Below are 113,862 nucleotides of genomic sequence, written 5' to 3' on the forward strand. Positions count from 1 at the left end.
CTCGAGGTGGCGCAGCACCTGGGCGAGGGCGTCGTGCGCACCATCGCCCTGGAGCCCAACGACGGCCTGGTCCGCCAGGCCCCGGTGACGGACACGGGCTCGGGCATCACGGTGCCGGTCGGCGACGTGACCAAGGGCCGGGTGTTCAACACCCTGGGCCGCATCCTGAACGAGCCCGAGGCCGAGTCGGAGATCGGCGAGCGGTGGGAGATCCACCGCCAGGCCCCGGCGTTCGACCAGCTCGAGTCGAAGACCGAGATGTTCGAGACCGGTCTGAAGGTCATCGACCTGCTGACCCCGTACGTCAAGGGCGGCAAGATCGGCCTGTTCGGCGGCGCGGGCGTGGGCAAGACCGTGCTCATCCAGGAAATGATCATGCGTGTGGCGAAGCTGCACGAGGGCGTCTCCGTGTTCGCCGGCGTCGGCGAGCGCACCCGTGAGGGCAACGACCTGATCGTGGAGATGGACGAGTCGGGCGTGCTCCCGCAGACCGCGCTGGTCTTCGGGCAGATGGACGAGCCCCCCGGCACCCGGCTGCGCGTCGCGCTCGCGGGCCTGACCATGGCGGAGTACTTCCGCGATGTGCAGAAGCAGGATGTGCTGTTCTTCATCGACAACATCTTCCGCTTCACGCAGGCCGGTTCCGAGGTCTCCACGCTGCTCGGCCGCATGCCGTCCGCGGTGGGCTACCAGCCGAACCTCGCGGACGAGATGGGCGTGCTCCAGGAGCGCATCACCTCGACCCGTGGCCACTCGATCACCTCGATGCAGGCGATCTACGTGCCCGCGGACGACCTGACCGACCCGGCGCCCGCCACCACGTTCGCCCACCTGGACGCCACCACGGTGCTCTCCCGGCCCATCTCGGAGAAGGGCATCTACCCGGCGGTCGACCCGCTGGACTCGACGTCCCGCATCCTGGACCCGCGGTATGTCTCGCAGGACCACTACGAGTGCGCCTCGCGGGTCAAGGGGATCCTCCAGAAGTACAAGGACCTCCAGGACATCATCGCGATCCTCGGCATGGACGAGCTGAGCGAGGAGGACAAGCTCACGGTCAGCCGGGCCCGCAGGATCGAGCGCTTCCTGTCGCAGAACACCCACGCGGCGAAGCAGTTCACCGGCCTTGACGGCTCGGACGTGCCGCTCGACGAGTCGATCTCCGCGTTCAACGCGATCGCCGACGGCGAGTACGACCACTTCCCCGAGCAGGCGTTCTTCATGTGCGGTGGCCTGGACGACCTCAAGGCCAAGGCCAAGAAGCTGGGCGTTTCCTGACGCCACGAGCGCGGTACCCGGCGGGGCGGGGTCAGGTGACCCCGCCCCCCGGGTGCGTGTGCGGGCCAACTATCCTTCGATCAGACAGGGACCACTCCCAGGAATGAGGAGCCATCGTGGCTGAGCTGCACGTCGAGCTGGTCGCCGCCGACCGTCAGGTGTGGTCGGGAGAGGCCAGCCTGGTCGTCGCGCGCACCACCTCGGGCGACATCGGCATCATGCCGGGGCACCAGCCGTTGCTCGCCGTTCTCCGCCCCGGCGCGGTGACGATCCGCACCGCGGGCGCGACCGGCGAGGGCACCGTGGTGGCCGCGGTGCATGGCGGTTTCCTTTCATACACGGACGGTAAGCTGTCGCTGCTCGCGGAGATCGCCGAGCTGGCGGAGGAGATCGACGTGGAGCGCGCCGAGCGTGCGCGTGAGCAGGCACGGACGGAGCAGGACGAGGCGGCCGAGGGGCGCGCCGACGTCCGGCTCGCGGCCGTGTCGGCGGGGCACTGACACGCACGGAGACGTGGAGAGGGTCGCGGCACCGGGCACACAGGGACACCACAGGCGAGGAGGTCGGTCGAGATGGTCCTCGCGCTGTTCGTGGTGATCGGCTCGGTGCTGTTCGCCCTGGTCGCCGGTCTGTTCGCCTTCGGCGCCAGGCGGCGGCTGATCCAGCGCCCCGGTGGCACGTTCGATTGCAGCGCGCGGTTCGCGCCGCCGCGCTCGGGACAGTCGCCTGGGAAGGGCTGGCTCTACGGAGTGGCCCGCTACAACGGCGATCATGTGGAGTGGTTCCGCGTCTTCTCGTACGCGCCACGTCCACGCTGTTCGCTCCAGCGCGACCGCATCCAGGTGCGGGACCGCCGTCACCCGCTGGGTGAGGAGGAGCTGGCGCTGCTGCCAGGGGCCGTCGTGCTGAGTTGTCGGCACGACGGCCGCGACGTTGAGTTGGCCATGAGCGAGGACGCGTTGACCGGCTTCCTCGCCTGGCTCGAGGCCGCGCCTCCGGGGCAGCGGGTCAACGTCGCCTGAGGGCCTGGCCCTCGCGGCCCGTGCCTCCGCGGCTTGGACGCCCCCGGGGAACGCCGAGGGCCGGACAGGCGGGGGCGGTCCGCCTGTCCGGCCCGTTCGTGGGCGTGGGTGACGAGGGAGGTCAGCCCAGCCCGGTCTCGATGGCGTTCACCAGCTGGCCGTCCGCGGTGTCGCCGGAGAGCTCCCAGAAGAACGCCCCGCCGAGGTCGCGGTCGTTGGCCCAGGCCATCTTGTCGACGATGGTCTCGGGGGTGTCGTAGCTCCACCACTCGTTGCCGCAGTGGGCGTAGGCCGTGCCGGCGACGGTGCCGGTGGGCGGGCACTCGTCGATGAGCACCTTGTAGTCGTCGATGCCCGCCTCGTAGGTGCCTGGCGCGGCCCCTGTGGCGGTGCCGCCTGGCGCGCTCTGGGTGACGCCCGTCCAGCCGCGGCCGTAGAAGCCGATGCCGAGCAGCAGCTTCTCGGCGGGAACGCCCTGGGCGATCAGCTTGTCGATGGCGGCCTCGCTGTTGAAGCCCTCGGCGGGGATGCCGTCGTAGGACGTCAGCGGCGAGTGCGGGGCGGTGGGCCCTGCCGGGGTGAAGCCGCCGAAGAAGTCATAGGTCATCACCGCGATGTGGTCGGCGTGTTGGGCTCCTCCGGCGTAGTCGGCGGCGTCGATCTTGCCGCCGTCGGAGGCGTCCGCGGTGATCGCGGCGGTGACCAGCTGGTCGCCGAAGACGCTGCGGAAGGTGCTCATCATCTCCTCGAAGACCTCGGGCCCGCTGGTGTCACACGTGAGGCCGCACGCGTTGGGGTACTCCCAGTCGAGGTCGATGCCGTCGAACAGGCCCTCCCAGCGCGGGTCGTTGACGAGGTCGTAGCAGGACTGGGCGAACCGCTGCGGGTCCTGCATGGCCTGGCCGAAGCCGCCTGACCATGACCAGCCGCCGAAGGACCAGACCACCTTGATGTCGGGGTAGGCCTCCTTGAGCTGGAGCAGCTGGTTGAAGTTGCCGCGCAGGGGCTGGTCCCACGTGTCGGCCTGGCCGCTGACGGACTCGGCGGCGGTGTAGGCGCGTTCGTAGGCGGCGTAGGAGTCGCCGAGGGTGCACTCGCCGCCTGTGACGTTGCCGAACGCGTAGTTGATGTGCGTGATGTCCTCGGCGGTACCCGAGTCGACGATGTTCTTGACGTGGTAGCCGCGGTCGTACACGCCCCACTCGGCGAAGTAGCCGAGGTTGACGCGCTCACCTGGCTGCTGGGCCGCGGCCTGGGCCGAGCCGCTCTGGGCCGCCATGGTGAGGGGAAGGGCGATCACGGCCAGCAGTGCGGCGACTTTTCGGAAGAGGCCGCCGAGGCGTGGGGGGGTCGCGGGGCTCGACAAGGAAGCTCCTGAGGTCGGTCGGACAGATCGGGGGGAAGAATCTGCGCCGCCCGCGAGCACGCTGTGTTTGTCATGTCGTGCTCACTTGCAGATGCGGTGAGCGTAGAGTGGTCTGGACCACAGGTCAATAGGTCTGTACCAAAGGATGATTGGCGGAACGCGCCCCGCCGCCCGTCAGGAGTCCAGCGGGAGGAGCGACCCCAACGGGCCCAGATCGAGGTTCAGATCCTCGGGGCGCAGCCCGAAGTGCTCGCGCAGCTGGCCCATCCGGTCGTCGAGGAGCATCAGCGTGGTGCCGACGCGCTCGACCTGCTCCTCGGTCAGCTCACCCGCGTCGACGCGGCGCAGCGCCTGCCGCTCGGTGAGCTGGCGCAGCAATTCGACCACGGTGAGCACCAGCGCGGCCAGGTCCCTGCCGACGCTGTCCGCGTCGAGGTTCAGGCGCGCGGTCACAGCGGGCCCCCGTCGGCCCACGGGGCGGGAACGCGGTCGCTGACGGACGCGAGCAGCGCGCGCAGCGACAGCCGGACCAGGGGGACTTCGGCGATGGCGATCACGACGTCGCCGTTGATCACCACGCCGGCGGCGAGCACGCGGTCGAGCAGGTCGACCAGGGGGACGCCGAGGGGGAGGCTCGGGCCCTCGGGGTCCTGCCAGGGGACCAGCTCATCCCGCGCCATCGGGGGCCTCCGTGTGCGTCTCGTCGGCCGCGTCGGTTCCGTCCGCGAACGAGTACGGCGCCCATGGGCCCGTGACCTCGATCCGCACCTGGTCGCCGGTGTCGGGGGCGTCGTTCAGCGCGCGCAGTGCGGTGGCGAGGGCGGCGGCGCCGTCGCGGCGGACGAGGTAGGCGGCGTTGAGCAGCTGGTTTCCCGAGCCGCCCTGGGCGGGGTCCTGGCCCTGGGCGCGCAGGCGGCGGGAGGCGACGGCGAGCGGGCGGAGCGCCGCGTCGACGCGCTCGGCGGCCGTCCAGGCGGCGTGCTGCCTGGCCTCGCGGGCCCGCTGCCTGCCGCGCAGCCGCTCGAGATAGGCGCGGCCCGAACTCCCCGCCGGGCTCTCGTCGTCGCCCCCGGTGGCGGGCTCCGGCCCGCCGGGCGCCGAAGGGCGGGCCAGCGCCCACACCTTGACGCCCCACTCGGCGCAGCCCTCCACCCGGTCGAGGATCCGGTGGAAGCGCGCCTCGCGCTCGGCCAGCGCGCGCCGGGCGCGTTCCTCGCCGCGGTAGAGGGTGGCGAGCGGCAGGGGCACCGCGGTGACGGCCTCGCACACCGCGGCGACGACCTCGTGGTGGGCGCGGGCGTAACGTTCCAGCTCGGTGCGTTCGGACAGGCGCCGGCGCAGCGCCTCCTCGTCGTGCGCCGCGGTGGGGACCTCCTGGACCACGGCGGCGAGCGTGCCCGCGGGCAGCGCCCTGACCTCGCCGCCGTCGCCGTGGCCGCGCGCCGTGGCGAGGGCGGGCGCGTCGGTGGCGCGGCAGACGGCGAACACATAGGTGGCGGTGGAGGGTTCGGCCGAGGTGGCGGGCTCGGTCAGCTCGGTCATGGGGTGGGGCGCTCCTTCCGCCGCTTGGCCCTCGGGGTGTCGCCCGCGAGGCACTCCCGCGAGGTCTCCAGGCTGTCGAGGCGTTCGCGCAGGCGGCGGTTCTCGTCGGCCAGCGCGTCCTGGTTGGCGCGGGTGGAGAGGGCGGGCTCGGTCTCCCACCAGTTGACGCCCGCCTTGCGCGCGGTGTCGACGGAGGAGATGAAGAGCCGCAGCCGGATGGTCAGCAGCTCGATGTCGAGCAGGTCGATCTTGATGTCGCCCGCGATGACGATGCCCTTGTCGAGGATGCGCTCCAGGATGTCGGCGAGGTTGGCGGTCCTCGGCGGATACGGCTCGAGGGGCTCGTAGGCCTCAAGCGTCCTGCGGGTCTGCGTCACCGCTGCTCCTCGTCGTCATCCTCGTCGTCCCCTTCGTTGTCCTCGCCATCGTCATCGTCGTTGTCCTCGCTCTCGTTCTCGTCCTCGTCGTTCTCGTCGTCGTCCTCGTCTCCGCCCTGGTCGCGGGGCTCGGACTCGCCGTGGTCGCGGACGACTTCGCCGTCGCGGATCTCGCCGCGCCAGCCCTCGGGCACCTCGTCGGCGGCCAGGGTCACCTGGCGCTGGAAGTGCTTGAGGTCGAGGCGCGTGCGGCGGCCCTGGGCGCGCCAGAGGTTGGCGGTCTTCTCGAAGAAGCCCTCCGGGTAGTACTCGAGGACCAGCACGATCCGGGTCAGCTTGGGCGCCAGCTCGTGGAACGTGACCACGCCGCGCGTGCTGCCCTTGGAGCCCTCCGACGTCCACTCGATGCGCTCGTCGGGGATCTGGGTCCTTACGGTGGCCTTCCAGTCGCGGTTCGACGGGCCGATCTTGAGCTTCCAGCTGGACTCGGCGGGGTTCTCGTCGTCGCGCTCGACGCTCTGGACGCCCTTCATGAAGTCGCCGAAGCCCTCGAACGTGGTCCAGTGGTTGTACGCCTCGGTCAGCGGCACGCCCACGTCGATGGTCTCGATGACGCTGGTCACCTTGGTGTCGCCCGACTTGCCGCCCCCGCCGTCGCCTTCGTCCCCGCCGCCACCACCGCCTCCGCCCATGGCGCCCTTGACCTTGTCGACGGTCTTGCCCTTGACGTCCTTGGCGCCCTCGGCGGTCATGGCCTTGGCCGGGGACTCCCCGCCCATGAGGCGCTTGCCGACCTGGGGCAACGGGCCCTTCTCCGCCTCGCCCAGACGTTCCGTCAGCCCCGTGATCCGCTCGCCCGCCTTGTCGGCGAGCTGCTTGACCTGGGCCCCGAGGAAGCCGGTCAGCTCGTGGCGCAGCCGTTCCAGGCTCTGCCCGATGCCGTCCTGGGCCTTGGCCTGGCCGTTCGAGCCGCCCTTTCCGGTCTTCTCCTGGGTCTCCTCGCTCATGGCCGCTCACCTCCCGCCCATGATCCGGTCGGCCTTGCCGCGCGCCGCCTTCTTGCCGGTGCGGCTGCCGTGGCCGCGGCTCTTGGGCCGCTTGGGCTCGGCGGTCTCCTCCTCGGCCTCGTCCGCCAGCTCTGACGCGGAGGCGGGCGGGCAACTCCCGTCGCGCGCCCGGGAGTCGCCTTCGCGCTCCGGCGCGTCGCCGTCGTGCGCGCCCGGCGTGTGGGCGGCCAGGGCCTCGGTGCGGCTGCGCAGCGTCTCGGCGAGCCCGGTGAGGTGGTGGTTCGCCGCGGTGGTGGCCGCGGACCTGCCCGCGTGCAGCAGCTCGCCGCGGATCTGCCCGGTCAGCTGGGCGACGTGCTCGTTGTCCTTCAGGCGCCGCACGCCCTCGCCCGCGAGGTCCCGCGGGCGCAGGCGGAACCGCCGCCCGACCACATAGGTGGCCACGGCGAAGGCGAGCTTGGCCTTGCGGCGGCGGCCGAGCAGGTAGCCGCTCGCGATCCCGGCGGCGAGGGCCGCCTTGGTGTGCTGTTCCATTCAGTGGCCTCGCTGTTCTCCCTGGTCTCCGGCGCGGAGCCGTTCAAGGCGGGTGAGCACGATCTCCTCCTGGCGTTCGAACTCCTCCTGGTCGATGGCGCCGCACTCCAGGTCGCGGTGGAGCGCCGCGAGCCGCGCCATCAGCGGGCCGGGTGAGCGGTACTCGCGGTCGGCGGCGTCGGCGACGCGGTTCGCCACCCAGCCCACGCCGCGCGCGGGCGCGAGCGGCAACAGGAGCAGCCCGGAGATCAGCCCCATGTCAGTGCCCCGCGGCCGCGGGCGCGCCGTCGTGGGTGGCGGCGGGGACGAAGCTGAAGCACGGCAGCGGGCCGCTGACCCGCACCTCCGCGTGCGACACCAGGCGGGTGGCGCAGCGCGTGGCCTCGGAGCGGAACGCGTCGACGGCGTGCCGCGGCACCAGGAAGGAGATGTTCCGCACGCACCCGGGCACGTCGGGCCCTGGCGCGGTGGCCTCGGAGAGCGGGGTCAGCAGGCGCAACGCCTCGGCCGCGGCGGCCGCCGCCCTGCGCTGGAGCCCCGCGGCCACGGCCTCGCCGAGCCTGACGCTGGCCTCGTACCCGGGGCGCCGCTGCGCGGCCTCGCGCAGCCGCCGCACGGTGGCGTCCTCCCGCACCAGGTCGGCGAGGCCGTCCTCGACCGAGAACACCTTGAGGTTCATCTCGAGCCGCCCGGCGAGGCGTTCGAGCGTGTCCAGGTGCTCCTGCTCGCCCTCGGCCAGCCGCTTGGCGACCGCGGACTCGTCGGGGGAGACCACGCCGAAGCGCATGGGCAGCACCGGGCCCTCGTCGGCGAGGGCCAGCAGCGTCTCCTGGTGGGCCAGCAGGTCGCGGCGGCGGGCCAGCAGGCTGTCGGGCGCCTCGCTGACCACCGCGGCGAGCGACCGCTCGCACAGCTTGCGCAGCCGGGCCGGGGGCGAGCCGACGCCCTGCCGCCCGGGTGGCAGCTCGTGCCCCGCGCGGATGATGCCGTAGACGTACACGTGCGCTCCTGCCACGTTCAGTCCTCCTCGTCCTTGCGGCGGGACTTCCGCCTTGAGCCGCCGTTGCCCCCGTTGCCGCCGTTGTCCCCCTTGCCCGTGACGGCCTCCTTGACCTTCGAGCCCGCGCCGCGCACGGCCTTCCGCTCCGCCCTGTGCTTCACGCCGCCCCTGCTCATGCCCTCGATGAAGTCGGGGAGCGTGCGGCTGTGGGCGTCGGTCTCCAGGTCGATGCGGTTGCACACCTCGGCGAAGCGGAGATACGTGTCGACGCTGGCGATGACGATCCTTATGTCGACCTTCACGATCTCGATGCCCACGAGCGAGACGCGCAGGAAGACATCGATGACCATGCCGCGGTCGAGGATGATGTCGATGACGTCGTACAGGGTGCCGGTGCGCGGCTGGAGGCACGCGTCGTCGCGGTAGACGGTGGGAACGGTCATGGCGCTGCTCCTCAGCAGTAGTCGTCGGTCGCGCAGCGCCGGTAGCGGCGCACGCGGCGGTACTGGCGGAGCCGCCCGTCCTCGTCCAGCTCGACCTCGTAGGTGGCCATCAGACTGGTGGTGTCGGGGATGCGGGGCACTTCGAGTACGTCGACGCACACGCGCCAGCCGTCCTCCTCGCGGTGCACGGCCGAGACGCCGTCCACCGAGTGGCCCGTCAGCTTCTCCAGGCGTCGGCACGCACGCCGTGCCGCGCCCGAGGGGCCGCGCACGGGCGGAGGGCCCGAGGAGCCGCGGCCGCCACGTCGTTGCTGCTGGTCTGCCATGGCCTCAGTCTGTGGTGACGTCGGCGCGTGCCGCCCCCGGTGATGGGCCGAGTGGGGGCGGGGCGTTGCTCATCCGGGGGCGCTCATCCGGGGGCGCCCACCCGGAACGCCCATCCGGTGCCGCTCACTCCGGGGTCGTGCCCGACTCCTGGGCCAGGATGGCCGCCTGGACGCGGCTGCGCAGGCCGAGCTTGTTCAGGATGCGGCTGACATGGGTCTTCACGGTGGCCTCGGCCATCCGCAGCCGGTCGGCGATCTCGGCGTTGGACAGGCCCGCGCCGACCTGGGCGAGCACCTCGCGCTCGCGCGGGGTCAGGGCGGCGAGGCGGCCGGTGCCGGGGGCGGGGGGCGCGGGCGCGGGGGAGGAGCGGGCGAACTCGGCGATGAGCCTGCGGGTGACCGCGGGCGCGATCAGCCCCTCGCCCGCGGCGACCGTGCGGACCGCGGTGAGCAGGGTGGGCGCGTCGCTGTCCTTGAGCAGGAAGCCGCCGGCGCCCGCGCGCAGGGCGCCGAAGACGTACTCGTCGAAGTCGAACGTCGTCAGCACGAGCACCTCGGCGAGACCCTCGCCCGTGACGCGCGCGGTCGCCGAGACGCCGTCGAGCCGCGGCATCTGAACGTCCATCAGCACGAGGTCGGGGCGCAGCGCGCGGGCGAGGCGGACCGCCTCCTCGCCGTCGGCGGCCTCGCCCACCACCTCGATGTCGGAGGCGCTGCGCAGGATCAGCACCAGTCCGTGGCGCACGGCGGCCTGGTCCTCGGCGACCAGCACCCTGATCGGGGTCATGCGGGGGACTTCCCTTCACCCAGGGGGAGTTCGGCGTGGACGCGCCAGCGGTGCGCGCCGGTGGGCCCCGCGGCGAACGCGCCGTCGAGCAGGTCGACGCGCTCGCGCATCCCGATGAGCCCGGCGCCCGCGCCGGGCGCGCGAGACGGCGTGCGCTCGTGGAACGGGCTGGTGACGGTGACCGTGAGCGCCCCCGCGTCCTGCCGCAGCACCACGGTGACCTCGCCGGGGGCGGCGTGCTTGACCGCGTTGGCCAGCGCCTCCTGCACGATGCGGTACGCGGCCAGCTCGACCGGCGTGGACAACCGGGCGGCGCGCGGCGGGCGTTCGTCCAGGCCCTTGAACGTCAGGCCGCCCGCCGCGCCCGCCCGCTCCGCGTGGCCGAGCAGCGCGTCGAGGGCGTCGAGGCTGGGCGACGCCTCGACGGCGTGCCCGCCGCCCGCCTCGCGCAGCAGGCCGATCAGGCGGCGCATCTCGGTCAGGCCCTGGGTGCTGTTCTCCCTGATCACCCCGAGGGCGTCGCGCGCGGCGTCGCGCTCGTCCAGGGTCAGTGCCGCGGTGGCGTGGATGGCGATCGCGGAGAGGTGGTTGGCGACGCGGTCGTGCAGCTCGCGCGCCATCCGGGAGCGCTCGGCCGCGACCGCCTGCGCGCGGTCCATCTCGGCGAGCAGCGCGGTCTGTTCGGCGCGCAGCCGCTCGGCCGCCGCGGCCTCGCGGTGCTGCCTGAGCATGAGCCCGGTCCACACCGGGGTGGCGGTGACCCCGGCGGCGAGCACGCCGAGCAGCAGCGCCTCGGGCGCGCGCAGCCACGCGAGGGTGCCGACCGTCGCGGCCACGGAGAAGACGACGCTGCCGGGCGCCAGGGCCCTGGCCACCCTGGCGGGGCCGTAGAGCGTCGTGGCGTACAGCACGTCGGTGAACATCACCAGGACGGCGAGCAGGCCGCCCGTCGCGATGTCGACGACCAGCGCGACCACGGCGATGCCCAGCGCCCACCCGGGCGCGGTGCGGCGCAGCAGCTCGGCGCCGCACATCAGCAGCAGGCCGACGAGCACGGCGGGGCCGTGGTCGCGCTCGGGGTTCACGGTGTAGAGGCCGAAGGCGATCCCGAGCAGTCCGCCCGCCAGGCCCGCCAGCGCGATCCACACGTCGTGGCGGTGCGGCGGCGCGGGACGGGACATGGCTCCATCACAGCACGTCGTGACCCGGAGCGGCACCGTCGGACGGTGTAGTCCGAACGGTGCAGCCGCGCGCCCCCGAATCGTCGCGCGGGCCGACGTGGCGGGGGCGGGGAAGCGGCCAGGGTGGTGGGGAGCGAGGGAGGACGCGCCATGATCGTGGGACTGATCGCCGCCGCCGAGGTCGGCTTCTGGGCGGTGCTCGCCGCGGGGCTCGGGGCCCGTTACGGCCTGCGGAAGCCGCGGCTCGGGGCCGCTCTGCTGGTGTGTGTGCCGCTGATCGACGTGCTGCTGCTGACGGCCACCTCGGTGGACCTGGCGCGTGGCGCCGAGCCGACGGCGGCGCACGGCCTGGCCGCGCTGTACCTGGGGTTCACCGTGGCGTACGGGCACTACACGATCCGCTGGGCCGACGGGCACGCCGCGCACCGCTTCGCGGGCGCCCCGAAGCCGCCCAAGCCGCCGCGCCATGGCGCGGCCAGGGCGGCGCACGAGTGGCGGATCTGGTCGATGACGCTGATCGCCGTGGTCATCGCGCTCGCGGCGCTCCAGACCATGATCTGGGCCATCGCCGACGCCGACCGCACCGAGGCGCTGCGCGCGTGGCAGTGGACGGGCCTGCGCGTCCTCGGCATCCACGCGCTGATCGCCCTGACCTACACGGTGTGGCCCAAGAAGGCCCCCGAGGGCGCGGAGGGCGCGGAGGGCTCCGCGGGCGCGGCGGCCGAACGGGAGTCGCGGGCCTGAGTGTTCAGCGGTTCTCGCCGGGGACCCACAGGACGTCGCCCGTCTCCTTGTTGGCCGTGCGGGCGAGGATGAAAAGCAGGTCGGAGAGGCGGTTGAGATAGGTCGCGGTGAGGGCGTTCATCGTCGGGCCATGGGTCTCCAACGCGGCCCACGTGGAGCGTTCGGCCCTGCGGACGACGGTGCACGCCTGGTGGAGCAGGGCCGCGCCCGGGGTGCCGCCGGGCAGGATGAAGCTGCGGAGCTTGTCGAGCCCGGCGAGGAACGCGTCGCAGTCCGCCTCGAGCCGGTCGACATAGCTCTGCTCGACGCGCAGCGCCGGGTGTTCGGGGTCGGGGACGACGGGGGTGCTCAGGTCGGCGCCGACGTCGAAGAGGTCGTTCTGCACGCGGACCAGGACGGCGCGCACGTCGTCGGGGAGCCCGCCGAGGGCCAGCGCGGTGCCGATCGCGGCGTTGGCCTCGTTGGCGTCGGCGTACGCGGCGATCCGCGGGTCGGTCTTGGCGGTGCGGCTCATGTCGCCGAGCGCCGTGGTGCCGGTGTCTCCGGTGCGGGTGTAGATCCGGGTGAGGTTGACCATGGTCCGAGCGTAGGGCCCGGGCGCGGTGCGTGGCGCCCCCGCGGTCCCCGGGTTCCCTCGGACCGGTGGGGACGGCCCCGAGGTGCGACATCGGCACGTTCTGAGCTGATCAGGAATCGCTACGATGAGGTCATGGCCGGGCTCAGGGAACGCAAGAAGCGTCAGACCAGGCAACAGATTTCGGATGTGGCCACCGGTCTGTTCCGGGAGCGGGGCTTCGACGCGGTCACGGTCGCCGAGGTCGCGGAGGCGGCCAACGTCTCGGTGAACACCGTGTACAACTACTTCCCGACCAAGGAGGAGCTGTTCTTCGACCACGAGGCCGCGCTCGTCGAACGCCCGTCGGCCTGGGTCAGGCAGCGGGCGCCCGGGGAGTCGGCCGTCGAGGCCGTGCTGCGCGGCCTGCGGCGCGACATCGTCGACCGCAGGCCCTGGGTGGGCCTGTACGAGGGGCACCACGACGTCATGCGGGTCGCCATGGGGTCCGTGACGCTGATGACCCGCTTCATGCGCATGACGCAGGCGACGGGGGAGCGGCTCAGGGAGACGCTGGCCGAGGAGACGGGGGCGGCGCCGGGCGACCATGTCGCCGAGGTGATCGCGGGTCAGCTGATGGCGTTGCAGTCCGACCTCTACCGCACCGCGGGCGAGTGCGCGCTCGAGCGGCGCTCGCCCGACGCGACGGCCGCGCTGATGCTGGAGAAGCTCGCGGTGGCCGAGCAGCTGATGAGCCCTCGCGTCCTTGACCACGCCCGCCGCCCCGCCGCTGACTGACCCGTGTGTCCCCACGTGTCCCCGCGTGTCGGTGGCGTGACGCGCATCTCTTCCCCGCCCAAGGGCCCCTCCGGATCGATACGCTTCGGGGTCCGGGTCGCCGCGCATCGAAGGAGATCACACGTGGCCAGGAAGCTCGCCGTCATCGGTGCAGGACTCATGGGCTCCGGCATCGCCCAGGTCGCCGCGCAGGCCGGGTGGGAGGTGACCCTGCGGGACCTCACGGACGACGCGCTGACCCGGGCGCGCTCCGGCATCGAGTCATCGCTCGGCAGGTTCGTGGCCAAGGGCAGGCTGACGGCGGAGCTCGCGGAGGAGACGCTGGGCCGCGTGGCCACGACCACCGACCTCGACGCCGCCGCCGAGGCCGACATCGTGGTCGAGGCCGTCTTCGAGCGCTTCGACATCAAGGCGGAGCTGCTGCGCACCCTCGACGGGCTGGTCAAGGACACCGCCGTGCTGGCCTCCAACACCTCGGCCATCCCCATCACCAAGCTCGCCGCCGCCACCGCGCACCCCGAGCGCGTCGTGGGCACCCACTTCTTCTCGCCGGTCCCCGTGATGGCCCTGTGCGAGCTGGTCCGCGGCCACCGCACCAGCGACGAAACGCTTGCCGCCGCACGGGAGTTCGCCGAGTCGACGGGCAAGACCTGCATCGTGGTCGAGCGCGACGTGGCCGGGTTCGTCACCACCCGCCTCATCTCGGCGCTCGTCGTCGAGGCCGTCAAGCTCTACGAGTCGGGCGTGGCCACGGCCGAGGACATCGACACCGCGTGCCGCCTCGGCTTCGGCCACGCGATGGGCCCGCTCGCCACCGCCGACCTCACCGGGGTCGACATCCTCATGCACGCCACCGAGAACATCCACACCGAGTCCGCCGACGGCAAGTTCGCGCCGCCCGAGATCATGCGCCGCATGGTCGACGCCGGGGATCTCGGCCGCAAGAGCGGCAAGGGCTTCTTCGCCTACTGAACGCCCCACGCGCCGCGCCCACCGATCTCCCCTGATCACCTCCACGGGTGATTTCGGTATCGGTTTGAACACAGCCAGCAACTCAAGACCCAGAGAACTGTCACTTTTAACGGTGGGACACAGTCGTCAACAGTCGCCTCATGGGCAGCGGGGAGCGTTTATGCACATCAAGGGCGACCACGCGGAGCTGGTCGTCGGCGGGCGACTGGACGTGCGCAGTGCCGCGGACGCCAGACTCGCCCTGCACCACGCCGTCGATTCCGGCAACGGGGACCTCGTGCTCGACCTCAAGGACCTGGACTCGTGGGATGCCACGGGACTCGGCGTGATCATGGGCACGCACCGCAGGGCGGGCCGCTGCGGCCGCCGCCTGGTGCTACGGGACGTGCCGCCCCGGATGCAGCGCGTGTTGGTGGCCACCCGCCTGCACCGCATTCTCACCATCGCCTCATAATCCTCCGAAGACAAGGGCGGGTTGGACGGCTCCGGCCATCACGTGCGGGACACGCGGCGGTAGCGTGGGCACCACCGGCCGCCCGGCCGCACCGCTTCCGAGAGACGCTGACCATGGACCTCAACTCCCCCGCCGGGACCGCGGACGACGGCCCCGCGCGCGTTGTCGAGCTGGTCGCGGGCGACTTCCTGCTCACCGTCAACCCGGTGGACGGCAGCGAGATCGAGTCCTGCCCGCCCGGCCGCCGCCCCCTCACCCCGCGTCGCGCGCCCGCGGGCCCGGCCGACGACGAGCCTCCCGCGGCGCCCCTGCTCGAGCGTGACGAGGAGCGCGCCAGGCTCTACCGCCTGCTGGCGCGCGGCCGTTCCGTCCGCGTCACAGGGCCTTCGGGCGTGGGCCGCAGCGCCCTGCTCGCCGCCGTCGCGCGCGACTGCGCGGACCTGGCGCCCGACGGCGTGATACGGCTCAACGGCCATCGCCGCACGCCTCATGACCTGTCGCACGAGCTGTACTCCGCCGTGCACCACACCCCCGCCCACCGCCCCGGAGGGCCCGAGCTGGCCGCCGCGCTGCGGCAGATCGGCGCCGTCGTCGTCCTGGACGACCTCGAGTTCGGCGGCGCGGCCCTCGACGAGCTGCTCGACGCCACCCCGGAGTGCGCGTTCCTCATCGCGGCCGAGCCGACCGTTCCCCCGCCGGTCTCCGAGTCCCGCGTCGACGAGGTCTTCCTCGGCGGCATCAGCCGTACCGCCGCCCTCGAGCTCCTCGAGCTCGCCATCGAGCGCCCGCTTGACGAGGCCGAGACCGACTGGGCCGCCGACCTGTGGTTCGAGACCGAGGGACTGCCGCTCCGCTTCGTCCAGGCCGCCGCCGTGCTGCGCGCCAGGGGCGAGGGCGCGCGAACGCCGCTGCCCGACGCCGCCACCCTGACCGCGACCCTCGTCAAGGCGTTGCCCGAGGGTGCCCGCGTGATCCTGCGGCACGCCGTCGCGCTCGACGGCGCGTGCCCCGACCCCGCGCGCCTACCCGGCCTCACCGGCCACCCCGTCACCGCGGCCGACCACGGCCTGCTGCGGGACTCCGGGCTGCTCACGGCCTCGGGCCCCGGCGACCGGGTGCCCGCCGCCCTCCTCGGCGAGCTGCTCGCCGAGGGCATGGGCGAGGGCTCGGCCGACCGCGCCTTGGCCGCCGCCCGCCACTCCACGTGGTGGTTCGCGGGGCCCGAGGCCACCGAGGCCGAGGTCGCCGCCGAGGCCGACGTCCTGCTCGCCACCGTCAGGTCGGCGCAGCGCGCGGGCCACACCGCCGCCGTCGCGGCGCTCGCCCGCGTCGCGGCCCCGCCGCTTGCCGCGTCGCTGCGCTGGGGCGCCTGGGAACGCGTGCTGCGCAGCGGACAGGAGTCCGCGCGGGCCGCGGGCGACGTGGCCCACCAGGCGTACTTCCACCACGAGTTGGGCGTCCTCGCCATCGTCCAGGGACAACTCGACCGCGCCCGCGTGGAGTTGGAGGCGTCGATCGCGCTGCGCAGCGTGCTCTCCGACGCGGGCGGCGCGGTGACGGGCCGCCGGGCCCTCGCGCTGGTCGACGACCTGTCGTCGCCCCGCGCCCAGACCCCGCCCGAGGGCATACCCCCCGTGTCCGAGGCCTTCGCGCGGCCGTTCGGCCCAGATGACACCCCCACGCAGCTGCTCCACCGCGCGGACGCCGAGGAGCCCGCGACCCCCGCGGGCCCGCGGCGCAACGCGGTCGCCGCCGCGGCGGGCGCGCTCCTGCTCGCCGTGCTCGGCACCGTCGTGGCCCTCGGCGTCAGCGGGGGCGACTCCGACGACGCCGAGCCCGACGACAGCCGCCGCACCACCCCGTCCCGGCTCGACGACACCCCCACCGATGACGACACCGCCCCCGCCGAGTCGCCGAGCGACTCGCCCGAGGAGAGCGAGAGCGAGAGCCCGAGCCCCTCCGACTCGGCCGAGGAGTCCGAGAGCCCCGAACCCCCCGGCACCCCCGAAGAGAACACCCCGCCCGACCCGACCACGGGGGGAACGGGCGGCTCAGGCGGTGGCACCACCACCGGTGGCTCGACCGGTGGCTCCGACGACCCGCCCGACGACCCGCCGACGAGCGGCACGTCGGGCGGCGGCGCCAACGGCGACCCGGGCGGCGACGGCGGCGGCGAGGAAGGCGGCGCCGAGGAGGGCGGCGCGGAACAGGGCGGCGGCGAGGAAGGCGGCGCGGAGGAAGGCGGCGCCGAGCAGGGCGGCGCGGAGGAGGGCGGCGCGGAACAGGGCGGCGGCGAGGAGGGTGGCGGCGAAGAGGGCGCCGTCACCGGCGAGATCGACGGCACGGCGAGCGCCAGTCCCTCCGCGGGCGCCAGCACGGGCACCAGCACCGGCACGACGTCCTGGGAGCCGTTCGCGTAGAACGACGGCTCCAGGGAGGCGCGTCAGAAGAGCCGCAGCTTGTCGTCCTCCACGCCGCGCAGCGCGTCGTAGTCGAGCGTGACGCAGCGGATGCCGCGGTCCGTGGCCAGCGTCCTGGCCTGCGGCTTGATCTCCTGCGCCGCGAACACCCCGGACACGGGCGCGAGCAGCGAGTCCCGGTTCAGCAGCTCCAGATAACGCGTCAACTGCTCGACCCCGTCGATCTCCCCGCGCCGCTTGATCTCCACGGCGACCGTGGCCCCCTCGGCGTCCCGGCCCAGGATGTCGACGGGCCCGATCGCCGTGGGGTACTCGCGGCGGATCAGCGACCAGCCCTCGCCGAGGGTCTCCATGCGGTCGGCGAGCAGCTCCTGGAGGTGCGCCTCCACGCCGTCCTTGATCAGCCCGGGGTCCACGCCCAGCTCGTGCGACGAGTCGTGCAGGATCTCCGCCATCGTGATGATCAGCTTCTCGCCCGCCTTGTTCTGCACGGTCCACACCGCGCCCTCGCCCCCTTCGGGCGCGCTCTCCTTGAGCGTGCACGGGGGCGACATCCAGTTCAGTGGCTTGTAGGCCCGGTCGTCGGCGTGGATCGAGACGGACTGGTCGGCCTTGACGAGGATCAGCCGCGGAGCCAGGGGCAGATGAGCGGTGAGCCGACCGGCGTAGTCGACCGAGCAGCGGGCGATGACGAGACGCATGGGATCAGCCTAGAGGCTGACACCGACAGCTCCGACCGGCCGAAAGCGAGGCCCCCGCCGCGTGACACGGGAGGCGTTCGGCGCGCCTGAAACGTGCGGGGCGTGAGGGATCCGCATCTGGCCGGATATGCGCCCGTTCCCCTGACATGTACTGGCTCGGCAGCCTAACGTGGGATGGGGGGCGTCGCCGGCGTTCAACCAACTGGACCGAATGCGCGGTGACTTGGCCGTGGCGATGCTCTCGGGCCCGTCAGCGAGACCTCCTAGCCCGGGGTCGCGAGAGGAGAAACCATGTCGCTCGACGTCTCACCGGCACTGTTGGAACAGGCCGAGCGAGGCGAGGTCGACGAAGCCGAGTTCGTCGACTGCGTTCGAACATCGCTGCCGTTCGCCTGGGACATGATCAGCACCCTGGTCGCCAGGCTCACGGTCGACGGTGGCGACTTCGCCGACAACACCACGCCACCGCCCGACGAGCACGCGCGCGGCCAGTTGCTGCGTGCCCTGGCGAGCGACGCGATCAGGGGCGCCCTGGAGCGTCACTTCGGGGTCAAGCTGGCGTTCCAGAACTGCCACCGGGTGGCGGTCTTCCCGCCGGACGCCACGTCCGGCGCACCGCACACCCGGTTCACCTCGGTCCGTAGCCAGATCCTCAACCAGTCGCCGGAGCTGCGGGACTGCTGATCGCGGTCCCTGGTGCTGCCGCTCGCGCCGCCGCTCCGGGGCGGTGCGGCAGGAGCGGCAGCACCTCGTCCGCGAGGCGCCGGACGTTCAGCTCGGTGAGCGCGATGTCCCCCGACCCCTCGGCCAGCAGCGCGAAACGGGTGATCCCCGTGCGCTCGCTGGTGGCCGCGAGCCGGTCCGCGCACAGCTGCGCGTCGCCGACGGGGTGCAGCTCGCACAGCAGCTCCGTGTAGGTCAGCGGGTCGCGCATCCGGCGCGGCCTGCCGTCCAGCGTCTGGTGCGCCCCGAGCCCCCGCCGCAGCCAGCCGGGGAGCGCGCGCCGCAGCGTCTCGACGGCCTCGCTGTGGCTGTCGGCGACCTGCACCACGCCCGCCGACACATGGTCGCCGTCGGGGGAGTGGCCCGCCGCCGCGGCGGCCGAGCGCCACAGGCCGACCATCTCCGCCTTCTCCTCGTCGCCGACGTGCATCCCGAGCAGCATCGGCAGCCCGCGCTCCGCCGCCAGCCTGACCGTCTGCGGCGACGTGCACGCCACCACCATGGGCGGCTGCGACTCCGGGCGCGGCACCACGTTCACCTCGCGGAAGCTGTACCGCGGCCCGTCGGCGCCCACGCGCGGCTCGTTCAGCCAGCGCAGCAGCAGGTCGAGCGACTCGGGGAAGCCGTTCGCCAACTCCTCGACGTCCGACTCGAACACCTCGAGGTCGACCCATGGACCGCCCCTGCCGACGCCCAGCGTGAACCGGCCCTCGGACGCCAGGTGCAGCAGCGCGGCCTGCTCGCCGAGCGCGACCGGGTGCGCCGTGGTCAGGATGCTGATCGCCGTGCCCACGCCGATCTGCCGTGTGCGGCCCAGCAGATGGGCCGCGAGCGTCACGGCCGACGGGCACACCCCGTACGGCACGAAGTGGTGCTCGGCCACCCACACCCCGTCAAGCCCCACCTCGTCGGCCACCTCGGCGCACCGGATCGCCCGCCGCAGCGACTCGGTGTCGCTCTGCCCGGGATACTGACCGGCCAGCACAAATGTGCCCATCCGCATCGGTCGCACTGCTTGTCGCCCCTCTCACCGTGGTCTCTGGGGGACCGGATCTGCCCCGTTCACCCATTGGCATTAACGCGGGACACGTGCCAGGGGCACGGTCGCGCGATGAGTTTTCCGATGATCGACGCATGACCCCCGCATGACCGACGCATGGCGACGCTTGGCGACGTATGACGGCGCATGACCGACGGACGATCGGCGCCGGGGCGCGCGACGCCGCTGCGTACACTCGACGGCGGGGTCCGCGGCGCCCGTAGGGCCCCGACCTCCCCCGACGGCCCTCTCCCGACCCCGAGGTGTGCTCGTGTCCCCCCGCCGCAACCGCCCCCGCGCCGCCGCGAAGCCGCAGGACCGCCGAGGCGGCGAGTACGGCCTCGAGGACACGGAGTCGTGGCGTGGCGAGGAGTGGGTGGTGCGCCGCGTCACCGGGGGCGCCGCGGCCAAGCACTACCGCTGCCCCGGCTGCGACCAGGAGATCCCGCCCGGCGTCCCGCACGTCGTCTCCTGGCCGAGGGAGGGCGCGGTGGACGACCGCCGCCACTGGCACGGCGCCTGCTGGAACGCCCGCGACCGCAGGGGAGCCCGCCCCCCGCGGTCGCGGAACGCACCTCGTTACTGAGCGCCCCGTCGCCGAGCCACGTCAGCGCGTCGCCGGGGCCCCGCGCGTCAGGCGTCGCCCGCGTTGAGCCGGGCGAACGCGGCGGCCAACGTGCCTCCCGTGACCAGCGCGAGCAGGCCGAGCAGCGGCCAGCCGCTGTCCAGCTCGTCGCCCATCATGGGGATGCCGTACAGCGAGGCGAGGCCGTTGAGCGGGGAGTACTCGATGAGCGCGTCCCGCAGGTCCGCGACGCTCTCCCCGAAGAGGAACAGCGCGGTCAGCAGCGGCAGCAGCACGACGCCGAGCATGACCGTGATCGCGCCCGCCGAGTGCCGGAGCAGCGCGCCCACCGCGAGCGCGAGCAGGCCGAGCAGCGCGACGTACAGCGCGGCCCCGAGGGTCGCGCCGAGCACCTGGTCGGTGCTCGCGACGACCTCGCCGTCCACGATCGAGTCCTCCATCACCGCGTCGTCCACCGCGTAGCTCGGGACCTCCTGGTCGGAGAGGACAGCCAGCTGCACCAGGGCCGTCGGCACGGCGGCGGCCAGCGTCATCAGGAAGGCCAGCAGGAAGAACACGATCGCCTTGGCCGTCAGCACCCGGCCGCGCCGCGGGCACGCGGTGAGCGTCGTGCGCATCATGCCGGTGCCGTACTCGGACGAGATGACCAGCACGCCCAGCGTGATGATGCCGAGCTGGCCGAGCATCAGGCCGAAGAAGCCACCGGCGAGCAGCGGCATCCCGACGTAGTCCTCGCCGCTGAGCGACAGCGCGTACAGCGTGCCGATGCCGAGGGTGACCACGAACATGCTGAGCAGCGTCCACACCGTCGAGCGCACCGTGCGGATCTTGGTCCACTCGGAGGCGATGGCGTGCCCGATGTGGGTGCGCACCACGGGGATCGGCGAGGCGTAGCCGGGCGCGGGGTGGGCGGGGGCGGCCTGCTGCGCGGGCAGCGGGGTCGGGGCGGTCATCGGGCGTCCTCGGGGCGGGAAGGGGCGGGCTGCTCTGGGATGTCGGCGGGGGCGGCGACGGGGGGCGGCGAGGCGGGCGGCGTGGGCGGCAGGGCGGGAACGCCGAGCGCCATCGTCGCCCCGGCGGCCCGCTGCGCGGGAACGGGCGCCTGCGGCTGAACGGGCGGCTGTGCCTGAACGGGCGGCTGCGGCGGCACATACGGCTGCTGCGGCGGCGCGTACCCGGGCGCGTACCCCGGCGTGTGGCCCGGCGCGTACCCCGGCGCGGGCGCCTGCTGGACGAGGCCGGCGCGCTGGTCCGCCGTCGAGCGGAAGTCCACCGCGCCCTGCGTCATCCGCATGTACGCCTCCTCGAGCGACGCCTGGTGCGGCGAGAGCTCCCACAGCCGGGTGTCCGCCTCGTGCGCCAGGTCGCTGATGCGCGGCAGCGGAAGGCCGACCACCTTGAGCGCGCCGTCCGCCTCGGGATGCACCTGCCCGCCCGCGTCGCCCAACGCCTTGACCAGCGCCTCGCGGGCCGCCTCGTCGCCGTCCGGGGTGCGGACGCGGGCGAAGTCCGTGGAGTTGGCGGCGATGAAGTCCCGCACCGGCAGGTCGGCCATCAGCTGGCCGCGGCCGATGACGATGAGGTGGTCGGCCGTCTGGGCCATCTCGCTCATCAGGTGGCTGGAGACGAACACCGTCCGCCCCTCGGCCGCCAGCCGCCGCATCAGGTTGCGGACCCAGAGGATGCCCTCGGGGTCGAGGCCGTTCACCGGCTCGTCGAACAGCAGCACCTGCGGGTCGCCGAGCAGCGCCGCCGCGATGCCGAGGCGCTGGCCCATGCCCAGCGAGAACGCCTTGCTCCGCCGCCGCGCCACCTCCGAAAGGCCCACCACGCCGAGCACCTCGTCCACGCGCCGGGCCGGGATGCCGGACAGCTGCGCCAGGCACAGCAGGTGCGCCCGCGCGCTGCGGCCCCCGTGCTTGGCGTTGGCGTCGAGCAACGCCCCCACCTGGCGTGGGGCGTTGGGCAGCTGACGGTACGGATACCCGCCGATCGTCACGCTGCCGCCCGTCGGGTGGTCGAGCCCGAGGATCATCCGCATGGTGGTCGACTTGCCCGCGCCGTTCGGGCCGAGGAAGCCGGTGACCTTGCCCGGCTGGACCCTGAAGGTCAGGTTGTACACGGCCGTCCTGGCGCCATAGCTCTTGGTCAGGCCGACTGCCTCGATCATGTTGTCACCCGTCGTCCCCGTCATGGCCGAAAACTCATCCCCGATTGGCCCATGACCCTATCGGCTCATGAAGGGCCTGGTGTCACGCGTCCCGCTTCCGCAGGACGGCATAGCCCGCGAGCAGCGCGCCCACCACCCAGATCGTCATGATCAGCAGCCCGGCCCAGGGCCCGTAGGGCTGCTCGCCGTCGTCCATGACCCGCATGACCCGCGAGCCCGCCTGGTCGGGGAGGTAGTGGCCGACCTTCTCGGTGGCCGGGACGTTGGCCAGGATCCCGGAGATCAGGAAGAAGAAGGGGATGAGGATCCCGAACGACAGCATCGGGCTGCGCAGCGTCCACGCCGCCCCCATCGCGAAAAGCGCGATCAGCCCCATGTAGAGGCCCCCGCCGAACACCGCGCGCAGCACGCCTGGCTGGCCGATGTCGGTGCTGTGCTCGCCGAGGACCGACTGGCCGAGGAAGAACGCCAGGAAGCTGGTGACCATCCCCACCACCAGGGCGAGCGCGGCGGCGACCGCCAGCTTGGCCGCCATCAGCACCCCGCGCACCGGCACCGCGGTGAGCGAGGCGCGGATCATGCCGGTGCTGTACTCGTTGGACACCACCAGGATGCCGAACGCGATGAGCGCGAGCTGGCCGAGCGACGTGCCCGCGAAGCTGATGAACGTCGGGTCGAACGTCATGCGCTCATGGGGGGAAAGATCGTCGAAGTTGTGCCCGATGAGCCCGCTGATCAGCATCCCGAGCGCCACCGTGACGACGATCGCGGTCACCAGCGTCCACAGCGTCGAACGCACCGACCTGATCTTGGTCCACTCCGAGAGCAGCACGCGGCGGGCGTTCTCCGCGCTCATCGCCCGGCCCTCGCGTGGTACTCGACGGACTCGTGCGTCAGCCGCATGAACGCCTCCTCGAGCGACGCCTGCTGATGGCTCAGCTCGTGCAGCACCACGTCGTTCTCCGCCGCGAGCTCGCCGACCCTGGCCGCGGGCAGGTCCTCGATCTCCAGGCTGCCGTCGGGGCACTGCCGCGGCCGCCCGCCCGCCCGTTCGAGCGCCGCGCGCAGCCGCTCGTGGTCGGGGGAGCGGACCCGGACGAACGTCCGCGCGTTCTCCTCGATGAACCGCGCCATCGACGTGTCGGCCAGCAGCCTGCCCTGGCCGATGACGATGAGGTGGTCGGCCGTCAGCGCCATCTCGCTCATCAGGTGGCTGGAGACGAACACCGTCCGCCCTTCGGCGGCCAGTCGCTTCATCAGGTTGCGGATCCACTGGATGCCCTCGGGGTCGAGCCCGTTCACCGGCTCGTCGAACATCAGGATCCGCGGGTCGCCGAGCAGCGCGCTCGCGATGCCGAGGCGCTGGCCCATGCCGAGCGAGAAGCCCTTGGGCCGCTTCTTGGCCACCCCCGCGAGGCCCACCAGGTCGAGCACGTCGTCGATGCGGCGCAGCGGGATGTCGTTGCTCTGCGCCAGGCACAGCAGGTGGTGGTACGCGGTGCGCCCCGGGTGCACGGCCTTCGCCTCGAGCAGCGCCCCGATGTGGGTGAGCGGATCGGCCAGCTGGTGGTACCGCCGCCCGTCGATGCGGACCTGACCCGCGCTCGGGTGGTCGAGCCCGAGGATCATGCGCATCGTGGTGGACTTGCCCGAGCCGTTGGGCCCGAGGAAGCCGGTGACCACGCCGGGGCGCACGGAGAACGTCAGATCCTGCACGGCGGTCGTGCGTCCGTACCGCTTCGTCAGGCCAGCCAGCTCGATCATGGCCCGACGCTAAAACGGCGCGGGGGCCGCCGCCCGGTGAAGGCGGCGACCCCTGCGCCGGTGGAGTGAGCCGAGGGGCTCGGCGGCTCAGCGGGACTGCTGGGCCGGAACACCCTTGGCCAGGCCCTCGTCGGCGTCGTCGTCGCCCAGGGTGGCGGCGGCGACCTGAGCGCCGGTCAGGGTGGCCAGCATCTCGCGGACGTTGGTCAGCTGGGCGTTGATGCTGTCGCGGCGGTTGGTGAGCGCCGCCAGCTCGCGCTCGGACTCGCTGCGGATCCGGTCGGCCTTGGCGTTGGCGTCGGCCACGATGTCCTCGGCCTGCCGCTGCGCGGTCTCCACCGTCTGGCGGGCCCTGCGCTCGGCGTCCGTGCGCAGCTTCTCGGCCTCGAGGCGCAGCTGCTCGGCGCGGTGCTCGATCTCGGCGAGGCGCTTCTCGGCCTTGGCCTGACGGGAGGCCAGGTCGCGCTCGGACTGCTCGCGGCGCTTGGCGAGGTTCGTCTCGAAGTCGGCCGCGGCCTGGGCCGCCTTGGCGCGGGTGTCCTCGAAGAGGGCGTCCGCCTCCTCGCGCTTGTTCTGCGCGTCCTTCTCGGCCTCGGCCCGCGTGGCGGCCGCCTCGCCCTGGGCCTTCTCGACGATGCGAGAGCCGTCTTCCTCGGCCTTGGCCTTGCGCTCCGCCGCGTACGACTCCGCGTCGTTCCGCACCTGCTGAGCCGCCCCCTCGGCCAGCTCGCGGTGCTGCTCGGCGGCCCTGCGGGCCTCCTCGCGCAGGTCCTTCGCCTCTTCCTCGGCGAGGCGCAGGATCTTCTCGACCCGGGCGCCGAGGCCGGCGTAGGACGGCTCGGAGTCGGAGATGGCGGCCTGGGCGTTCTGCGTCTCGAGGTGGAGCTCCTCGATCCGCTTCTCCAGGGAGGTGATACGAGCAAGTGCGCTGTCGCGGTCGGCAACGAGCTTCGAGATGCGGTCGTCCACCTGACCGCGGTCGTAGCCGCGCCGCACGAGCTCGAAGCCGAAGGGGGAGGATGTGTCGCTCATGGGGTTCCTGTCGAAATCAGACGGGTGAGTGAGTTGAAGTGATGGGCCTGGGCGTTCAGCGCTACGAGGTCGAGCTCCTCAGTCTTTCCGGAGACGGGTCCATGCCCTCGGGGGCATCATCCTAGGGGGCGAACCGGCGTGTCTTCGAGCGGATCCGGCTTCTCCGTGGAGAATGTTCGCCTCTTCCGCTCATTACCCTCAAGCCGGTGTTCAGGCGAATGGCCCAGTCGCCTTACCGCCTCAGCCGCCCGAACGTTTCCCGCCCGGCCTGCTCGCCCCGGCACCCGCCGCGACGGTGCCGTTGGCGCCGCCCTTGGCACCCGCGCCCTTGCCGGGCTTGGGCGCCTCGAACGACTCGAGGGCCTCCAACACGTCCTGCACCCGGGAGATCTCGGCGTTGATGTCCGCGCGCCTGCGGGCCAGCTTCTCCAGCTCACGCCTGCCCTCCTCCACCGTGCGCCTGGCCTCCCGCTCGGCGTCGGCACGCGTCTGCTGGATCTCGCGCAGCACCACTGAACGCTGCTGCTCGGCGTCCTTGAGCAGCGCCTCCGCCTTCTTCACCGCGGCGATACGTACCTTACTCGCCTCGGAGTTGGCCTCGGAGAGCAGCTTGTCGGCCGCGGCGTTCGCCTCGGCGCGCTGCTCCTCCGCGGCCTTCATCAGCTTGTCGACGCGCTCGCCCGCGGTCCGCGCCTGCTCGGCCGACTCGCGCCGCGCCCTGTCGTGCAGCTCCTCGATCTCCGCCTCGACCCTGGTGCGTTGCTCCTCGGTGCGCTCGCGGATCGCCGACGCGTCCCGACGGGCCTCCTCGAGAAGCTGGTTGGCGTCCACGCGGGCCGTCTCGACCAGCTCGCTGCCCGCGTCCTGGGCGTCGCCGATGAGGCGGTTGGACTCCTTGCGGGCGGCCGCGACCATCGTGTCCGACTGCTCCTCGGCGGCCGACGCCATGCGCAGCGCCTCCTCCTGAGCCTTCGCCAGCAGCTCGTCGGCCTGCGCCGCGGCGTCGCTGCGCTTGCGGGCGGCCTCCCGGCGCGCCCGGTCCTGGATGCCGTCCGCCTCCGCGCGCGTCCGCTCCGCCGCCTCCTCGGCGGCGGCCCGCACCCGATCGGCCTCGGCGATGGCCTCCTTGACGGTCCGTTCGGCGAGCGCGGCCGCGGCCTCCTTCTCCTCGGCCGACTCCCGCAGCACGCGGGCCGCCTCGCGCTCCGCCTCCGCGCGGTGCGTGGCGATCTCCGCCTCGGCCTCGTCGCGCAGCCCGCTGACGGAGTCCCGCACCTGCTGCGCCTTGTGCTCGGCCGCGGCCACCAGCGTCTCGGCCCTGCGCTCGGCGTCGTCGATCCTGGCGCGCGCCGCGGCGAGCAGCTCGTCGCTCTTCTCCCGCGCCTGCGCCCGCTCCCGGTGCGCGGCGTCGCGCGCGTCCGCCAGGAACGCGTCCGCCTCCGCCCGCAGCCGCGCCGCCTCCTCGCGCGCCGCGGCCAGCGTGCCCGCCGCCTCGGCCGCGGTGCGCTCGGCCGCCGCGCCCGCGTCCGCCCGCACCCGGTCGGCCGCCGACGCGGCCTCCTCGCGCAGCCGGTCCGCCTCGGCCAGCGCCTCGCCGCGCAGCCGGACCGCGAGCTCCTCGCCCTCGACCCTGAACCTGGCCGCGTCCGACGCGGCCTCCTCCCTGACCTCCTGCGCGGACCGCTCGGCCTGCTCGGTGAGCGCCCTGATCCGCTCGGCCGCCTCGGCCCGCAGCCGCTCGACCTCCGCGTTGGCGTCCGAACGCAGCCGCTCCGCCTCGGCCCGCGCCGCCGCCAGGGCCTCCTCGGCCGCCGCGACCCGGCCCTCGGCCTCCGCGCGCAGCCGCTCCAGCTCGGCCGTCGCCGCCTCGCGGTCCGCCTTCGCCGCCTCGCGCGCCTCCGCGCGCATCCGGCGTGCGGTCTCCTCGGCCTCCTGCGTGGTCCGCTCGGCGTGCTGCCCGGCCTCCGCGCGCTGCTGCTCGGCCTCGACCCTGGCCTTCTTGAGCGCCTGCTCGGCCTGGTTCCGCAGGGTGGTGGCGCGTTCGATGGCCTCGGTGCGCACGCGTTCGCTCTCGGTCGACGCGGAGGAACGCAGCTCCTCGGCGTCCGCCTTCGCCTGCGTCAGCAGCTCCTCGGCGCTCGCCGCGGCCTGCTCGATCTGCGCGACCGCCTCACGGCGCGCGTCCGCCCTGACGCGCTCGCCCTCCTCGGTGGCGTCCGCGCGCAGCTGCTCGGCCTCGCTGCGCAGCCGCCGCGCCTCCTCCTGGAGCTGGACCGTCTTGGCGCGGTACTCCTTCGTGTCGTCGTGCGCGGCGCCCTTGAGCTGCTCGGCGACGTCGTGCGCCTCGGCGCGCAGCCGGTCCGCCTCCGCCTCGGCCTCGGCGCGCAGCCGCTCGGCCTCCTCGGTGGCCGCCCTGGTGGTGGCCTTGGCCTCCTCGGCGGCCCTGGTCAGCACGTCCTCCGCGGTGCGGGCCGCCTCGGCGAGCTGCGCGGCGTACTCCTCGGCCGACTTGGACCTGGCCTCCTCCGCCGCCTCGGACGCGATGCGCTCGGCCCGCGCCCGCGCCTCGTCGAGCACGTGCTGGGCCTCGGTCCTGCGGCCCTCGGCGTCCCGCGTGGCCTCCGAGACCATGCGCGCGACCTCGGCCTTGGCGGTGGCGGTGCGCTGCTCGTACTCCGTCTCGGCGCTGCCCCTGCGCTTGTCCGCCGCCGCGGTGGCCTCGGCGAGCAGCCGCTCGGCCTCCTCGCGCGCGGTGCGCAGCGCGGTCGTCGCCTCCTGGGCCCGCTCCTCGGCCTTGCGGACCAGCGCCGCGGCCTCGCGGCGCCCGCTGTCCGTCTCCTGCGCGGTGGTGCTGCGCAGCCGCTCGGCGTGCTGGGTCGCCTCCTGGGCCTGCGCGGACGCCGCCGTCAGCAGCCGCTCGGCGTCCGACCGCGCCCGGCGCACCAGCTCGTCGGCCTCGGCCCGCGCGGCCTCCGCCTCGGCCGCCATCCGCTGGCGCGCCTCGTCGGTCAGCCGCAGCGCCTCGGTCCTGGCCTGGGCGACGGTCCGCTCGGCCTCCGCGCGGGTCTCCTCGATCAGCCGCCTGGCCTGGGACTCGCTCCTGGCCCGCAGCTGCTCGGCCCAGGCGACGTTCTCGTTGACGTGGGACTCGACGGTGGCGCGCCGCTCGGCCAGCTCCTCGTCGAGGCGCTGCCGCCGCCCCACGGCCTCGGCGTGCAGCTCGGACTCCAGCCTGGCGCGGTGCTCGGCCTGCTCCTGGAGGACCCGCTGGGAGCGCGCCCTGGCGTCGCGCAGCTCGCGCTCGGCCTCCACCCGCATCTGGTCGGCCTGGTGCTGTGCGGTGCGCAGGACCTGCTCGGCGTGGCCCGCGACGTCGCCGTAGACCGGGCGCAGGGCAAGGGCCCTGCGCACCTCGTGCAGCTTGGCACGCAGCACCTCGACCTGGTAGCCGAGGTCGTCGGCGTGGTCGACCGCCTTGTCCCGCTCCTTCTTCAGCCGCTCCATCTCGGCTTCGAACTGCGAGAGGTGGTCCTCAGCCTGATAGGCGTCGTAGCCCGGCACCGCGCGGTCCCATCCGTCCCCTGGTCGTGATAAAGCAGATCCGGTGATCGGCCGAACACGGGACGCGGAAAAAGCCCGCAGCCCCGGCTCGGCCACTCTACCGGCCGGGGCAGCTCGCGTCAGTGGGCCTCGGGATCACCGGATGGTTCCGGTGTGGCCGCGGTGACGAGCTCGGTGAGGACGCCGTGGCAGTCCTTCGGGTGCAGGAACGTGATCCGCGAGTCCATCGAGCCGCGCCTCGGCTTCTCGTAGAGGACGCGTACGCCCTTGTCCCTGATCGCCTCGGAGTCGCCGTCCACGTCGGCGGTGCCGAAGGCGATGTGGTGGACGCCCTCGCCGTTCTTGGCCATCCACTTGGCCACCGGCGAGTCCTCGCGGATCGGCTCGATGAGCTGGAGGTAGGAGGCCCCGCCGTCGTCGGTGCCGTTGATCCGCAGCATGGCCTCGCGGACGCCCTGCTCCTCGTTGACCTCGGAGTGGAACACCTCGAAACCATAGGTGGCGCGGTAGAACTCGACGGTGGCGTCGAGATCGAAGCAGGCGATCCCGATGTGATCGATGCGCGTCAACATCCCCCTAGTGCAGCGTCATTGAGGGGGCGCGCGCAACGTGCGTACAGTCACAAGAACGCGCCGGTGACCGGCGGCGTCACGCTCTGTATCGTGAAGTGGGAAGAGGGAGCACCATGGCAGCGACCGACAGTAATGCCTCCGTGATCGTGGCCGGGGCCAGGACGCCGATGGGCCGACTGCTCGGCGCGCTGAAGCCGTTCTCCGGCGCGGAGCTGGGCGGCTTCGCCATCAGGGCGGCGCTCGAGCGGGCCGGGATCACGGGCGAGCAGGTGCAGTACGTGATCATGGGCCAGGTGCTCCAGGCGGGCGCGGGCCAGATCCCGGCGCGCCAGGCCGCGGTGAAGGCGGGCATCCCGATGACCGTCCCCGCCCTCACGGTGAACAAGGTGTGCCTCTCGGGCCTCGACGCCATCGCCCTGGCCGACCAGCTCATCCGCGCGGGCGAGTTCGACGTGGTCGTCGCGGGCGGCCAGGAGTCCATGACGAACGCCCCGCACCTGCTCCCGAGGTCCCGCGAGGGCACGAAGTACGGCGCGATCGAGGTGCTCGACTCGATGGCCCACGACGGGCTGACCGACTCGTTCGACGGCATCGCCATGGGCGAGTCCACCGAGCGGCACAACACCCGGCTCGGCATCACCCGCGAGGAGCAGGACGCGGTCGCCGCCCTCTCGCACCAGCGGGCCGCCGCCGCGCGGAAGAACGGCGTGTTCGACGCCGAGATCGCCCCGGTCACCATCCCGCAGCGCAAGGGCGATCCCCTGGTGGTCTCGGCGGACGAGGGCATCCGCCCCGACACCACCGAGGAGACGCTGGCGCGGCTGCGCCCCGCGTTCCCCGTGGACGGCGCGGGCACCATCACCGCGGGCTCGTCGTCGCCGATCTCGGACGGCGCGGCGGCCGTGGTCGTGATGTCGAGGGCGAAGGCCGAGGAGCTCGGCCTGACGTGGATCGCCGAGATCGGCGCGCACGGGAACGTCGCGGGACCCGACTCCTCCCTCCACTCCCAGCCCTCGCGCGCCATCGAGAAGGCCCTGGCCCGCGAGGGCCTCGGCGTGGCCGACCTCGACCTGATCGAGATCAACGAGGCGTTCGCCGCCGTTGTCGTCCAGTCCGCCAAGGATCTGGGCGTGGACCTCGAAAAGGTGAATGTGAACGGCGGGGCCATCGCGCTCGGTCACCCGATCGGCATGTCGGGGGCCAGGCTCGCGCTGCACCTGGCGCTCGAGCTCGGGCGGCGCGGCGGCGGCACCGGAGCGGCGGCGTTGTGCGGGGGCGGCGGCCAGGGCGACGCCCTGATCCTGCGCGTGCCGCGGAGGTGACGCGCACGTGAGCCGGTGGCGCACGGCCGGGGTGCCTGAGCTGGTGGCGGGCGCGAGGGAGGGGCGGCCCCGGGCGGTGGCCCGGCTGATCTCCCTGGTCGAGGGGGCGTCGCCGCGGCTGCGCGAGGTGATGGCCGCGCTGGCGCCCCACACGGGGCACGCCTATGTCGTGGGCCTGACGGGCCCCCCTGGCGTGGGCAAGTCCACCTCGACATCGGCCCTGGTGAGCGCCTATCGGCGGGCGGGGAAACGGGTCGGGGTGCTCGCGGTCGACCCGTCGTCGCCGTTCTCGGGCGGCGCGTTGCTCGGCGACCGGATCCGGATGGGCGAGCACGCGTCCGACCCCGGCGTCCACATTCGCTCGATGGCGACCCGGGGGCACCTGGGCGGCCTGGCCTGGGCGGCTCCCCAGGCCGTGCGGGTGCTCGACGCCGCGGGCTTCGACGTGGTGCTCGTGGAGACGGTCGGCGTCGGCCAGTCGGAGGTCGAGATCGCGGCCCAGGCGGACACGTCGGTCGTGCTGCTCGCGCCCGGGATGGGCGACGGGATCCAGGCGGCGAAGGCGGGGATCCTGGAGATCGGCGACGTCTTCGTGGTGAACAAGGCGGACCGCGACGGCGCCGACGCCACGGTCCGCGAGCTGCACCACATGCTGGGGCTCGGCGAGGCCCGCGCGCCGGGGGACTGGCGCCCTTCGGTGGTCAAGACGGTCGCCGCGCGCGGCGATGGCGTGGACGAGGTCGTCGAGGCGCTGGAGAAGCACCGGGCGTGGATGGAGGAGCGCGGCGTGCTGGCCGAGCGGCGGGCGCGGCGGGCGGCGTGGGAGATCGAGACGATCGCGGTGACGGCGCTGCGCGAACGGATCGGCGACATCCGAGGCGACCTGCGCCTGACGGCACTGGCGGAACGGGTGACGACGGGCGCGACGGACCCGTACGCGGCGGCGGACGAGCTGGTGCGGGCACTGGCGCGGTAGCCTCCGGCGGTTTCGCACGTTGTGGTGCGGGTTTGTCTGCGACGGCTGGCGCGTTGTGGTGCGGGTTTGCCTGCGGCGGCTGGCGCGTTGTGGTGCGGGTTTGCCTGCGGCGGCTGGCGCGTTGTGGTGCCGGTTTGCCTGCGGCGGCGGGCGCGGCGCTTCGCGCGCGGTTTGCCTGCGGCGCTTCGCGTGGGCGCGCGCGTTGGCTGCGGCGCTTGGTGCGTTGGGGTGTGGGCTGTTGGCCGAGGCGCTTCGCGCGCGACGTGCCTGCGGCGCTTGGTGCGCCGTGGTGTGGGTTTGTCTGTGGCGGCTGGTGCGTTGTGGTGTGGGTTTGTCTGTGGCGGCGGGCGCGGCGCTTCGCGCGCGGTTTGGCTGCGGCGCTTCGCGTGGGCGCGCGCGTTGTCTGCGGCGGCGGGTGCGTTGGGGGGTGGGCTGGTGTTCGTGGTGCTTTGGGTGCGGGGAGGTCACTGTGTGTCAGTGGTGGGGGTCACTCTCCGTAGGCTTGTTTTTCGCTTGTCGTCCTGCGGTCGTGTCGAACGCCCCCGCACGCCGGGAGCCCGTCCCTTCGCGGAGGTGAAGGGACGGGCCGTTCTCAGGTGGCGGGGGCGGCGTCAGTCGTCGTCCCGGTCATCGTCGTCGTCATCGTCGTCACCGCGGTCGTCGTCGTCCCAGTCGTCATCGTCGTCATCGTCGTCGTCACGCTCCAGGTCCGTGATCTCGCCCGAGGCCAGGCTGATGCGGATCTCGTGCTCCACGCCGTCGTCCGTGCGCAGCTCCAGCTTCCAGTGCCCGTTCTCCACGTCCGCCTCGCGCAGGGTGCCCGAGGTGTGCTCCTCCGCCAGGCGGATCGCCTCGGCCGCGTCGATCCGCGAGCCGTCGGCGAGCAGGCTGTTGGCCGCCGTGCGGTCGTCGTCGTCATCGTCCCAGTCGTCGTCATCGTCATCGTCGGCCCGGGCGTTCACGACCTCGGTGCCGTCCTCGCTGACGCGGAGCTTGTACCACTGCTCGTCGTCGCCGAAGACGTCGATCTCCCAGCTGCGCCTGCCGTCGTCGTTGTCGCGCTCGATCTCCGTGACCACCCCGGGGACCTCGGCGACCGCCGTGGCCACCGCCTGCTCGGCGACCGAGCCCGAGCCCCCGCCGTTCCCGCTCCCGCCGTCGTCGCCCGTGGTGTCGTCGCCCGTGGTGTCGTCAGCGCCGTCGTCCCCGCTCGGCGCGTCGGCGACGTTCAGGTCGTCCAGCGCGGCGGACGCGGGCTCCTGGTCGTCCGAGCTCATCGCGGCGCCCGCAAGCGTTCCGCCGCCGATCACGGCGCCTGCCGCGACGATCGCGATGATGAGGTTGCGCGTCATGATGGGGTTCCTCCCGTGTTGTCGTGCTCTGTGCTGTCCGACGGGAACAACCATCTCTGACCGTTGCTGAAGCGGAGCTGAAGGTCCCTGAAGTCTTCTTCAGGAAGGATTTGCCAAGCTTGCTCCATGCGCGTGCTGATTGTTGAGGACGAGAAGCGTCTCGCCAGGTCGCTGGCCCAGGGCCTGACCGCCGAGGGCTTCGCCGTCGATGTCGTGCACACCGGCACCGACGGCCTGCACCGGGCCACCGAGGGGGCGTACGACCTGATCGTGCTCGACATCATGCTGCCGGGGATGAACGGCTACCGCGTGTGCGCCGCCCTGCGCGCCGCGGGCGACGAGACGCCCATCCTCATGCTCACCGCCAAGGACGGGGAGTACGACGAGGCCGAGGGGCTCGACACGGGCGCCGACGACTACCTGACCAAGCCGTTCTCCTATGTGGTGCTCGTGGCGCGTGTGCGGGCCCTGTTGCGGCGGCGCGGCGGCAGGGGCGCCTCGCCCGAGCTGCGCGTGGGCGACCTGACGGTCGACCGCGCGACCCGCAGGGTGCGCAGGGGCGGAACGGAAGTGGGGCTCACGGCCAAGGAGTTCACGGTGCTCGAATATCTGGCGACGCGCGCGGGCGAGGTGGTCTCCAAGGCGGAGATACTCGAACACGGCTGGGACTTCGCCTATGACGGCGACCCCAACATCGTCGAGGTCTATGTCAGCGCGCTGCGCAGGAAGCTGGGCCCCGGGCTCATCGCCACCGTGCGCGGCGCCGGATACCGGATGGTGACGTCCCATGGCTAGCGTGCGGGCGCGGGCCGCGTTCGGCGCCACCCTGGTGGTGGCCGTCGCGCTGGTCACCGCGGGGATCCTGATGGTGGCGCTGCTCGAACGCGAGATGGGCCACCGCGTCGACCTCCAGGCCGAGGCGGACGGCCGCGATGTCGCGGGGCAGCTGGGGACCGGCGTCGCCCCCGAGGAGCTGCGCCTCGAGGGGCTGCGCGGCCCGGTGCAGGTCATCGACCGCTCGGACGACACCGCCCTCGCGGTCACCGAGGGGCTCGAGGAGATCTGGGGCACGGAGAGCTCCGACGTCGTCGTCGAGGAGGAGCCGCCGCCCGTCACCACCGCGGCGGTCAGGACCGATGACGACGATGACGACGACGATGATGACGACGACGAGGACGAGAGCGACAACGGCGAGGACGCGGACAACGGCGAGGACGGCCTGCCGCCCGGCGAGATGGACGAGGAGATCGGGCTCATCAACGGCGCCGCGACCGTCAGGGGCGAGCGCGAGGAGTACCGCTTCGCCACGGTCGAGGTGACCATGCCGAGCGGCACGGAGGCCATCGTCTTCGCGGGCGCCCCGCTCAGCGTCGAGCAGGCGGCCGTGGACAGCGTGCGCACCTCGATGTTCGCCGGGGTGCCCGCGCTGGTCGCGGTCGTCGGCGGCGTGACCTGGCTGACGACCCGCCGCGCGTTCCGCCCGGTCGAGGGAATCCGCCGCGAGATGGCGGCCATCACCCACTCCGAGGACCTCTCCCGCCGCGTTCCCGAGCCGGAGGCCAGGGACGAGATCGGGCGCCTCGCCGTCACCACCAACGAGACGCTCGCCGCCCTCGAGGCGTCCGTCGAGCGCCAGCGGCGCTTCGTCGCCGACGCCTCGCACGAGCTGCGCAGCCCGATCGCCTCGCTCCGTACCCAGCTCGAGGTCGGCGAGGCCCACCCCGAGCTGCTCGACCTGCCGGGCGCGGTCAAGGACACCGTGCGCCTCCAGGCGCTGGCCGCCGACCTGCTGCTGCTCGCCAGGCTCGACGCGGGCGAGCGCCCGCTCGCCGGAACGGTCGGCCTCGCCGAGCTGGTCGCCGAGGAGCTCGACCAACGCGTCGGCGACCGGCACCCCGTCCGCCTGGCCGAGCTGGGCGAGGTCACCGTCTCGGGCTCGGCGGGCCAGCTCGCGCGGGTGCTGGGGAACCTGGTCGACAACGCCCAGCGGCACGCCGCGTCGGCGGTGCGGGTCTCGCTGCGCGCTGAGGGCGCCGACGCCGTCCTCGAGGTCGCCGACGACGGGCCTGGGGTGCCGGAGGCCGACCGGGAGCGGATCTTCCAGCGCTTCGTGCGCCTCGACGACGCCCGCGGCAGGGACGAGGGCGGCGCGGGTCTCGGCCTGGCCATCGCCCGCGACGTGGCGGCGCGGCACGGCGGAACGCTCACGGCCGGGGCGGCACCCGAGGGCGGCGCGCTGTTCGCGCTGCGCCTGCCCCTCGGCACGGCGGCCCCACGCCCGGAAGGCGGCCCTGACGACGTGGGCGAGGCGGCCTAGGCCGGAACGTTCACAGTCGGCCGCGCTCGCGGTGCAGGTGCTCGGCCACCGGGGCCAGGGAGCGCCGCAGCGTCTGGAGGTCGTCCGGCGCGAGCAGGTCCACGAAGTGGCGGCGGACGGACGCCACATGGTGCGGGGCGACCTCGCGCATCGTCTCCCAGCCGCGCTCGGTCAGGACGGCGAAGAGGCCGCGCTTGTCGGAGTCGCAGTCCTCGCGGCGGACCAGGCCCGCGCGCTCCATGCGCGTGATCTGGTGGGACAGCCTGCTCTTGGACTGGAGCGTCCCGGCGGCCAGGTCGCTCATGCGCATGCGGCGCTCGTCCGACTCGGAGAGGATCACCAGGATCTCGTAGTCGTTCATGGTCAGGCCGAACGGCTGGAGGTCGCGCTCGAGGCGGTGCGTGAGCAGCTTGCTGACCTCCAGATGGGTGCGCCAGGCGCGCTGCTCCGACTCGCTGAGCCAGCGGGTGCCGCTTTCCGTGTCCATAGCGGGCACTCTAGCCAACGCCGGGGACCCGCCCCGATTGATCCGATTCGGGGCTGCGACAATCGGGACCCATGGACCTCAAGACCGCCTCCGCCCTGCGCAGGCTCCGGCTGGTGTCCGCCCCCGAGGCGGTTTCCTTCCTGGTGCTCCTGGTCTGCTCCGTCCTCAGGCGGACGACCGACTTCGACGCCGTCCCGGTGATGGGCGCCATCCATGGCCTCCTCTTCATCGTCTACGTGCTGTTCTGGGCCGACGCCTGGAACCGCGCCAGGTGGCCGCTGCCCACCGCGGCCTGGTACTTCCTGATGTCCGTCGTGCCCGTCGGCGGCTTCTTCGCCGAGCGGCGGCTGCGGAAGGCCCAGGAGGACGCGGTCATCGCGGCGCGCGCCCGCCGCGAGGGCGTCGTCAACGCCTGACCCCGCCCGTCACCGACCCGGAAGGCTGACGCGGTCGCCGCCCCAGGCGGTGGACGCCTTCCCCCTCTCGGCCCCCTCCCGTTCGACAAGGCCACGGCCCTGACGTGTCGTTGATACGTCACTTCCGTGGCCTCTGTCGTTTCTGCACCCGTCCGAGGAGGGCACCGTGCGGCGTCCGGCCCACGACTACGAGAGCTTCAGCCGCCTCGCCGGCCCCCTCACCGAGCCGGGCCCCGGCTACCGGGTCGGATACCGGACCCTCATCTCGCGCGAGCCGCACCGAATACGAGCCGCCCTCCTGATGACGCTCGCGCCGCTGCTCTCCGCGGTGCTGCTCATCTGGCTGATCCACCCCGGCCACTGGACCGACAGGCAAGGGGCGCCCGGGTGGCTGCTGGCCGCCGACGCCGTGATGCTGGTGAGCGTCGGTCTGGTCGAGCTGTTCAGGCTCGTCAACGTCGTCTCCGTCGCGCACGCCACGCTGGTCGCCCGCGACCCGGTGCCCGTCGTGCCGGAGACCGGCACGCGGGTGGCGTTCCTGACGACGTTCGTGCCCGGCAAGGAGGCGCTCTCCCTGGTGCGCGCCACCCTTCAGGCCGCGGTCCTGCTGCGGCACCCCGGGCCGCTCGACGTCTGGCTGCTCGACGAGGGCGACGACCCCGCCGCCCGCGCGCTGTGCGCCGAGTTCGGCGTGCGCCACTTCAGCCGCAGGGGCGTCGCCCGCTGGAACCTGCCGGCGGGGCCGCACCGCGCCCGCACCAAGCACGGCAACTACAACGCCTGGCTCGACGCCCACGGCGACGACTACGACTTCTTCGCCTCCGTCGACACCGACCACGCCCCGCTCCCCGACTACCTGGAGCGGATGCTGGGCTACTTCCGGGACCCCGACGTGGCATTTGTCGTGGGACCCCAGGTCTACGGCAACTACACCGCCCCGGTCACCAAGGCCGCGGAGAGCCAGCAGTTCCTCTTCCACGCCCTCGTCCAGCGGGCCGGGAACCGCTACGGCTCCCCGATGCTCGTCGGCACCAACAACGCCGTCCGCGTGTGCGCGCTCAAGGACATCGGCGGCCTCGTCGACTCCGTCACCGAGGACATGGCCACCGGCTTCGAGCTGCACCGCACCGCCAACCCCGCGACCGGCGAGCGCTGGCGCTCCGTCTACACCCCGGACGTGCTCGCGGTCGGCGAAGGCCCGTCCTCGTGGACCGACTTCTTCTCCCAGCAGCACCGCTGGTCACGCGGCACCTACGAGACGATCCTGCGGCAGTGCGCCCGCGGGGCGCGGCGCCACCGCGCGGGGTCGGCGTTCCACTACTTCCTCATGCTCGCCTTCTACCCGATGGCCGCCCTCACCTGGACGCTCGGCGCCCTCGGCTGCACGCTCTACCTCCTGCTCGGCGCCTCGGGCACCCAGGTCGCCTCGTCGGTGTGGATGATGCTCTACAGCGACGTGGCCGCCCTCCAGATCGGCCTCTACGTCTGGAACCGCCGCCACAACATCTCCCCGCACGAGCCCGCCGGGTCGTCGGGGGCCGCGGGCATGCTCATGTCCGCGCTCTCCGCGCCCGTCTACGCCCGCTCGCTGTTCGACGCCGTGCTGCGCCGCCGCGGCGGATTCGTGGTCACCCCCAAGGGCGGCGCCGTGAGCCCCGACGGGCCCGCGACGTTCCGCCTTCACCTCTTCTGGGCGGGGCTGCTCGCCGGCGCGCTGATCGCGTCGTTCGTCCTGGGCCACACCCACGCCGCCATGCGCACGTGGGCGCTGATCGCCCTCGCGGTCGCCGTCGCGCCCGCGGCGCTGTGGTGGTTCGGCCGGTCCAGGACCCCCGACGCCCCCGCCCCGACCCCCGCACCGCCTTCCGCCCCGCCCTCCGCACCGGAAACGCCGCGCCGACCCGTGGGAGCTGACGCATGAGGTACCGCCCCAGCAGCCGCACCAGGAAGACCGCCGTGGGCACCGGCATCGCGCTGCTGCTCGCCGCGCTCAACGCCCCCGCCGCGCTGAGCTTCGCGCAGGACCGGATCCACGAGTACCGGATCTCGCGCCCCGGCTACCAGGCCGAGTACGGCGCGTGGGACGTCGTGGACGTGCCCGAGGAGTTCCGCGCGAACGCCATCCACGCCGCCCTGCTGCGCACCGGGAAGGTGCTGCTCATCGCGGGCTCGGGCAACAAGGAGGACGAGTTCGACGCGGGCTCCTTCCGCTCCGTCCTGTGGGACCCCGAGGAGAACACGTTCAGCGAGGTTCCCACGCCCGATGACCTCTTCTGCGCCGGGCACGCCGCGCTGCCCGACGGCCGGCTGCTGGTCGCCGGGGGCACGGCCCGTTACGAGGTGCTCGGCGACGCCGTCACCCACGCGGGCGGGGCGATGCTGCTGAAGAACGAGGACCCCGACCGCGGGCACGACCTCCCGAAGGGCACCCGGCTGCGCTCGCCATCGGGCCGGGAGTACGTGACCGAGGCGGCCGTCACCGTGCCGCCCGCCGCCAAGCGCGCCGTCGGCGGCGGGGCGGAGATCACCGCGGCCGAGGCCAGGGTCTTCGTGGTGGCCGTGGACGAGGGCGAGAAGGGCGTCACTGAGGACCCGGCGCAGTACGGCGTCGTCGGCCTCACCGGCGAGGACGCCGACAACCTCTACGGACTCGCCGGTCCCCTCACCCTGGACGACCAGGACTTCCAGGGCATCGACGCCGCCTACGAGTTCGACCCCGAGGCCGAGCGGTACGTCCCGGTCGACCCGATGGCCGAGGCCCGCTGGTACCCGACACTGACGACGCTGCCCGACGGCCGGGTGCTGACCGTCTCGGGCCTCGACGAGATCGGCGAGGTCGTCCCCGGCGTCAACGAGATCTACGACCCCGCCACCAAGACCTGGTCGCCGGGGCCCGAGCGCTACTTCCCCACCTACCCCGCGCTCTTCCTCACCCGCGGCGGCGAGCTCTTCTACACCGGCTCCAACGCGGGCTACGGGCCCGCGGACCAGGGCCGCGCTCCTGGCCTGTGGGACCTGGAGACCAACACGTTCACCGAGGTCGGCGGCCTCACCGACCCCGACCAGCTGGAGACGTCGGCCTCGCTCCTGCTGCCCCCGGCCCAGGACCAGCGCTTCATGGTGCTGGGCGGCGGCGGGGTCGGCGAGTCCGAGAAGTCCACCGAGCGCACCGCGCTCATCGACCTCGACGAGGAGAGCCCCGCCTACCGCGACGGACCCCCGCTGCCCCAGGGCACCCGCTACCTCAGCAGCGTGATCCTGCCCGATGACACCGTCTTCACCTCGGGCGGCTCCGAGGGCTACCGGGGCCGCGGCGAGAGCGACATCCTCATGGCGCAGTTCTATGACCCCGAGGCCAACGCGTTCCGCCCCGCCGCCGCCCCCACCGTCGGCCGCAACTACCACTCCGAGGCGCTGCTGCTGCCCGACGGGCGGGTCGCGACGTTCGGCTCCGACCCGCTGTTCGGCGACAGGAAGGGCACGCGCACGGGCGAGTTCGAGAAGCGCGTCGAGGTCTACACCCCGCCCTATCTCAAGGGCGGCCGCGAGGAGACCAGGCCCACGCTGGGCGCGGGGCCCGAGCGCGCCGCGCTCGGCGCCACCGCGACCTTCGCCACCGACCACGCGGAGCGGATCGCCGGGGCCCGGCTGATGCGGCCGAGCGCCGTCACCCACACCACCGACGTCGAGCAGCGCTCGATCCGGCTCGATGTCGCGCTCGACGTCGAACGCGGCGCGGGCGAGGCCACGTTCACCCTCCCCGATGACCCCTCCCTGGCGCCGCCCGGCTGGTACATGCTCTTCGCGACCGACGAGGAGGGCACGCCGTCCGAGGCGAAGTGGATCCGGATCGGCGGCGCGTGAGGCTCAGCCGGAGTCGCGCGCCAGGCCCAGCGCGTACGCGGGCCACCAGCGCCCCGCGGGCGGGCCGCCGCGGCACTCGCCGTCGGACTCCCCCGGCCGCTTGACCCACAGGAACGCGTCCACCAGCGGGTCCCCCGTGTCGGTGGTCGGCGGGGTGCCGAGGGCGCGGCCCGGCGGGTTGCACCAGGGCTCGGCGTCGCCTTCGAAGGGGCCGTTGCCGTTGCGGCTGGTGTCGACGACGAAGTGCGCGCCGCCGAGCAGCCCCGAGAGATCGCGGCCATAGGCGGTGCTGGCGTCGAGCGTCTCGAAGTTGGCCACGTTCAGCGCGAAGCCGTCCGCGCGCGCCACCCCCGCGCGCCCCAACGCCTCCGCGAGCCGGTCGGGGTCGGTGATCCAGCCGGGGTTCCCCGCGTCCAGGTAGACCCGGGTGCGTGGCCCGGCCTTGAGGGCGTCCACCGCGGCGGCGAGCAGCTGGAAGCGCTCGTCCACATACCGCGGATCCGTGCAGCCGTCGGCCGTGTGCGGCACCGCGTCGGGCTCGAGCACCACGACCGCCTCGGCGTCCCCGATCGCCCCGGCGAACGACCCGATCCACCGCTCGTACGCCGCCCCGTCCGCCGCGCCGCCCCGCGAGTACCGGCCGCAGTCGCGGTGCGGGATGTTGTACGCCACCAGCACGGCCGTCCTGCCCGCGTCGGTGGCCGCGTCCACGACCGCCCGCACCCGGGGTGCCGGGTCCTCGTCGCCCGGCGGCCACGTCGCCAGCGGCTGCTCGGCGATGCGGCGCACGAGCGCGGCGTCATCGGCGCGCCCCTCGTCCTCCCACTCCCGCACCTGCCGGGCCGCCGGGCTCTCGGGGTCCACCCAGAACGTCCCCGACTCCTCGCCCGCCGCGCCGCTGGCCTCCCCGCCCTGGCCACGCGGTGACCCCTCGCCCCCTGAGGAACAGCCGAGGGCCAGGACGCCGAGCAGGGCGACGGACAGGGAGCCGAGCCGCGTGACACGGCGGAGGGGGCCGTACATGGCGTCATCGTGTCATGACGGTCCGTGGCCGAAGGTCAGCGGCGCCACGGCCGGTATGACTAAGCCGGTAGGGTCACCGACGTGTCCAAGCCGCTCAGTCTGCCCTTCGATCCGATCGCCCGCGCCGACGACCTGTGGGAACGGCGCTGGGGTTCTGTGCCGTCCATGGCCGCGATCACCTCGATCATGCGGGCCCACCAGATCCTGCTCGCCGAGGTCGACGCGGTGGTCAAGCCGTACGGGCTCACGTTCGCCCGGTACGAGGCGCTGGTCCTGCTGACCTTCAGCAGGGCGGGTGAGCTGCCCATGTCCAAGATCGGCGAGCGGCTCATGGTCCACCCCACGTCCGTCACCAACACCGTCGACCGCCTGGTGCGTTCGGGCCTGGTCACCAAGCGCCCCAACCCCAACGACGGCCGCGGCACGCTCGCCTCCATCACCGAGGAGGGGCGGCGGGTGTGCGAGGCGGCGACCCGTGACCTGATGGCGATGGACTTCGGCCTCGGCGCCTACGACTCCGACGAGTGCCGGGAGATCTTCGCGCTGCTGCGGCCGCTGCGCGTGGCGGCCAGGGACTTCGAGGGCGCGCCCGCGAGCGCGGGGGCCGGGGAGGATCGCCCCGATTGACCCGATAGGCTCACCCGCATGAAACGGAGTGTGCTCACGCGGTACCGCGTCATGGCCTATGTCACCGCGGTGATGCTGCTGGTCCTGTGCACCTGCATGGTCTTCAAGTACGGCTTCGACCGGGGTGAGGACCTCACCCTCATGGTCTCCCAGGTGCACGGCCTGCTGTTCATGGTCTACCTGGTGTTCGCGTTCGACCTCGGGCACAAGGCCCGGTGGCCGTTCGGGAAGCTGCTCTGGGTGCTGCTCTCCGGGACGATCCCGTTCGCGGCGTTCGTCGTCGAGCGGCGGATCAGGGCCGAGGTCGCGCCGCTCATCGACGCCGACGACCAGCCCGCCCAGCCGGTCAACGCGTAGCCGAGGCGCCCCCCGGGTGCCGCCCCCGGTTCTTCCGGGGGTCTTCGGCTCGACTCTTACTAGGACGTCCAAGTAAATTGGCCGCATGGACGCACACGACATCGCGGCGGGCCGCCGTCGCTGGCAGGCCCGCTTTGACGCGGCCCGCACCCGGGACGCCGACTTCACCACGCTCTCAGGCGACCCCGTGGAGCCCGTGTACGGACCGCGCCCCACCGACCGGTACGAGGGCTTCGAGCGCATCGGCTGGCCGGGGGAGTTCCCGTTCACCCGCGGCCTCTACCCCACCGGGTACCGCGGCAGGACGTGGACGATCCGCCAGTTCGCCGGCTTCGGGAACGCCGAGCAGACCAACGAGCGGTACCGCATGATCCTCGCCGCGGGTGGCGGCGGGCTCTCCGTGGCGTTCGACATGCCGACCCTGATGGGCCGCGACTCCGACGACCCGCGCTCGCTCGGCGAGGTGGGCCACTGCGGGGTGGCCATCGACTCGGCCGCCGACATGGACGTCCTCTTCCGCGGCATCCCGCTGGGCGAGGTCACCACGTCGATGACGATCAGCGGCCCCGCCGTTCCCCTCTTCTGCATGTACCTCGTCGCCGCCGAGCGGCAGGGCGTGGACGTCGCCACGCTCGACGGCACGCTCCAGACCGACATCTTCAAGGAGTACATCGCGCAGAAGGAGTGGCTGTTCGCGCCCGAGCCCCATCTGCGGCTGATCGGCGACCTGATGGAGTTCTGCGCGGAGCGCGTCCCCGCGTACAAGCCGCTCTCGGTCTCCGGGTACCACATCAGGGAGGCCGGGTCCACGGCCGCGCAGGAGCTGGCCTACACGCTGGCCGACGGCTTCGGCTATGTGGAGCTCGGGCTCAGCAGGGGCCTCGACGTCAACCGTTTCGCGCCCGGCCTCTCCTTCTTCTTCGACGCGCACCTCGACTTCTTCGAGGAGATCGCCAAGTTCCGCGCGGCGCGCCGGATCTGGGCCCGCTGGATGCGCGACGTCTACGGCGCGACGTCGGAGCGGGCGCAGTGGCTGCGCTTCCACACCCAGACCGCGGGCGTCTCGCTGACCGCGCAGCAGCCGTACAACAACGTCGTGCGCACCGCCGTCGAGGCGCTGTCCGCCGTCCTGGGCGGCACCAACTCCCTGCACACCAACGCCCTGGACGAGACCCTGGCCCTGCCGAGCGAGCGCGCCGCCGAGATCGCGCTGCGCACGCAGCAGGTGCTGATGGAGGAGACCGGCGTCACCAACGTCGCCGACCCGCTGGGCGGCTCGTGGTACGTCGAGCAGCTGACCGACCGGATCGAGGCGGACGCCGAGAAGATCTTCGCCGAGATCGCCGAGCGCGGCAGGCGCGCCGTCCCCGACGGGCACTTCCCGGTGGGGCCGATCACCTCGGGGCTGCTCAGCGGCATCGAGGACGGCTGGTTCACCGGGCGGATCGCGGAGTCCGCGTTCCGCTACCAACAGGCCCTCGAGAAGGGGGACAAGCGCGTCGTCGGCGTCAACGCCCACACCGGGTCCGTCACCGAGGACCTGGAGATCCTCCGCGTCAGCCACGAGGTGGAGCGCGAGCAGGTGCGCGCCTTGGCCGACCGGCGCGCCGGGCGCGACGAGGCCGCGGTGCGCGCCGGTCTCGACGGGCTGCTCGGCGCGGCACGTTCGGGCGCGAACATGATCGAGCCCATGCTCACCGCCGTCCGCGCCGAGGCGACGCTCGGCGAGATCTGCGGCGTCCTGCGCGACGAGTGGGGCACCTGGACCGAGCCGGCGGGCTTCTAGTGCGGGCATCGGTGCGGGCTCGGGCCGGGGGCCGTACCCGAACGGCTCGCGGAGGAGGGAGACTGGTGCCATGCAGCCACGCAATGTGTCCATGAGCGGAGCCGTTGACCTCTCCGCGGTGAAGGCGGCCGCAGAGGCCAAGCAGAAGGCGGAGCAGGCCCGCGCTCAGCGGGCGGCGGCCCAGTCCGACGGCGGGCAGCAGGCGGCCCAGGTGTCGCTGGTGATCGACGTCGACGAGGCGGGCTTCGAGCGCGACGTGATCCAGCGGAGCGCGGAGGTGCCGGTCGTCATCGACTTCTGGGCGGACTGGTGTCAGCCCTGCAAGCAGCTGAGCCCGATCCTCGAGCGGCTGGCCGCCGAGTACGGCGGGCGGTTCGTGCTCGCCAAGATCGACGTCGACGCGAACCAGATGCTCTTCCAGCAGTTCGGCGTGCAGGGCATCCCCGCGGTCTTCGCGGTGATCGCCGGGCAGGCGCTGCCCCTCTTCCAGGGCGCCGCGCCCGAGCCCCAGGTGCGCCAGGTGCTCGACCAGCTGATCGCCGCGGCCGAGCAGCGCTTCGGCATCGTCGGCGCCCCGGTCGACCCCGACCAGGCGCAGGCCGTGGCCGAGGCGCAGCAGGCCGTGCCCGCCGTTCCCGACAACCCCGCGCTCGCCGCCGCCCACGCCGCGCTCGACTCGGGCGACCTCGGCGGCGCGATCACCGCCTACGAGAACGTCCTGTCGGACGAGCCCGCGAACGAGGAGGCCAAGCTCGGCCTCGCCCAGGCGCAGCTGCTGAGCCGGGTGCGGGACGTGGACGCGGAGCGGGTGCGCAAGGACGCCGCCGAGCGCCCCGACGACATCGCCGCCCAACTGGCCGTCGCCGACCTGGACCTGCTCGGCGGCCATGTCGAGGACGCGTTCGGCAGGCTGGTCGGCGCGGTGCAGCGCTCGGTGGGCGATGACCGCGACACCGCGCGGGTGCGGCTCCTCGAGCTGTTCGAGGTCGTGGGCGCGGAGGACCCCAGGGTGGTCGCCGCGCGCGGCGCCCTGGCCCGTGTGCTCTTCTGAGCCGACTGTCCCTCATCAACAGTACGGCGGCCACGCTTTACCAAAACTTGGTAAACGTGGCCGCCATCACATTGCGTGATGTCCGCCGGACGTTTCCCCGGGATTACGTCCGATTGGTTCTCCCGTGGGTCTTTCGCGGCCGTGCACCCCGCGTGGGGGATGGGGGGCGTTCTCCACCGGATGACCACACCGCTATTACCGGCAAGTAACGAACCCCTTGTGTGAATCCGTGAGATGCACCACGATCGGCCAAGCCGATGGAGCCACGCCTCGGCCTCGGATCAGGGGGGTTCCCGTCAGCCGGCGGGACCTGGTCCCCGCGAGCCGCGCTACCCCCACGGCGGCCAGTGGCTGTCTCCGGGGTGCAGTCCGGCGGCAACGCGCTTCTCCTCTCCTGACGCAGGACGCCTGCTGACCACAGATCGGCCCGCCGTACGGAGATGTTCGTCCGAGAAGGAGGAAAGTCATGGAGTCACAGGCTCGCGGCGGCACCAGATGGCGGCGTTTCGGGCTGGTCATGGTGCCGAGCGTGGCCGCGACAGCTGTCATCGGCGTCGCGCTCTCCCAGGGCGCGCTCGCCGCTTCGTTCGCGGTGTCGGGTCAGGAATTCAAGGTCAGCGCCGATCAGTTGGTCGGCGAGGGGTTCGTCCAGTACGGCACGGTCGTCCGGCCGGCCGGGGGCGAGCCTCGGGCCGTCGCGGTGTCGGCGTTCGACAGCGCCGACATCACCGACCTCTGCCAGTCGGTGGTGATCCCGGGGATTCCCTTCCTCGGCGAGGTCACCGTCAGGATCCGCGCCGGGACCGACCCGGGCAATCCGGTGGAGGCCGAGAACCTGTTCATCGACCTCGAACAGCTCAACGCCGACGCCGAGTTCACCAACATCGACATCGGTGTGAGCGTCGACGAGACCACCAAGGGGCCGACCCCGTCGGGCGAGACCGTGCCCGGTTCGTTCGCGCAGCAGGCCGACCGTGCGGTGCTCACGGGTATCCAGCAGACCGCTTGGGCCACTTCGGCCGGGACGTTCAAGCTCAGCGATCTCAGCCTGAGCCTGCACAGAGGCGAGAACGAATGCTTCTGACGGCGTAGTCGTCGCCTGGGGCGGAGCCGGAGTGCCGTCTTCGCCCCGGGGGGCCGAACGCCGCGCGGGGCGCGCGGCCGGCCGCCGTATCGTGCATCCCGCTACTGAACCGTGCCACCAGGGGAGTACGTGCTGTGAGCACCAACACCGAGGGACTGTCCATCGTTTCGATCCTCGCCCGGGTCCGTGTCGGCTTCCGGCACTTCCGGTGGGGTCGGCCGTTCTGGGCGGGTCTCTTCACCATGATCGCCGGGCTGCCCATCGGCTACTTCCCTTACCGCTATGTCACCTTCGGCGATCTGACGATCCGTATGGCCACCACGGCGGGCGCCGGGTCCCTGGTCATCGGCGTCCTGCTGGTCGTGCTCGGGCTGACCATGTGGTTCCAGCCGCACGTCCGAATATTCGCGGGCGTCGCGGCGATCCTGCTGGCCCTGGTCTCCCTGATCGTGTCCAACTTCGGTGGTTTCGTGGTGGGTTACCTGTTCGGTCTGGTCGGCGGCGGCATGAGCGTGGCGTGGATGCCGGGGGACAGGGCCGCGGCCACGTCGGCCGAGGCGGCCGAGGCGCCAGGCGCGCCGGCGAAGCCGGTCCGCTCCGAGGCGAGAGAGACGCCGCCGGGAACGGGCAGCGTGCTGGCGGGCTTCGAAGCGACCGCACCCGAGGGCGCGAGGGAAGTGGGGAAGGGGATGCGACGTGCCGAGTGACGACATAGCGCAGGTGGCCACCTCGGAGGAGGGGCCCCGGCACGGCTCCGCGCGTAGATCGCTGCTGCGGCGGCTCCACATGCCCGTCGGCAAGGCGATAGCCCTGGCGGCGATGCCGTCGGCCGCGCTCATGGGCATGGGCTTCACCTCGCCCCTGGCGAAGGCGGACCCGCAGCCGGAGAACCCCTTCCGCGGCGACTCGTGCGTCGAACTCCCCGACGCCGAGCTCGAGGAGGAGCCGGAGGAGACGCCCGAGGAAGCACCGGAGGAGACCCCCGAGGAGGCGCCGGAGGCACCCGAAGAGGAGCCCGCGCCGGACGAGGGCTCCTCATCCCCCGACGAGGAGTCAGAGGCCGCCCACGAGGCGCAGGAGCCCACGGGGGACGCGCCCGAGGGCGAACCGGCCACCCCGCGCCAGGAGTCCGCCGAGCCCGAGGAGGGCCGCCCCGAGGACGAGCCCGAGGCGGAGCCCGGCGCCGCGGAGGACGAGCCGGACCCGCGCGACCCGTTGGGCCTGGGCGACGGCCTGATCGAGGGGCTCGGTGACGGCCTCGGCGACGGTCTCGGGGACGGGCTCGGCGACATCGGCGAGGGACTCGAGGACATCTTCAACCCCGGCCGCCCCGACGAGGACGAAGGGGACGACGAGGGCGCGGGGGACGAAGAGGAGAGCGGCGGGGGCGGGGCCGACGGCGGTGGCGCGGGGCCGGAGGAGCCGGACGGGCCGGAGACGCCCGAGGCCCCCGAGCCGCCCGCCGAGCGGGAGGAGCTGGCCGAGGAGTCACCCGAGCCCGAGCCGGAGGCCAGGCCCGAGGCCGAGGAGAGCGCCGACCCGTTCGCGCCCGACGAGAACGGCCTGGTGCCGTTCCCCTGCCCGGTGCGGGAGCCGGCCGACGGCGTCGACGAGGTGCCGCCGCTGCCGCTGCCCGACTCCCCGTGGTTCCTCGAGGCGACGCTGCTCGACCTGAGCGGCCTCGACTACCACGGCGTCGTCAACATCCCCACGGCCAACGGCACGGTGAAGCAGGCGCTCAAGTTCACCGCCGACATGGTGGACATCGGCGATCTGCACCAGATCGTGGACGGCACGAGCGGCGTCCGCCACCATGTGGCCACCGACCCCGGGTCCGTCTCGACCTTCCGCGACGGCACCGTGACGATGTACACCGAGCGCCTCGAGGGCAAGCTGTTCGGGGTCATCCCGATCGTCTTCTCGCCCGAGTCCCCGCCGCCCCTCGACCTGCCCGAGGTGTTCTTCACTGACGTGTCCGTCGTCCAGGCGGGTCAGTTCGGCGGGACCCTGACCATGCAGGGCATGCACCTGTACACGACGAACGACGGGCCGACCGTTCCCTGATCATCCCCCCGGGATCCCCCCGGTCGGCCCGCGGCGGGGCGCCGGTCACACGCCCCGGTGGCCGCCGATGTGGTGTACGCGCACCATGTTGGTGGTGCCGGGGACGCCGGGGGGCGACCCGGCGGTGATGATCATGGTGTCGCCGGGGGAGAAGCGGTTGAGCTTGGACAGCTCGGCGTCGCACAGCTCGACCATCTCGTCCGTGTGGTTCACGTGCGGCACCACGAACGTCTCCACGCCCCAGCTCAGCGTCAGTTGGTTCCGCGTGGCGGGCTCCGACGTGAACGCCAGGATCGGCTGCACCGCCCGGTAGCGGGACAGGCGGCGGGCGGTGTCGCCCGACTTGGTGAACGCCACGAGCGCCTTGCCGTCGAGGAAGTCCGCCATCTCGGCCGCCGCCCTGGCCACCGAACCCCCCTGGGTGCGCGGCTTCTTGCCGGGGACGAGCGGCTGGAGGCCACGGGAGAGCAGCTCCGTCTCGGCGGCCACGACGATCTTCGACATCGTCTTGACCGTCTCGATCGGATAGCGCCCGACCGACGACTCGGCCGAGAGCATCACCGCGTCCGCGCCGTCCAGGATCGCGTTGGCCACGTCGGACGCCTCGGCGCGCGTGGGACGGGAGTTGGTGATCATCGACTCCATCATCTGGGTCGCCACGATCACCGGCTTGGCGTTCCTGCGGCACAGCTCGATCAGCCGCTTCTGCACCATCGGGACCTTCTCCAGCGGGTACTCCACCGCCAGGTCGCCGCGCGCCACCATCACGCCGTCGAAGGCCATGACGACCTCCGTCATGTTCTCCACGGCCTGCGGCTTCTCGACCTTGGCGATCACCGGCACCCTGCGGCCCACCCGGTCCATCACGCGGTGCACGTCGCGCACGTCGTCGGCGTTCCGCACGAACGAGAGCGCCACCATGTCGGCGCCGAGGCGCAGCGCGAACTCCAGGTCGTCGACGTCCTTCTCGGACAGCGCGGGGACGTTCACGGCGACGCCGGGGAGGTTGATCCCCTTGTGGTCGGAGACCACGCCGCCCTCGACCACGATGGTGCGCACCCGGGGCCCGTCCACCTCGATCACCTGGAGCGCGACGTTCCCGTCGTTGATCAGGATCGTCTCACCCTTGGCGACGTCACCCGGCAGGCCCTTGTAGGTGGTGCCGCAGATCGAGCGGTCGCCCTCGACGTCCTCGGTGGTGATCGTGAACTCGTCGCCGCGCTTGAGCTCGACCGGCCCGTCGGCGAACGTCTCCAGGCGGATCTTGGGCCCCTGGAGGTCGGCCAGCACGCCCACCGCGCGCCCGGTGTCCTCGGTCGCCTTCCGCAGGCGGTGATACCGCTCCGCGTGCTCCTCGTGCGACCCGTGGCTGAAGTTGAAGCGGGCCACGTTCATGCCGGCGTCGATCATGGCCTTCAGCTGCTCGAAGGAATCGACGGCGGGGCCCAGGGTGCAGACGATCTTGGAACGGCGCATGGTGGCGGATCCTATCGATTTGTTCCGTGGCTGAATTTTCAACGGGATCAGGCTATCCGAGCGTCAGGAGCCGACCAGCGCGAACGTCTGGGTGGCGATCTCGAGCTCCTCGTCGGTCGGCACCACGGCGACCGCGACCCGAGCGTACTCCGGCGAGATGAGCCGCGGGCCCCGCGTTCGCGCGCTGTTCAGCCCCTCGTCGATCGCGAGCCCCAGGGAGCCCAGGCCCGCCACAGCCGCGGCGCGCACGGGGGCGGCGTTCTCCCCGACGCCCGCCGTGAACACCAGCGCGTCCACCCGGCCGAGCACCGCGTAGTAGGCGCCGATGTACCGGCGCAGCCGGTGGATGTAGACGTCGAACGCCAGCCGCGCCCGCTCGTCGCCCGCGTCCCGGCGCGCCAGGATCTCCCGCATGTCGTTGTCGCCGCACAGACCGGCGAGGCCCGAGCGCTGGTTGAGCAGCCGGTCGATGTCGTCGAGCGCCATCCCGCCGTTGCGCGCCAGGTGGAAGACCACGGCCGGGTCGACGTCCCCCGAGCGGGTGCCCATCACCAGGCCCTCGAGGGGCGTCATGCCCATCGACGTGTCCACGCACCGCCCGCCCGCGACCGCGGCGGCCGAGGCGCCGTTGCCCAGGTGCAGCACGATGACGTTGACCTCGTCGGGCGCCCGCCCCAGCAGCGCGGCCGTGCGCCGCGACACATACGCGTGCGACGTGCCGTGGAAGCCGTAACGCCGCACCCGGTGCGCGTCCGCCGTCGCGACGTCGATGGCGTAACGCGCCGCGTGCTCCGGCAGCGTCGTGTGGAACGCCGTATCGAACACCGCCACCTGCGGCAGCCGGGGGTTGAGCGCCCTGGCCGTGCGGATGCCCTCCAGGTTGGCGGGGTTGTGCAGCGGCGCGAGCGGCGACAGGCGCTCGATCGCGGCGAGCACCGAGTCGTCCACGACCGTCGGCTCGCTGAACCGCCGCCCGCCGTGCACCACGCGGTGGCCCACCGCGAGCAGCTCGGGGGAGTCGAGGCCGAGCCCGTCTGCCGCCAGCTCGTCGGCCGCCGCCTCGAGCGCCTCGGCGTGGTCGGCCACCGGGCGCTCCCGCTCGCGCGGCTCGCCATCGGCGGGGGTGTGGACGTGCCGGGCCGAGCGCTCGCCGATCCGCTCGACCAGGCCCGTGGCGAGCCGGGAGCGGTCGGCCATGTCGAGCAGCTGGTACTTCACCGACGACGAGCCCGAGTTGAGTACGAGCACCCGGCTCGGCCCGTCCGTTCGCGCCGCGCTCACGCCCGGTCCTCCTGTCGCTGGGCCTGCACGGCGGTGATCGCCACCGTGTTGACGATGTCCTGCACCAGCGCGCCGCGCGACAGGTCGTTGACCGGCTTGCGCAACCCCTGGAGCACCGGGCCGACCGCCACCGCGCCCGCGGAGCGCTGGACGGCCTTGTAGGTGTTGTTGCCGGTGTTGAGATTGGGGAACACCAGGATCGTGGCCCGGCCCGCCACGTCGGAGTCCGGCAGCTTGGTCGCCGCCACCGAGGGCTCGACCGCCGCGTCGTACTGGATCGGCCCCTCCACCCTCAGGTCGGGCCGCAGCCGCCGCACCAGCTCGGTCGCCTCCCGCACCTTGTCCACGTCCGGGCCCGTGCCCGAGGTGCCCGTGGAGTAGGAGAGCAGCGCGATCCTCGGGTCCACGCCGAAGTGCGCCGCGGTGGCGGCCGACTGGATCGCGATGTCCGCGAGCTGCGCCGCGTCCGGGTCGGGGTTGACCGCGCAGTCGCCGTAGACCAGCACCTGGTCGGCCAGGCACATGAAGAACACCGACGAGACGATCGACGCCCCCGGGCTCGTCTTGATCACCTCGAACGCCGGGCGGATCGTCGCCGCCGTCGAGTGCGCGGCGCCCGACACCATCCCGTCGGCCAGGCCCTCGCGCACCATGAGCGTTCCGAAGTACGACACGTCGGCCACCACGTCGTGCGCCAGCTCGTGGCTCACGCCCCGGTGCGCGCGCAGCCGCGCGTACACCTCGGCGAAGCGCTCCCGCAGCGGCGACGTCACGGGGTCCACCACGCGCAGCGCGCCGCCGTCGTCGAACGCCGGGAGATCCAGGCCGAGTTCGGCCGCGCGGCGCCGCACGGTGGTCTCGTCGCCCAGGAGCGTCAGGTCGCACACGTTGCGCCGCAGCAGCACCTCGGCGGCGCGCAGCACCCGCTCCTCGGTGCCCTCGGGCAGCACCACATGGCGCCGGTCGGCGCGGGCGCGCTCGATCAGCTGGTGTTCGAACATCATCGGCGTGACCCGGTCCCCGCGCACCAGCGAGACCCGCTCGGTGAGCGCGGCGGTGTCCACGTGCGACTCGAAGAGGCCGAGCGCGATCTCCGCCTTGCGCGGCGTCGCGGCCGTCAGCTTCCCCTCGATCCCCGAGAGCTCGGTCGCCGTGCGGAACGAGCCGCCCGCCGCCGAGAGCACCGGAGTGCCGGGGGCCAGCCTGGCGGCGAGCGCCATCGTCTCCTCGCCCGGCCGCTCGCCCAGCGTCAGCAGGACCCCGGCGATCGGCGGGGCGCCCGCGGAGTGCGCCGCGAGCGCGCCCACCACCAGGTCGGCCCGGTCGCCCGGCGTGATCACCAGACAGCCCTCGGTGAGCGCCGTCAGGAACGTCGGCAGCATCGCCCCGCCGAACACGAAGTCGCGTATGTCCCTGCCGAGGCCCGTCGCGTCGCCGAGCAGCACCTCGGCGCCCAGCGCCGACACCACCTGCGCCACGGTCGGCGCGGACAGCGCGGGCTCCTCGGGCAGCACCCAGACCGGCACCGGCAGGTGGCCGCGCAGCGCCTCGACCGCGCCGGGCGCCTCGGCGGCGGAGACCCGGTTGGCGACCATGGCGATCACCTCGCAGCCGAGGGAGGCGAACGCGTGGTGGGCGTTGCGCACCTCGGCGACCACCGAGTCGCCGTCCTGGCCCGTCCCCGCGACCACGGGCAGCACGGCGGCGCCGAACTCGTTCGCCAGCCTGGCGTTGAGCGTCAGCTCCGCGGGCAGCTGCGTGTCCGCGTAGTCGGTGCCGAGCACGAGCACCACCTCGTACGCCGCCGCGACCTCGTGGAAACGGTCCACCAGCCGGGTGATCAACTCGTCCATCCCCCTGGCGGCCTGGAGCTCGGCCGCCTCGGCGTATCCGAGCCCCCGTGCGCCCTCGGGGGACTGGCCGAGCCGGTAGCGCCCCCGCAGCAGCTCGAACACGGGGTCGGGCCCTTCGTGGGCCAGCGGCCTGAACACCCCCACCCGGTCCACCTGCCGCGTCAGCAGCTCCATCAGCCCCAGCTCGACGACCTGTCTGCCGTCACCCCGGCCGATGCCGGACACATACACGCTGCGCGTCACAGTCCCGTCCCGTCCCCGTCGTCCCGGCGCAAGCTTGTCGTGGGCCCGCGCGGGCACGATCCGTTCCACATCCCTCCCACCGACGGTACCCACGGTGGGGGGCGCGGCGCGCGTCGGGTTCGCGAGCGCCGTTAGAGCGCGCCGCCTGGGCGTGGAAGAATTCCTAGGGCCCCGAGCGAGCACCGACGAGTGAGCAGGAGATCAGCAGCCATGCGCATCGGAGTCCTCACCGCGGGCGGTGACTGCCCCGGACTCAACGCAGTGATCCGCTCCGTCGTACACCGTGCCGTGGTCGATCGCGGCGACAGCGTCATCGGCTTCGAGGACGGCTTCAAGGGCCTGCTCGAAGGGCGGTACCGCGAGCTCGACATCAACGAGGTCAGCGGCATCCTGGCCCGCGGCGGCACCATCCTCGGCTCGAGCCGCCTCGAGCGGTCGCGGCTGCGCGAGGCGTGCGACAACGCCGAGGCGTTCCGCCACAAGCTGAGCCTGGACGCGCTGATCCCGATCGGCGGCGAGGGCACGCTGACCGCGGCCCGGATGCTGTCGGACGCGGGCATCCCCGTCGTGGGCGTGCCGAAGACGATCGACAACGACATCTCGGCCACCGACCGCACCTTCGGCTTCGACACGGCGGTCGGCGTGGCGACGGAGGCGATCGACCGCCTCAAGACGACCGCGGAGTCGCACCAGCGGGTCATGGTCGTGGAGGTCATGGGCCGCCACGCGGGCTGGATCGCCCTCGAGGCGGGCATGGCGGGCGGCGCGCACGGCATCTGCATCCCCGAGCGGCCGTTCCAGCTGGACGACCTGTGCAAGATGGTCGAGGAGCGCTTCGCGCGCGGCAAGAAGTTCGCGGTCATCTGCGTCGCGGAGGGCGCCCGCCCTGCCGAGGGCTCCATGCCGTACGAGCGCGGCGAGATCGACCCCTACGGCCACGAGCGCTTCGCGGGCATCGGGCAGCGGCTGGCGACCGAGCTGGAGAACCGCCTGGGCAAGGAGGCCCGCGCGATGATCCTCGGCCACATCCAGCGCGGCGGCACCCCCACGGCGTACGACCGCGTCCTGGCCACCCGCTTCGGCTGGCACGCGGTGGAGGCCGCGCACAACGGCGACTTCGGCATGATGACGGCGCTGCGCGGCACGGAGATCGTGATGACGCCGCTGGCGACGGCGACGATGGAGCTGAAGCGGGTGCCGCAGAACAGGATGGACGAGACGGAAGCGGTCTTCTGACGCCGGGCGTCACGCGGTCTCGCAGTAGCCGGGTGGCTGGTTCGCCATGAGCGCGTCCATGAGCGGCCCGATCGCTGTGGCGAGTGCGTCGCGCTGATCGTCGCCCTCGTCGGCCCGGTGAAGCGCTGCCGGGGGATGAGGGCTCTCGCGGTGAGAAGGGACCCGATGCTCGCCGAGCCGTCCCCCTCCTCGGACGCCGGGGCGGGTGCCGTTGTCGCGGGGGCGGCCCCGACAAGCGTGCCGTGACGCTATTCTGACTCCGCGTCACATCGGAGCCCAGGGGCGGGGGACAGCGTGAACGACGAGGCGGATCTGGCGGTAAGCGCCGAGGGGTTGGACCCGGTGGAGTCGGCGGCGCGGGGGCTCTACGACCGGCTCCCCGCCGACGGCCTGGCGGCGGAGTCCGAGGGGTACGCGGCGGGGCAGTCGTTACGCGGCGTGGACCTGGCCAGCGGCGCGGCGATCGTCCGGCTCACCGAGCGGTGGCGGACCCAGGTCCTCCACCTGCGAAGCGACTGCGGCCGCATCGCGGGCCATCTGTCCGAAACGGTCACGGCGCACGCCGAGTTGGAGTCCCGCACCGGCGACGACGTCCGCCGCGCGACGACGGCGGGCCTGGAGAACGTCGCGCCCAACCGCGCCATCCTCGCCCTCGGCGGCATCGCGCCCGAGGACGGTGACGCCTGATGGACTGGCTGCCCGACCCCGGCGACTACTTCGGCTTCGGGCGTTCCCCCGCGGAGCCCACGTTCGCCGGGCTCACCGAGCTGAACCTCGACGTGCTCGGCGCGCTGGTCGAGCGGTGGGACGCGGTCAGGGCGGACATGGCGGAGATGTCCGTGACCGCCGAGCACGACATGGTGGGCGGGGCCGCCCACGCGGGCTGGCGCGGCGAGAACGCCACGGTGACCCGGGACTTCCTCGGGGTGACGGCCGACAGGTTCCGCTTCGCCCACGAGCGGGCGCACACCGTGCACGGCCTCCTCCAGACGTTGCACGACGACCTGGCCGGGGTGCGGCGCGAGCTGCTCCAGCTCAAGGCCACGGCCCTCGAACGCGGCGTGTACGTCGACCAGGAGGGCGCGGTCCACCCGGCCGAGCACCCGGAGATGACCCTGGAGAGCGTCAGGCTGCGGGAGTTCCTGCCACAGGAGCCGTTCGCGGAGGAGCTGCCCCCCGGCACCTACGAGGCGATGGTGGCGACCGACGAGGACGTCCGCCGCATCGTGGACCGCGCCACCGAGGCGGACCGGCTGGCCGCCCGCGCGCTGGAGCGGATGGCGGACGAGGACGCGGGCGAGCAGTTCGCCCGCAGCCCCTACCCCGGCGCGGAGGCCGCCCACGCCGCGCTGATCAGGGAGGACGCGACGGCGTTCGTGGAGCTCGCGCGCGACGACGAGCTGTCGGCGACGGACCTGCACCGCATGGACCGTTACCTCGAGGACCACGCGGACGACCCGCGGTTCGCGGCGTTCGTCGTGGACGAGATCGGCATGGCCGAGTACCTGCTGCTCGCCGACCGGACGGACCGCGCGGCGACGGAGCTCAACAGCGCGGGCCCCCTGGCCAACGACCTGCGCGCGGGCCTCGGCACGGCTTTGTCCACGTCCCTGCGCGTCCCCGGCGACATGTCGACCGCTCCTCCCGGCTCCCCGGCGTACGCGCAGTGGCTCCAGACGGGCGAGGGCAGGGACTACACCAGGCGCTACGAGGCGTTCGTCGACGCGGGCGGCAGCCGCCTCCAGGGCGACACATGGCTCGCGGCCGACGACCGGCGCATCGGCTTCGACGTGGCGCTCGACCTGCTGGAGGCGTCGGACGTCCCGGTGGACGACCAGTTCTTCTTCGACGCCACGAGGGACCTGATCGCGCTGGAGCGCGAGGACCCCGACATCTGGTCCCACGATCGCTTCCCGGCCCGACCTGGCGACGAGGGCTACCCGATGGTGGACCCGTGGGACCCGCAGAACGACGTGGTGGACCGCATGCTCGGCATGGGCGCCCACAGCAACCCCGACGCGGTGACGGCCTTCTTCGACCCGGAGGGCCCTGGCGCGGACCACCTGGAGTACTTCCTGGGGGACGAGAACGGCGCGGGCCGCCGCCTCGACAGCGGCGACGGCCTGCGCGACATCATCTCCGTCCCCTCCCCCGGCCCCGGCCTGGCAGCGGCCCTCGAGGCGGCGGCCACGGGCCTCTCCCCCGGCGGCGCACCCCTTCCGGGAGAGACGCATCAGCACTCCGAGGCGACCGTGCGGGTGGCCGAGGAGATCTGGAACAACCTGTCGAGGGACTACCAAGGGGCGAGCGAGCTTTCGGAGAACGATCCCGCGCGGATCGCCGAAGGGCAGGTACTCGAATCCCTGCGCCCGGCGCTCGGGAACATCGCGGCGGACTACATCGCCGATGTCCAGTACGCGCTCACCACGCAGGAGATCGAGCCACGCCCCGAGCCGCACGCCGACCTTGACTCCGAGAACATGGCGCTGATGCTCCACGCGCTGGGGCAGGAGCCTGACGCCTATGCGGCCATCACCGCCGCCAACGAGGCGTACACCTACGTCACGATCGACGCATCCCTCAACGGCGGATCGGCGGACGAGGAAGCGCGGCAGGGCCAGCTCACCGCCGCGATGACGGGCAGCGGGCAGGTGGCGGGCCTCATGACCGACGCGCATGCCAGGGCCATGTACGAGGGCCACATCGCGGCGGACGAGGCGCACAACGCCACGGTCGACCAGGTCCAGACATGGACCGAGCGGACCCTCGCGGCCACGGTGGACGTCGGTCTCGAGGGGATCCGGGGCGCGGGTCCCGCGGCGGTGCAGATGCGCGAGGCCATCACCGAGGCCGTTTTCGGCACGTTCACACAGGACAACCAGGCAACGGCCGAGGAGCAGGCGCAGCGGACCTATGCGAACTCCCAGCAGTACTTCCGGGAGGAAGTCGTCCTCGCGGCGGTCGAATCGGCCCTTGAGCGAGGGGATCACGACGTGAGCTCCGAGGAGGCCTCGGGCTATCGGAGCACCGCGACACGAGAGGCCGACACCGGCTTCTCCGTCGGTTCAACCAAGTCTCTCCACCTATGAACGAGGTGCACCCTTGAGGCGTATTCCGGCCGCCTTCCTCCTCACCACGATCCTGGCGTGCTCCGCGTGCACCTCCGGCTCCGACGAACCGGATGAGGAGGCGAGGGAGTTCGTCATCCCGGAAGACCTCTGCAACCTCACCGTGGACCCGGATCTGGTGAGTCCTCTGCTCCCGCCCGGGGAGGAGTTGCGTGCCGATCCCGAGCTGATCGAATATCCCGACGGTTCGCTGGGCACCACGGCCCGGTGCGTCGTGCATGTGGACGACTCCCCGGCCCTCACCCTGGACGCCATCCCGTCCTGGCCCTCGGGGGTCGCCGCCGGGGTGGGGCCCTACCTCGACCACAGGAGGGTCGGCCATTCCGTCGCGGAAGGGGAAGTGCTCTCCGAGAGTCCCCGGGAAGTCGTCGTCTGGGACGACTACGCCGCCATCCACGTCACCTGCGCCGCGTCGCCCGCCCTCGACAACACCGGGATGAACCTCGCCATCACCCTCGACTGGGCCGAAGGCGAGGATCACCGTGACGCGTTGGCCGAGGCCATCGGGCCGCTCATGGATGAGTTCCTCGCCCGGCAGGCTCCAGGGACGTGCGAGACGGCGTGACGCCCGGCGTCGGAACACCGCTTCCGTCTCGTCCATCCTGTTCCGCGGCACCCGCCCCGGCGTCATCGTCGCCCTGGCCGTGCGACTCCGCCGTCGTCTCGAGACGGTCGATCGAACGGGCCGCCGCGCGCGAGCCGTTGGCGGTGGGGGAGCGCCGGGCGGCAGCCCCGTGCTCAACGCGCCAGGTCGGACGGGTCCGTGTTGGCGCCGCACAGCACGACGCAGACCTCCTCGTCGGGCGCGGGGGCGTACGCGCCCGACGTCAGTGCCGCCTGCGCCGCCGCCGCGCCCACCTCGACGGCGATCCGGTGGTCCTGCCACAGCTCGCGCCTGGCCGCGGTGATCGCCTTGTCGGGGACCAGCACCGACCGTGTGTGGGGGCGCGCCGCCCAGGCGACCGCGTCGGCCGAGGCGCGGCGGGCGCCGAGGGAGTCGGCGGCGACCGAGTCGACGGGGACGTCCACGGGGCCGCCCGCCGCGAGGCCCGCGTTGAGGGCGCGGCAGTGCTCGGGCTCCACCGCGACCACCCGCACCCCGCGTTCCTCCGCCGCCGCGGCCACCCCCGCGAACAGGCCGCCGCCGCCCGCCGCCACCACCACCGTGGTGATCGAGGGCCGCGCCGCGACGATCTCGTCGAGCAGCGTGCCCGCGCCCGCCGCGATCAGCGGGTGGTCGTAGGCGTGCGAGGCCAGCGCCCCGCTCCCGGCGACGAACGCCGCGCACGCCTCGGCCGCCTCCGCGTACTCCCGGCCCACCTGCCTGACCTCCGCGCCCAGCGCCCGCAGCCGCGCGACCTTGACCCGTGGCGCGGTCTCCGGCACGAACACCGTCGCGGGGATCCCCCGCTCGCCCGCCGCCCACGCGCAGGCGAGCCCCGCGTTCCCGCCCGAGGCGATCGCGATCCCGGCCCGCGGCATCGCCCCCGACTCGGCCGCCGCCGTCGTGAAGTTGAGCGCGCCCCGCGCCTTGAACGACCCGGTGTGCTGGAGGAACTCGAGCGCGAACCAGACCCGTTCACCCGCGGGCGCCAGGGCGACCGTACGCACCCGGTCACCGACCCGTTCAACGGCCTTGCGCACATCGCCACTACCGATCATTTCCGCAGCGTACGCCGGTCACAGGTGGACCTCGTGTGAGATAGGTTCATCGTCCATGAACATTGCGATCAGATCCGGTCATGTCGTTCCCATGCACGGCGAGCCCATCGACAACGGCACCGTGCTCGTTCTCGACGGCAAGGTGGCCGCCGTCGGCCCCGACGCCGAGGTGGCCGTGCCTGACGGGGTCAGGGTCGTGGACGCGGCGGGCGGCTGGGTGCTGCCCGGGTTCGTCGAGGCCCATGGGCACATCGGGGTCCACGAGGAGGCCGAGGGCTGGGCCGGTCAGGACACCAACGAGATGACCGACCCCAACGGCGCCAGGATGCGGGCCCTCGACGCGATCAACCCCGCCGACACCGGCTTCGCCGACGCGCTCGCGGGCGGCGTCACCAGCGCCGTCATCAAGCCGGGCTCAGGGAACCCCGTCGGCGGCCAGACCGTCGCGATCAAGTGCTGGGGCCGCACGGTCGACGACATGCTGATCCGCGAGCCCGTGAGCGTCAAGAGCGCCCTGGGCGAGAACCCCAAGCGCGTCTACGGCGAGAAGAAGCAGCTGCCCTCCACCCGGCAGGGCGTGGCCGCCGTGATCCGCGACCTGTTCACCAAGGCCCAGGACTACGTGGCCAAGCGGGCGCACGCCGCCGCCGATGACAAGCCGTTCGACCGCGATCCCAGCCTCGAGGTGATCGCCAAGGTCCTGGACGGCGAGCTGCCCTGGTGCCAGCACACCCACCGCGCCGACGACATCGCCACCGCGCTGCGGCTTGCCGACGAGTTCGGCTACCGCGTCGTCATCAACCACGGCACCGAGGCGCACCTGCTGGCCGACGAGATCGCCCGCCGCGGGGTGCCGGTCATCAGCGGCCCGCTGTTCACCACCCGCAGCAAGGTCGAGCTGCGCCACCGGACCCTCGCCAACCCCGGCATCCTCACGCGCGCGGGCGTCAAGGTCGCCATCACCACCGACCACCCCGTCATCCCCATCAACTTCCTGGTCCACCAGGTCACCCTGTGCGTCAAGGAGGGCCTCGACCGGGCGGAGGCGCTGCGCACCATCACCGCCAACCCCGCCGAGATCCTGGGCCTCGACGACCGCGTCGGCTCGCTGCGCCCCGGCCTCGACGGCGACGTGGTCATCTGGTCGGGTGACCCGCTCGACGTCATGAGCCGCGCGCTGCGCGTCTTCGTCGAGGGCCGCGAGGTCTACGCGTACGACACGGAGCGCGGCGTGGGCGAGGTCGTGGACGCCTGGTACCGCGAGCCCGTGGCCTGACGGGCGGGCACGGCGGGCCGCCGTCCCCGCGGCGGCGGCCTCCGGCCCCGCGTCAGGCGGGGCGCAGCCAGATCGTCGCGAGCGGCGGCAGCGTGGGGCAGATGCTCATGTCCCGCCCGTGGCTCGGTGTCGGATCGGACTTGAGCGGCTCGCGGTTGACCACCCCGCTGCCGCCGTAGACCGACGCGTCGGTGTTGAGGACCTCGACCCAGTCGGGGGAGTCGCCCGGCACGCCGAGGCGGTAGTCGTGCCGCACCACGGGCGAGAAGTTGGAGACGGCGAGCAGCGGGGCGCCCTTCGCCGAGAACCGCAGGAACGCCAGCACGTTGTCCGCCGCCGCGTCCGCGTCCACCCAGGCGAAGCCCGAGGGGTCGGTGTCGCGCTCCCACAGCGCCGGGGTGGCGCGGTAGCGCGCGTTGAGGTCGCGCACCAGGTCGCGCACGCCCCGGTGGTCCCCGGCCGCCGGGTACTCGGGGTCGAGCACCCACCACTGCGGCCCCGTCTCCTCCGACCACTCGGCGCCCTGGGCGAACTCCTGCCCCATGAACAGCAGTTGCTTGCCGGGATGGGACCACATCCAGCCGAGGTAGGCGCGGTGGTTGGCCCGCTGCTGCCACCAGTCGCCCGGCATCTTGGACACCAGCGCCCGCTTGCCGTGCACGACCTCGTCGTGCGAGATGGGCAGCACATAGTTCTCCGAGTAGGCGTACACCATGGAGAACGTCATCTCGCCGTGGTGCCACGCCCGGTGGACCGGGTCCTTGGCCGCGTAGTCGAGGGTGTCGTGCATCCAGCCCATGTTCCACTTGAAGCCGAAGCCCAGGCCCCCGTGGTCCGTGGCGCGCGTGACGCCGTCCCACGCCGTCGACTCCTCGGCGATGGTCACCGCGCCGGGGCAGCGCCGGTAGACCGTGGCGTTCATCTCCTGGAGGAACGCGACCGCGTCCCAGTTCTCGCGGCCGCCGTCCGCGTTGGGCGTCCACTGCCCCTCGGGCCGCGAGTAGTCCAGGTAGAGCATCGACGCGACGGCGTCCACCCTGATCCCGTCGACGTGGTACTCCTCGCACCAGAACACCGCGTTGGCCACCAGGAAGTTGCGCACCTCGCGGCGCCCGTAGTCGAACTCCAGCGTTCCCCAGTCGGGGTGCTCGGCCCGCCGTGGGTCGGGGTGCTCGTAGCACGCGGTCCCGTCGAACTTCGCCAGCGCCCACTCGTCCTTGGGGAAGTGCGCGGGCACCCAGTCCATCAGCACGCCGATGCCCGCCCGGTGCAGCGCGTCCACCAGGTGCTTGAAGTCGTCGGGCGTGCCGAGGCGCGCGGTCGGCGCGTAGTACCCGGTGACCTGGTACCCCCACGAGCCGCCGTAGGGGTGCTCGGCCGGGGGCATCATCTCGACGTGGGTGAAGCCCAGTTCCCTCACATACGCGGGCAGCTGCTCGGCGAGGCCCCGGTAGTCGAGGCCGGGGCGCCAGGACGGCAGGTGGACCTCGTAGACCGACATGGGTGCCTCGTGCGCGGGCCGTTCGGCGCGGGCCGCCATCCACGCCTGGTCGCCCCACGTGTACGCGCCGCGGTGGACGATCGAGGCCGTCGCGGGCGGGCACTCCGTCTGCCGCGCCATCGGGTCGGCCCGCAGCGTGTGGCCGCCGTCGGGGCGGCAGATGTCGAACTTGTAGCGCTCGCCGGGCCCCACCCCCGGCACGAACAGCTCCCACACCCCGCACGAGCCCAGCGAGCGCATCGGGTGCGCGGTGCCGTCCCAGTGGTTGAAGTCCCCGGCCACGCGCACCCCGCGCGCGCCCGGCGCCCACACGGTGAAACGCGTCCCCGGCACCCCGTCGTGCACCAGCGGCCACGCGCCGAGCACCTCCCACAGCCGCTCGTGGCGCCCCTCGCCCAGCAGATGGGCGTCCAGCTCGCCCAGCGCGGGCAGGAAGCGGTAGGGGTCGTGCGTCTCCAGGACGCTCCCGTCCTGGTAACTCACGGTCAGCCGCCGGTCGGCGACCTCGGCGAAGGGCAGCACGGCCGCGAAGAAGCCGTCGCCCTCGGACTCCAGTTCGTGGTCCGAGGCCAGCACCCGGCGCGCGAACGGGCGCAGGACGCGGACGAGCGCGCCGCCTGACACCTGGTGCGCCCCGAGCAGCGCGTGCGGATCGTGGTGCGCCCCGGCGAGCAACTGGGCGCGGTCTGCGGGGGAGAGGGGCGGAAGCACGGAGGAACGTTCCTTTCGATCCGGAAGGACCGGCCGGTCCTGAGGTCACGGGGGTGGGGTCTTCGGGTCAGTCAGGGGCCGCGGCCAGCCGGCGGATCGCGGCCATCGGCACATGCAGCCACGCGGGCCTGTGCCGCGCCTCGTACAGCACCTCGTAGACGGCCTTGTCCGTCTCGTGCGCGCGCAGCAGCTCGGGCCGCTCCAGCGGATCGCTGCCCGCCGCCTCCGCGTAGCCGCGGCAGTACGCGGCGCGGCTCGCGCGCGACCAGCCGTCGACCCACGACCCTGCGGCCCTGGCCTGCGCGGCGGCGTAGTCGAACGACCGCAGCATGCCCGCGATGTCACGGGCCACGGGCCCGGGGCGGCGGCGTTCCGCGAGGGGCCTGGCGGGCTCGCCCTCGAAGTCGATGATCGACCAGTGCATGCCGCGCCCCCGCGCGTCCGGCGTCAGCAGCACCTGGCCCAGGTGCAGATCGCCGTGCAGCCGCTGCACCGGGCAGGTGCCGCCGCGCCGCGCGAAGTCGGCCAGCGCCTCGAACGCCCGCCGCAGCCCGGCCCGGTAGGGCCGCAGCGCGGGAACGGCCGCCGCCGCCTCGGCCAGCCGCTCCGACATGCCCGTGGCCGCCTGCTCGAGCTGCGCGCGGCCCATGACCGACGTGGGCAGCGCCTCGGCCAGCGTCGTGTGCACCTCGGCGGTCGCCCGGCCGAGCGAGTGCGCGGCCGATGTGAAGTCGGCGCGGCGGCCCAGGTATTGGATCGCCAGCTGCCAGCCGTCCACCGATCCCGGCAGGAACGGCGCGAGCACGCCGAGCGTCAGCGGCTCCGACACCGTGCCGGGCCAGGCCGCCTCGAACCACGCCGAGGGCCCCGGCACCCGCGGGCACCCCGCCGCGGCCAGGGCCAGGGGCAGCTCGAGGTCGGGGTTGACACCGGGGCTGACGCGCCGGAACAGCTTGAGGATGTGGCTCTCGCCGTAGACCACCGAGGAGTTGGACTGCTCGCTGGTCATCAGCCTGGCGGGCAGCCCCTCGGGGATGTGCGCCCCGGGCGCGCGTCTGAAGCTCAGCGTGCCGAGGCGCCCGGGGGTGCGCAGGCGTTCCAGCAGGACCGCGGCCAGGCGCGGGTCGTGCAGCGCCTCGTAGACGGACGCGCCGCGCAACGGGCCCTCGCTCGGGCGGCCGACCAGCGCGGGGCCGAGCGAGGGCGGCAACGCGTCCCGCACGCCGAGGAGCAGCTGGTAGCAGTCGCCCACGGGCGGGGCGTGGGAGCCGGGCGCCGGGCTCTGCCGGGTCCTGATCAGCAGGTGGAGCAGCCCGGGGGCGCCGCCGCCCGCGGTGCACGGCAGCAACTCGGTGGCCGCGATCAGGGTCAGGCCGCTCAGCGGCCGCCCCTTTCCCGCGAACCACCGCTGCCGGGGCAGCCAGCGCGCGAGCAGCCCGGTGAGGGAGCGCAGCAGGGCGCCGCCGTGGGGCGCGCCGGCGAGGGGGAGACGGGCCTGGGCCGTGCGGGGCGAGGAGCTGTCCGACATGGCGTCCTTTCCCCGGGCACGAATTATGTGACGAAGTGTCCCGGATGGAGACGTGGGTTACCCGGCGGTGCGGGACGTGTCGTCCATTAACGACCGTGCGGGTGAGGCCCGTAACGCATATGGAGGGCTTTGGGGAATGCTTGGGGGTAGGGAGAGGCTTCCCCCAGCGGGCTGGGGGTAAGCCCCTTTCCTGCCCCGAGGCGGCTTATGACTCGGAGCCTTTACGCAGCCGGAACCAGTAGAAGCCGTGGCCCGCCAGCGTCAGCAGGTACGGCAGTTCGCCGATGGGCGGGAAGCGCACGCCGCCGATCAGCTCCACGGGCACCGACCCCGCCCAGGGGCGCAGGTCGAGCTCGGTCGGCTGGGAGAAGCGGGAGAAGTTGTTGACGCACATGACGAGGTCGTCGCCGTGCTCGCGCAGGAACGCCAGCACGGCGGGGTTGGACGAGGGCAGCTCCGCGTAGGTGCCGAGCCCGAAGGCTCGGTTCTGCTTGCGGATCTCGACCATGCGCCGCGTCCAGTGCAGCAGCGCGGCGGGCGAGCTCATGGCCGCCTCGACGTTGGTCACCTGGTACCCGTAGACCGGGTCCATGATGGTCGGCAGGAACAGCCGGCCCGGGTCGCACGACGAGAAGCCGGCGTTGCGGTCGGGCGTCCACTGCATCGGGGTGCGCACCGCGTCGCGGTCGCCCAGCCAGATGTTGTCGCCCATGCCGATCTCGTCCCCGTAGTAGAGGATCGGCGAGCCCGGCAGCGACAGCAGCAGCGCGGTGAACAGCTCGATCTGGTTGCGGTCGTTGTCGAGCAGCGGGGCAAGCCGTCTGCGGATGCCGATGTTGGCGCGCATCCGCGGGTCCTTGGCGTACTCCGCGTACATGTAGTCGCGCTCCTCGTCGGTGACCATCTCGAGGGTCAGCTCGTCGTGGTTGCGCAGGAAGATCCCCCACTGGCAGTTCGAGGGGATCTGCGGGGTCTTGGCGAGGATTTCCGAGACGGGGTAGCGGGACTCCCGGCGCACCGCCATGAAGATGCGCGGCATCAGCGGGAAGTGGAACGCCATGTGGCACTCGTCGCCCCCCTTCTCGTAGTCGCCGAAGTAGTCGACGACGTCCTCGGGCCACTGGTTGGCCTCGGCGAGCAGCACCGTGTCGGGGTAGTGCGCGTCGATCTCCGCGCGCACGCGCTTGAGGAACGCGTGGGTCGCAGGAAGGTTTTCGCAGTGGGTGCCCTCCTCGGCGTAGAGGTAGGGGACCGCGTCGAGCCTGAAGCCGTCGATGCCCAGGTCGAGCCAGAACCGCAGGGCGGACAGGATCTCCTCCTGGACGGCCGGGCTGCGGTAGTTGAGGTCGGGCTGGTGGGAGAAGAAGCGGTGGAAGTAGTACTGCTTGCGGACCGGGTCGAACGACCAGTTGGAGGACTCCGTGTCGACGAAGATGATCCGCGCGTCCGCGTACTGCTTGTCGTCGTCGGCCCACATGTAGTAGTCCCCGTAGGGGCCTTCGGGGTCGCGGCGCGACTCCTGGAACCACCGGTGCTGGTCGCTCGTGTGGTTCATGACGAAGTCGATGATGACGCGCATGCCGCGCTGGTGGGCGGCGTCGGTGAACTCGACGAAGTCGGCGAGGTCGCCGAACTGCGGGTGCACGTCGGCGTAGTCCGACACGTCGTAACCGCCGTCGCGCATGGGGGACTTGAAGAACGGCGGCAGCCACAGGCAGTCCACACCGAGCCACTGGAGATAGTCCAGCCTCGCGGTGAGTCCTTTCAGGTCGCCGATCCCGTCGCCGTTGCTGTCCTGGAAGGAGCGGACGAGGACCTCGTAGAAGACCGCGCGCTTGAACCACTCGGGGTCGCGATCGCGGGCTGGCGTGTCCTCGAATGTGTCGGGGACCGGCTCATTGACGCTCATGGTTGGGTGACCCTCCGGTCTGTGAGGACGGTCGCAGGGCCAAGATGTGGGCCGAGGAGGCGTACGCATCCGCACGGCCCGGCTCAAGCCGTACATAGTTGTCCCTGCCCCAGTAGTAGGTCTCCCCGGTGAGCTCGTCGCGCACGGGGAAGGGCTCGGCGCCGCCCTCCTGAGCGGGGGAGAGGCCGTACCCCTTGAGTTGCTCCATGTCCAACGAGACCGTCGCTTCGTGGGTGTGGTGGGGATCGAGGTTGACCACGATGAGCACGAGGTCGGCGTGAGGTGTCCTTGTGCGCTTGGAGTAAGCAAGGATGTGGTCGTTGTCCGTGCGGTGGAAGTGCAGATCGCGAAGCCGGCGCAGCGCGGGGTGGCGGCGGCGCAGCGCGTTCAGTGTGGTGATCAACGGCGTGATGCTGGCGCCCGCCGCGTCGGCGCCCGCCCAGTCGCGCGGGCGCAGCTGGTACTTCTCGGAGTCCAGGTACTCCTCGCTGCCGGGGGCGGCGGGGGCGTTCTCGCACAGCTCGTACCCCGCGTAGACGCCCCATGTGGGGGAGAGCGTCGAGGCCAGCACGGCCCGCGTCTCGAACGCCGCGCGCCCGCCGTGCTGGAGGTAGGCGTGCAGGATGTCGGGCGTGTTGACGAAGAAGTTGGGCCGCATGGCGGCGGCGGCCTCGCCCGTCAGCTCCGTCAGGTACTCCGTCAGCTCCCACTTGGTGTTGCGCCAGGTGAAATACGTGTACGACTGCTGGAAGCCGATCTGCGCGAGCGTGTGCATCATCGCGGGCCGCGTGAACGCCTCGGCGAGGAAGATGACGTCGGGGTCGGTGCGGTTGATCTCGGCGATGACCTTCTCCCAGAAGACCACCGGCTTGGTGTGGGGGTTGTCCACCCGGAAGATCCGCACGCCGTGCGCCATCCAGTGGCGCAGGATCCGCAGCGTCTCGGTGACCAGGCCCCTGAAGTCCTGCTCGAACGAGATGGGGTAGATGTCCTGGTACTTCTTCGGGGGGTTCTCGGCGTACGCGATCGTGCCGTCGGCGCGCCGGGTGAACCACTCGGGGTGGGTCTTGACCCACGGGTGGTCGGGGCTGCACTGGAGGGCGAAGTCCAGGGCGACTTCGAGGCCGAGCTCGGCCGCGGTGGCGACGAACGCGTCGAAGTCGTCGAGCGTGCCCAGGTCGGGGTGGATCGCGTCGTGGCCGCCGTCGGGTGAGCCGATGGCCCAGGGCGAGCCGACGTCCTCGGACCTGGCGCTCGGCGCGCCGCCGGGGCCCTTTCTGAACGCGGTGCCGATGGGGTGGATCGGCGGGAGGTAGACCACGTCGAAGCCCATGTCCGCCACCGCGGGCAGGCGCTCGGCCGCGGTGCGCAGCGTGCCGGAGACGGGGGGCGCGCCGGGGCGCACCACGGCGCCCTCGGAGCGCGGGAAGAGCTCGTACCACGAGCCGAACAGCGCGCGCTCCCGCTCCACGAGCAGGGGCATGGGCCGTGAGCAGCTGAGGAGTTCGCGCAGCGGGTGGCGCTCCAGGATCCCCCGCACCTCGGGGGTCAGCGCGGCCGCCAGGCGCGCGGCGCCCGGCAGCGTGGTGTCGGCCAGCGTCGCCGCGGCGGCCAGGACGGTGTCCTTGCCGCCGGACTTGGGGACCCCCGAGGCGGCCTGGCGCAGCAGGTCGGCGCCCTCGCTCAGGGTCAGCTCGGTGTCGGCGCCCGCCGGGATCTTGATCTGGGCCACCCGCCGCCACGAGGCCACCGGGTCGCCCCACGCCTCGACGGCGTATGTCCACCGCCCCTCGCTCTCCGGGGTCACGTCGGCGCCCCAGCGGTCGGTGCCGGGCGCCAGTTCGCGCATCGGGGTCCAGGGCCCGCTCCGGCCGCCGGGGTCGCGCAGCACGACGTTGGCGCCGACCGCCTCCGCGCCCTCGCGGAAGACGGTCGCGGAGACCTGGAACGTCTCGCCCGGCACGGCCTTGACCGGGCGGCGCCCGCAGTCAACGCGCGGCTGGACGTCAAGGACGGGGATTCGACCGATCATGTGGGGATCACCTGAGAACATCGGGGACGGGCCGTTTCCCCTCGAACTGAGGGGTTTTGTCCTTTGTATCGGTTTCGCTGCTGAGTGGCTCGTTCCGTGCATCGCCGCTCCAGTCCGCGTTCACTCGGGTGGGGGCCGCGCCCACGCTAGGCGCTCACTGCTACGTCCGCGTATCTGAAGGCTTTCCTGAGCTTGACCGAACACACCGGTCGGCCCCCTGTGCAAATGCGGCACAGGGGGCCGATGCGCGGGGCGCGTCGGGTCGGGGGCGCCCGCGGCGTCCGTCGCGCTCGCCGCGCCCGGTGTCTCCTCAGCGGACGCGGCGCCGGGCGCGGCCGGTCCGCCCGCCGCCGCCAGCGCCACGAGCGCCGCGACGAGCAGCGTTCCTCTGCGGCGCCCGATTCGTTTGCGATGTCCGGATCGCATCGGCGACCCTCCTGCCGTGTGGGGGGTGTTCACCTGCTGGTTGCCGCCGGACGCCGGGGGGCGCGCGGGCCGGGGAAAGGTTCGGGGAAAGATTGCGAGAGCGACCGGTAGTGGGCGTTCTATCCCTATTTATGGGGCACGTCTCAGCTCGGTATCGCCGTCCGGTATGCGGTTCACAGCTATGTACCCGCGCAGTAATGTGCCGTCCACCGAAACGCCTACCACCGCCGACCCATTGAGGTGGACGATGCGCATAGCAAGACCCCGGGCCGCGAAGATGTTCGCGGCCGTCCTCGCGATCGGGCTGATCGCGACCGGCTGCGCCAGCGAGCGCGACGACGAGGAGTCAGGGGACGACGGCCAGCCGTTCGTCTTCGGCGCCCCCGGCGACCCCGCGTCCCTCGACCCCTCCCTCGCCAGCGACGGCGAGACGTTCCGGGTCACCCGGCAGGCGTTCGAGACGCTTCTTGACCACGAGCCGGGCGGCACCGAGCTGGTCGGTGGCCTCGCCCACACCTGGAGCAGCAACGAGGCCGGTACCGAGTGGACCTTCGAGCTCGAGGAGGGCGTCACGTTCCACGACGGCTCCGAGCTCACCGCCGAGGTCATCTGCCAGAACTTCGACCGCTGGTACAACTGGTCGGGCACCTACCAGAACACCACCATCTCCTACTACTGGCAGACGGTCTTCGGCGGCTTCGCGCAGAACGAGAGCGAGGAGACGCCCGACCCCAACTACGTCGGCTGCTCCGCCCCCGAGGAGCTGACCGCCGTCATCGAGGTGGCCGAGCCCTCCGCCAACTACCCGGGCGGCTTCTCGCTCCAGGCGTTCGCGATCCACTCGCCCGACGCCATCGAGGCGTACGAGCAGGACGAGGCCAGCGGCGAGGGCGAGAACATCACCTTCCCCGGCTACAGCCAGGAGGCCGGCACGGTCGCGGGCTCGGGCCCGTTCGAGGTCACCGACTGGAACAAGGGCAACGGCGAGGTCACCCTCACCGCGTTCGACGACTACTGGGGTGACACCGAGGCAGGCGTCGACGAGCTGGTCTTCAGGACCATCCCCGAGGAGAGCGCCCGCCGCCAGGCGCTCCAGGCCGGTGACATCCAGGGCTACGACCTCGTCGCGCCCGCGGACGTCACCACCCTCGAGGACGAGGGCTTCCAGGTCCCGGTCCGCGGCGTCTTCAACCTCCTCTACCTGGGCATCACCCAGGAGAGCAACCCCGCCTTGGAGACCCTTGAGGTCCGCCAGGCGCTGGCCCACGCGCTCGACCGCCAGAACATCGTGGACGCCCAGCTGCCCGAGGGCGGCGTCGTGGCCACGCAGTTCATGCCGGACACGGTGGCCGGGTACTCGGAGGACGTCACGACGTACGACTACGACCCCGACCTCGCCCGTGAGCTGCTCGCCGAGGCGGGCGAAGAGGACCTGACGCTCGACTTCTGCTACCCGACCGAGGTCACGCGGCCCTACATGCCGGCCCCCGCCGACATCTACGAGCTGCTGCGCGCCGACCTCGAAGAGGTGGGCGTCACGGTCAACCCCGTCCCGCTCAAGTGGAACCCGGACTACACCGAGACCACCCGCGACGGCGGCTGCAACATCTACCTGCTCGGCTGGACCGGCGACTTCAACGACGGCTTCAACTTCCTCGGCACCTGGTTCGCCGGGTACCAGAAGGAGTGGGGCTTCGAGAACGAGGAGCTGTTCGACCTGCTGTCGCAGGCCGAGACCGAGCCCGACGAGGCCACCCGCGTCGGCCTCTACGAGCAGGTCAACGAGGCGGTCATGGACTTCCTGCCCGGCGTGCCGATCTCCAGCTCGCCGCCGTCCATCGCCTTCTCCGCCGATGTGAACCCGCCGACGGTCTCCCCGCTCACGCAGGAGAACTTCGCCGAGGTCTCCTTCAAGTAACCGCTGAAGAGCAGGCCCTGGATCGATCCGCCCGGCCACGGCACCCCGTGGCCGGGCGGTCGTGCACCGCGAGGAAACGCCCAGGGTAAGAGAGAAAGGGGAGCCCTTCGGTGCTCCGTCTCATCGTGCGCCGGCTGCTCCAGCTGATACCAACGCTGCTGGGCCTGACGGTGCTTCTGTTCCTCTGGATCCACCGGCTCCCCGGTGGTCCCGCCTCGGCGCTGCTCGGCGAGCGCGCCACCGAGGCCGACCGCCGGCAGATGGAGGAGGCCCTGGGCCTCGACCAGCCGATGTGGGTCCAGTACGGCCGCTGGATGGAGCGGCTGGTCCAGCTGGACCTGGGCAACTCCGTGCGCACGGGCCAGCCGGTGTGGGAGGAGTTCACCCTCCGCTTCCCCGCCACCGTCGAGCTCGCGGTGACCGGCATCCTCATCGCCGTCGTCGTCGGCATCCCGCTCGGCTACTTCGCCGCCCGCAGACGGGGCGGCTGGCTCGACGTCACCGCCGTCTCCGCCTCCCTCGTCGGCGTGTGCATCCCCGTCTTCTTCCTCGCCTTCCTGCTCCGCGCGGTCTTCGCCGTCAACCTCGGCTGGCTGCCGAGCGTCGGCAGGCAGTCCACCGGCATCGACGCCACCGAGGTCACCGGCTTCTTCGTGCTCGACGGCATCCTGACCGGCGAGTTCGACGCCTCGTGGGACGCCCTCGAGCACCTGATCCTGCCCGGCGTCGCCCTGGCCTCCATCCCGCTCGCCGTCGTCGTCCGCATCACCAGGGCCAGCGTCCTCGACGTGCTCGGCGAGGACTACGTCCGCACCGCCGAGTCCAAGGGCCTCAAGCAGCGGGTGGTGCGCGGGCGGCATGTGATGCGCAACGCCCTGCTGCCCGTCATCACCACCGTGGGCCTCCTCACCGGCAGCCTGCTCTCGGGCGCGGTGCTCACCGAGTCGGTGTTCTCGTTCAACGGGATCGGCTCGTTCATCCGCACGGCCATCGACATCCGCGACTACCCGGTGCTGATGGGCTTCATCCTCTTCATCGCGGTCATCTATGTCGTCATCAACCTGCTCGTGGACCTCGCCTACAGCCTCATCGACCCGAGGGTGCGGGTGAACTGATGACCACCAACCTGACCACGTCCAAGGCGGACAAGATCGACCGCCTCGCCGAGCTGACCGCCCGCAGGGAGACCGCGAGCGGCGGCAGCCTGTGGGTGGAGGCGCTGCGCCGCCTGCGCTCCAGCAAGATGGCGCTCATCGGCGGCGGCGTGATGGCCGTCTTCATCGTGCTGGCCGTCATCGGGCCCTGGATCGCGCCCCACGACCCCACCGCCCAGCTCTGGCGCGACGAGGTGCGCGTCAACCAGTCGATCTTCGTCGGCCCCCGCGGCGACAACTGGCTCGGCCTCGACCACCTCGGCCGCGACCAACTCTCCCGCATGCTCGTCGGCGCCCGGCAGACGCTGCTCGTCGGCGTCGTCGCCACCCTGCTCGGCTTTGTCGTCGGCGTCCTGATCGGCGGCCTGTCCGGCGCCGCCCTCGCCTTCGGCGGCAAGGCGGGCCGCCGCGTCGACACCGTGCTGATGCGCGTCATCGACATGGCGCTCGCGCTGCCCTCGCTGCTGCTCGCCGTGAGCATCGCCGCCGTTCTCGGGCAGAGCCTCACCACCGTCATGATCGCGGTCGGGGTGGTGCAGATCCCCATCTTCGCCCGGCTGTTGCGCGGCTCCATGCTGGCCCAGGCGAGCGCCGACTACGTCCTGGCCGCCCGCGCGCTCGGCGTGCGCCGCCGGCGCATCGTGCTCGGCCATGTGCTGCCCAACTCCCTGGGACCGGTGATCGTCCAGACCACCCTGGCCCTGGCCACCGCCATCATCGAGGCCGCGGCCCTGTCCTACCTGGGCCTCGGCAACCCCGACGCCGCCCAGCCCGAGTGGGGCGTCATGCTCGCGCAGGCGCAGCGCTTCTTCGACCAGGCGCCCATGATGGCCGTCTACCCGGCGCTCGGCATCATCATCACCGCCCTCGGCTTCACCCTGCTCGGCGAGGCCATGCGGGAAGCACTCGACCCGAAACTGCGGAGCTGATGCGCCATGTCCCTGCTGTCCGTTGACGAATTGACGGTCACCTTCACCGGGCGTGGCACGCGCGATGTCAACGCCGTCTCCGGGGTGTCGTTCTCCGTGGACGAGGGCCAGGTCGTCGGCCTGGTCGGCGAGTCCGGCTGCGGCAAGAGCGTCACGTCGCTCGCGCTGATGGGCCTGCTGCCCAAGCGGGGCGTGCGCGTGGGCGGGCGCGCGCTGTTCCGCACCAAGGGCGGTGGGTCGACCGACCTGCTCACCCTCGGCCGCTCCGCGCTGCGCGACCTGCGCGGGCCCCAGCTCGCGATGATCTTCCAGGACCCGCTGTCCTCGTTGAACCCGGTCGTCCCCATCGGCGTCCAGGTCACCGAGATCCTGGCCCGGCACCGCGGGATGCGCGGCAAGGCCGCCCGCGACCAGGCCGCCCACCTGCTGGAACGCGTCGGCATACCCGACCCGACGCGGCGCCTTCGCGAGTATCCGCACCAGCTCTCGGGCGGCATGCGCCAGCGCGCGTTGATCGCGATGGCCGTCGCGTGCGCCCCCCGGCTGCTGATCGCCGACGAGCCGACGACGGCCCTCGACGTCACCATCCAGGCGCAGATCCTGGAGCTGCTCAAGGAGCTGGTGGACGACCAGGGCACCGCGCTGCTGATGATCACCCACGACCTCGGCGTGGTCGCCGGGCTGTGCGACGACGTCAACGTGCTCTACGCGGGCAAGGTCGTCGAGGCCGCGGGGCGGCGCCCGCTGTTCGCCGCGCCCGCGCACCCGTACGCGCACGGCCTGCTCGGCTCGATCCCCCGGCTCGATTCGCCCCGCGGCGAGCCGCTCAACCCCATCCGCGGCTCGATCAACGACACGATCGCGTGGGGCGACGGCTGCGCGTTCGCGCCCCGCTGCGACTTCTACACCCTCGCGTGTCTCGAGGGCGCCCCCGCGCTCGCCGACCTTCCGGGCGCCGAGCCCGCCGCCCACCTGGTCCGCTGCGTCAACCCCGTGCTGAACGAGGCCCCTGGCGCCGGTGACGCCGACGACGCCGGGGCCGACACGGAGTCCGACACCACGAAGGAGGCGTCCGCGTGAGCCTGCTCGAACTGGACGACGTCAAGGTCCACTTCCCCGTCAAGCGCGGCGTGCTGTTCGACCGCACGGTCGGCCACGTCTACGCCGTCGACGGCGTCTCGCTCTCCGTGACGGCGGGCCAGACCTATGGCCTGGTCGGCGAGTCGGGCTGCGGCAAGACGACGCTCGGCCGGGCCATCCTGCGGCTCAACGACATCACCGCGGGCCATGTCGTCTTCGACGGCACGGACCTGGCGGCCCTGCCCGACGAGGAGATGCGCCGGGCCCGCCGCCGCCTCCAGATGGTTTTCCAGGACCCGCTCGGCAGCCTCAACCCCCGGCAGAACATCGAGTCGATCCTCGCCGAGGGCATGGCCGCGCACGGCATCGGCGCCGATCGCGAGGAGCGCCGCACCCGCATCCTGGAGATCCTGGAGCGCGTGGGCCTGCCCGCCACGGCCCTGTCCCGTTACCCGCACGAGTTCTCCGGCGGCCAGCGCCAGCGCATCGGCATCGCCCGCGCGCTGGTCCTCGAGCCCGACCTGATCATCTGCGACGAGCCGGTCTCCGCGCTCGACGTGTCGATCCAGGCCCAGGTGCTCAACCTCCTCGAGGAGCTCCAGGACTCGCTCGGCCTGACCTATGTGGTCATCGCCCACGACCTGGCCGTGGTCCGGCACATCTCGGACGTCATCGGCGTGATGTACCTGGGGCAGCTGGTCGAGGAGGCGCCGAGCGACGTCCTCTACGCCGAGCCGCGCCACCCGTACACGCGCGCGCTGATGTCGGCCGTGCCCGTGCCCGACCCCGACCTGGAGGACAGCCGCGAGCGGATCCTGCTCCGCGGCGACCTGCCGTCCCCGGCGAATCCGCCGACCGGCTGCCGCTTCCACACCCGCTGCCCGTGGCGGCAGGCGGAGCGCTGCGACACCGAGCGCCCCGCGCTGACCGACATCGGCGGCGGCCACCGGGTGGCCTGCCACTTCGCCGCCGAGATCGCCGACGGCACCCTCGAGCCGGTGCGGGAGCTGGCCCCCAAGCTGCTGGGCGCCGAGACCCCGGCCGCCGAGGTCCCCGCCGAGGTCCCCGCCGACGCGGCGGCCCAGCGGGAGAAGGGGGAGCGGGGGGAGAAGGAGAGCACGACACCCTGACCGGGTGATCCCGGAGAACGGCCTCACGGCGCCGGGCGCGGTGTGCCCCCGGGCCCTTGGGCCCCGTCCGTTCCGGGCGAAGCCCGGGACGCGGCACCCGGACGCAGTCCGGGGGACCGAGCCGAGCGCGGCCCGGGCCCGGCCGGTCGTGCCCGGCAAGGGCCAGGCAAGGGCCAGGCAAGGGCATAGTCCCCGGGGGTGGTTTCGCGGTGGCATTCCCGCCGAATCGGCCGGGATCCACCGGTGCCGCCCTCGGGGCACGGCTACGGTCGGGAACGTGAAGGCCATCCGTCGTTTCTCCGTGCGCCCCGTCCTTCCCGACCCCCTCCGTCCCCTTCAGGAGCTGGCGTTCAACCTCCGCTGGTCCTGGCACCCCGAGACCCGTGAGCTGCTGCGCTCCGTGGCCCCCGACGACTGGGCGGCCGCCCGTGAGGACCCCGTGCGGCTGCTCGCCTCCGTCTCCGCCGACCGGCTGGCCACGCTGGCCGCCGACCGCGGCTTCCTGCGCCGCCTCGGCGTGGCGATCGGCGACCTGCGCGACTACCTGACCGAGCCCCGCTGGTACCAGCAGGCCGACACCAGGGCGGGCGGCGAACTGCCGCGCTGCATCGCCTACTTCTCGCCCGAGTTCGGCATCACCGCGGCCCTTCCGCAGTACTCGGGTGGCCTGGGCATCCTGGCCGGTGACCACCTCAAGGCGGCCAGCGACCTGGGTGTCCCGCTGATCGGCGTCGGCCTCCTCTACCGCCACGGCTACTTCAGGCAGAGCCTGTCGGCCGACGGCTGGCAGCAGGAGCACTACCCCGTCCTCGACCCCCACGAGCTGCCGCTCGCCCCCCTCACGGAGGCCGACGGCTCGCGCACGCTGGTGCAGCTCGCGCTGCCCGGCGGGCGCGCGTTGACCGCGCAGATCTGGCAGGTGCGGGTGGGCCGCGTCCCGCTGCTGCTGCTCGACTCCGACCACCCCGAGAACGGCCCCGCCGAACGCGACGTCACCGACCGCCTCTACGGCGGGGGCGGCGAGCACCGGCTGCTCCAGGAGATGCTGCTCGGCATCGGCGGCATGCGCGCCGTCCGCGCCTACTGCCGCATCACCGGGCACGCCGAGCCCGAGGTGTGCCACATGAACGAGGGGCACGCCGGGTTCCTCGGGCCCGAGCGCATCAGGGAGCTGGGGGAGCGCGGCGTGGACTTCGACGCCGCCCTGCGGGCCGTGCGCGCCGGGACCGTCTTCACGACGCACACCCCGGTGCCCGCGGGCATCGACCGCTTCCCCGAGGAGCTGGTGGCCCGCCACTTCGGCGAGAGCGCCGAGCTCGCGACGCTCGGCACCGAGGCGCTGCTCGCCCTCGGCAGGGAGACCACGGAGGAGGGCGCGCCCGCGCAGTTCAACATGGCGGTCCTCGGCCTGCGCACCGCCCAGCGCGCCAACGGCGTCTCGGTGCTGCACGGCCAGGTGAGCCGCGGCATGTTCGCGTGGCTCTGGCCGGGGTTCGACGCCGAGGAGGCGCCCATCGGGGCCGTGACCAACGGCGTCCACGCGCCCACCTGGACGGCCGACGCCATGCTCCGCGCCCGCGCCGCCACCCTGACCGACGCCGAGCTGTGGGACCTGCGGCGCACCCTGCGCGAGCAGCTGGTGCACGAGGTGCGCGCCCGGCTGCGCGCGGCGTGGCGGCAGCGCGGCGCGGGCCAGGCCGAGCTCGGCTGGGTGGACGACGTCCTCGACCCCGACGTGCTCACGATCGGCTTCGCGCGCCGCGTCCCCTCCTACAAGCGGCTCACGCTGATGCTGCACGACCGCGAGCGGCTGCGCGGCCTGCTGCTGCACCCCGAGCGCCCCGTGCAGATCGTGGTGGCGGGCAAGGCGCACCCGGCCGACGACGGCGGGAAGCGGCTCATCCAGGAGCTGGTCCGCTTCGCCGACGACCCCGCGATCCGCCGCCGCATCGTCTTCCTGCCCGACTACGGCATGGCCATGGCGCGCTCCCTGTACGCGGGCTGTGACGTCTGGCTCAACAACCCCCTGCGCCCCCTCGAGGCGTGCGGCACCTCGGGCATGAAGGCCGCGCTCAACGGCTGCCTCAACCTCTCGGTGCGCGACGGCTGGTGGGACGAGTGGTTCGACCCCGACTTCGGCTGGGAGATCCCCACGGCCGACGGGCTCGCGGCCGAGGAGCCCGACCGCCGCGACGCGATCGAGGCCGCCGCGCTCTACACGCTGCTCGACGAGCAGGTCGGCCCGTGCTTCTACGACCGGGGCGTGGGCAGGGGCGGGCTGCCCATCCGTTGGCTCGAGATGGTCAGGGCCACCCTCGACCGCCTCGGCCCCCGGGTGCTGGCCGACCGGATGCTGCGCGAGTACGTCACCGGGTTCTACGCGCCCGCCGCCGCGTCGCACCGCGCGATGACGGCCGAGGCGGCGGGCGAGCTGGCCGCGTACGCGCGGCGCGTGCGGGAGGCGTGGCCGCGGGTCGCCGTCGAGCATGTGGAGCCCGGCACCGAGGCGCCGACGCTGGGCGGCACCGTCTCGCTCAAGGTGCGCGTCGCGCTGGGCGATCTCGACCCGGGCGCGGTGGAGGTGCAGGCGGTCACCGGGCGTGTGGACAGCGACGACACGCTCGCCGACCCCGGGTACACGCAGCTCAAGCCGGACGGGGGGCCGGATCTCGAGGGCCGCTGGACGTTCACGGGCGAGCTGACGCTGCACCGCCCCGGCCCCTTCGGCTACACCGTGCGCGTGCTGCCGTCCCATCCGCTGCTGGCGCACCGGGCCGAGCTGGGTCTCATGGCCCTGCCGGACGGCGAGCTGGTCGAGTCGTCGGGCGTCCTCTTCCGTTGACCCGACGCGACGAGCCCCCGCCGCCGACCCGGTGGCGGGGGCTCGCGCATGCCGCGGGCGGGTGCCTCAGGCGAGGCTGTCGCGCCAGGCCCTGTGCAGGTCGGAGAAGCGCCCTGTCCCCGCGATGAGCTCGGCGGGCGGGCCGTCCTCGACGAGCCGACCCGACTCCATCACCAGGACCCGGTCGGCGATCTCGACCGTGGAGAGCCGGTGCGCGATCAGCACGGCCGTCCTGCCGCGCAGCACCGTCTCCATCGCCTCCTGCACCGCCTTCTCGCCCGGGATGTCAAGCGAGCTGGTGGCCTCGTCGAGCAGCACCACCGCGGGGTCGGCGAGCAGCACGCGGGCGAACGCCACCAGCTGCCGCTGCCCCGCCGAGATCCGGCCGCCGCGCTTGCGGACGTCCGTCTCGTACCCGTCGGGGAGCGACGCGATGAAGTCGTGCGCCCCGATCGCCTTGGCCGCCCGTTCGATCTCGTCGGGGGTGGCGTCCGGCTTGCCGATCGCGATGTTCTCGGCGACGGTGCCGGAGAAGAGGAACGCCTCCTGCGTCACCATCACGACGCCGCGCCGCAGCTCGGCGGTGCTCAGCTCCCGCAGGTCGGTGCCGTCGAGCAGCACCCGGCCCTCGGTCGGGTCGTAGAACCGCGCGAGCAGCTTGGCCAGCGTGGACTTGCCCGCGCCCGTCGCGCCCACGAGCGCGGTCGTCTGCCCGGCGGGGATCGTCAGGTCGAACGTCGGCAGCACCTCGCCGCCCGTCCGGTACGCGAACCGCACCCGGTCGAAGACCACCTCGCGGCCCGGGCGTCCGTCGGCGCGCGGCGGCAGCTCGACGGGCCGCTCGGGCTCGGGCACGTCGGGCCGCTGGGAGAGCAGGCCCGAGATCTTGTCGAGCGAGGCGACGGCGGACTGGTAGTTGTTCAGGATCATCGCGAAGCGGTCGAGCGGGTCGTACAGGCGCCGGATGTAGAGCGCGCCCGCCGCGAGCGCGCCGAGCTCCATGTCGCCCGAGGTCACGCGGTGCGCGCCCCACAGCACGATGCCCGCGGTCGCGAAGCTGGCGATCAGCCGGGAGATCGTCACGAAGCGGGCCATCTCCAGGATGGTGTCGCCGTTGACCCGCTCGTGCCGGGCGTTGAGCCGGTCGAACGCCGCGTCGTTGGCCCGCTCCCTGCGGAACGCCTTGACCGGGCGGATCCCGTTGAGCGTCTCAGAGAACTTGACGATGACCGCGGCGATCGCCGACGACCGCTCGCTGAAGCGCCGGGCCGAGCGCCGCCGGTAGTTCCGCACGAGGAGGTAGAGCGGGATGAACGACAGCAGCGCGGCGCCGCCGAGGCCCACGTCCAGGTAGAACAGCAGCCCGCCGATGTACACGATCGAGACCAGGATGATGAGCATCTCCTGAAGGCCTTCGTTCAGCAGCTCGCGCAGCGACTGGACGTCGCTCGTGGAGCGTGAGATCAGGCGGCCCGAGGTGTACCGGTCGTGGAAGTCGAGGCTGAGGGCCTGCGCGTGGCGGTAGATCCGGCCGCGCAGCTCGAGCAGGATGCTCTGGTTGATCCGGGCGGCGACCCGGATGAACGTGTACTGGAGGAGCCCGGCGCCCAGCGCGCACACCAGATACGCCACGGCCACCGCGACCAGCGGGCCGTGGTCGTCGTCGCGGACGGCGGGCACGCCGCTGTCGATCGCGTATGCCACCAGCAGTGGCACCGCCTGCACGGCCGCCTGCTGGGTCAGCAGCAGCGCGGCGCCGAGCGCCACCCGCGCGCGGTGCGGGCGCAGCAGCGAGAACAGCAGCGTGCGCGAGGCGTCGCGCGGGGCGGGCAGGGTGTCCTGGGCGAACGGGTCGGACGCGGCCCCCGGGATGTGCTCGTCGCCGGGCTCTGGCGCCGCCTGTTCGTGCTTCTCGGGAACGGTGGTCGTCATGACGCGGGAACCTCCGTCCGCTCGCCGGTCATCAGGTGCCGGTACTCGTCGTTGGAGTGCAGCAGCTCGGCGTGGGTGCCGACGGCCGCGATGCGCCCCCCGGAGAGCAGCGCGACCCGGTCGGCCAGCTGCACGGTGGACGGGCGGTGCGCGATGACCAGCGCCGTCGTGTCGGCGAGCACCTCGCGCAGCGCCGCCTCGACGCGGGCCTCGGTGTGCACGTCGAGCGCGGAGAGCGGGTCGTCGAGGACGAGGAAGCCGGGGCGGCCGACGACCGCGCGGGCCAGGGCGAGCCGCTGGCGCTGGCCGCCCGAGAGGCTGAGCCCCTGCTCGCCGACCTCGGTCAGCGGGCCCTGGGGCAGGGCCGCCACGAAGCCGTCGGCCTGGCCGACGCGCAGGGCGCGGTCGAGGTCACCGGGGCCCGCGTCGTCGGCGCCCATCAGGACGTTCTCCTCGACGGAGGCCGAGAACAGCGTCGGCTCCTCGAACGCGAGGGCCACGCGGGCGCGGACCTCGCGGCGGGGCAGGGTGGCGATGTCGGTGCCGTCGAGCAGGATGCGGCCCGAGGTGACCTCGTGGAGGCGGGGCACCAGGCCGATCAGGGTGGTCTTGCCGCTGCCCGTGCCGCCGACCAGGGCCAGGGTCTCGCCGGGGCGGATATGGAGGTCGACGCCGTCGAGCACGGGAGGGGAGTCGGGTGGGGCGTCGGGAAAGCGGAAGACGACGTTCTCGAACACAAGACCGTCGGGGGCGTCCCCGTCGTCCGGGCCCTTCTCGCGGGCGGTCTCGGGCGGGACCTTGCCGTCCATGACCTCGAAGAAGCGGTCGGTCGCGGTGGCCGCCTCGTTGCACAGGGCCAGCAGGAAGCCGATCGACTCGACCGGCCAGCGCAGCGCCATGGCCGTCGTCATGAACGCCACGAGCGTGCCCGCGGTGAGCGTGCCGTCGGCGACCTGGCCGACGCCAAGGACCAGCGCGACGCCGAGGAACAGCTCGGGCAGGGCCAGGATGACCAGCCAGATCGCGGCCAGCAGCCTGGCCTTGTGGATCTCGGTGTCCATCAGCTCGCGGGAGAGCGCCCTGAACGCCCGCGCCTGGCTGCGGTGCCTGCCGAAGCCCTTGATGACGCGGATGCCGAGGATGGACTCCTCGACCACGGTGGTGAGGTCGCCCATCTGGTCCTGGGCGCGGCGGGCCACGACCGAGAACTTGACCTCGAAGAGCCAGCACATCCCGATCAGCGGGATGACGGGGACGATCAGCACCAGGCCGAGCAGCCAGTCCTGGGCGACGAGCACGCCGAAGCCGATGAGGATCGTGGCGCTGTTGACGATGAGGAACGTCAGTCCGAACGCCAGGAACATCCGCAGCAGCTGGAGGTCTCCCGTGCCGCGGGAGAGCAGCTGCCCGGTGGGCCAGCGGTCGTGGAAGGTGACCGGGAGGCGCTGCACATGGCGGTAGAGCGCGGCGCGCATGCCCGCCTCGACCCCGGCGAGCGGGCGGGCGACCAGCCAGCGGCGCAGCCCGAACAGCAGGGCCTCGAGCACGCCGACGAGGAGGAGGACGCCGCCCCCGAGCCACACCCCGGCGGTGTCGCCTTCGGCGACGGGCCCGTCGACGATCCACTTGAGGACCAGGGGCATGACCAGGCTCATGGAGGCGGCGACGACGGCCACGCCAGCGGCGCCGAAGACGCGCGCCCTGACGGGGCGCACATAGGGCCACAGCCGGAGGAGGGAGCGGACGACGGAACGTTTTCGGGCAGGGGACGCTGGGGGATCGGCTGAGGCAGACATCGGATCGAGCGTACGATCCGCGTCTGACAGTTCCCACGGGTTTTTGGGCGTAGGACCCGCGTCGTATGCCACCGTCACGGGGCACGGTCGGGGCAGGACCGGTGGGCACTGTCGGTGGGGCGTTCTACGCTGGCGCGCATGACTCAGCAGTCAGAGCTGCGGGACGTGCAGGCGGCCCTGCGGACCGCGACCGACATCGCCTTCGACCAGGAGCCGCCCACGGGTGAGCAGGCCGAGGTCCTGGTGGACGCGCTCCGCAGGGCGCTCGCCTCGGCGCGGTCCCTGAGCGACGGGCCAGGGGCGACCGGCTGCCGCGAGCACCCGCGCGGTGCGGTCGACCCGCTCCACGGCGACCCCGATGACCCGCTGCCGCCCGGCTGGGGCCGCTGCCTGTTGTGCAACGACCGGCGGCGCCGCGCGACCAGGGGCCGCAGACCGTAGGACATCGGCCCGGCGGGCGCTCAGGCGTGGGGTGCCCGGCAGGCGATCCGCATCTCGAACCACGTGCACTTGCCGTGCGGCAGCAGGTCGACGCCCCACCGGTCGGCCAGGGTGTCCACGAGGAAGAGGCCCCTGCCGCTGGTGACGTCCATGTCGCGGACGGGCAGCTGGCACGGGAGCGCGCGCGAGGGGTCGCGGACCTCGACGCGGATCCATCCTCTTCGGCGCCGGATCCGCAGCCCGAAGACCGGGGCGCCGGCGTGCCGCACGGCGTTCCCCACGAGCTCGGAGACCAGGAGCACCGCGTCCTCCGCCAGCTCGGGCGGCAGCATCCACCGCTGCTTGAGCTGCCGTTCGGTCAGTCTCCTGGCGATGCGCGCCGAGCTGGGCTGGGAGGGGAGGCGGATCTCACCGGCGGAGGGATCGCGGGACAGCGCGTCCTCCGCCCTTTCCACGACATCCCGCAGGGGGGCGTCCGCCGCTGCTGACATGCCCCCCATCATGGCGTGCATATGCCCCGCGCGTGGTCGGTTCCGGGGTAACCGCCTCTCGTGGGGTGACTGTTCCTGGTGTGGTCGCCCACATATGCCGAGGGCAGCGTCAGTCCCTGGGCCAGAAACGGGCCTTTCCCGGGCCCTCCTCCACAAAGCTGCGCATGCCGTACGCGCGGTCCTCGGTCGCGAACAGCTGGGCGAACCAGGCGCGTTCGACGGCGAGACCGGTCGTGAGGTCCGTCTCGACGCCGGTGTCGACCGCCTCTTTCGCCGCGCGCAGCGCGGTCGCGGGGCCCGCGGCGAGGCGGGCGGCCCAGGCGTGGGCCTCGGCGAAGACCTCGCCCGCCGGGAGCACGCGGTCCACCAGGCCGATGGCCAGCGCCTCGTCGGCGCCGACCGTGCGCCCGGTGAAGATGAGGTCCTTGGCGCGGCTCGGCCCGATCAGCCGGGGCAGCCGCTGGGTGCCGCCCGCGCCGGGGATCAGGCCGAGCAGGATCTCGGGCTGGCCCAGCTTGGCGTCGTCGGCCGCGAATCGCACATCAGCGCAGAGGGCCAACTCGCAGCCGCCGCCCAGGGCGTAGCCGGTGACGGCCGCCACGACCGGCTTGGGGATGGCGGCCACGGCGCTGAACGCGTCCTGGAGGCCCCGCGCGCGGGCGACCATGGCCGTGTGGTCCATGGCGCGCATCTCCTTGATGTCCGCGCCCGCCGCGAACGCCTTCTCGCCGCCCCTGACGACCACCGCCCGCACGTCGTCGCGGGCGGTGATCTCGGCGGCCAGCTCGCGCAGCCGGTCCTGTGTGGCGATGTCGAGCGCGTTCATCGGCGGGCGGTCGAGGCGGATGGTGCCGACCCCGTCCTCCGCCACCTCCAGGTGCACGGTCGTCGTGCGATCAGGCGTCATGAGGGTCAGGCTAGCCAGCCCGCCCCTGGCATCTCCCGGCGCGGGCCCGGTCGTTCGCCGGTCCTTCCCGCCGGTCCTTCCTTCGTCACTGCCCCGCGCCCCACTCGTCCCAGGGCATGTTCCAGCCGTTGAGGCCGTTGTCGGGGGCGATGACGTCGTCCTCTGAGTTGATGACCTCGACGACGTCGCCGATGATCGAGTTGTCGTAGAACCACGCGGCGGGCGTGTCGGGGTCGCCCGCGCCCCTGGTGTCGTCGAGGCCGACGCAGCCGTGGCTGACGTTGTCGCGGCCGAACGTGTCCGAGCTGGCCCAGTAGTTGCCGTGGATGAACGTCCCCGACGTGCTCAGCCGCATCGCGTGCGGCACGTCGGGGATGTCGTACTCGCCGCCGAAGCCGACCGTGGCGCCGTCCATGCGGGTCTCGCGGTGCTTCTCGGTGATGACCATCCTGCCGTTCCACGTGGGCGTGGCCTCGGCGCCCGTGGTGACCGGCACGGTCCGCAGCTCCTCGCCGTCGCGCACGACGCGCATCTCCTTGGCCGCCGCGTCCACGGTGGTGACCTGGGAGCGCCCGACGGTGAAGGTCAGGTCCTCGCGGAGGGTGCCGTAGACGCCTGGCGCGCCCTCGACGCCGCGGACGCGGAAGCTCACCTCGACCTCGGTGCCCGCCTCCCAGTACTCCTCGGGCCTGAAGTCGAGCCGCTGGGTGCCGAACCAGTGCCCGCGCACCTCGGCGCCCGAGTCGGCGGTGATCCGCACGGCGTCGCGCACGGCGGCGGTGTCCTCGATGGGGGTGTCGAACGTCAGCGACAGGACCATCCCGACGCCGACGGTGGCGCCGTCGGAGATGTTCCAGTTGGTGGTGAACGTCTCGTCGGCGGCCACGGTGGTGAAGCCGGACCCGGCGGTGGCCTCCCGGCCCTCGGCGTTCTCGCCGACCGCGGTGACGGTGTAGGCCGTGTCGTTGGCCAGGTGCTCGTCGGGCTCCCAGCCGGTCGCGTCCTCGGTCAGCTCGCCCGGCACCTCGGCGCCGTCGGCGTCGGTGACCGAGACGCCGGTGAGCGTGCCGTGCTCGGCGCTGACCCGCAGCTCGCCCGAGGTGGCCACGTCGGTGGCGCCGTCCCCCGGCGCGATGGCTATCTCGACCGCGGGGGCCTCGGTGGCCGAAGGCGATCCGCCCTCCGGCTCCTCCTCACCGCTCCCGCTGCACGCCGTCGCGAGCAGCAGCATCAGGGTGCCCACCAGCACCGGGACCGGTCGCGTCCGCACGATCGCCCTCTCCCCCTCGGGACCCCCTCGGGCCCCGGCGCGGCAATATCATCACATCGCAACGAGCCCCGGCTCCCCGCCGATTGTCACCGTTCCGTCGCAGTTCGGCGCCGCGCCGGGGAGCGGGCGCGCCAGGGGCGGTCCGACAAAACGCCCCATTCGCGGCAGAGCTGGTTGAATGCCTTAGGGATCCGGGGTCCGGCGGCCGACCGCGCGTGAGGGCGGCCCTGCCACCGGGCAGGATCAGGGCGAGCGACCATGGGAGGGCATACGTGTCCCAGCCGACCGAGCGCGTGAAGACCGATGTCTGGCCCGGCCGTCCGCAGCCGCTCGGCGCTCGCTTCCGCACGGGTCCCGACGGGGTCGAGGGCACCAACTTCGCCCTGTGGGCCGGCGGCGCCGACGCGGTGGAGCTGTGCCTCTTCGACGACGAAGGACACGAGACCCGGTGCTCCCTCGATGAGCTCACCCATGAGATCTTCCACGGATTCGTGCCCGGCATCCGCCCGGGACAGCGCTACGGATACCGGGTCCACGGCCGCTGGGACCCCGCCTCGGGCGCCCGCTGGAACCCCGCGAAGCTGCTGCTCGACCCCTACGCCAAGGCCGTCGACGGCGACTACGGCCGACTGCCCGCCGAGGTCTACGGGCACCAGCGCGACCATCCCCGGCAGGACATCGCCGACACCGTCCGCGACGACCGCGACTCCGCGCCGTTCGTCCCCAAGGGCGTCGTCGTCCACGACACCGAGACCTGGGTGGACGACATCAGGCCCAAGACGCCCTGGGCCGACTCGATCATCTACGAGCTCCACGTCCGCGGCTTCACCACGCGCCACCCCGCCATCCCGCCCGAACTGCGCGGCACCTACGCCGGGTTGGGCCACCCCGCCGCCATCGAGCACCTGACGGGGCTCGGCGTCACCGCCGTCGAGCTGCTGCCCGTGCACCAGTTCGCGCACGAGGACCACCTGCTGCGCCGTGGCCTGCGCGACTACTGGGGCTACAACTCCATCGGGTACTTCGCCCCGCACGCCGCCTACAGCGCCTCCGGCACCCGGGGTCAGCAGGTCGGCGAGTTCAAGCGGATGGTCCGCGCGCTGCACGCCGCGGGCATCGAGGTCATCCTCGACGTCGTCTACAACCACACCGCCGAGGCCAGCGAGCTCGGCCCCACCCTCTCCCTGCGCGGCATCGCCAACCCCGGCTACTACCGGCTCGCCGATGACCCCAGGCGTTACGCCGACTACACGGGCTGCGGCAACACCCTGCACGTCGTCCAGCCCCAGGCGCTGCGGCTCATCACCGACTCGCTGCGCTACTGGGTGACCGAGATGGGCGTGGACGGCTTCCGCTTCGACCTCGCCGCCGCGCTCGCCCGCTCGTTCCACGACGTCGACATGCTCTCCCCCTTCCTCGCCGTCATCGCCCAGGACCCGGTGCTGCGCCGCGCCAAGCTGATCGCCGAGCCGTGGGACGTCGGCTCGGGCGGGTACCAGGTGGGCGCGTTCCCGCCGCTGTGGACCGAGTGGAACGACCGTTACCGCGACACCGTCCGCGACTACTGGCGCTCCGCGCTGCCCGACGTCCGCGACCTCGGCTACCGGCTCTCGGGCTCCAGCGACCTCTACGCCTGGGGCGGCCGACGCCCCTACGCCTCCGTCAACTTCATCACAGCGCACGACGGCTTCACCCTGCGCGACCTGGTCTCCTACGAGCACAAGCACAACGAGGCCAACGGCGAGGACAACCGCGACGGCAGCAACGACAACCGCTCATGGAACTGCGGCGCCGAGGGCGAGACCGACGACCCGGGGGTGGCCGCCCTGCGCCGCCGCCAGCTGCGCAACATGCTGACCACCCTGCTGCTGTCCACCGGCGTCCCCATGCTGGTCGCGGGCGACGAGATGGGCCGCACCCAGGGCGGCAACAACAACGCCTACTGCCAGGACAACGACATCAGCTGGATCGACTGGTCCCTGCGCGACGACCCCGCCTGGCGCCCGCTCCTCGACCTGACCCGCCGCCTGATCCGGATGCGCGGCGAGCATCCGGTGCTGCGCCGCCGCGCGTTCTTCTCCGGCCGCCGCCAAGGGCCCGAGGGCATAAGGGATCTGGGCTGGTTCACCGCCGAGGGCCGGGAGATGACGGAGAAGGACTGGTACACCCCGAGCGCGACGCTCGGGATGTTCCTCTCGGGCCGCGACATCCCGCAGCGCGACGCCAAGGGGCGGCCCGTCACCGACGACAGCTTCCTCGCGGTCCTGCACGCGGGCGCCGAGCCCCTCCGGTTCCCGCTGCCCGCCCAGCCGTGGGCCGACGCCTACTCCCTGCTCGTCGACACCTCGCGCGAGGACCAGGACGCCCCGCCGGGCACCGTGCACCGCGGCGGCGACACCCTCACCGTTCCCGCCCGTTCGGTCCTGCTGCTGCGCGCCCTCCCGCTCGCCGCCACCGCCCCACCGGCGCGTTGACGGCCGCTCGGGCCGCTGAACAGGCTCGGGCCACCGAGCGAGCGGTGGCGATTGATTAGTCTGTGGCGAGCGGGGGACCGATCGGGGGGCCGGACGGGAAAGATCAGGGGTGGGGTCGTGAACGGGGTGGAGTTCAGGCTGCTCGGGGTGGTCGGCGTGTGGCAGGGGGAGAGGCGCCTCGGCCCTTCGACCGCCCAGCAGCGCACGGTGCTCGCGATGCTGCTGCTCGAGCCGGGGCGCGTCGTCCCCGTCGACCGGCTGGTCACCGCGCTGTGGGGCACCGAGCCCCCGACCACCGCGCGCAACGCCGTGCACGGGCAGGTCTACCGGCTGCGGCGGCTGCTCGCCCCGTTCGCCGACGGCGCCGTGCTCACCACGTCGAGGCAGGGCTACAGCCTGGCCGTCGACGAGTCGCGCGTCGACCTGCACCGCTTCCGCGCGCTCGTGCGCGCCACCAGGGACGGCGACCCCGACGAGGCGGGCGACCTGCTGCGCACCGCGCTCGGCCTGTGGCGCGGCCCCGCGCTCGCCGACGTGGCGGGCGGCTGGCTGCCCGAGGTCACCGGCCCGGGTCTTGAGGACGAACGCCTCGCCGCCGTCGAGCGGTTGGCCACCCTCGACCTGGCCGCGGGCCGCCACCAGGACGTGGTCGCCGAGCTCACCCCGCTGGTCGCCGCCGACCCGCTGCGCGAGGGCCTGGTCGGGCACCTGCTGACCGCGCTCCACCGCGCGGGGCGGCGCGCCGAGGCGCTCGCGCTGTTCCGGCGGGTGCGGCGGGCGTTCGCCGACGAGCTGGGCATCGAGCCGGGCGATGACCTCCAGCGCCTCCACCAGGCCGCGCTCAGGGGCGAGGAGCCCGCGCCCGCCTCCGCCCCCGCGCCCCCCACCGCGCCGCCCCCCGCCGAGGTGCCGCGCCAGCTGCCGCGCGACACCGACGGGTGCGTCGAACGCCCCGAGCAGGCCGCCCTCCAGGCGCTGCTGCCCGCGCGGGACGGCGAAGGGGCGGGCGGCGAAGGGGCGGGCGCGATGCCGATCTGCGTGCTCACCGGGCCCGCCGGGGTCGGCAAGACCACCCTGGCCGTCCACTGGGCGCACCGCGCGCGCGACGCCTTCCCCGACGGCCAACTCCACGTCGACCTGCGCGGCTTCGGGCCGAGCGACGCCGCGATGACCCCGGCCGAGGCGATCCGGCTGTTCCTCGAGGCGCTCCCGGTGCCACGGGACCGCGTCCCCGCGGGCTTCGACGGCCAAGTGGCCCTCTACCGCAGCGTGTTGGCGGGTCGCCGGGTGCTTGTCGTGCTGGACAACGCCCGCGACTCCGACCAGGTCCGCCCGCTGCTGCCCAACGCCCCCGGCAGCCTCGTCCTGGTCACCAGCAGGAACGAGCTGACGGGCCTCGTCGCGTCCGAGGGCGCGCGAAGGCTGCCCGTCGGCCTGTTCTCCGACGCGCAGGCCCGCGAGCTGCTGGCCCGCAGGCTCGACCCGGCCAGGCTGGCCGCCGCCCCCGACACCGTCGACGACATCGTGCGCCGCTGCGGCGGCCTGCCGCTCGCGCTCGCCATCGCCGCCGCGCGGACCGGCGCCCGCCCCGGGTTCCCGCTCGCCGCGCTCACCACGGGGCTCGGCGGGTCACCGCGCGACCTCGACGTGTTCGACGGCGGCGAGGCCAACGCCGACGTGCGCACCGTGCTGTCCTGGTCCTACCGGGCGCTGAGCCCGGGCGCCGCGCGGCTGCTGCGGCTGCTCGGCCTGGTGGAGGCCGAAGACATCGGCTCCGACGCGGTGGCCAGCCTCGCCGGGATCGCGCCGGGCGAGGCCGGTCGGCTGCTGACCGAGCTGACCCGCGCCCACCTCGTCACCGAGCGCGCCCCTGACCGGTACGGCTGGCACGACCTGCTGTGGGCGTACGCGCACGAGCTCAGCCTGGCGCACGACCCGGAGCCCGAGCGCGCCGAGGCGCTGCACCGGCTGTTCGACCACTACCTGTCGGGCGCGTTCCGGGGCGACCAGCTGATCAACTGGCACTACCGCGTCGAGGTCCCGCCGCCCCCGCCGCGGCCCGGCGTCGTCCCCGTGCGGCTCGGCGACCGCGCGGACGCGCTCGACTGGTTCAGGGGGCAGCGCCGCGCGCTCGTGGCCGCCGTGCGGCAGGCCGAGCAGGGCGGCCACGACACCCACGCGTGGCAACTGGCCCGCGCCATACGGTCGTTCCTCTTCCAGCAGGGCCTCACCCTGGAGCAGGCCGAGGTGCACCGCGTCGCCCTGGCCGCCGCCCTGCGGCTGCCCCACCACCCGGCCGCCGCCGCGCACGCCCGCTTCGGCCTGGGCCAGGCCCAGCTGCGCCTCGGCGCGTTCGACGAGGCGCGCGCGGAGCTCGAGGCCGCGGGCGACGTCTTCCGCGCGCTGGGCAGCGGCGCCGACCAGGCGGGCGTCCTGTCGCTGCTCGGCGTCATGGCCGACGAGCGCGCCACCGCCGAGGACGACCCCGCGGCCCTGGACGCGGCGGTCGCGTTCAACGAGGAGGCGCTCGCGCTGTACCGCGCCCTCGGCCACCGGGCGGGCGAGGCGCGCTCGCTCAACAACGTCGGCTGGTGCCGGGCGCGCCGCGGGGAGTACCGCGCCACGCTCGAGCACTGCGAGGCCGCGTACGCCATCCACCGCGAGCTCGGCGACCCCCTGGGCGAGTCCGCGGCCCTCGACAGCATCGGGTTCGCCTACCAGGGCCTGGGCGAACCCGAGCGGGCCATCGAGTACTACGAGCGCTCGCTGCGGTGGCGCCGCGGGCAGGAGCAGGTCTACGAGGTGAACACGCTCATCAAGCTGGGCGGGGCCCAACTGGACGCCGGGCGGCGCGCGGAGGGCGAGGCCACGCTGCGCTCCGCCCTGCGCCTGGGCGAGGCGCTCGCCCACCCTGGCGTCGCGGCCGTCCGCGCCACCCTGGCCGCGCTCGACGCCGCGCCCGACGCCGCGCTCGACGACGGCGCGGAGGAGTCGCGGACCGGCCGATGAGTTCCGCCCCTCGGGCCGGTCCACCCTCGTGAGAACCGGTCCACTCCCGAGGGGAACGCCCCATGCAGAAGATCACCACCTTCCTGTGGTTCGACGACCAGGCCGAGGAGGCCGCGGCGTTCTACACGTCCCTGTTCGACGACTCCCGCGTCGTGGACGTCCAGCGGTACGGCGAGGCGGGCCCGGCCCCGGCGGGCACGGTCATGACCGTGACGTTCGAGCTGGCGGGCCAGCGGTACATCGCGCTCAACGGCGGCCCGCACTTCGCCTTCACCGAGGCCGTCTCGCTCTATGTCGACTGCGCGGACCAGGCCGAGGTCGACAGGCTGTGGGACCGGCTGACCGCCGAAGGCGGCGAGGAGAGCGAGTGCGGCTGGCTCAAGGACAGGTACGGCCTGTCGTGGCAGATCGTCCCGCGCTTCCTCACCGACACCATCGGCGGCCCCGACCGGGCCGCGGCGGAGCGCGTGACGCGGGCCATGCTGGGCATGCGGAAGCTCGACGTCCACGCGCTCCAGCGCGCCGCCGCGGGCGAGGACTGAGCGGCGCGGGCGCGTCGTTCGGCCGCGGGGCAGTATCCGTTTCCGCTTGTCCGCGGCGCGCGGATAGGATCCCCGGCATGGCGGCCACCGGATCAGATCCAGGGACCGGGGCGAAGGCGTACTACGTCTCGACCCCGATCTATTACGTGAACGACGCTCCCCATCTGGGCCACGCCTATACGACCGTCGCGGGCGACGTGCTCACGCGCTGGCACCGCCAGCGCGGCGAGAAGGTGTGGTTCCTCACCGGCACGGACGAGCACGGCCAGAAGATCATGCGCACGGCGGAGGCCAACGGCGTGTCCCCCCGGGAGTGGGCGGACACGCTGGTGGCCGACGCCTGGAAGCCCCTCTGGCAGCACCTCGACATCGCGAACGACGACTTCATCCGCACCACGGAGAAGCGGCACACGGACCGGGTGCGGGAGTTCTTCCAGGCGCTCCACGACAAGGGCGAGATCTACCCCGGCGGGTACGAGGGCCCCTACTGCGTGGGCTGCGAGGAGTACAAGGTCCCGGGCGAGCTGCTCGACGGCGAGGGCGGCGCGAAGCTGTGCCCGATCCACAAGCGGCCGGTCGAGCTGCTGAAGGAGGAGAACTACTTCTTCAGGCTCTCCGACTACGGCCCCAGGCTGCTCGAGCACTACGAGGCCAACCCCGGCTTCATCCAGCCCGAGTCCGCGCGCAACGAAGTGATCAACTTCGTGCGCCAGGGCCTCACCGACCTCTCCATCTCGCGCTCCACGTTCGACTGGGGCATCCCCGTGCCGTGGGATACGCGGCACGTCATCTACGTGTGGGTCGACGCGCTGCTCAACTACGCGACGGCCGTGGGCTTCGGCGCCGACCAGGAGCGCTTCGAGTCCATCTTTCCCGCCGACGTGCACCTGGTGGGCAAGGACATCCTCCGCTTCCACGCGGTCATCTGGCCCGCGATGCTCATGGCGAACGGGCTGCCGCTGCCGGGCAAGGTCGCGGCCAACGGGTGGCTGCTCGTGGGCGGCGAGAAGATGTCCAAGTCCAACCTGACGGGCATCAAGCCGCAGGACCTCACGTCGCACTTCGGCGTGGACGCCTACCGCTGGTACTTCCTGCGCGCGATCGCGTTCGGCCAGGACGGGTCGTTCTCGTGGGAGGACTTCCAGGTCAGGTACACCTCCGAGCTGGCCAACGACTACGGGAACCTGGCGTCCCGCGTCGCCGCCATGATCGGCAAGTACTTCGACGGCGCGCTGCCCGAGCCCGGCGAGGCGGGCGAAGCGGAGCGGTCCCTGCACGAGGCGCTGGCCACCGCGGTCACCGAGGCGGACCGGCGCATCGGCGACGAGCTCGACTTCCAGGGCGGCATCGCGGCGGTCTTCGACTTCATCAAGCGGGTCAACGGCTATCTGACGGCGCAGGAGCCGTGGAAGGTCGCCAAGGACACCTCGGAGCCCGCGCGGGCGCGGCTGGCGACGATCCTGTACACGGCGGCGGAGTCGCTGCGCGCGATCGCGGTGCTGCTGCACCCGGTGATGCCGACGACGTCCCGCGCGCTGTGGGACTCACTCGGCGCGGACGAGGCCCTGGGCGACCTGGCGGCCCAGCGCGTGGGAGAGGCGGCCCGCTGGGGTCAACTCCCGCCCACCACCCCGATCACCAAGGGCGCCCCGCTGTTCCCGCGCCTTGAGGAGTGACGCCTCCCGCGGGGTTCGACGTCGGGGTGGCCCCCGGCTTTGTCGCCTCCGGCGGGGGTTGGTGGTTGTGAGGGCCCCGGGAAACCGGGGCCTTCGGCGTTCCGGCGCCGCCTCGCGGCGCCCGCGGCGGGCGGATTGATGTTCCGGCCTGTGGGTGGGCGCCCCAGGGGAACGCGCTTGTTCGCGCTGTCGGGCTTCGGTGCGGGCCTCGGCCCCCCCGGAGGGCCCCTCAAGGCGACCGGGGGGCGCGGGGTCGCCGTTCCGATGCCCGCCCGGCGAGGGCAAGGGTGCGGTGCGCCGCCGCCACCACCGCCGCGTCCACGAACCGGCCGTCGGGCAGCGACAGGGCGCCCGCCTCCGTCCGCGCGGCGCCCACCACCTCGTGGGCCGCCTCGACCTCCGCCGGGGTCGGCAGGAACGCCCGCTCGATGACCGGGAGTTGGCGGGGGTGGATCGCCGTGCGGCCCAGGAAGCCCAGGGCGCGGCCCTCCGCGCACGAGCGCGCCAGGCCCTCGGTGTCCCTGATGTCCGGGTACACCGACTGCGCCGGGGGCGCGAGGCCCGCCGCGCGCGCCGCCACGACCGTGCGGGAGCGGGGCCAGGCCAGGCCCGCCGGGTCGGACACCCCCAGGTCCGCGCGCAGGTCCGCCTCGCCGAGCGCGAGACCCGCCACCGCCGGGTGGGCCATGGCGACGGCGTGGGCGTTCTCCACGCCGAGCGCGCTCTCCAACAGCGCGTACAGCGGCGGCACATGGGCGGCCCAGCCGGCGACCCGCGCGACATCGCCCGGGCCGCTGACCTTGGGCAGCCGCAGCGCGTCGAGCCCGGGCAGCGGGGTCAGGCGCCGCACCTCCGCCTCGGCGAGCGGCCCGTCGAGCGCGTTGACCCTGACGTGCACCGGCACGCGTCGGCGCTCGCCCAGCAGCTCGGCCGTCGCGTCGAGCGCGTACCGCTTGCGCTCGGGGGCGACCGCGTCCTCCAGGTCCACGATCACCACGTCGGCGCCCGAGTCCAGCGCCTTGGCCACCACGTCGGGGCGGTCGCCGGGGACATACAGCCACGTCAGATACGGGGCCTGGGCCACGGCGGCGGTCACAGGGCGCCCCCCGCGCGCAGCGACGCGATCTCCTCGGGCGACAGGCCGAGCCCGCCGAGCACCTCGTCGGTGTCGGCGCCGTGCGGGCGGCCCGCCCAGCGGATGGCGCCCGGCGTGCCCGAGAGGCGGAAGAGGACGTTCTGCATGCGGACCGTGCCCAGCTCCTCGTCCTCGACCTCGGTGATCGAGCCGAGCGCCCTGTACTGCTCGTCGGCCATGACGTCGCGGATGTCGTTGATGGGCGCGATGGCCGCCTCGGCGCGTTCGAACGCCTCGATGACCTCGGCCCGTTCATGCCGGGCGATCCAGGCGCCGACCGCCTCGTCGAGGTCGTCGGCGTGGCTCGCGCGGCCCGCGCCCGTCGCGAACCACTCCTCGTCGATCACCTCGGGCCGCCCGACCAGGCGCATGACGCGTTCGGCGATCGACTGCGCCGACGTGGAGACGGCGACCCAGCGGCCGTCGGCGGTGCGGTAGGTGTTGCGGGGGGCGTTGTTGGCCGAGCGGTTCCCGGTGCGCCGCTGCACATGGCCGAGCTGGTCGTACCAGAGCGGCTGGGGGCCGAGGACCGTGAGCATCGGCTCGATGATCGCCATGTCCACGACCTGGCCCTGGCCCGTGCGGTCGCGGCCCGCCAGGGCCGTCATCACGGCATAGGCGGTGGTCAGCGCGGCGATCGAGTCGGCGAGGCCGAACGGCGGCAGCGTCGGCGGCCCGTCCGGCTCACCGGTGATCGCCGCGAAGCCGCTCATCGCCTCGGCCAGCGTGCCGAACCCGGGACGCCGCGCGTACGGGCCGAACTGGCCGAACCCGGTGACCCGCGCGAGGACGAGACGGGGGTTGGCCGCGGACAGCTCGTCCCAGCCGAGGCCCCACTTCTCCAGGGTGCCGGGCCGGAAGTTCTCGATGATCACATCGGACTCGGCGGCCATGCGCAGCAGCACGTCCCGGCCGCCCGAGGTGGAGAGGTCGAGGGTGATGGCGCGCTTGTTGCGGCCGAGGAGCTTCCACCACAGGCCCACGCCGTCCTTGCTCGGGCCATGGCCCCGCGACGGGTCGGGGCGCCTCGGGTGCTCGACCTTGATCACCTCGGCGCCGAAGTCGCCGAGCATCGTGGCCGCGAGCGGGCCGGCGAACAGGGTGGCCAGGTCGAGGACGCGCAGCCCTTCGAGGGGGGAGGGCGCTTCCTGGCTCGTCGCTTCCTGGTTGATGTCCTGGGTTCCTGGTGCGTCGTTCATCGGGCGTCCTGGAGTTGCGTGGTGGTGTGCAGGGTGTCGATCTCCTCGCGCGTCGGCATGGACGAGGAGGCGCCGGGGCGTTGAACGGCGTGGGCCGCGGCCGCCGCGGCCCACGCCATGGCGTCCGCCATGGGGCGGCCCTCCCCCGCGGCCACGGAGAGGGCGCCGACGAACGTGTCCCCCGCGGCCGTCGTGTCCACCGCGCGCACCGGCAGCGCGGGGACGGTGAACGGCTCCACGCCGCGCGCGGCGTAGAGGCTGCCCGCCTCGCCCAGGGTGATGACCACCTCGGGCACCAGGTCGAGGAACGCGACCGCCGCGCGGCGCGGCACATGGTGCCCGGTGAGCGCGGCGGCCTCGTGCTCGTTGGGCACCAACAGGTCGGTGAGGGCGAGGAGTTCGTCGGGGAGCGGCTGGGCGGGCGCGGGGGTCAGTACGGTGCGCACGCCCCGCGCGCGGGCGGCGCGCGCGCCCGCGAGCACGCCCTCCATCGGCAGCTCGAGCTGCATCAGCAGGGCGTCCGCGGCGGCGATGCGCTCCTCGTCGCCGGGGGCGAGCCCGGTGACCGTGCCGTTGGCGCCAGGGACGACGACGATCGAGTTGCCGCCGTCGTCGTCCACGACGATGTGCGCGATGCCGCTCGGCCCGTGAACGGTGCGCAGCGCGGCCGTGTCCACGCCCGCCCCTTCGAGCGCCGCGCGCAGCCTGGGCCCGAGGTCGTCGTCGCCGACCGCGCCGATCATGGCGACGGCGCCGCCCGCGCGGGCGGCGGCGATCGCCTGGTTGGTGCCCTTGCCGCCGGGGACCGTGCGGAACTCCCGGCCCGACACGGTCTCGCCCCGGTGCGGGGCGGCGCGCGTGTAGGCGACCAGGTCCATGTTGGTGGATCCGAGGACCGCGATGGCGGGGCCGCCGCCGAGGGGACGGGTCACTCCGTTGCCTCCAGGGTGAGTGTGGCGAGGGCGTCGAAGCCGATGCCGTCGAAGCCCGCGACGGTGGTCGCGAGCCGGTTCTTCAGCGGGCCCGTCCAGCGGGTGGGCAGTGCCCCCGGCGACCCGGCGAGCGCGCCGGCCAGGGCCCCGGCCGTCGCGCCGTTGGAGTCGGTGTCCCAACCCCCGGACACCGCACGGCAGATGGTGGCCGAGAAGTCGCCGTCCGCGTGGGTGAGCGCGGCGGCGACGACCGCGGCGTTGGGCAGGACATGGACCCAGTGGTGGTCGCGGTACCGCTCGTGCAGGCGGTCGACGACGCCGTCCCAGCCGTCGGCGGCGGGCGCGGCGCGGGCGGCGTCCACGCCGAAGCGCACGGCCTCGGCGTAGCGCGACCCCGGCGGGACGACGGCGAGCCCCGCGCGCACGCAGCCGTGCGCGTCGGCGTCGCCTCCCATGGCCGCCGCGGTGGCGGCCGCGGTGAACATCGCGCCGTGCACGCCCACCCCGGTGTGGGTCAACGTGGCGTCCCGGTGGGCGAGTTCGGCGGCGGTCGCGGGGTCGCCCGGATGGGTCCAGCCGAAGATGTCGGCGCGGATCTGCGCCCCGATCCACTCGCGGAACGGATTGCGGAAGGTGGCCGTGTCCGGGGGCTCGATCCCGGCGAGGAGGTTGCGGTAGGCGACGCGTTCGGCGGTGAACGTCCGGCCCGCGGGCAGCTCGTCGAGCCACAGCTGCGCCACGTCGGCCGTGGTGAAGTGGTGGCCGTGGCGGCGCAGTAACAGCAGCCCGAGCAGCGGGTAGTTGAGGTCGTCGTCCTCGGGCGCGCCGTCGATGGTCTCGGCCAGCGACGTGGCGCGCGAGCGGCGGTTCCAGGGGTGGGCCGCCAGCACCTCGGGCGGCACGCCCGCCTCGGTGAACCATGTCGCGAGCGGCCAGTTCCCCGCGGCGCGGCCCAGCGCGCGGATGCCGTCGACGGGGATCTTCTCGACGGGCTTGCCCAGCACACACCCGGCGGCCCGCCCCAGCCACGCGGCCTCCAACCGCTCGGCCAGCCGGGGGCGTTGCGTGGCACGCCCCGAAGTGCCCCGCGGCGTGGGCCGGTCGGGGCACGCGGCCCGGATGTCCGCCAGGGCGGTGGGCTCGCGGTCGGCCAACGGCGTTGGCAGCGCGGCCAGTTCGTCGAGCAGCTCCTCGGCAAGGGCACGCAGGCCCGCGGGCGCGGGCTCGGGGGAGGCCCCGGCGCGCGGCGGCGCGGGGTGGCCGCCCGCCGCGCGCCAGCGGGCGGCCAAGGGCGCGGCGTCGCGGCCGTCGAGGGCCGCCTGCCTGAGCTCGTGGCCGATCAGGTCCTCGGGCTGGACCCAGGTCAGACGCAGCATCAGGCCCCCGCGATCGCGGCGAACAGCGCCTCGTGCGCCCTGCGGCGCTCGACGTCGCGCGCGAACACCTCGCACGCCACGGCCGCGAGGGCGGCCCCTGGCGCCCGCAGGTCGAGCCTGCTGGCCCGCGCGATCTCCTCGCTCCACTCGCCGGGCACGGCGCCCTCCCCGGCCAGCGCGCCCACGATCGCGCCGCTCATGGTGGCGATGGAGTCGCAGTCGCGCCCGTAGTTGACCGAGCCGAGCACCGTGTGCCGGAAGTCGCCGCGGCCGACCAGCAGCATGCCGAGCGCGATCGGCAGCTCCTCGATCGCGTGCAGCCTGGAGGGGCGCCGCGCGCCGAGCGAGGGCGCGCGGTACTCGGGGCCCACGGTGTCGAACGGCGCCACCGCGGCGCGCAGCGGGCCGAGCGCCTCCTCGAAGTCGTCGTAGCCGCCCGCCACGTGGGCCACGGCGTCGATCGCGGCCCGCGTGCCGTCCTTGGCCAGCGCGAGCGCCTCGGCGACGACCGACTCCGGCGTGGCGTCCGGCGCGCACGCCGCGGCCACCGCCGCGGCGAACACCCCGGCCGCCTCCCGCCCGTAGCTGGACTGGTGCGCCCCCGCGACATCGAGCGCCTCCGCGTAGGCCGCCGCGGGATGGCCCGCGTTGACCAGGCCGACCGGCGCCATGTACATCGCCGCGCCGCAGTTGACGATGTTGCCGACCCCGGCCTCGCGCGGGTCCACATGGCCGTAGTGGATGCGTGTGACGATCCACTTCTCGGCCAGGAAGATGCGCTGCAACGGCAGGGCCTCGGCGCCGAGTTCGGGGATCCAGCGCGGCGTGGAGATCAGGTCGGGCACCAGGTGGTCGGCCACCGCGTAGGCGTCGAGGTGGTCGCGGACCCTCTCGTAGACGCGGACCAGCGCGTGCGTCATCAGGGTGTCGTCGGTGACGTGCCCGTCGCCCTTGTGGTAGGGCGCGATCGGGCGGGCGGTGCGCCAGTTCTCCCGGTGGAACGGCTCGACGATGCCGGTGACGCGCCCGCCGTGCCGTTCGGCGATCGCCTCGGGCGACCAGCCCTCGACGGCGCCGCCGAGCGCGTCGCCGACCGCGGCGCCCACCAGGGCGCCGACGGTGCGGTCCTCGAGGGTGGGCGGCGCGGCCTTCCTCGCTTCGATCCTGGCTTCGGTCCTGGCGTCGAGGTGCGTCGGCGTGGGGGTCGTCATCTGGTCTCCTTCGTGGGTACTCCGGCCTTCGGGCCGGGGAGGAAACGAGGCTCCTGTGGAGCAGGGCAGGGGAAGGCGAATCGCCGCCAGGGCGGTTCGGCGTCTACGGTCACCGATCGACACCCTTGGGTCACATGGGGGTTGATAGGGTGTGAGGTATGGCGCGGCAGGTCAAGCGGGCGTTCAGGTACCGCTTCTACCCCACGAGCGAGCAGGCGGCGGAGCTGTCGCGGACGTTCGGCTGCGTCCGTCTCGTGTACAACAAGGCGCTTCAGGAACGCACGCGGGCCTGGTACGGCGAGCAGCGCCGGGTCTCCTACGTGGAGTCGTCGGCGATGCTGACCGGATGGAAGAAGACCGAGGGACTGGCGTTCCTGACGGAGGTGTCCTCCGTCCCGCTCCAGCAGGCCCTGAGACATCTCCAGACCGCCTTCACCAACTTCTTCGCCAAGCGGGCCCAATACCCCCGCTACAAGTCGCGGAAGAGGTCGAGGGCGTCGGCCGAGTACACCCGGAGCGCCTTCACCTGGCGCGATGGGCGGCTGATGCTGGCGAAGATGTCCGGGCCGCTGGACATCCGCTGGTCGCGTCCGCTGCCTCAGGGGGCGGAGCCGTCCACCGTGACCGTCTCCCGTGACGCGGCGGGCCGCTGGTTCGTGTCCCTGCTGTGCGAGGACACCGTCACCGAGGCCCCCGCCACGGGCGCGGCGGTCGGCATCGACGCGGGCATCACGTCCCTGGTGACCCTGTCCACCGGGGAGAAGATCGCCAATCCCCGGCACGAGCGGCGTGACCGTACGCGCCTGGCCCGCGCGCAGCGGGAGTTGTCCCGTAAGGCGAAGGGCTCGGCCAACCGTGAGAAGGCCCGCCGTAAGGTGGCCCGGGTCCACGCCCGGATCGCCGACCGGCGCAGAGACTTCCTCCACAAGCTCACCACTCGGCTCGTCCGTGAGAACCAAACGGTCGTGATCGAGGACCTCGCCGTCCGCAACCTGCTCAAGAACGGGCGTCTCGCGCGCGCCATCTCGGACGCGGCCTGGACGGAGCTTCGCTCCATGCTGGAGTACAAGTGCGCCTGGTACGGGCGTGAACTCGTGGTGATCGACCGCTTCTTCCCCAGCTCGAGGCTGTGCGGGGCCTGCGGCACGGTCCGCGGGAAACTGCCGCTGAACGTCCGGACGTGGACGTGCGAGTGCGGCGCGGTGCACGACCGTGACGTGAACGCGGCACGCACCATCCTGGCCGCCGGGCTGGCGGCAGCAGCCTGTGGAGACGGTGTAAGACCTCAACGGGAGTCCTCCCGGACAGGGCAGTCGTCGATGAAGCAGGAACCCCAGCGGGCGACCGCTGGAACCCCCCGCCTCTAGGCGGGAGGAAGTCAAGGCAGTGGTCCTTCCGGGGCGGCGGTGAAGGGGGTCGTGGCGAGCTGTTCCGCGAGCGGGACCAGGTCCGTGCCCGCGAGCCGGGGCAGCGCGCACCCGGCGAGGGTGCGGCACGCGTCACGCCAGGTGCCGGGCAGCGCGTCCGCGCCGCCCACCACGCCGGTGAGCGCCCCGGCGAGCGCGGGCGCGGAGTCGGCGACGCGGGAGAGGCAGGCCGCGGACGGCACCGCCTCGGTGACCGCCCCGGCGGCGGCGGTGGCCACCGCGAGCGCCACGGGAACGGTCTCGGCCGCCGCGATCCCGTAGCTGTAGACGTGGTCGACGATCTCGTGCTCGAGCAGCGGGACCAGCGCGAACGCGTTCCCCGGCAGCCCGGGTCTGGCCTTGGCCGCCGAGCGCCCGAGCTCGACGGCGTGCAGCGCGTTGCGCCGGATCTCGGTGCCCTCGGGCAGCTGGTCGACGGCCGCGTCCACGCACGCGTCCACCGGGCCGCCGTCCAACGCCGTGGCGACCGCCGCGGCCATCGCGCGGGCGCCGTGCACGCCGTCGCCGTCCTGGGTGTAGCGGGCGTCGAACTCGGCCAGGTCGGCCGCCGCCTCGGGGTCGCCCGGGTGCACGACGGCGAGCACGGCGGCGCGCACGCAGGCGGCGTCGTCGAAGTAGTGGGGGTTGTCGTGGCCCGTGGCGGGGGGCCGCAGCCCGGTGGCCAGGTTGCCGAGGCCCGCGCGCACGGAGATCCTGGCGCGCAGCGGGATCTCGGCGGACTCGATCTCGTCGGCCCTGTCGGCCGCGGCCGCGACCTCGTCGGCCAGGGAGCTCCAGGCCAACGCCAGGGCGGATCGTACCCGTTGGCCCGCCGTGAGGTCGGAGTCGCCCGATCCGGCCGCCGACAGCACCGAGAGCGCGGTGAACGCGGCCCACTCCGCGTCGTCGGAAGGGCCGAGCCGCAGCGGCTCGGGCGGCTGGTTGAGCGCTATGGGGACGGGCAGCGTGGTGGTGGCGTTCAGCTCGGCGAACGTGTCGAGCTCGCGCGTCAGCCGCCGGGTCCAGTCCGGCATCCTGGCGGCCCTGTGCCGCCCCGATGGCCAGCCCGCGGCGTCGCCCGCGGCGATGCCGAGCAGCAGGCCCTCGATCCGGCGGGGGGCCTTCGCGGCGATGGGACCGCCGAGCGCGGCCTCGGTCAGGACGGGGGGCACGGTGGGGGTCACGCGGCGGCTCCTTCGCTGCCGCCGTCGCGGCCTTCGCGCCGTCCGTCGGGTCGTCCGTCGTCCCTGCCGTCGGGTCGTCCGTCGGGCGGCGGGCTGAGCCGGTCGGCGACATCCAGGATGTGCCACCCGGCCATGGACGGCAGGCAGGTGCCGCGGACCGGGCCGATGGCCTTCGCCCAGTCGGCGGGGATCGCCGACTCGCCGCGCAGCGCGCCCGCGAGCGCCCCGGCGACGGCCGCGGTGGTGTCCGCGTCGCGGCCCATGTTGACCGCCATCTGCACGGACCTGACGAAGTCGCCGCGCGAGGCGGCGAACGAGCCGAACGCGAGCCCCACCGCCTCGGGCGCCAGATCGGTCCACGGGTAGCCGCCGATGACGGTGGCCTTCCGCACCGTCCGCTCCGTCGAGAGCGACGTGGCCGCCGGGTCGCGCCTGGCCCGGCGCGCCGCGGAGACCGCGCGGTGCAGGGAGCGCGCCGTCCACGAGTCCTCGGGGACCACCGACAGCGCCGCCTGCACCACCGCGTCGGGGCTGTGGCCGACCATCGCCGCCGCGACGCCCGCCGCCACGGCCCGACCGCCGTAGATGCCCTCGCCGTCGTGCGAGACCGTGCCGTCGATCGACACCAGGCGCGCGGCCTCGGCCGGGCGCCCCGCGGCGTAGACGCCGAACGGCGCGGCCCGCATGGCGAGCCCGTCGCTCCAGGCGTGCCGGTGCTGGGCGGAGATGGGCGCGGCCAGGCCGCGGCGGAGGTTCTCCAGGGTGCCGCGCTCGCTGAACCCCGCGCCCCTGAACGGGCCCTCGTCCCGGTCGGCGATCCACTCGTGCCACGCCGACTCGACATGGCCGACGGTCAGGGCCGCGCCGTGCTCGGCGAGCAGCAGCCCGGAGAAGATGGCGTACTCGGTGTCGTCAGTACCGGCCGGGTCGTCGGAGACGAAGCCCTCGATGCGGCCCCAGCGCTCACGGATCTGGGAGGGCTTCATGTTCTCGGCGGGCGCGCCGAGCGCGTCGCCGACGGCCAGGCCGAGCATCGCCCCCCTGGCGCGGTCCCTCGGCACGACCGCGGTGGGCGCCTGCGGGCGCGGCACCGTGGCCAGCCGGTGCGGCGGGGCCTCCTCGTCCGGCTCCCGTGGGCGGATGTCCCGTGGGCCGATGGGGTCGAGGCTGACGCTCATAATCTGTCGCTGCTCATTTCTGGTGGTGCGGGTCTCATGGTCAACGCTGGTACCGATCGAGGATCCGGTTCCCGTCGTCGGTGAGCTCCTCGCGGAGATCTTCCAGGTCAACGGCTCCGTTGTAGTACTCCTGGAAGGCGGGAGTGGCGATCTTGTCCTTCCACTCGGGGTAGCCACGGACCCCGAGCACCGGCGAGGGCCGCAGCGCCGCGGCCAGCTCGACGCCGGTGCGCCAGCCCAACTCCTCGGTGCTGAGCGAGGGATCGGCCAGGGCGGTGGTGCTGGTGGGCAGCATCCAGTCGCCACGGGCCAGCTCCACCGCGTGGTCCGCTCGGGTGAGGAACGCGATGAAGTCGGCGGCGGCCTGCCGGTGGTCGCTGTCCTGCGCCACCGAGAGGGTCTGCGGGGCGACGCCCTGCGCGAGCCCTTCGTCGCCGCCGCCCGACGGCATGGGGAGCACGCTCCACCCGAATCCGTCGGGCGCCTGCTGGGCGACCTGCTGACGGAAGGAGAAGTTGAGCGGGAGCAGCGCGTACCGGTCGGCGAAGAATCCAGGCAACGTGTCGGAGCCGCCCATGCCGAGGCTGCTGCGCGGCGCCGTGCCGTCCTCGTTGACCTGCCGGTGGATCAGCTCGGCCACGGCGGAGTCGGCCGCGCCGTACCGCACCTCGTTCTCGCCGCCGTCGCGGTAGAACAGCTGTCCCCCGGTGGAGAGCGAGAGGTTGACCGACTGGCTGACCGGCTCGCTCATCGACCACGCCACGCCATAGGTGTCCGTCTCGCCGTCGCCGTCGGTGTCCCTGGTCAGGTCGGCGGCGACGTCCTCGAACTCCTCCCAAGTCCACGGGTCGTCCGTCGTGGGGATCCGCACCCCGGCGTCCGCGAGGAGCGCGGCGTTGGCGATCAGGACGCGCGGCTCCTGGAGGAACGGCACGCCGTAGACGCCGCCGTCGAACGTCGTGGTGCCCCACGCCTGTTCGGGTATGTCGGCGCGCAGCTCGGGGGGCAGCAGGTCGGTGAGGTCGGCGAGGTAGCCGCCGTACGCGAAGTCGGTGAGGTCGGAGGCGTCGTTGTGGATGATGTCGGGCGCCTCGCCGCCCATGAACGACGTCAGCAGCTGGTCGTGGACGTTGTCCCACGAGCCCTGGACATAGCGGACCCGGACGTCGGGGTTGGCGGCGTTCCACCGGTCGACCAGCGCCTTGTTGGCCTCGACGGACTCGGCCTGCCAGGCGAGGCTCAGATAGTCCAGGGTCACGGTGCCGTCGTCGGGCCCCTCGTCGCCGAGGCCGCAGCCGGCGAGCAGCGCGGCGAGGGCGAACACGGCGGCGGCGCGGGCGGGCGCGGTGCGCGTGGGTGTGCGGCGCATCAGCCCTTCACCGCCCCGGCGAGCATGCCGCTGACCAGGCGCCGCTGGAGCAGCGCGAAGAACAGCAGGCTCGGCAGCGTGGCCAGGAACGCGGCGGCGGCGAGCGGGCCGAGGTCGGCGGCGCCCTCGTCCCCCACGAACAGGGTGAGGATCACGGACATCGTCTGTTTCTCCGGGGACTTGAGCAGCACGAGGGCGAAGAAGAACTCGTTCCACGCGGTGACGAACGCGAACATCAGCGTGGCCACGAGCCCAGGCGTCAGGAGCGGCAGCACGACCGAGCGCAGGGTGGTCAGCCTGCTCGCGCCGTCCACCGCGGCGGCCTCCTCGAGGGAGCGCGGCACGGCCTTGACATAGCCCTGGAGCATCCAGAGCGCGAACGGCAGGCTCCAGACGACATAGACCATGATCAGGCCGGGAAGCGAGTCGATCATCCGCAGATTCCGCAGGATCAGGAAGAGCGGGATGATGATCAGGACCAGCGGGAACATCTGGCTGACCAGGATCCACGCCGTGCCCGCGCGGGTGACCCGGGAGCGGTGGCGCACCATGACATAGGCCGCGGGCACGGCGATCGCCACCGCGATGACGGCCGAGGTGCCCGCCACCAGAAGGCTGTTGAACGCCGCCCTGAGCAGCGGCTGGGCGTCGAACGCGGCCCGGTAGTTGTCGAGGCTCGGCTCCCGGGGGATCCATGTGGGATCGATGGAGGCCAGCTCCTGCGGCGACTTGAACGACGTCGAGATCAGCCACAGCAGCGGAAAGGCGAGGAAGACCAGATAGAGGACGAGCGCGGCGTACTGCCCGGTGCGCCCGGCGACGCGCCCGACGCGTCGGGTCCTCTCGGCGGTCCTCGCGGTGGTTCTCGCCGTGGTCGTGCTCACTGGACGTCCTCCCTCAGCCGCTTGCGCAGGAACAGCGCGAGCAGGACGGCGATCACGGCCACCATCGCCAGGCCCATCGCCGCGGCATAGCCGAACTGCCCGTACTTGAACGCCTCTTCGTAGGCGAAGAGCATCGGAAGCCGTGTCTCGCCGCCCGGCCCGCCCTGGGTGAGGATGTACACAAGGCCGAACGAGTTGAAGTTCCAGATGAAGTTGAGCGCGGTGATGGCCAGCACCACGGGGCGCAGCGCGGGCCAGGTGACCGTGGTGAAGCGGCGCCACACCCCCGCCCCGTCGATGTGCGCGGCCTCCCGCAGCTCGAGCGGGACGTTCTGGAGGCCCGCGAGCAGCACCACCGTGGTCTGCGGCATCCCGGCCCAGACGCCCACGGCGATCACGGCGGGCAGGGCGAGGGAGAAGTTGGTGAGCCAGTCGAGATTGCTGTCGATCAGCCCGAGGGACGCCAGCGTGTCGTTGAGGATGCCCGCGTCCTGGTGGTAGACCAGCCGCCACATGATGCCGACCACCACCTCGGGCATCGCCCACGGCACGAGGGCCAGCGTCCTGGCCAGCCAGCGGAAGCGGAGGTTCTGGTCGAGCAGCAGCGCGAGGCCGAGCGCCAGGACGAGCTGGAGCGCGGTCACGCAGAAGGCCCACACCAGGCCGACCCGGAACGAGTCGAGGAACAGGTCGTCGAAGCGCAGGTCGGAGAAGTTGGTGACCCCGATGAACTGGGTGGGCTCCGTGCGGCCCGCCTGGGAGTCGGTGAACGCGAGCGACGCGCCGTACAGCAGCGGCCCCACGCTCAGCACCAGGATGGGTATCAGGGCGGGGAGCAGCAGGAACCACGCCCCGTGGTCGAGGCCGAGCGCCTGTTTGCGGCGGCGCGGCGTGCGGGGCGGCGGTGTGCCGCGGCGTCCCGGGACGGCTCTGTCCCGGGGTGCGGTCAAACTCATGAGGGAAACCTCGGACTTCAGGGGTCGGTCGCCGGCGCGGTCGAGGCGCGCACGACGAGGCGGGGAGGGGCGGTGGTGGTGCGGGGCTCGGGGAAGGCCCCGTGGACGGCCCGGTCTTCGAGCCGGTCGAGCAGCAACTCGGCGGCGTGCCTGCCGCGTTCGGACGAGCCCAGGTCCACGCTGGTCAGCGGGGGCCAACTGGCCTGGGCCAGCGTGCTGTTGTCCATCCCGGCCACGGCGACGTCGCCCGGCACGCGCAGCCCGCGCGCCAGCAGGGCGTGCGCGGCGCCGAGCGCCAGCTGGTCGTTGGCGCAGAAGATGGCGTCGGGCCCGGCGGGCAGCAGCCGCTCGGCCGCCGCCGATCCCGAGTCGATGCCGAAGTCCGTGTGCACGACGAGCCGTTCGTCGTAGGGCAGCCCGCGCGCCGCCAGCGCGGTGCGATAGCCCAGGTCGCGGTTGTGCCCGGGGACGGTGTCGCGCGGGCCGCCCAGGAACGCGATCCTGCGGCGGCCCGTCTCGTGCAGGTGCGCCACGGCGAGCGCGGCGCCCGCGACCGAGTCGGCCCGCACGCTGTCCACCGGGACGCCGTCGGGCAGCGAGCCGATCACCACGACGGGCCCCGCCGCGTGCGTCAACGCGTCGATGTGCGCGCCGGTGATGCGGATCGGGCACAGGATCAGCCCGTCGCTCGTCCGGTCGCCCAGGCTGCGCAGCACGGCGAGCTCGTCCTCGGCGACGGCGTCGGTGGAGTGCAGCAGCAGCCGGTACCCGGCGGCCTTGGTGACGGACTGGATCGCGCGGACCATGGCGACATAGACGGGGTTGCCGATGTCCGGCATGGCGAAGGTGAGTTGGCGGGTGCGCCCGTCCTTGAGCGAGCGTGCCACCGCGTTGGGCACGTATCCCAGCTCGGCGGCGGCGCGCCGCACCCGCTCGACGGTGTCGCGCCGTGCGCCCTGGCCGTTGAGGACGCGGGAGACGGAGGCGATCGAGACGCCCGCGCGCTCCGCTATCGACACGATGGTCGGCTGTCCGCCGTTCCACATCCCGGTTGCCACCCGTTTGCCCTCGATGCGCCAATGTCGTAAACGTTTCCACTGGCTGGAATCGTTTACAGATGGTGGGGTCCGTTTCCCCGGACGTCAAGAGGCGGTTGTCCGGAATTCGCCGGTGCGCGGCCCGTGGACGTGGGGTGTGCGCGACTGGGGAGGCGGGCCGCGCCGGGTCGGGTTAGCGTGCCAGGGAGAGGCGGCCGCGAGGTGGCGAGGTGGTGACACGGGCAGATGGCGGACACTCCGATCGAGGACTACGGGCTGCTGTCCGACCGCCACAGTGCCGCGCTGGTCGACCGCGACGGCTCGGTGGACTGGCTCTGCTTCCCCCGCTTCGACAGCGACGCCGTCTTCGGCGCGCTGCTCGACGCCCACGCGGGCAGCTGGGCGATCAGGCCGACGGGCCCGGCGCGGACCGAACGGCGTTATGTGCCCGGCACGATGGCGCTCTGCACGGAGTTCACGACCCCGACCGGCATCGTCGCGCTGACCGACGCGCTGGCCACGGGCGCCGCCGACGACCCCCACGAGCTCGGCGCGAATGCGCCCCATGTGCTGGTGCGGCACGTGCGCTGCGACGCGGGCGAGGCCGAGGTGACCGTGGACTTCAGGCCGCGCCCCGGCTACGGCCTCGGCCCGCCCGGGCTGATCCTTTCCGAGGGCGGCATCGTCACCCGGGCGGCGGACGGCGTGCTCGTGCTCTCGAGCCCGCTGCCGCTGGCGCCCCAGTCGGGCGCGGAGCCGGCCGGTGCCCTGGCGCGGACGACGCTGACCGAGGGCGACGAGCTGTGGTTCGGGCTCGGCTGGGACCCGCCCACGGCCGAGCCGAGGGACGCCTACTCGGCCGATGAGCTGGCCGATCTCATGGCGAAGACCCTCGAGAGCTGGCGCGCCTGGTCGCGGCTGCACGAGCGCTACCGCGGCCCGTGGAGCGCCCTGGTCCACCACTCGGGCCGGGTGCTCCAGGCCCTCACCTACCAGCCCACGGGCGCGATCGTCGCCGCGCCCACCACGTCGCTGCCCGAGACCCCGGGCGGCGCGCGGAACTGGGACTACCGCTACGCGTGGGTCAGGGACGCCGCGTTCACCATGGACGCGCTGTGGGTGGCGGCGTGCACGGACGAGGGAGAGCAGTTCTTCACGTTCATGACCGAGGCCGCCACCGGGTCGCCCTCGGGCGCGCAGCTCCAGATCATGTATGGCATCGGCGGCGAACACAACCTGGACGAACGGCGGTTGGACCACCTCACGGGCTGGGGAGGCTCGCGCCCCGTGCGCGTCGGGAACGACGCGTGGAGCCAGCCGCAGCTCGACGTCTACGGCGAACTCCTCGACACCGCCGTCCGGTTCGCCGACCAGCTGGCGGGAGCGGCGCCCGCGCTCGGCACGTTCCTGCTCGGCCTCGCCGACGCCGCGGCCGAGGTGTGGACACGACCCGACCACGGCATCTGGGAAGTCCGGGGCGAGCCACGGCACTTCCTCTACTCCAAACTGATGTGCTGGGTCGCGCTCGACCGCGCGGTGACCCTGGCCGACCGGCTCGGCGACCGGCTCGGCGGCACCGAGGAGCGGACGGCGGGCTGGCGGCGTGCGGCGGACGAGATCCGCGCCGCGATCGAGGAGCGCGGCTGGAGCGAGCGCGCGGGCGCGTTCACCCAGTCCTTCGGCAGCGACGTGCTGGACGCGTCCGCGCTCATGCTGCCCATCACCGGCTTCCTGCCGGGCGACGACCCGCGCGTGCTCGCCACCGTGGACGCCGTCGCGCGCGACCTGACCGACCGGCGCGGCCTGGTCCGCCGCTACCGCACGAGCAGCGAGGAGGGCGCGGACGGCCTGGCGGGGGAGGAGGGCAGCTTCCTGCTCTGCACGTTCTGGCTCTCCCAGGCCCAGGCGATGGCGGGCAGGACCGACGAGGCGCGCGAGACGTTCGAACGCGCCGCCTCGCACGCCAACGACCTGGCGCTGCTCGCCGAGCAGGTGGCCCCCGACTCCGGCCGGATGCTGGGCAACTTCCCGCAGGCGTTCAGCCATATCGGCCTGGTCAACGCCGCCTCCCAGATCGCCCGCGCCGAACGCCACGGGACCGGCGGCTGACCCCTTCCCCTCCGCCCGCACCCCGGGGTGCGTCACGCACACCGAGGTGCCTTTTGTGGGCCCTTCCTCGCTCACGCATGATGGTGCTACGCACAAGAGAGAAGAATTGGAGCCGGGCCATGCGTGTGGAGATCTGGTCGGATGTCGTCTGTCCCTGGTGCGGCCTTGGCCAGCACCGGCTGAACGAGGCGCTGCGGCGCTTCGAGCACGCGGACCAGGTCACGGTGGTGCACCGCTCGTTCCAGCTCGACCCCACCGCGCCGATCGGCGAGTCGCGCCCCGCCGCGGAGACGGTGGCCGCGAAGACCGGCGGGTCGCTCGAGCAGGCCCGCGCGATGATGACCCGCGTCGAGGACCTCGCCCGCGCGGACGGCCTGACCCCCTACATCGTGGCCGACAACCGCACGGGCAGCACCGCGCTCACCCATGAGTTCCTCGCGCACGCCACCGACAGGGGGCGGCACGACGAGGCGTGGGACGCGGTGTTCGCGGCGCACTTCGGCCGCGCCGAGTCGGTCTTCACGGTGGACGCGCTGGTCGCCCTGGGCGAGGGCCTCGGCCTCGCCCCGGCCGAGACCCGGCAGGTCCTCACCGACCGCCGCCACCGCGAGCGGGTCGCGCGCGAGGGGGCGCGCGCCACCCGGCTGGGCGCCACGGGCGTGCCGTTCACCGTGATCGACGACCGCTTCGGCGTGGCCGGGGCACAGGACGTGGACACGCTGCTCGAGGTCCTGCGCCGAGCGGTTTCCCCTGCGGGGAGCGACCGGGTGGGGTAGTGGGTGGCCCGGTGTGGTGCCTGCCCCCTGCGGGGGGGCGGGCAGGCCGGGTCGGGCGTTCCGGTGTGGTGTTCATCGCGGGCTGCGGCTGGTCGGGTGGTTGGGTGTGGTGCCCTCTGCGGGGAACAACGTGGTGTTGTCGCCGTGCGGTCCGGCGTGGTGCCGCCCTGTCGGACGGGTGTCCGCGAGGTGAGTTCCCGCAGGGGACGGCGCTTGCCCCCCGGCTGGGGCCCGCGACGGTCCACTTGCCCTCGTGAGGGGACGCCGCACACCGTCAACCCGTCGCCCCCGCAGGGGGCGCGCTGCGCGCGGGCGCCGTCCCCGGGGCATGTCGTCAACGTGTTGCCCTCCCCGGAGGGGGCGCGTTGCGCGCGGTTGCTGTCTCCCGGTTGCACCGTCAACCCGTCGCCCTCCCCGGAGGGGGCGCGTTGCGCGCGGGTGCCGTCTCCCGGTTGCACCGTCAGCGTGTTGCCCTTCCCGGAGGGGTGTTGCTTCCCGCAGGGTGCGTTGCGCGTGGGCGCGGTCCTCGGGGTGTGTCGTCAACGTGTTGCCCTTCCCGGAGGGGGCGCGTTGCGCGCGGTTGCTGTCTCCCGGTTGCACCGTCAACCCGTCGCCCCCCGCAGGGGTTCGCTTGTCCCCGCGGGGGGCGTTGCGCGCGGGTGCTGTCTCCCGGTTGCACCGTCGGCGTGTTGCCCTCCCCGGAGGGGGCGCGTTGCGCGCGGGTGCCGTCCCCGGGGCGTGTCGTCAACGCGTCGCCCTCCCCGGAGGGGGCGTCGCTTCCCGCACGGGAACAGCGCCATTCCCGTTGGAAGACTCCATGTCGCCCCACGCGGGGGACACCGCCGACCCCGCCGCGGGTGCGGCACCTCAGAAGGCCAGGATCACGATCGTGCCCGCGTATACGGCGAACAGCAGGACGCCGTCGAAGCCGAGGCGCAGCCAGCCGCGTTCCTGGCGGATCAGCAGGCCGCCGAGCAGCACCGTCGTCATCACCAGCGCCGCGGCCGTCAGGAACAGCTCGTCGTCGCCCGCCGCGTGGTACAGCGAGCCGCCCCGGTAGGCGATGTCGCCGACGACCAGGTTGAGCGCGTCCAGGCAGTTCCCGCCGATGACCGCGGCCACCGCGAGCGTGACCGCGCCCCTGCGGACCGCCGCGATGGCCGTCGCGGTCTCGGGCAGCGCGTTGATCACGCCCATCAGCCCGGCCCCGACGAAGCCGGGCGGCAGGTCCGTGCGGTTCACGAACGTCTCGGCCGCCACCGAGATCGCCCAGCCGCCGAGCACCACGAGCGCCGCGATCCCCAGGAACTCGCCCCACAGCCCGCCCGAACGCCGCCCGCCGCCCGGCGACCCGGGCTCGTCCGGCACGTCGACCACCGTCTCCCTGGTCCGCACCGCCTCCCACATCGGCCGCCGCCGGTCGCTGATGAGCCGCAGCCCGCCGATGTAGAACGCGCCCATCACCGCCGACGCGGGGTGCACGCCGAGCACCGTCACATCGGGCCCGAACGACGCCATCAGCGCGATGCCGAGCAGCGCGATCAGCAGGCAGCCGAAGAGGACGTTGGACAGGGAGGCCGCCGCGTGCTCGAGGTTGGCGCGGCGGTGGAACGCGTCCGCCACCGCGATGGCCAGGGTCTGCGCGGCGATGCCGCCCACCGCGTTGCCATAGGCCAGTTGGGGCTGGTCGGCCAGCGCCGTGGCCGCCGTCATCACGATGCCGGAGAGCGACGTGACCACGCCGAAGAACACCGCGCCGAACAGCGCCTCGCCCCAGCCCGTCCGGTCGGCGAGCCGGTCGCCGAGCACGGCGAGCCGCACGCTGCCGAGGACGGTGAGCACCCCCACGACGACGAAGACGACGATGCTCCAGCCGAGCGGCCACGGGCCGGTCAGTAGGTCGGACACTCCACATCCTCACGTCAGGGGGCGCGGGCCACTCCGATGTCGGCCGACTTGAGTACCACGCCTCGCCTGCCGATATGCCTGCGTGGCCCGCGGTGGCTGGAATGTCACCTCACCGACCGCCGCGGGGGCCCCTAGTCTTCTACAAGCCTGTAGAAAGACGAGGGCGGAAAACGTTCGACGACATGAAGGAGTGGACGCCGCGATGGTGTTCAAACGGCTGCTCGGCTCGCTCGGCGTGGGCGCGCCCAAGGTGGACACGGTCCTCGACGGAGGGCCCGCGCTGCCCGGTGGCCCGCTGTCGGGACAGGTGCACATGGAGGGCGGCTCGGCCGACTTCGAGATCGAGGAGGTCGCCCTCGAGCTGGTCGCCCGCGTCGAGGCCGAGAGCGAGGAGGGCGAGGCGGAGGGCGCCGTGGCGTTCGCCCGTTGGACGGTCGGCGGCGGCTTCCGGCTGCCCGCGGGGGAGCGCCACGCGCTGCCGTTCACGGTGACCCTGCCGTGGGAGACCCCGGTGACCGAGCTGTACGGGCAGCCGTTCGGCATCGTCATCGGCGTGCGGACCGAGCTGGTGGTCGCGGGGGCCAAGGACGCGGGCGACATCGACCCGGTCTCCGTCGCGGCGCTGCCCGCGCAGGCCGCGATCCTCGAGGCGCTGGGCCAGCTGGGCTTCGGCTTCGCCTCCGCCGACCTGGAGCTGGGCCAACTCCACGGAACCGGCCAGCAGTTGCCGTTCTACCAGGAGATCGAGCTGGTCCCGCCGCCGCACTACGCGGGCGCGGTGAACGAGCTGGAGCTGACCTTCATCGCCGGGCCAGGCGGCGTCGAGGTGGTGCTCGAGGCGGACAAGCGCGGCGGGCTGTTCGACGGCGGCCATGACGCGCTCAACCACCACGCCGTCAGCCACGACAGCGTCGATCGCACCGACTGGGCCGCCGAGGTGGACGCCTGGGTGCGCGAGCTGGTGGAACGCCATGGCGCGGCCCACGGGTACCAGGGGCATCCCGGTTACCAGGGTCACCCCGGCTACCAGGGCCACGGGCACCCCGGATACGGGACCCCGTACAAGGACGACCACGGGGACCATCACCACGGCGACGACCACCACGGCTCGGGCCCCGGCATGGGCACGGTGATCGCCGCGGGCGCGGCGGGGCTCGCCGTCGGCGTGGTCGGCGGCCTGGTCGCGGCCGAAGTGGTGGACGAGGTCGGCGACTTCTTCGAGGGCGACGAGGACGAGGGGGACGACGAGGGATAACGACGCCCCTCACCGGACACCCGGGCGACCCGCCGCGCCCCCCGCGGTGGGTCGCCCCGGCGCGTCCGGGCGTGTCGCCCTCAGAACGGGCCCGGGGCGCGGTCTTGAATGAGGTTGCCTTCACGCACCGTGATCGTGGCGGTGCGGACGACGACCGACGAGGGAAGGGACACCGCCCCATGAAGACGACCGCGCTCGGCAGAACCGGACTGCGCGTCTCGAGGATCGCCTACGGGACATGGCAACTCGGCGGGGACTGGGGCTCGTTCGACGAGGACGCGGCCATCGCCGCCATCCGGCACGCCAGGGAGCTGGGCGTCAACGTCTTCGACACCGCCCAGGCCTACGGCTTCGGCGCGGCGGAGCGCGTGCTGGGCAAGGCCCTGCGCCCCGAGCTCACCCGCGACCGCGACGGCGTGGTGATCGCCACCAAGGGCGGCGTCGTCCCCGGCGGCCGTGACGCCTCGCCCGCCCGGCTGCGCGCGGGCGTCGAGTCGAGCCTGCGGGCGCTCGGCGTGGAGACCATCGACCTCTACCAGGTGCACTGGCCCGACCCCTCGGTGCCCATCGCCGAGACGGCGGGCGCGCTCCAGGATCTTGCCGACTCCGGCAAGATCCGCCATGTCGGGGTCTCCAACTACGGCGTCGAGCAGATGGAGGAGTTCGCCGCGGTCCGCCCGGTGGAGACCCTTCAGCCCCCGTACCACCTCTTCCGCCGCGCGGTGGAGGAGCGCGTCCTGCCGTACGCGGCCGAGCACGGCGTCGGCGTGCTGGCCTACAGCCCGCTGGCCAGCGGGCTGCTCACCGGGCGGATCGACGAGGACACGACGTTCGACGAAGGCGACTGGCGCGGCGGCGCCACGGCGTTCACGGGGGACGCGCTCAAGCGGAACGTCGCGGTCGTGCGCGAGCTCGCCGCGTTCGCCGAGGAGCGCGGCATGACCGTCAGCCAGCTCGCCATCGCGTGGGTGCTCGCGCGCCGGGGCGTGGACGTCGCGATCGTCGGCGCGCGCGGCAGCGCGAACATCGAGGCGAGCGCCGCCGCGGCCGACGTGGAGCTGACCGCCGCCGACCTGGCCGCGATCGACCGGATCACCGAGGACGCGGTGCAGATCGAGGGCTCGACCCCCGAGGGCGCGATCTGACGCGTCCGCGTCCCGGGGGACACATCCCATGATCCCCCGATCGGGTGATCTTCCGGCCGATCTGTAGGATGAGCGACCGCACAGGCGTCCTCTCGATCACGCGATCACGGCCGGGAAGAGAACCATGAGCACAGCCACCGGCGTGGCCGTCAGGGCGCGGGTGGCCGTGGCGGCCGTGTTCTTCACCAACGGCTTCGTCTTCGCCAACGTCGTCCCGCGCTATCCGGAGATCAAGGACGACCTCGGCCTCTCCCACACCGCACTCGGCACCGCGATCGCGGCCATGCCGCTGGGCGCGCTGGTGATCGGGCTGCTGGCCAGCCCGTTGATCAGACGGTTCGGCTCGGCGTGGACGGCCGTGGTCGCGCTCGCGCTCCTCGGGGCGAACGTCGTCTTCATCGGGACCGCGCCAGGATTCGCGCTGCTGTGTGTGGCGCTGTTCATCGCGGGCAGCCTCGACTCCATCACCGATGTGGCGATGAACGCCCACGGCATGCGCGTCCAACGCCTCTACGGCCGGTCGATCCTCAACTCCTTCCACGGCCTGTGGAGCGTCGGCGCCGTCCTCGGCGGCCTCACCGGGGCGGGCGCGGCCCAGGCCGGGATCCCGCTGCCCGTCCACCTGGCCGTCGCGGGGGCGATCACGGTGGGCGCGGCGGCGGTGGCCTTCCGCTTCCTGCTGCCGGGGCCCGACGACGCCGAGCGGGAGGCGGCGGCCGATGACGCGGGGAAGGCGGCCCGCGGGGGCCCCGGCTGGCCGGTGATCAGGCTGCTCGCGGTGCTCGGCCTGCTCTCGGCCGCGGCGGCGGCCGTCGAGGACTCGGGCGCCTCGTGGGGATCGGTCTATCTGCGTGGCGAGTTGGCGGCCAACGCGGTGGTGGGCGGCCTCGGCTTCGCCGCCCTCCAGGGCGCGCAGACCGTGGGGCGGCTGCTGGGCGACCGGGTCGTGCACCGGCTCGGCGACCGGAACACCTCGCGCCTCGGCGGGCTGCTCGTGGTCACCGGCATGGGCGCGGCGCTCCTGTGGCCCTCGGTGCCGAGCACGCTCGCGGGCTTCGCGCTCGCGGGCCTCGGCATCGCCACGCTGATCCCGGCCGCGTTCCACGCCGCCGACGAGATACCCGGGCTGTGGCCCGGCGCGGGCATCACGGTGACCGCGTTCCTGCTGCGCATCGGCTTCCTGCTGTCGCCCCCGCTCGTGGGGGTCGTGGCCGACGCCTCGTCGATCAGGGTCGGGCTCGTCGTCGTGCCGCTCGCGGGCCTGGTCATCC

97 protein-coding genes (2 of these 97 running past the window's edge) are annotated in these 113,862 nt (G+C 73.1%); 46 read left to right on the top strand and 51 right to left on the bottom strand.

Annotated features, from left to right (window positions below; translation table 11 throughout):
• The 3 genes from atpD to D7318_RS13505 all read left to right on the top strand — a co-directional run.
• A protein-coding gene (atpD, locus tag D7318_RS13495; protein WP_120697198.1) for a F0F1 ATP synthase subunit beta crosses the window boundary here: on the top strand, positions 1 to 1,278 show its 3' portion. Its footprint begins 171 nt before the window's first position; the window shows 1,278 of its 1,449 coding nt (coding positions 172-1,449); its start codon lies off the left edge, out of view; it ends in the stop codon at positions 1,276 to 1,278.
• Between the two features lie 116 nt (positions 1,279 to 1,394).
• The gene (locus tag D7318_RS13500; RefSeq protein ID WP_120697199.1) at positions 1,395 to 1,778 is read left to right on the top strand and encodes a F0F1 ATP synthase subunit epsilon; all 384 of its coding nucleotides are present in this window, start codon (positions 1,395 to 1,397) and stop codon (positions 1,776 to 1,778) included.
• Between the two features lie 72 nt (positions 1,779 to 1,850).
• A complete protein-coding gene (locus D7318_RS13505; RefSeq protein ID WP_120697200.1) occupies positions 1,851 to 2,300 on the top strand; it encodes a DUF2550 domain-containing protein in 450 nt (149 codons plus the stop codon).
• Positions 2,301 to 2,421: 121 nt separating this feature from the next.
• On the opposite strand, the gene D7318_RS13510 is transcribed toward D7318_RS13505, so the two are convergent.
• The 13 genes from D7318_RS13510 to D7318_RS13570 form a co-directional block, all read right to left on the bottom strand.
• Positions 2,422 to 3,666: a glycoside hydrolase family 18 protein gene (locus D7318_RS13510; protein ID WP_408055485.1), complete on the bottom strand. Its 1,245-nt coding sequence runs from the start codon at positions 3,664 to 3,666 to the stop codon at positions 2,422 to 2,424.
• 174 nt (positions 3,667 to 3,840) lie between these two features.
• Positions 3,841 to 4,119, bottom strand: a complete 279-nt coding sequence (locus D7318_RS13515) for a gas vesicle protein K (protein WP_120697201.1) — start codon at positions 4,117 to 4,119, stop codon at positions 3,841 to 3,843.
• Complete coding sequence (locus tag D7318_RS13520) at positions 4,116 to 4,346, bottom strand: gas vesicle protein (RefSeq protein WP_120697202.1); 231 nt, start codon at positions 4,344 to 4,346, stop codon at positions 4,116 to 4,118. The genes D7318_RS13515 and D7318_RS13520 overlap by 4 nt, the downstream gene beginning before the upstream one ends.
• On the bottom strand, positions 4,333 to 5,208 hold the full coding sequence (locus D7318_RS13525; RefSeq protein WP_120697203.1) for a GvpL/GvpF family gas vesicle protein: 876 nt from the start codon (positions 5,206 to 5,208) through the stop codon (positions 4,333 to 4,335). The genes D7318_RS13520 and D7318_RS13525 overlap by 14 nt, the downstream gene beginning before the upstream one ends.
• Positions 5,205 to 5,585 carry a gas vesicle protein gene (locus D7318_RS13530; protein WP_120697204.1) on the bottom strand — a complete coding sequence of 127 codons (381 nt, stop codon included), beginning with the start codon at positions 5,583 to 5,585 and terminating at the stop codon, positions 5,205 to 5,207. Before D7318_RS13530 ends, D7318_RS13525 begins: the two co-directional genes overlap by 4 nt.
• Complete coding sequence (locus D7318_RS13535; protein WP_120697205.1) at positions 5,582 to 6,592, bottom strand: SRPBCC family protein; 1,011 nt, start codon at positions 6,590 to 6,592, stop codon at positions 5,582 to 5,584. The genes D7318_RS13530 and D7318_RS13535 overlap by 4 nt, the downstream gene beginning before the upstream one ends.
• A 6-nt stretch (positions 6,593 to 6,598) precedes the next feature.
• Positions 6,599 to 7,126 (bottom strand): hypothetical protein, encoded by a 528-nt coding sequence (locus tag D7318_RS13540; RefSeq protein ID WP_120697206.1) that lies wholly within the window; start codon positions 7,124 to 7,126, stop codon positions 6,599 to 6,601.
• Complete coding sequence (locus D7318_RS13545) at positions 7,127 to 7,384, bottom strand: gas vesicle protein GvpG (RefSeq protein WP_120697207.1); 258 nt, start codon at positions 7,382 to 7,384, stop codon at positions 7,127 to 7,129.
• A gap of 1 nt (position 7,385) precedes the next feature.
• On the bottom strand, positions 7,386 to 8,141 hold the full coding sequence (locus D7318_RS13550; RefSeq protein ID WP_120697208.1) for a GvpL/GvpF family gas vesicle protein: 756 nt from the start codon (positions 8,139 to 8,141) through the stop codon (positions 7,386 to 7,388).
• Positions 8,142 to 8,143: 2 nt separating this feature from the next.
• Positions 8,144 to 8,569 (bottom strand): gas vesicle protein GvpJ, encoded by a 426-nt coding sequence (gene gvpJ / locus D7318_RS13555; protein ID WP_120697209.1) that lies wholly within the window; start codon positions 8,567 to 8,569, stop codon positions 8,144 to 8,146.
• Positions 8,570 to 8,580: 11 nt separating this feature from the next.
• Positions 8,581 to 8,895 carry a gas vesicle protein GvpO gene (locus tag D7318_RS13560; RefSeq protein WP_120697210.1) on the bottom strand — a complete coding sequence of 105 codons (315 nt, stop codon included), beginning with the start codon at positions 8,893 to 8,895 and terminating at the stop codon, positions 8,581 to 8,583.
• A 124-nt stretch (positions 8,896 to 9,019) separates the two neighbouring features.
• Positions 9,020 to 9,682, bottom strand: a complete 663-nt coding sequence (locus D7318_RS13565; RefSeq protein WP_120697211.1) for a response regulator — start codon at positions 9,680 to 9,682, stop codon at positions 9,020 to 9,022.
• On the bottom strand, positions 9,679 to 10,863 hold the full coding sequence (locus D7318_RS13570) for a sensor histidine kinase (RefSeq protein WP_120697212.1): 1,185 nt from the start codon (positions 10,861 to 10,863) through the stop codon (positions 9,679 to 9,681). Before D7318_RS13570 ends, D7318_RS13565 begins: the two co-directional genes overlap by 4 nt.
• A gap of 150 nt (positions 10,864 to 11,013) precedes the next feature.
• On the opposite strand from D7318_RS13570, the gene D7318_RS13575 reads away from it, so the two are divergent.
• A complete protein-coding gene (locus tag D7318_RS13575; protein ID WP_120697213.1) occupies positions 11,014 to 11,607 on the top strand; it encodes a hypothetical protein in 594 nt (197 codons plus the stop codon).
• Positions 11,608 to 11,611: 4 nt separating this feature from the next.
• On the opposite strand, the gene D7318_RS13580 is transcribed toward D7318_RS13575, so the two are convergent.
• Positions 11,612 to 12,184, bottom strand: a complete 573-nt coding sequence (locus D7318_RS13580) for a cob(I)yrinic acid a,c-diamide adenosyltransferase (RefSeq protein WP_120697214.1) — start codon at positions 12,182 to 12,184, stop codon at positions 11,612 to 11,614.
• Between the two features lie 132 nt (positions 12,185 to 12,316).
• Between D7318_RS13580 and D7318_RS13585 the strand changes: the two genes are divergently transcribed.
• The 4 genes from D7318_RS13585 to D7318_RS13600 all read left to right on the top strand — a co-directional run bounded on the left by D7318_RS13585 (position 12,317) and on the right by D7318_RS13600 (position 16,804).
• Positions 12,317 to 12,958, top strand: a complete 642-nt coding sequence (locus D7318_RS13585; protein WP_120697215.1) for a TetR/AcrR family transcriptional regulator — start codon at positions 12,317 to 12,319, stop codon at positions 12,956 to 12,958.
• Positions 12,959 to 13,081: 123 nt separating this feature from the next.
• On the top strand, positions 13,082 to 13,930 hold the full coding sequence (locus D7318_RS13590) for a 3-hydroxyacyl-CoA dehydrogenase family protein (protein ID WP_120697216.1): 849 nt from the start codon (positions 13,082 to 13,084) through the stop codon (positions 13,928 to 13,930).
• A 160-nt stretch (positions 13,931 to 14,090) separates the two neighbouring features.
• Positions 14,091 to 14,384 (top strand): STAS domain-containing protein, encoded by a 294-nt coding sequence (locus D7318_RS13595; RefSeq protein ID WP_120697217.1) that lies wholly within the window; start codon positions 14,091 to 14,093, stop codon positions 14,382 to 14,384.
• A 113-nt stretch (positions 14,385 to 14,497) separates the two neighbouring features.
• Positions 14,498 to 16,804 carry an ATP-binding protein gene (locus D7318_RS13600; RefSeq protein ID WP_120697218.1) on the top strand — a complete coding sequence of 769 codons (2,307 nt, stop codon included), beginning with the start codon at positions 14,498 to 14,500 and terminating at the stop codon, positions 16,802 to 16,804.
• A 23-nt stretch (positions 16,805 to 16,827) separates the two neighbouring features.
• Here the strand turns inward: D7318_RS13600 and nucS are convergent, their stop codons facing one another.
• Entirely contained in the window at positions 16,828 to 17,505 is a 678-nt protein-coding gene (gene nucS / locus D7318_RS13605; protein ID WP_120697219.1) for an endonuclease NucS, read from the bottom strand.
• Between the two features lie 291 nt (positions 17,506 to 17,796).
• On the opposite strand from nucS, the gene D7318_RS13610 reads away from it, so the two are divergent.
• Positions 17,797 to 18,189, top strand: coding sequence for an SCO5389 family protein (locus tag D7318_RS13610; protein ID WP_120697220.1), 393 nt, complete (start codon positions 17,797 to 17,799; stop codon positions 18,187 to 18,189).
• On the opposite strand, the gene D7318_RS13615 is transcribed toward D7318_RS13610, so the two are convergent.
• Positions 18,158 to 19,231, bottom strand: coding sequence for an LLM class flavin-dependent oxidoreductase (locus tag D7318_RS13615; RefSeq protein ID WP_120697221.1), 1,074 nt, complete (start codon positions 19,229 to 19,231; stop codon positions 18,158 to 18,160). The two genes, D7318_RS13610 and D7318_RS13615, sit on opposite strands and share 32 nt — an antisense overlap.
• A 307-nt stretch (positions 19,232 to 19,538) precedes the next feature.
• Here D7318_RS13615 and D7318_RS13620 point away from each other — a divergent pair, with 307 nt between their 5' ends.
• Positions 19,539 to 19,853: an ATP/GTP-binding protein gene (locus D7318_RS13620; RefSeq protein WP_120697335.1), complete on the top strand. Its 315-nt coding sequence runs from the start codon at positions 19,539 to 19,541 to the stop codon at positions 19,851 to 19,853.
• Positions 19,854 to 19,900: 47 nt separating this feature from the next.
• Here D7318_RS13620 and D7318_RS13625 read toward each other — a convergent pair whose 3' ends face one another.
• From D7318_RS13625 to mce, 7 genes are all read right to left on the bottom strand, one after another.
• Positions 19,901 to 20,806, bottom strand: a complete 906-nt coding sequence (locus D7318_RS13625; RefSeq protein ID WP_120697222.1) for an ABC transporter permease — start codon at positions 20,804 to 20,806, stop codon at positions 19,901 to 19,903.
• Positions 20,803 to 22,023, bottom strand: a complete 1,221-nt coding sequence (locus tag D7318_RS13630; RefSeq protein ID WP_120697337.1) for an ABC transporter ATP-binding protein — start codon at positions 22,021 to 22,023, stop codon at positions 20,803 to 20,805. The genes D7318_RS13625 and D7318_RS13630 overlap by 4 nt, the downstream gene beginning before the upstream one ends.
• A gap of 82 nt (positions 22,024 to 22,105) precedes the next feature.
• A complete protein-coding gene (locus tag D7318_RS13635) occupies positions 22,106 to 22,879 on the bottom strand; it encodes an ABC transporter permease (protein WP_120697223.1) in 774 nt (257 codons plus the stop codon).
• A complete protein-coding gene (locus D7318_RS13640) occupies positions 22,876 to 23,787 on the bottom strand; it encodes an ATP-binding cassette domain-containing protein (RefSeq protein ID WP_120697224.1) in 912 nt (303 codons plus the stop codon). Before D7318_RS13640 ends, D7318_RS13635 begins: the two co-directional genes overlap by 4 nt.
• An 87-nt stretch (positions 23,788 to 23,874) precedes the next feature.
• On the bottom strand, positions 23,875 to 24,819 hold the full coding sequence (locus D7318_RS13645) for a coiled-coil domain-containing protein (protein ID WP_120697225.1): 945 nt from the start codon (positions 24,817 to 24,819) through the stop codon (positions 23,875 to 23,877).
• A gap of 240 nt (positions 24,820 to 25,059) precedes the next feature.
• Positions 25,060 to 28,380, bottom strand: a complete 3,321-nt coding sequence (locus tag D7318_RS13650) for a hypothetical protein (RefSeq protein ID WP_120697226.1) — start codon at positions 28,378 to 28,380, stop codon at positions 25,060 to 25,062.
• A gap of 119 nt (positions 28,381 to 28,499) precedes the next feature.
• Complete coding sequence (gene mce / locus D7318_RS13655; RefSeq protein ID WP_120697227.1) at positions 28,500 to 28,952, bottom strand: methylmalonyl-CoA epimerase; 453 nt, start codon at positions 28,950 to 28,952, stop codon at positions 28,500 to 28,502.
• A gap of 113 nt (positions 28,953 to 29,065) precedes the next feature.
• On the opposite strand from mce, the gene D7318_RS13660 reads away from it, so the two are divergent.
• Positions 29,066 to 30,274: an acetyl-CoA C-acetyltransferase gene (locus tag D7318_RS13660; RefSeq protein ID WP_120697228.1), complete on the top strand. Its 1,209-nt coding sequence runs from the start codon at positions 29,066 to 29,068 to the stop codon at positions 30,272 to 30,274.
• Between the two features lie 7 nt (positions 30,275 to 30,281).
• Complete coding sequence (gene meaB / locus D7318_RS13665; RefSeq protein WP_230423709.1) at positions 30,282 to 31,250, top strand: methylmalonyl Co-A mutase-associated GTPase MeaB; 969 nt, start codon at positions 30,282 to 30,284, stop codon at positions 31,248 to 31,250.
• Between the two features lie 611 nt (positions 31,251 to 31,861).
• Here meaB and D7318_RS13670 read toward each other — a convergent pair.
• Complete coding sequence (locus D7318_RS13670; protein ID WP_183091410.1) at positions 31,862 to 32,602, bottom strand: PepSY domain-containing protein; 741 nt, start codon at positions 32,600 to 32,602, stop codon at positions 31,862 to 31,864.
• A 126-nt stretch (positions 32,603 to 32,728) separates the two neighbouring features.
• On the opposite strand from D7318_RS13670, the gene D7318_RS13675 reads away from it, so the two are divergent.
• Positions 32,729 to 33,397 (top strand): response regulator transcription factor, encoded by a 669-nt coding sequence (locus D7318_RS13675; protein ID WP_113686213.1) that lies wholly within the window; start codon positions 32,729 to 32,731, stop codon positions 33,395 to 33,397.
• Positions 33,390 to 34,919 (top strand): sensor histidine kinase, encoded by a 1,530-nt coding sequence (locus tag D7318_RS13680; RefSeq protein ID WP_120697230.1) that lies wholly within the window; start codon positions 33,390 to 33,392, stop codon positions 34,917 to 34,919. Before D7318_RS13675 ends, D7318_RS13680 begins: the two co-directional genes overlap by 8 nt.
• A gap of 10 nt (positions 34,920 to 34,929) precedes the next feature.
• Here the strand turns inward: D7318_RS13680 and D7318_RS13685 are convergent, their stop codons facing one another.
• Positions 34,930 to 35,406: a MarR family winged helix-turn-helix transcriptional regulator gene (locus D7318_RS13685; RefSeq protein ID WP_120697231.1), complete on the bottom strand. Its 477-nt coding sequence runs from the start codon at positions 35,404 to 35,406 to the stop codon at positions 34,930 to 34,932.
• A 71-nt stretch (positions 35,407 to 35,477) separates the two neighbouring features.
• Here D7318_RS13685 and D7318_RS13690 point away from each other — a divergent pair, with 71 nt between their 5' ends.
• The 3 genes from D7318_RS13690 (at position 35,478) to glxA (ending at position 39,686) form a co-directional block, all read left to right on the top strand.
• Positions 35,478 to 35,822, top strand: a complete 345-nt coding sequence (locus D7318_RS13690; RefSeq protein WP_120697232.1) for a DUF3817 domain-containing protein — start codon at positions 35,478 to 35,480, stop codon at positions 35,820 to 35,822.
• 166 nt (positions 35,823 to 35,988) lie between these two features.
• Positions 35,989 to 37,743 (top strand): glycosyltransferase family 2 protein, encoded by a 1,755-nt coding sequence (locus tag D7318_RS13695; RefSeq protein WP_120697233.1) that lies wholly within the window; start codon positions 35,989 to 35,991, stop codon positions 37,741 to 37,743.
• Entirely contained in the window at positions 37,740 to 39,686 is a 1,947-nt protein-coding gene (gene glxA / locus D7318_RS13700) for a radical copper oxidase GlxA (RefSeq protein WP_120697234.1), read from the top strand. Before D7318_RS13695 ends, glxA begins: the two co-directional genes overlap by 4 nt.
• A gap of 3 nt (positions 39,687 to 39,689) precedes the next feature.
• Here glxA and D7318_RS13705 read toward each other — a convergent pair whose 3' ends face one another.
• Positions 39,690 to 40,709 (bottom strand): glycoside hydrolase family 6 protein, encoded by a 1,020-nt coding sequence (locus D7318_RS13705; RefSeq protein WP_120697235.1) that lies wholly within the window; start codon positions 40,707 to 40,709, stop codon positions 39,690 to 39,692.
• Positions 40,710 to 40,790: 81 nt separating this feature from the next.
• Here D7318_RS13705 and D7318_RS13710 point away from each other — a divergent pair, with 81 nt between their 5' ends.
• From D7318_RS13710 to D7318_RS13740, 7 genes are all read left to right on the top strand, one after another.
• The gene (locus D7318_RS13710) at positions 40,791 to 41,336 is read left to right on the top strand and encodes a MarR family winged helix-turn-helix transcriptional regulator (protein ID WP_120697236.1); all 546 of its coding nucleotides are present in this window, start codon (positions 40,791 to 40,793) and stop codon (positions 41,334 to 41,336) included.
• Between the two features lie 18 nt (positions 41,337 to 41,354).
• Positions 41,355 to 41,693, top strand: coding sequence for a DUF3817 domain-containing protein (locus D7318_RS13715; RefSeq protein WP_120697237.1), 339 nt, complete (start codon positions 41,355 to 41,357; stop codon positions 41,691 to 41,693).
• 85 nt (positions 41,694 to 41,778) lie between these two features.
• Entirely contained in the window at positions 41,779 to 43,479 is a 1,701-nt protein-coding gene (locus D7318_RS13720; protein WP_120697238.1) for an acyl-CoA mutase large subunit family protein, read from the top strand.
• Between the two features lie 70 nt (positions 43,480 to 43,549).
• Positions 43,550 to 44,530, top strand: coding sequence for a tetratricopeptide repeat protein (locus D7318_RS13725; protein WP_120697239.1), 981 nt, complete (start codon positions 43,550 to 43,552; stop codon positions 44,528 to 44,530).
• A 466-nt stretch (positions 44,531 to 44,996) separates the two neighbouring features.
• On the top strand, positions 44,997 to 45,614 hold the full coding sequence (locus D7318_RS13730) for a DUF6230 family protein (RefSeq protein ID WP_120697240.1): 618 nt from the start codon (positions 44,997 to 44,999) through the stop codon (positions 45,612 to 45,614).
• 134 nt (positions 45,615 to 45,748) lie between these two features.
• Complete coding sequence (locus D7318_RS13735) at positions 45,749 to 46,321, top strand: DUF6114 domain-containing protein (RefSeq protein WP_183091409.1); 573 nt, start codon at positions 45,749 to 45,751, stop codon at positions 46,319 to 46,321.
• A 79-nt stretch (positions 46,322 to 46,400) separates the two neighbouring features.
• Positions 46,401 to 47,678: a hypothetical protein gene (locus D7318_RS13740; RefSeq protein ID WP_147437682.1), complete on the top strand. Its 1,278-nt coding sequence runs from the start codon at positions 46,401 to 46,403 to the stop codon at positions 47,676 to 47,678.
• Positions 47,679 to 47,723: 45 nt separating this feature from the next.
• Here the strand turns inward: D7318_RS13740 and pyk are convergent, their stop codons facing one another.
• The 3 genes from pyk to pta all read right to left on the bottom strand — a co-directional run bounded on the left by pyk (position 47,724) and on the right by pta (position 52,531).
• Positions 47,724 to 49,154, bottom strand: a complete 1,431-nt coding sequence (gene pyk, locus D7318_RS13745; RefSeq protein WP_120697242.1) for a pyruvate kinase — start codon at positions 49,152 to 49,154, stop codon at positions 47,724 to 47,726.
• Positions 49,155 to 49,217: 63 nt separating this feature from the next.
• A complete protein-coding gene (locus D7318_RS13750) occupies positions 49,218 to 50,435 on the bottom strand; it encodes an acetate kinase (protein WP_120697243.1) in 1,218 nt (405 codons plus the stop codon).
• The gene (gene pta / locus D7318_RS13755) at positions 50,432 to 52,531 is read right to left on the bottom strand and encodes a phosphate acetyltransferase (RefSeq protein ID WP_120697244.1); all 2,100 of its coding nucleotides are present in this window, start codon (positions 52,529 to 52,531) and stop codon (positions 50,432 to 50,434) included. Before pta ends, D7318_RS13750 begins: the two co-directional genes overlap by 4 nt.
• Before the next feature lie 210 nt (positions 52,532 to 52,741).
• On the opposite strand from pta, the gene D7318_RS13760 reads away from it, so the two are divergent.
• From D7318_RS13760 to D7318_RS13775, 4 genes are all read left to right on the top strand, one after another.
• The gene (locus D7318_RS13760) at positions 52,742 to 53,767 is read left to right on the top strand and encodes an ATP-dependent 6-phosphofructokinase (RefSeq protein WP_120697245.1); all 1,026 of its coding nucleotides are present in this window, start codon (positions 52,742 to 52,744) and stop codon (positions 53,765 to 53,767) included.
• Positions 53,768 to 54,061: 294 nt separating this feature from the next.
• A complete protein-coding gene (locus tag D7318_RS13765) occupies positions 54,062 to 54,454 on the top strand; it encodes a hypothetical protein (protein ID WP_120697246.1) in 393 nt (130 codons plus the stop codon).
• On the top strand, positions 54,454 to 56,856 hold the full coding sequence (locus D7318_RS13770) for a hypothetical protein (protein ID WP_120697247.1): 2,403 nt from the start codon (positions 54,454 to 54,456) through the stop codon (positions 56,854 to 56,856). The genes D7318_RS13765 and D7318_RS13770 overlap by 1 nt, the downstream gene beginning before the upstream one ends.
• 13 nt (positions 56,857 to 56,869) lie before the next feature.
• Complete coding sequence (locus tag D7318_RS13775; RefSeq protein WP_120697248.1) at positions 56,870 to 57,460, top strand: hypothetical protein; 591 nt, start codon at positions 56,870 to 56,872, stop codon at positions 57,458 to 57,460.
• Positions 57,461 to 57,633: 173 nt separating this feature from the next.
• Here D7318_RS13775 and D7318_RS13780 read toward each other — a convergent pair whose 3' ends face one another.
• A complete protein-coding gene (locus D7318_RS13780) occupies positions 57,634 to 58,557 on the bottom strand; it encodes a serine/threonine dehydratase (protein WP_120697249.1) in 924 nt (307 codons plus the stop codon).
• Positions 58,558 to 58,612: 55 nt separating this feature from the next.
• On the opposite strand from D7318_RS13780, the gene D7318_RS13785 reads away from it, so the two are divergent.
• Entirely contained in the window at positions 58,613 to 59,833 is a 1,221-nt protein-coding gene (locus D7318_RS13785; protein WP_120697250.1) for an amidohydrolase, read from the top strand.
• Between the two features lie 52 nt (positions 59,834 to 59,885).
• On the opposite strand, the gene glgB is transcribed toward D7318_RS13785, so the two are convergent.
• The 4 genes from glgB to D7318_RS13805 all read right to left on the bottom strand — a co-directional run bounded on the left by glgB (position 59,886) and on the right by D7318_RS13805 (position 67,514).
• Positions 59,886 to 62,045 carry a 1,4-alpha-glucan branching enzyme gene (gene glgB, locus D7318_RS13790; protein ID WP_120697251.1) on the bottom strand — a complete coding sequence of 720 codons (2,160 nt, stop codon included), beginning with the start codon at positions 62,043 to 62,045 and terminating at the stop codon, positions 59,886 to 59,888.
• Positions 62,046 to 62,112: 67 nt separating this feature from the next.
• On the bottom strand, positions 62,113 to 63,573 hold the full coding sequence (locus tag D7318_RS13795; RefSeq protein ID WP_120697252.1) for a maltokinase N-terminal cap-like domain-containing protein: 1,461 nt from the start codon (positions 63,571 to 63,573) through the stop codon (positions 62,113 to 62,115).
• Between the two features lie 205 nt (positions 63,574 to 63,778).
• A complete protein-coding gene (treS, locus tag D7318_RS13800; protein ID WP_120697253.1) occupies positions 63,779 to 65,482 on the bottom strand; it encodes a maltose alpha-D-glucosyltransferase in 1,704 nt (567 codons plus the stop codon).
• Entirely contained in the window at positions 65,469 to 67,514 is a 2,046-nt protein-coding gene (locus D7318_RS13805; RefSeq protein ID WP_120697254.1) for an alpha-1,4-glucan--maltose-1-phosphate maltosyltransferase, read from the bottom strand. The genes treS and D7318_RS13805 overlap by 14 nt, the downstream gene beginning before the upstream one ends.
• 673 nt (positions 67,515 to 68,187) lie before the next feature.
• Here D7318_RS13805 and D7318_RS13810 point away from each other — a divergent pair.
• The 6 genes from D7318_RS13810 to glgP all read left to right on the top strand — a co-directional run bounded on the left by D7318_RS13810 (position 68,188) and on the right by glgP (position 76,993).
• Positions 68,188 to 69,858, top strand: a complete 1,671-nt coding sequence (locus D7318_RS13810; RefSeq protein WP_120697255.1) for an ABC transporter substrate-binding protein — start codon at positions 68,188 to 68,190, stop codon at positions 69,856 to 69,858.
• A 110-nt stretch (positions 69,859 to 69,968) separates the two neighbouring features.
• Positions 69,969 to 70,973 carry an ABC transporter permease gene (locus D7318_RS13815; RefSeq protein ID WP_120697256.1) on the top strand — a complete coding sequence of 335 codons (1,005 nt, stop codon included), beginning with the start codon at positions 69,969 to 69,971 and terminating at the stop codon, positions 70,971 to 70,973.
• Entirely contained in the window at positions 70,973 to 71,941 is a 969-nt protein-coding gene (locus D7318_RS13820) for an ABC transporter permease (protein ID WP_120697257.1), read from the top strand. The genes D7318_RS13815 and D7318_RS13820 overlap by 1 nt, the downstream gene beginning before the upstream one ends.
• A 6-nt stretch (positions 71,942 to 71,947) precedes the next feature.
• Complete coding sequence (locus tag D7318_RS13825; RefSeq protein ID WP_120697258.1) at positions 71,948 to 73,021, top strand: ABC transporter ATP-binding protein; 1,074 nt, start codon at positions 71,948 to 71,950, stop codon at positions 73,019 to 73,021.
• Complete coding sequence (locus D7318_RS13830) at positions 73,018 to 74,151, top strand: ABC transporter ATP-binding protein (RefSeq protein WP_120697259.1); 1,134 nt, start codon at positions 73,018 to 73,020, stop codon at positions 74,149 to 74,151. The genes D7318_RS13825 and D7318_RS13830 overlap by 4 nt, the downstream gene beginning before the upstream one ends.
• Positions 74,152 to 74,428: 277 nt before the next feature.
• Positions 74,429 to 76,993, top strand: coding sequence for an alpha-glucan family phosphorylase (glgP, locus tag D7318_RS13835; RefSeq protein WP_120697260.1), 2,565 nt, complete (start codon positions 74,429 to 74,431; stop codon positions 76,991 to 76,993).
• Positions 76,994 to 77,059: 66 nt separating this feature from the next.
• Here glgP and D7318_RS13840 read toward each other — a convergent pair whose 3' ends face one another.
• Positions 77,060 to 78,925 carry an ABC transporter ATP-binding protein gene (locus tag D7318_RS13840; RefSeq protein WP_120697261.1) on the bottom strand — a complete coding sequence of 622 codons (1,866 nt, stop codon included), beginning with the start codon at positions 78,923 to 78,925 and terminating at the stop codon, positions 77,060 to 77,062.
• The gene (locus D7318_RS13845) at positions 78,922 to 80,721 is read right to left on the bottom strand and encodes an ABC transporter ATP-binding protein (protein ID WP_120697262.1); all 1,800 of its coding nucleotides are present in this window, start codon (positions 80,719 to 80,721) and stop codon (positions 78,922 to 78,924) included. Before D7318_RS13845 ends, D7318_RS13840 begins: the two co-directional genes overlap by 4 nt.
• Before the next feature lie 138 nt (positions 80,722 to 80,859).
• Between D7318_RS13845 and D7318_RS13850 the strand changes: the two genes are divergently transcribed.
• Positions 80,860 to 81,162, top strand: a complete 303-nt coding sequence (locus tag D7318_RS13850; RefSeq protein WP_183091408.1) for a hypothetical protein — start codon at positions 80,860 to 80,862, stop codon at positions 81,160 to 81,162.
• A 20-nt stretch (positions 81,163 to 81,182) separates the two neighbouring features.
• Here D7318_RS13850 and D7318_RS13855 read toward each other — a convergent pair whose 3' ends face one another.
• The 3 genes from D7318_RS13855 to D7318_RS13865 all read right to left on the bottom strand — a co-directional run bounded on the left by D7318_RS13855 (position 81,183) and on the right by D7318_RS13865 (position 83,791).
• A complete protein-coding gene (locus tag D7318_RS13855) occupies positions 81,183 to 81,662 on the bottom strand; it encodes an ATP-binding protein (protein WP_408055488.1) in 480 nt (159 codons plus the stop codon).
• A gap of 100 nt (positions 81,663 to 81,762) precedes the next feature.
• Entirely contained in the window at positions 81,763 to 82,560 is a 798-nt protein-coding gene (locus D7318_RS13860; protein ID WP_120697264.1) for an enoyl-CoA hydratase/isomerase family protein, read from the bottom strand.
• An 85-nt stretch (positions 82,561 to 82,645) separates the two neighbouring features.
• A complete protein-coding gene (locus D7318_RS13865; RefSeq protein WP_120697345.1) occupies positions 82,646 to 83,791 on the bottom strand; it encodes a L,D-transpeptidase in 1,146 nt (381 codons plus the stop codon).
• Between the two features lie 311 nt (positions 83,792 to 84,102).
• Here D7318_RS13865 and glgX point away from each other — a divergent pair, with 311 nt between their 5' ends.
• The 4 genes from glgX (at position 84,103) to metG (ending at position 91,531) form a co-directional block, all read left to right on the top strand.
• A complete protein-coding gene (glgX, locus tag D7318_RS13870; RefSeq protein WP_230423712.1) occupies positions 84,103 to 86,304 on the top strand; it encodes a glycogen debranching protein GlgX in 2,202 nt (733 codons plus the stop codon).
• A gap of 117 nt (positions 86,305 to 86,421) precedes the next feature.
• Positions 86,422 to 89,313 (top strand): AfsR/SARP family transcriptional regulator, encoded by a 2,892-nt coding sequence (locus D7318_RS13875; RefSeq protein ID WP_120697266.1) that lies wholly within the window; start codon positions 86,422 to 86,424, stop codon positions 89,311 to 89,313.
• Between the two features lie 62 nt (positions 89,314 to 89,375).
• On the top strand, positions 89,376 to 89,855 hold the full coding sequence (locus tag D7318_RS13880) for a VOC family protein (protein ID WP_120697267.1): 480 nt from the start codon (positions 89,376 to 89,378) through the stop codon (positions 89,853 to 89,855).
• 77 nt (positions 89,856 to 89,932) lie between these two features.
• Positions 89,933 to 91,531: a methionine--tRNA ligase gene (gene metG, locus D7318_RS13885; RefSeq protein ID WP_120697268.1), complete on the top strand. Its 1,599-nt coding sequence runs from the start codon at positions 89,933 to 89,935 to the stop codon at positions 91,529 to 91,531.
• A 229-nt stretch (positions 91,532 to 91,760) separates the two neighbouring features.
• Here metG and D7318_RS13890 read toward each other — a convergent pair whose 3' ends face one another.
• From D7318_RS13890 to D7318_RS13910, 5 genes are read right to left on the bottom strand one after another with little or no spacing between them, the layout of a single operon-like run.
• Positions 91,761 to 92,627, bottom strand: coding sequence for an HpcH/HpaI aldolase/citrate lyase family protein (locus D7318_RS13890; RefSeq protein WP_183091407.1), 867 nt, complete (start codon positions 92,625 to 92,627; stop codon positions 91,761 to 91,763).
• Positions 92,624 to 93,865, bottom strand: a complete 1,242-nt coding sequence (locus D7318_RS13895) for a CaiB/BaiF CoA transferase family protein (RefSeq protein WP_120697269.1) — start codon at positions 93,863 to 93,865, stop codon at positions 92,624 to 92,626. The genes D7318_RS13890 and D7318_RS13895 overlap by 4 nt, the downstream gene beginning before the upstream one ends.
• Positions 93,862 to 94,743, bottom strand: a complete 882-nt coding sequence (locus D7318_RS13900) for a ribokinase (protein ID WP_120697349.1) — start codon at positions 94,741 to 94,743, stop codon at positions 93,862 to 93,864. The genes D7318_RS13895 and D7318_RS13900 overlap by 4 nt, the downstream gene beginning before the upstream one ends.
• Before the next feature lie 50 nt (positions 94,744 to 94,793).
• Positions 94,794 to 96,173: an ADP-ribosylglycohydrolase family protein gene (locus tag D7318_RS13905; protein WP_120697270.1), complete on the bottom strand. Its 1,380-nt coding sequence runs from the start codon at positions 96,171 to 96,173 to the stop codon at positions 94,794 to 94,796.
• Entirely contained in the window at positions 96,173 to 97,384 is a 1,212-nt protein-coding gene (locus tag D7318_RS13910; protein ID WP_120697271.1) for an ADP-ribosylglycohydrolase family protein, read from the bottom strand. Before D7318_RS13910 ends, D7318_RS13905 begins: the two co-directional genes overlap by 1 nt.
• Before the next feature lie 158 nt (positions 97,385 to 97,542).
• Here D7318_RS13910 and D7318_RS13915 point away from each other — a divergent pair, with 158 nt between their 5' ends.
• Positions 97,543 to 98,751: an RNA-guided endonuclease InsQ/TnpB family protein gene (locus tag D7318_RS13915; RefSeq protein WP_120697272.1), complete on the top strand. Its 1,209-nt coding sequence runs from the start codon at positions 97,543 to 97,545 to the stop codon at positions 98,749 to 98,751.
• Positions 98,752 to 98,762: 11 nt separating this feature from the next.
• On the opposite strand, the gene D7318_RS13920 is transcribed toward D7318_RS13915, so the two are convergent.
• The 6 genes from D7318_RS13920 to D7318_RS13945 are packed head-to-tail and all read right to left on the bottom strand — an operon-like array spanning position 98,763 to position 105,419.
• Positions 98,763 to 99,962 carry an ADP-ribosylglycohydrolase family protein gene (locus D7318_RS13920; RefSeq protein WP_183091413.1) on the bottom strand — a complete coding sequence of 400 codons (1,200 nt, stop codon included), beginning with the start codon at positions 99,960 to 99,962 and terminating at the stop codon, positions 98,763 to 98,765.
• An 8-nt stretch (positions 99,963 to 99,970) separates the two neighbouring features.
• Entirely contained in the window at positions 99,971 to 101,152 is a 1,182-nt protein-coding gene (locus D7318_RS13925) for an ADP-ribosylglycohydrolase family protein (protein WP_120697274.1), read from the bottom strand.
• A 40-nt stretch (positions 101,153 to 101,192) separates the two neighbouring features.
• On the bottom strand, positions 101,193 to 102,521 hold the full coding sequence (locus tag D7318_RS13930) for an ABC transporter substrate-binding protein (protein WP_120697275.1): 1,329 nt from the start codon (positions 102,519 to 102,521) through the stop codon (positions 101,193 to 101,195).
• Positions 102,521 to 103,405, bottom strand: a complete 885-nt coding sequence (locus tag D7318_RS13935; RefSeq protein ID WP_120697276.1) for a carbohydrate ABC transporter permease — start codon at positions 103,403 to 103,405, stop codon at positions 102,521 to 102,523. The genes D7318_RS13930 and D7318_RS13935 overlap by 1 nt, the downstream gene beginning before the upstream one ends.
• Positions 103,402 to 104,361 (bottom strand): carbohydrate ABC transporter permease, encoded by a 960-nt coding sequence (locus D7318_RS13940; protein WP_120697277.1) that lies wholly within the window; start codon positions 104,359 to 104,361, stop codon positions 103,402 to 103,404. Before D7318_RS13940 ends, D7318_RS13935 begins: the two co-directional genes overlap by 4 nt.
• 17 nt (positions 104,362 to 104,378) lie before the next feature.
• Positions 104,379 to 105,419, bottom strand: coding sequence for a LacI family DNA-binding transcriptional regulator (locus tag D7318_RS13945; protein ID WP_230423713.1), 1,041 nt, complete (start codon positions 105,417 to 105,419; stop codon positions 104,379 to 104,381).
• A gap of 225 nt (positions 105,420 to 105,644) precedes the next feature.
• Here D7318_RS13945 and D7318_RS13950 point away from each other — a divergent pair, with 225 nt between their 5' ends.
• Both D7318_RS13950 and D7318_RS13955 read left to right on the top strand, forming a co-directional pair.
• Complete coding sequence (locus D7318_RS13950) at positions 105,645 to 107,507, top strand: glycoside hydrolase family 15 protein (RefSeq protein WP_120697279.1); 1,863 nt, start codon at positions 105,645 to 105,647, stop codon at positions 107,505 to 107,507.
• A gap of 119 nt (positions 107,508 to 107,626) precedes the next feature.
• Positions 107,627 to 108,283 carry a DsbA family oxidoreductase gene (locus D7318_RS13955; RefSeq protein ID WP_183091406.1) on the top strand — a complete coding sequence of 219 codons (657 nt, stop codon included), beginning with the start codon at positions 107,627 to 107,629 and terminating at the stop codon, positions 108,281 to 108,283.
• Positions 108,284 to 109,150: 867 nt separating this feature from the next.
• On the opposite strand, the gene D7318_RS13960 is transcribed toward D7318_RS13955, so the two are convergent.
• Positions 109,151 to 110,191, bottom strand: coding sequence for a sodium:calcium antiporter (locus D7318_RS13960; protein ID WP_120697281.1), 1,041 nt, complete (start codon positions 110,189 to 110,191; stop codon positions 109,151 to 109,153).
• 202 nt (positions 110,192 to 110,393) lie between these two features.
• On the opposite strand from D7318_RS13960, the gene D7318_RS13965 reads away from it, so the two are divergent.
• The 3 genes from D7318_RS13965 to D7318_RS13975 all read left to right on the top strand — a co-directional run.
• Positions 110,394 to 111,446 (top strand): sporulation protein, encoded by a 1,053-nt coding sequence (locus D7318_RS13965; protein ID WP_120697351.1) that lies wholly within the window; start codon positions 110,394 to 110,396, stop codon positions 111,444 to 111,446.
• Between the two features lie 179 nt (positions 111,447 to 111,625).
• A complete protein-coding gene (locus D7318_RS13970; RefSeq protein WP_120697282.1) occupies positions 111,626 to 112,591 on the top strand; it encodes an aldo/keto reductase in 966 nt (321 codons plus the stop codon).
• 124 nt (positions 112,592 to 112,715) lie between these two features.
• Positions 112,716 to 113,862, top strand: partial view of an MFS transporter gene (locus D7318_RS13975; RefSeq protein ID WP_120697283.1) — the 5' portion only. It continues 47 nt past the right edge of the window; the window shows 1,147 of its 1,194 coding nt (coding positions 1-1,147); the start codon lies at positions 112,716 to 112,718; its stop codon lies off the right edge, out of view.

Origin of the sequence: Streptomyces radicis (genome assembly GCF_003626575.1) — a bacterium.
GTDB lineage: Bacteria > Actinomycetota > Actinomycetes > Streptomycetales > Streptomycetaceae > Streptomyces > Streptomyces radicis.

Excerpts from the sequence above, each read along its gene's own strand:
- D7318_RS13505 (WP_120697200.1), top strand. The coding sequence starts at position 1,851 with ATGGTCCTCGCGCTGTTCGTGGTGATCGGCTCGGTGCTGTTCGCCCTG.
- D7318_RS13520 (WP_120697202.1), bottom strand. The coding sequence starts at position 4,346 with ATGGCGCGGGATGAGCTGGTCCCCTGGCAGGACCCCGAGGGCCCGAGC.
- D7318_RS13525 (WP_120697203.1), bottom strand. The coding sequence starts at position 5,208 with ATGACCGAGCTGACCGAGCCCGCCACCTCGGCCGAACCCTCCACCGCC.
- D7318_RS13535 (WP_120697205.1), bottom strand. The coding sequence starts at position 6,592 with ATGAGCGAGGAGACCCAGGAGAAGACCGGAAAGGGCGGCTCGAACGGC.
- D7318_RS13540 (WP_120697206.1), bottom strand. The coding sequence starts at position 7,126 with ATGGAACAGCACACCAAGGCGGCCCTCGCCGCCGGGATCGCGAGCGGC.
- D7318_RS13545 (WP_120697207.1), bottom strand. The coding sequence starts at position 7,384 with ATGGGGCTGATCTCCGGGCTGCTCCTGTTGCCGCTCGCGCCCGCGCGC.
- gvpJ (WP_120697209.1), bottom strand. The coding sequence starts at position 8,569 with ATGACCGTTCCCACCGTCTACCGCGACGACGCGTGCCTCCAGCCGCGC.
- D7318_RS13560 (WP_120697210.1), bottom strand. The coding sequence starts at position 8,895 with ATGGCAGACCAGCAGCAACGACGTGGCGGCCGCGGCTCCTCGGGCCCT.
- D7318_RS13565 (WP_120697211.1), bottom strand. The coding sequence starts at position 9,682 with ATGACCCCGATCAGGGTGCTGGTCGCCGAGGACCAGGCCGCCGTGCGC.
- D7318_RS13570 (WP_120697212.1), bottom strand. The coding sequence starts at position 10,863 with ATGTCCCGTCCCGCGCCGCCGCACCGCCACGACGTGTGGATCGCGCTG.
- D7318_RS13575 (WP_120697213.1), top strand. The coding sequence starts at position 11,014 with ATGATCGTGGGACTGATCGCCGCCGCCGAGGTCGGCTTCTGGGCGGTG.
- D7318_RS13580 (WP_120697214.1), bottom strand. The coding sequence starts at position 12,184 with ATGGTCAACCTCACCCGGATCTACACCCGCACCGGAGACACCGGCACC.
- D7318_RS13585 (WP_120697215.1), top strand. The coding sequence starts at position 12,317 with ATGGCCGGGCTCAGGGAACGCAAGAAGCGTCAGACCAGGCAACAGATT.
- D7318_RS13595 (WP_120697217.1), top strand. The coding sequence starts at position 14,091 with ATGCACATCAAGGGCGACCACGCGGAGCTGGTCGTCGGCGGGCGACTG.
- D7318_RS13600 (WP_120697218.1), top strand. The coding sequence starts at position 14,498 with ATGGACCTCAACTCCCCCGCCGGGACCGCGGACGACGGCCCCGCGCGC.
- nucS (WP_120697219.1), bottom strand. The coding sequence starts at position 17,505 with ATGCGTCTCGTCATCGCCCGCTGCTCGGTCGACTACGCCGGTCGGCTC.
- D7318_RS13610 (WP_120697220.1), top strand. The coding sequence starts at position 17,797 with ATGTCGCTCGACGTCTCACCGGCACTGTTGGAACAGGCCGAGCGAGGC.
- D7318_RS13615 (WP_120697221.1), bottom strand. The coding sequence starts at position 19,231 with ATGCGGATGGGCACATTTGTGCTGGCCGGTCAGTATCCCGGGCAGAGC.
- D7318_RS13625 (WP_120697222.1), bottom strand. The coding sequence starts at position 20,806 with ATGACCGCCCCGACCCCGCTGCCCGCGCAGCAGGCCGCCCCCGCCCAC.
- D7318_RS13630 (WP_120697337.1), bottom strand. The coding sequence starts at position 22,023 with ATGATCGAGGCAGTCGGCCTGACCAAGAGCTATGGCGCCAGGACGGCC.
- D7318_RS13635 (WP_120697223.1), bottom strand. The coding sequence starts at position 22,879 with ATGAGCGCGGAGAACGCCCGCCGCGTGCTGCTCTCGGAGTGGACCAAG.
- D7318_RS13640 (WP_120697224.1), bottom strand. The coding sequence starts at position 23,787 with ATGATCGAGCTGGCTGGCCTGACGAAGCGGTACGGACGCACGACCGCC.
- D7318_RS13645 (WP_120697225.1), bottom strand. The coding sequence starts at position 24,819 with ATGAGCGACACATCCTCCCCCTTCGGCTTCGAGCTCGTGCGGCGCGGC.
- mce (WP_120697227.1), bottom strand. The coding sequence starts at position 28,952 with ATGTTGACGCGCATCGATCACATCGGGATCGCCTGCTTCGATCTCGAC.
- D7318_RS13660 (WP_120697228.1), top strand. The coding sequence starts at position 29,066 with ATGGCAGCGACCGACAGTAATGCCTCCGTGATCGTGGCCGGGGCCAGG.
- D7318_RS13670 (WP_183091410.1), bottom strand. The coding sequence starts at position 32,602 with ATGACGCGCAACCTCATCATCGCGATCGTCGCGGCAGGCGCCGTGATC.
- D7318_RS13675 (WP_113686213.1), top strand. The coding sequence starts at position 32,729 with ATGCGCGTGCTGATTGTTGAGGACGAGAAGCGTCTCGCCAGGTCGCTG.
- D7318_RS13680 (WP_120697230.1), top strand. The coding sequence starts at position 33,390 with ATGGCTAGCGTGCGGGCGCGGGCCGCGTTCGGCGCCACCCTGGTGGTG.
- D7318_RS13685 (WP_120697231.1), bottom strand. The coding sequence starts at position 35,406 with ATGGACACGGAAAGCGGCACCCGCTGGCTCAGCGAGTCGGAGCAGCGC.
- D7318_RS13690 (WP_120697232.1), top strand. The coding sequence starts at position 35,478 with ATGGACCTCAAGACCGCCTCCGCCCTGCGCAGGCTCCGGCTGGTGTCC.
- glxA (WP_120697234.1), top strand. The coding sequence starts at position 37,740 with ATGAGGTACCGCCCCAGCAGCCGCACCAGGAAGACCGCCGTGGGCACC.
- D7318_RS13705 (WP_120697235.1), bottom strand. The coding sequence starts at position 40,709 with ATGTACGGCCCCCTCCGCCGTGTCACGCGGCTCGGCTCCCTGTCCGTC.
- D7318_RS13715 (WP_120697237.1), top strand. The coding sequence starts at position 41,355 with ATGAAACGGAGTGTGCTCACGCGGTACCGCGTCATGGCCTATGTCACC.
- D7318_RS13720 (WP_120697238.1), top strand. The coding sequence starts at position 41,779 with ATGGACGCACACGACATCGCGGCGGGCCGCCGTCGCTGGCAGGCCCGC.
- D7318_RS13725 (WP_120697239.1), top strand. The coding sequence starts at position 43,550 with ATGCAGCCACGCAATGTGTCCATGAGCGGAGCCGTTGACCTCTCCGCG.
- D7318_RS13730 (WP_120697240.1), top strand. The coding sequence starts at position 44,997 with ATGGAGTCACAGGCTCGCGGCGGCACCAGATGGCGGCGTTTCGGGCTG.
- D7318_RS13740 (WP_147437682.1), top strand. The coding sequence starts at position 46,401 with ATGCCCGTCGGCAAGGCGATAGCCCTGGCGGCGATGCCGTCGGCCGCG.
- pyk (WP_120697242.1), bottom strand. The coding sequence starts at position 49,154 with ATGCGCCGTTCCAAGATCGTCTGCACCCTGGGCCCCGCCGTCGATTCC.
- D7318_RS13760 (WP_120697245.1), top strand. The coding sequence starts at position 52,742 with ATGCGCATCGGAGTCCTCACCGCGGGCGGTGACTGCCCCGGACTCAAC.
- D7318_RS13770 (WP_120697247.1), top strand. The coding sequence starts at position 54,454 with ATGGACTGGCTGCCCGACCCCGGCGACTACTTCGGCTTCGGGCGTTCC.
- D7318_RS13780 (WP_120697249.1), bottom strand. The coding sequence starts at position 58,557 with ATGATCGGTAGTGGCGATGTGCGCAAGGCCGTTGAACGGGTCGGTGAC.
- D7318_RS13785 (WP_120697250.1), top strand. The coding sequence starts at position 58,613 with ATGAACATTGCGATCAGATCCGGTCATGTCGTTCCCATGCACGGCGAG.
- D7318_RS13795 (WP_120697252.1), bottom strand. The coding sequence starts at position 63,573 with ATGTCGGACAGCTCCTCGCCCCGCACGGCCCAGGCCCGTCTCCCCCTC.
- treS (WP_120697253.1), bottom strand. The coding sequence starts at position 65,482 with ATGAGCGTCAATGAGCCGGTCCCCGACACATTCGAGGACACGCCAGCC.
- D7318_RS13805 (WP_120697254.1), bottom strand. The coding sequence starts at position 67,514 with ATGATCGGTCGAATCCCCGTCCTTGACGTCCAGCCGCGCGTTGACTGC.
- D7318_RS13810 (WP_120697255.1), top strand. The coding sequence starts at position 68,188 with ATGCGCATAGCAAGACCCCGGGCCGCGAAGATGTTCGCGGCCGTCCTC.
- D7318_RS13820 (WP_120697257.1), top strand. The coding sequence starts at position 70,973 with ATGACCACCAACCTGACCACGTCCAAGGCGGACAAGATCGACCGCCTC.
- D7318_RS13825 (WP_120697258.1), top strand. The coding sequence starts at position 71,948 with ATGTCCCTGCTGTCCGTTGACGAATTGACGGTCACCTTCACCGGGCGT.
- D7318_RS13840 (WP_120697261.1), bottom strand. The coding sequence starts at position 78,925 with ATGACGACCACCGTTCCCGAGAAGCACGAACAGGCGGCGCCAGAGCCC.
- D7318_RS13845 (WP_120697262.1), bottom strand. The coding sequence starts at position 80,721 with ATGTCTGCCTCAGCCGATCCCCCAGCGTCCCCTGCCCGAAAACGTTCC.
- D7318_RS13850 (WP_183091408.1), top strand. The coding sequence starts at position 80,860 with ATGACTCAGCAGTCAGAGCTGCGGGACGTGCAGGCGGCCCTGCGGACC.
- D7318_RS13855 (WP_408055488.1), bottom strand. The coding sequence starts at position 81,662 with ATGGGGGGCATGTCAGCAGCGGCGGACGCCCCCCTGCGGGATGTCGTG.
- D7318_RS13860 (WP_120697264.1), bottom strand. The coding sequence starts at position 82,560 with ATGACGCCTGATCGCACGACGACCGTGCACCTGGAGGTGGCGGAGGAC.
- D7318_RS13865 (WP_120697345.1), bottom strand. The coding sequence starts at position 83,791 with ATGCTGCTGCTCGCGACGGCGTGCAGCGGGAGCGGTGAGGAGGAGCCG.
- D7318_RS13880 (WP_120697267.1), top strand. The coding sequence starts at position 89,376 with ATGCAGAAGATCACCACCTTCCTGTGGTTCGACGACCAGGCCGAGGAG.
- metG (WP_120697268.1), top strand. The coding sequence starts at position 89,933 with ATGGCGGCCACCGGATCAGATCCAGGGACCGGGGCGAAGGCGTACTAC.
- D7318_RS13895 (WP_120697269.1), bottom strand. The coding sequence starts at position 93,865 with ATGAACGACGCACCAGGAACCCAGGACATCAACCAGGAAGCGACGAGC.
- D7318_RS13900 (WP_120697349.1), bottom strand. The coding sequence starts at position 94,743 with ATGGACCTGGTCGCCTACACGCGCGCCGCCCCGCACCGGGGCGAGACC.
- D7318_RS13905 (WP_120697270.1), bottom strand. The coding sequence starts at position 96,173 with ATGCTGCGTCTGACCTGGGTCCAGCCCGAGGACCTGATCGGCCACGAG.
- D7318_RS13910 (WP_120697271.1), bottom strand. The coding sequence starts at position 97,384 with ATGACGACCCCCACGCCGACGCACCTCGACGCCAGGACCGAAGCCAGG.
- D7318_RS13915 (WP_120697272.1), top strand. The coding sequence starts at position 97,543 with ATGGCGCGGCAGGTCAAGCGGGCGTTCAGGTACCGCTTCTACCCCACG.
- D7318_RS13925 (WP_120697274.1), bottom strand. The coding sequence starts at position 101,152 with ATGAGCGTCAGCCTCGACCCCATCGGCCCACGGGACATCCGCCCACGG.
- D7318_RS13930 (WP_120697275.1), bottom strand. The coding sequence starts at position 102,521 with ATGCGCCGCACACCCACGCGCACCGCGCCCGCCCGCGCCGCCGCCGTG.
- D7318_RS13940 (WP_120697277.1), bottom strand. The coding sequence starts at position 104,361 with ATGAGTTTGACCGCACCCCGGGACAGAGCCGTCCCGGGACGCCGCGGC.
- D7318_RS13950 (WP_120697279.1), top strand. The coding sequence starts at position 105,645 with ATGGCGGACACTCCGATCGAGGACTACGGGCTGCTGTCCGACCGCCAC.
- D7318_RS13955 (WP_183091406.1), top strand. The coding sequence starts at position 107,627 with ATGCGTGTGGAGATCTGGTCGGATGTCGTCTGTCCCTGGTGCGGCCTT.
- D7318_RS13965 (WP_120697351.1), top strand. The coding sequence starts at position 110,394 with ATGGTGTTCAAACGGCTGCTCGGCTCGCTCGGCGTGGGCGCGCCCAAG.
- D7318_RS13970 (WP_120697282.1), top strand. The coding sequence starts at position 111,626 with ATGAAGACGACCGCGCTCGGCAGAACCGGACTGCGCGTCTCGAGGATC.